The 115,343-nt window shown below is 68.6% G+C and carries 99 protein-coding genes and 6 pseudogenes (1 of these 105 running past the window's edge); 37 read left to right on the forward strand and 68 right to left on the reverse strand.

From position 1 onward, the window contains the following. Both G7043_RS24930 and G7043_RS24935 read right to left on the reverse strand, forming a co-directional pair. The coding region (locus G7043_RS24930) for a redoxin domain-containing protein (RefSeq protein WP_166049444.1) at window positions 1-274 on the reverse strand (274 nt) is incomplete at its 3' end. Window positions 275-309: 35 nt separating this feature from the next. Next, window positions 310-474, reverse strand: coding sequence for a hypothetical protein (locus G7043_RS24935; RefSeq protein WP_166049446.1), 165 nt, complete (start codon window positions 472-474; stop codon window positions 310-312). 135 nt (window positions 475-609) lie between these two features. On the opposite strand from G7043_RS24935, the gene G7043_RS24940 reads away from it, so the two are divergent. Further along, a complete protein-coding gene (locus G7043_RS24940; protein ID WP_166049448.1) occupies window positions 610-1,638 on the forward strand; it encodes a TerC/Alx family metal homeostasis membrane protein in 1,029 nt (342 codons plus the stop codon). 69 nt (window positions 1,639-1,707) lie between these two features. Continuing rightward, the gene (locus G7043_RS24945; protein WP_166049450.1) at window positions 1,708-2,601 is read left to right on the forward strand and encodes a universal stress protein; all 894 of its coding nucleotides are present in this window, start codon (window positions 1,708-1,710) and stop codon (window positions 2,599-2,601) included. A gap of 14 nt (window positions 2,602-2,615) precedes the next feature. On the opposite strand, the gene G7043_RS24950 is transcribed toward G7043_RS24945, so the two are convergent. The 4 genes from G7043_RS24950 to G7043_RS48510 all read right to left on the reverse strand — a co-directional run bounded on the left by G7043_RS24950 (window position 2,616) and on the right by G7043_RS48510 (window position 5,861). Next, window positions 2,616-3,485 (reverse strand): hypothetical protein, encoded by an 870-nt coding sequence (locus tag G7043_RS24950; protein ID WP_166049452.1) that lies wholly within the window; start codon window positions 3,483-3,485, stop codon window positions 2,616-2,618. A 46-nt stretch (window positions 3,486-3,531) separates the two neighbouring features. Then, entirely contained in the window at window positions 3,532-5,184 is a 1,653-nt protein-coding gene (locus tag G7043_RS24955) for a choice-of-anchor B family protein (RefSeq protein WP_166049454.1), read from the reverse strand. Window positions 5,185-5,415: 231 nt separating this feature from the next. Next, window positions 5,416-5,646 (reverse strand): anti-sigma factor family protein, encoded by a 231-nt coding sequence (locus tag G7043_RS24960; RefSeq protein WP_166049455.1) that lies wholly within the window; start codon window positions 5,644-5,646, stop codon window positions 5,416-5,418. Further along, complete coding sequence (locus G7043_RS48510) at window positions 5,643-5,861, reverse strand: hypothetical protein (RefSeq protein ID WP_242642649.1); 219 nt, start codon at window positions 5,859-5,861, stop codon at window positions 5,643-5,645. The genes G7043_RS24960 and G7043_RS48510 overlap by 4 nt, the downstream gene beginning before the upstream one ends. Before the next feature lie 151 nt (window positions 5,862-6,012). On the opposite strand from G7043_RS48510, the gene G7043_RS24970 reads away from it, so the two are divergent. From G7043_RS24970 to G7043_RS50500, 4 genes and pseudogenes are all read left to right on the forward strand, one after another. Further along, on the forward strand, window positions 6,013-7,560 hold the full coding sequence (locus G7043_RS24970) for a substrate-binding domain-containing protein (protein WP_313888061.1): 1,548 nt from the start codon (window positions 6,013-6,015) through the stop codon (window positions 7,558-7,560). Beyond that, window positions 7,557-9,305, forward strand: a complete 1,749-nt coding sequence (locus G7043_RS24975) for a hypothetical protein (RefSeq protein ID WP_166049458.1) — start codon at window positions 7,557-7,559, stop codon at window positions 9,303-9,305. The genes G7043_RS24970 and G7043_RS24975 overlap by 4 nt, the downstream gene beginning before the upstream one ends. A gap of 20 nt (window positions 9,306-9,325) precedes the next feature. Beyond that, window positions 9,326-10,060 carry a class I SAM-dependent methyltransferase gene (locus tag G7043_RS24980; protein WP_166049460.1) on the forward strand — a complete coding sequence of 245 codons (735 nt, stop codon included), beginning with the start codon at window positions 9,326-9,328 and terminating at the stop codon, window positions 10,058-10,060. 50 nt (window positions 10,061-10,110) lie between these two features. Beyond that, window positions 10,111-13,185 (forward strand): annotated as a pseudogene (locus G7043_RS50500) (alpha-(1->3)-arabinofuranosyltransferase); the annotation flags it as partial. A 900-nt stretch (window positions 13,186-14,085) separates the two neighbouring features. Here G7043_RS50500 and G7043_RS50440 read toward each other — a convergent pair. Continuing rightward, window positions 14,086-15,291 carry a lipopolysaccharide biosynthesis protein gene (locus G7043_RS50440; RefSeq protein ID WP_390827943.1) on the reverse strand — a complete coding sequence of 402 codons (1,206 nt, stop codon included), beginning with the start codon at window positions 15,289-15,291 and terminating at the stop codon, window positions 14,086-14,088. A gap of 93 nt (window positions 15,292-15,384) precedes the next feature. Between G7043_RS50440 and G7043_RS24995 the strand changes: the two genes are divergently transcribed. From G7043_RS24995 to G7043_RS25005, 3 genes are read left to right on the forward strand one after another with little or no spacing between them, the layout of a single operon-like run. Beyond that, on the forward strand, window positions 15,385-17,073 hold the full coding sequence (locus G7043_RS24995; protein ID WP_242642651.1) for a hypothetical protein: 1,689 nt from the start codon (window positions 15,385-15,387) through the stop codon (window positions 17,071-17,073). Beyond that, complete coding sequence (locus G7043_RS25000) at window positions 17,061-17,231, forward strand: DUF2613 domain-containing protein (protein ID WP_166049464.1); 171 nt, start codon at window positions 17,061-17,063, stop codon at window positions 17,229-17,231. The genes G7043_RS24995 and G7043_RS25000 overlap by 13 nt, the downstream gene beginning before the upstream one ends. A 31-nt stretch (window positions 17,232-17,262) precedes the next feature. After that, window positions 17,263-17,961, forward strand: a complete 699-nt coding sequence (locus tag G7043_RS25005; RefSeq protein ID WP_166050179.1) for a class I SAM-dependent methyltransferase — start codon at window positions 17,263-17,265, stop codon at window positions 17,959-17,961. Here the strand turns inward: G7043_RS25005 and G7043_RS25010 are convergent. From G7043_RS25010 to G7043_RS25020, 3 genes are read right to left on the reverse strand one after another with little or no spacing between them, the layout of a single operon-like run. After that, a complete protein-coding gene (locus G7043_RS25010) occupies window positions 17,958-18,959 on the reverse strand; it encodes a DUF3068 domain-containing protein (RefSeq protein ID WP_166049466.1) in 1,002 nt (333 codons plus the stop codon). The two genes, G7043_RS25005 and G7043_RS25010, sit on opposite strands and share 4 nt — an antisense overlap. Continuing rightward, window positions 18,944-20,110, reverse strand: coding sequence for a glycosyltransferase family 4 protein (locus G7043_RS49970; RefSeq protein WP_166049467.1), 1,167 nt, complete (start codon window positions 20,108-20,110; stop codon window positions 18,944-18,946). Before G7043_RS49970 ends, G7043_RS25010 begins: the two co-directional genes overlap by 16 nt. After that, entirely contained in the window at window positions 20,111-20,866 is a 756-nt protein-coding gene (locus tag G7043_RS25020) for a glycosyltransferase (RefSeq protein WP_242642652.1), read from the reverse strand. It lies immediately after the preceding gene. Between the two features lie 569 nt (window positions 20,867-21,435). On the opposite strand from G7043_RS25020, the pseudogene G7043_RS25025 reads away from it, so the two are divergent. Next, window positions 21,436-21,916, forward strand: a pseudogene (locus G7043_RS25025) (IS3 family transposase); the annotation flags it as partial. Window positions 21,917-21,948: 32 nt separating this feature from the next. On the opposite strand, the pseudogene G7043_RS25030 reads toward G7043_RS25025, so the two are convergent. After that, window positions 21,949-22,200, reverse strand: a pseudogene (locus tag G7043_RS25030) (integrase core domain-containing protein); the annotation flags it as partial. A gap of 35 nt (window positions 22,201-22,235) precedes the next feature. Between G7043_RS25030 and G7043_RS25035 the strand changes: the two are divergent. Then, entirely contained in the window at window positions 22,236-22,595 is a 360-nt protein-coding gene (locus G7043_RS25035; RefSeq protein WP_166049470.1) for a glycoside hydrolase family 15 protein, read from the forward strand. Window positions 22,596-22,655: 60 nt separating this feature from the next. Here the strand turns inward: G7043_RS25035 and G7043_RS25040 are convergent, their stop codons facing one another. From G7043_RS25040 to G7043_RS25070, 7 genes and pseudogenes are all read right to left on the reverse strand, one after another. Further along, the gene (locus tag G7043_RS25040; protein ID WP_166049471.1) at window positions 22,656-22,808 is read right to left on the reverse strand and encodes a hypothetical protein; all 153 of its coding nucleotides are present in this window, start codon (window positions 22,806-22,808) and stop codon (window positions 22,656-22,658) included. 46 nt (window positions 22,809-22,854) lie between these two features. Continuing rightward, window positions 22,855-23,550, reverse strand: coding sequence for a DUF4389 domain-containing protein (locus G7043_RS25045; protein ID WP_166049472.1), 696 nt, complete (start codon window positions 23,548-23,550; stop codon window positions 22,855-22,857). A gap of 169 nt (window positions 23,551-23,719) precedes the next feature. Then, complete coding sequence (locus G7043_RS25050) at window positions 23,720-24,781, reverse strand: fatty acid desaturase family protein (protein ID WP_166049473.1); 1,062 nt, start codon at window positions 24,779-24,781, stop codon at window positions 23,720-23,722. Window positions 24,782-24,857: 76 nt separating this feature from the next. Then, window positions 24,858-25,241, reverse strand: a complete 384-nt coding sequence (locus G7043_RS25055; RefSeq protein WP_166049474.1) for an HPF/RaiA family ribosome-associated protein — start codon at window positions 25,239-25,241, stop codon at window positions 24,858-24,860. 29 nt (window positions 25,242-25,270) lie between these two features. Continuing rightward, window positions 25,271-25,411 (reverse strand): annotated as a pseudogene (locus G7043_RS25060) (acyl-CoA desaturase); the annotation flags it as partial. 29 nt (window positions 25,412-25,440) lie between these two features. Then, complete coding sequence (locus tag G7043_RS25065) at window positions 25,441-25,707, reverse strand: hypothetical protein (RefSeq protein WP_207311710.1); 267 nt, start codon at window positions 25,705-25,707, stop codon at window positions 25,441-25,443. 86 nt (window positions 25,708-25,793) lie between these two features. Then, on the reverse strand, window positions 25,794-26,933 hold the full coding sequence (locus G7043_RS25070) for an AI-2E family transporter (RefSeq protein WP_207311711.1): 1,140 nt from the start codon (window positions 26,931-26,933) through the stop codon (window positions 25,794-25,796). Window positions 26,934-27,673: 740 nt separating this feature from the next. Between G7043_RS25070 and G7043_RS25075 the strand changes: the two genes are divergently transcribed. Further along, window positions 27,674-28,546 (forward strand): calcium-binding protein, encoded by an 873-nt coding sequence (locus G7043_RS25075; protein WP_166049476.1) that lies wholly within the window; start codon window positions 27,674-27,676, stop codon window positions 28,544-28,546. A gap of 231 nt (window positions 28,547-28,777) precedes the next feature. Further along, window positions 28,778-29,410 (forward strand): hypothetical protein, encoded by a 633-nt coding sequence (locus G7043_RS25080; protein ID WP_166049478.1) that lies wholly within the window; start codon window positions 28,778-28,780, stop codon window positions 29,408-29,410. A gap of 18 nt (window positions 29,411-29,428) precedes the next feature. On the opposite strand, the gene G7043_RS49470 is transcribed toward G7043_RS25080, so the two are convergent. Next, window positions 29,429-30,745: a hypothetical protein gene (locus G7043_RS49470; protein WP_166049480.1), complete on the reverse strand. Its 1,317-nt coding sequence runs from the start codon at window positions 30,743-30,745 to the stop codon at window positions 29,429-29,431. A 1,084-nt stretch (window positions 30,746-31,829) separates the two neighbouring features. On the opposite strand from G7043_RS49470, the gene G7043_RS25090 reads away from it, so the two are divergent. Beyond that, entirely contained in the window at window positions 31,830-32,618 is a 789-nt protein-coding gene (locus G7043_RS25090; RefSeq protein WP_166049482.1) for a hypothetical protein, read from the forward strand. Between the two features lie 265 nt (window positions 32,619-32,883). Here the strand turns inward: G7043_RS25090 and G7043_RS49475 are convergent, their stop codons facing one another. From G7043_RS49475 to G7043_RS25100, 3 genes are all read right to left on the reverse strand, one after another. Continuing rightward, window positions 32,884-33,006 (reverse strand): hypothetical protein, encoded by a 123-nt coding sequence (locus G7043_RS49475; RefSeq protein WP_278185849.1) that lies wholly within the window; start codon window positions 33,004-33,006, stop codon window positions 32,884-32,886. A gap of 172 nt (window positions 33,007-33,178) precedes the next feature. After that, the gene (locus G7043_RS25095; RefSeq protein ID WP_166049484.1) at window positions 33,179-33,916 is read right to left on the reverse strand and encodes a GAF and ANTAR domain-containing protein; all 738 of its coding nucleotides are present in this window, start codon (window positions 33,914-33,916) and stop codon (window positions 33,179-33,181) included. A 5-nt stretch (window positions 33,917-33,921) separates the two neighbouring features. Beyond that, a complete protein-coding gene (locus tag G7043_RS25100) occupies window positions 33,922-34,650 on the reverse strand; it encodes a GAF and ANTAR domain-containing protein (RefSeq protein WP_166049486.1) in 729 nt (242 codons plus the stop codon). Between the two features lie 589 nt (window positions 34,651-35,239). On the opposite strand from G7043_RS25100, the gene G7043_RS25105 reads away from it, so the two are divergent. The 5 genes from G7043_RS25105 to G7043_RS25125 all read left to right on the forward strand — a co-directional run bounded on the left by G7043_RS25105 (window position 35,240) and on the right by G7043_RS25125 (window position 38,858). After that, window positions 35,240-35,449, forward strand: coding sequence for a hypothetical protein (locus G7043_RS25105; RefSeq protein ID WP_166049488.1), 210 nt, complete (start codon window positions 35,240-35,242; stop codon window positions 35,447-35,449). 5 nt (window positions 35,450-35,454) lie between these two features. Continuing rightward, window positions 35,455-36,525, forward strand: coding sequence for a magnesium and cobalt transport protein CorA (locus G7043_RS25110; protein WP_166049490.1), 1,071 nt, complete (start codon window positions 35,455-35,457; stop codon window positions 36,523-36,525). Window positions 36,526-36,613: 88 nt separating this feature from the next. Further along, the gene (locus tag G7043_RS49480) at window positions 36,614-36,979 is read left to right on the forward strand and encodes a substrate-binding domain-containing protein (protein ID WP_166049492.1); all 366 of its coding nucleotides are present in this window, start codon (window positions 36,614-36,616) and stop codon (window positions 36,977-36,979) included. Next, window positions 36,967-37,515, forward strand: coding sequence for a Kae1-like domain-containing protein (locus tag G7043_RS25120; protein ID WP_166049494.1), 549 nt, complete (start codon window positions 36,967-36,969; stop codon window positions 37,513-37,515). The genes G7043_RS49480 and G7043_RS25120 overlap by 13 nt, the downstream gene beginning before the upstream one ends. Window positions 37,516-37,622: 107 nt before the next feature. Beyond that, complete coding sequence (locus tag G7043_RS25125; RefSeq protein ID WP_166049496.1) at window positions 37,623-38,858, forward strand: glycosyltransferase; 1,236 nt, start codon at window positions 37,623-37,625, stop codon at window positions 38,856-38,858. Here G7043_RS25125 and G7043_RS25130 read toward each other — a convergent pair. The 4 genes from G7043_RS25130 to G7043_RS25145 all read right to left on the reverse strand — a co-directional run bounded on the left by G7043_RS25130 (window position 38,824) and on the right by G7043_RS25145 (window position 41,135). Beyond that, on the reverse strand, window positions 38,824-39,120 hold the full coding sequence (locus G7043_RS25130) for a hypothetical protein (protein ID WP_166049498.1): 297 nt from the start codon (window positions 39,118-39,120) through the stop codon (window positions 38,824-38,826). The genes G7043_RS25125 and G7043_RS25130 overlap by 35 nt on opposite strands. Window positions 39,121-39,149: 29 nt before the next feature. Beyond that, on the reverse strand, window positions 39,150-40,292 hold the full coding sequence (gene tal, locus G7043_RS25135; RefSeq protein WP_166049500.1) for a transaldolase: 1,143 nt from the start codon (window positions 40,290-40,292) through the stop codon (window positions 39,150-39,152). A gap of 34 nt (window positions 40,293-40,326) precedes the next feature. Next, on the reverse strand, window positions 40,327-40,749 hold the full coding sequence (locus tag G7043_RS25140) for a transketolase-like TK C-terminal-containing protein (RefSeq protein WP_166050182.1): 423 nt from the start codon (window positions 40,747-40,749) through the stop codon (window positions 40,327-40,329). A 233-nt stretch (window positions 40,750-40,982) separates the two neighbouring features. Further along, window positions 40,983-41,135, reverse strand: coding sequence for an RGCVC family protein (locus G7043_RS25145; RefSeq protein WP_166049502.1), 153 nt, complete (start codon window positions 41,133-41,135; stop codon window positions 40,983-40,985). Window positions 41,136-41,463: 328 nt separating this feature from the next. Between G7043_RS25145 and G7043_RS25150 the strand changes: the two genes are divergently transcribed. After that, window positions 41,464-41,796: a hypothetical protein gene (locus tag G7043_RS25150; RefSeq protein WP_166049504.1), complete on the forward strand. Its 333-nt coding sequence runs from the start codon at window positions 41,464-41,466 to the stop codon at window positions 41,794-41,796. Between the two features lie 406 nt (window positions 41,797-42,202). Continuing rightward, window positions 42,203-43,444 (forward strand): glycosyltransferase, encoded by a 1,242-nt coding sequence (locus G7043_RS25155; RefSeq protein WP_166049506.1) that lies wholly within the window; start codon window positions 42,203-42,205, stop codon window positions 43,442-43,444. A 425-nt stretch (window positions 43,445-43,869) separates the two neighbouring features. Here G7043_RS25155 and G7043_RS48520 read toward each other — a convergent pair whose 3' ends face one another. Then, window positions 43,870-44,178: a hypothetical protein gene (locus tag G7043_RS48520; protein WP_242642654.1), complete on the reverse strand. Its 309-nt coding sequence runs from the start codon at window positions 44,176-44,178 to the stop codon at window positions 43,870-43,872. A gap of 302 nt (window positions 44,179-44,480) precedes the next feature. Here G7043_RS48520 and G7043_RS25165 point away from each other — a divergent pair, with 302 nt between their 5' ends. After that, window positions 44,481-44,795 carry a DUF6069 family protein gene (locus G7043_RS25165; protein ID WP_166049509.1) on the forward strand — a complete coding sequence of 105 codons (315 nt, stop codon included), beginning with the start codon at window positions 44,481-44,483 and terminating at the stop codon, window positions 44,793-44,795. Here G7043_RS25165 and G7043_RS25170 read toward each other — a convergent pair. The 3 genes from G7043_RS25170 to G7043_RS25180 form a co-directional block, all read right to left on the reverse strand. After that, entirely contained in the window at window positions 44,771-44,914 is a 144-nt protein-coding gene (locus G7043_RS25170) for a hypothetical protein (protein ID WP_166049511.1), read from the reverse strand. The genes G7043_RS25165 and G7043_RS25170 overlap by 25 nt on opposite strands. Window positions 44,915-44,916: 2 nt before the next feature. Continuing rightward, the gene (locus tag G7043_RS25175; protein ID WP_166049513.1) at window positions 44,917-45,519 is read right to left on the reverse strand and encodes a hypothetical protein; all 603 of its coding nucleotides are present in this window, start codon (window positions 45,517-45,519) and stop codon (window positions 44,917-44,919) included. Window positions 45,520-45,786: 267 nt separating this feature from the next. Continuing rightward, entirely contained in the window at window positions 45,787-46,089 is a 303-nt protein-coding gene (locus tag G7043_RS25180) for a hypothetical protein (protein ID WP_166049441.1), read from the reverse strand. Here G7043_RS25180 and G7043_RS25185 point away from each other — a divergent pair. Next, window positions 46,088-48,577 (forward strand): ATP-binding protein, encoded by a 2,490-nt coding sequence (locus G7043_RS25185; RefSeq protein WP_166049515.1) that lies wholly within the window; start codon window positions 46,088-46,090, stop codon window positions 48,575-48,577. The genes G7043_RS25180 and G7043_RS25185 overlap by 2 nt on opposite strands. A 54-nt stretch (window positions 48,578-48,631) precedes the next feature. On the opposite strand, the gene G7043_RS25190 is transcribed toward G7043_RS25185, so the two are convergent. From G7043_RS25190 to G7043_RS25210, 5 genes are all read right to left on the reverse strand, one after another. After that, a complete protein-coding gene (locus G7043_RS25190) occupies window positions 48,632-49,258 on the reverse strand; it encodes an RICIN domain-containing protein (RefSeq protein ID WP_166049517.1) in 627 nt (208 codons plus the stop codon). Window positions 49,259-49,293: 35 nt separating this feature from the next. Next, the gene (locus G7043_RS25195; protein WP_166049519.1) at window positions 49,294-53,187 is read right to left on the reverse strand and encodes an SGNH/GDSL hydrolase family protein; all 3,894 of its coding nucleotides are present in this window, start codon (window positions 53,185-53,187) and stop codon (window positions 49,294-49,296) included. Window positions 53,188-53,466: 279 nt separating this feature from the next. After that, complete coding sequence (locus G7043_RS25200) at window positions 53,467-57,057, reverse strand: S8 family peptidase (RefSeq protein WP_166049520.1); 3,591 nt, start codon at window positions 57,055-57,057, stop codon at window positions 53,467-53,469. A 140-nt stretch (window positions 57,058-57,197) separates the two neighbouring features. Then, on the reverse strand, window positions 57,198-57,479 hold the full coding sequence (locus G7043_RS25205; RefSeq protein ID WP_166049522.1) for a hypothetical protein: 282 nt from the start codon (window positions 57,477-57,479) through the stop codon (window positions 57,198-57,200). Window positions 57,480-57,919: 440 nt separating this feature from the next. Next, a complete protein-coding gene (locus G7043_RS25210) occupies window positions 57,920-58,735 on the reverse strand; it encodes an SDR family NAD(P)-dependent oxidoreductase (protein WP_166049524.1) in 816 nt (271 codons plus the stop codon). Between the two features lie 82 nt (window positions 58,736-58,817). On the opposite strand from G7043_RS25210, the gene G7043_RS25215 reads away from it, so the two are divergent. After that, complete coding sequence (locus G7043_RS25215) at window positions 58,818-59,768, forward strand: LysR family transcriptional regulator (RefSeq protein WP_166049526.1); 951 nt, start codon at window positions 58,818-58,820, stop codon at window positions 59,766-59,768. Between the two features lie 64 nt (window positions 59,769-59,832). On the opposite strand, the gene G7043_RS25220 is transcribed toward G7043_RS25215, so the two are convergent. The 3 genes from G7043_RS25220 to G7043_RS25230 are packed head-to-tail and all read right to left on the reverse strand — an operon-like array spanning window position 59,833 to window position 63,610. Further along, the gene (locus tag G7043_RS25220) at window positions 59,833-62,007 is read right to left on the reverse strand and encodes a xanthine dehydrogenase family protein molybdopterin-binding subunit (RefSeq protein WP_166049528.1); all 2,175 of its coding nucleotides are present in this window, start codon (window positions 62,005-62,007) and stop codon (window positions 59,833-59,835) included. Continuing rightward, complete coding sequence (locus tag G7043_RS25225; protein WP_166049530.1) at window positions 62,004-62,987, reverse strand: FAD binding domain-containing protein; 984 nt, start codon at window positions 62,985-62,987, stop codon at window positions 62,004-62,006. The genes G7043_RS25220 and G7043_RS25225 overlap by 4 nt, the downstream gene beginning before the upstream one ends. Continuing rightward, window positions 62,984-63,610, reverse strand: a complete 627-nt coding sequence (locus G7043_RS25230; RefSeq protein WP_166049532.1) for a (2Fe-2S)-binding protein — start codon at window positions 63,608-63,610, stop codon at window positions 62,984-62,986. The genes G7043_RS25225 and G7043_RS25230 overlap by 4 nt, the downstream gene beginning before the upstream one ends. Window positions 63,611-63,718: 108 nt before the next feature. On the opposite strand from G7043_RS25230, the gene G7043_RS25235 reads away from it, so the two are divergent. Next, window positions 63,719-64,408, forward strand: coding sequence for a TetR/AcrR family transcriptional regulator (locus G7043_RS25235; protein WP_166049534.1), 690 nt, complete (start codon window positions 63,719-63,721; stop codon window positions 64,406-64,408). A 248-nt stretch (window positions 64,409-64,656) separates the two neighbouring features. Further along, the gene (locus G7043_RS25240; protein WP_207311712.1) at window positions 64,657-65,088 is read left to right on the forward strand and encodes a hypothetical protein; all 432 of its coding nucleotides are present in this window, start codon (window positions 64,657-64,659) and stop codon (window positions 65,086-65,088) included. An 89-nt stretch (window positions 65,089-65,177) separates the two neighbouring features. On the opposite strand, the gene G7043_RS25245 is transcribed toward G7043_RS25240, so the two are convergent. From G7043_RS25245 to G7043_RS25275, 6 genes are all read right to left on the reverse strand, one after another. Beyond that, complete coding sequence (locus G7043_RS25245; protein WP_207311713.1) at window positions 65,178-66,551, reverse strand: alpha/beta hydrolase family protein; 1,374 nt, start codon at window positions 66,549-66,551, stop codon at window positions 65,178-65,180. 139 nt (window positions 66,552-66,690) lie between these two features. Then, complete coding sequence (locus tag G7043_RS25250; RefSeq protein WP_166049538.1) at window positions 66,691-67,500, reverse strand: alpha/beta hydrolase; 810 nt, start codon at window positions 67,498-67,500, stop codon at window positions 66,691-66,693. Further along, complete coding sequence (locus tag G7043_RS48525; RefSeq protein WP_166049540.1) at window positions 67,497-68,900, reverse strand: MmgE/PrpD family protein; 1,404 nt, start codon at window positions 68,898-68,900, stop codon at window positions 67,497-67,499. Before G7043_RS48525 ends, G7043_RS25250 begins: the two co-directional genes overlap by 4 nt. Continuing rightward, a complete protein-coding gene (locus G7043_RS25260) occupies window positions 68,890-69,225 on the reverse strand; it encodes a DUF4387 domain-containing protein (RefSeq protein WP_166049541.1) in 336 nt (111 codons plus the stop codon). The genes G7043_RS48525 and G7043_RS25260 overlap by 11 nt, the downstream gene beginning before the upstream one ends. Next, entirely contained in the window at window positions 69,218-71,575 is a 2,358-nt protein-coding gene (locus tag G7043_RS48530; protein WP_313888062.1) for an NAD(P)-dependent oxidoreductase, read from the reverse strand. Before G7043_RS48530 ends, G7043_RS25260 begins: the two co-directional genes overlap by 8 nt. A 26-nt stretch (window positions 71,576-71,601) precedes the next feature. Next, window positions 71,602-72,876 (reverse strand): MFS transporter, encoded by a 1,275-nt coding sequence (locus G7043_RS25275; protein WP_166049543.1) that lies wholly within the window; start codon window positions 72,874-72,876, stop codon window positions 71,602-71,604. A gap of 115 nt (window positions 72,877-72,991) precedes the next feature. On the opposite strand from G7043_RS25275, the gene G7043_RS25280 reads away from it, so the two are divergent. Continuing rightward, a complete protein-coding gene (locus G7043_RS25280) occupies window positions 72,992-73,741 on the forward strand; it encodes a GntR family transcriptional regulator (RefSeq protein WP_166049545.1) in 750 nt (249 codons plus the stop codon). Between the two features lie 62 nt (window positions 73,742-73,803). Here the strand turns inward: G7043_RS25280 and G7043_RS47700 are convergent, their stop codons facing one another. The 3 genes from G7043_RS47700 to G7043_RS25295 form a co-directional block, all read right to left on the reverse strand. Beyond that, window positions 73,804-73,971, reverse strand: a complete 168-nt coding sequence (locus G7043_RS47700; protein WP_207311715.1) for a hypothetical protein — start codon at window positions 73,969-73,971, stop codon at window positions 73,804-73,806. After that, the gene (locus tag G7043_RS47705; protein ID WP_313888088.1) at window positions 73,956-74,276 is read right to left on the reverse strand and encodes a hydantoinase B/oxoprolinase family protein; all 321 of its coding nucleotides are present in this window, start codon (window positions 74,274-74,276) and stop codon (window positions 73,956-73,958) included. Before G7043_RS47705 ends, G7043_RS47700 begins: the two co-directional genes overlap by 16 nt. A 231-nt stretch (window positions 74,277-74,507) precedes the next feature. Then, window positions 74,508-75,632 (reverse strand): tartrate dehydrogenase, encoded by a 1,125-nt coding sequence (locus G7043_RS25295; protein WP_166049549.1) that lies wholly within the window; start codon window positions 75,630-75,632, stop codon window positions 74,508-74,510. 103 nt (window positions 75,633-75,735) lie between these two features. Here G7043_RS25295 and G7043_RS25300 point away from each other — a divergent pair, with 103 nt between their 5' ends. Together G7043_RS25300 and G7043_RS25305 are read left to right on the forward strand one after the other, a co-directional pair. Then, window positions 75,736-76,641 (forward strand): LysR family transcriptional regulator, encoded by a 906-nt coding sequence (locus G7043_RS25300; protein ID WP_166049551.1) that lies wholly within the window; start codon window positions 75,736-75,738, stop codon window positions 76,639-76,641. Window positions 76,642-76,749: 108 nt separating this feature from the next. After that, window positions 76,750-77,715 carry an alpha/beta hydrolase gene (locus G7043_RS25305; protein ID WP_207311716.1) on the forward strand — a complete coding sequence of 322 codons (966 nt, stop codon included), beginning with the start codon at window positions 76,750-76,752 and terminating at the stop codon, window positions 77,713-77,715. An 85-nt stretch (window positions 77,716-77,800) separates the two neighbouring features. Here the strand turns inward: G7043_RS25305 and G7043_RS48535 are convergent, their stop codons facing one another. Together G7043_RS48535 and G7043_RS25315 are read right to left on the reverse strand one after the other, a co-directional pair. Continuing rightward, window positions 77,801-78,172, reverse strand: a complete 372-nt coding sequence (locus G7043_RS48535) for a transposase (RefSeq protein ID WP_242642657.1) — start codon at window positions 78,170-78,172, stop codon at window positions 77,801-77,803. Window positions 78,173-78,228: 56 nt separating this feature from the next. Beyond that, on the reverse strand, window positions 78,229-78,432 hold the full coding sequence (locus G7043_RS25315) for a hypothetical protein (protein WP_166049552.1): 204 nt from the start codon (window positions 78,430-78,432) through the stop codon (window positions 78,229-78,231). Between the two features lie 206 nt (window positions 78,433-78,638). Here G7043_RS25315 and G7043_RS25320 point away from each other — a divergent pair, with 206 nt between their 5' ends. After that, window positions 78,639-79,103 carry a hypothetical protein gene (locus G7043_RS25320; protein ID WP_166049554.1) on the forward strand — a complete coding sequence of 155 codons (465 nt, stop codon included), beginning with the start codon at window positions 78,639-78,641 and terminating at the stop codon, window positions 79,101-79,103. A gap of 170 nt (window positions 79,104-79,273) precedes the next feature. Here the strand turns inward: G7043_RS25320 and G7043_RS25325 are convergent, their stop codons facing one another. Both G7043_RS25325 and G7043_RS25330 read right to left on the reverse strand, forming a co-directional pair. After that, a complete protein-coding gene (locus tag G7043_RS25325) occupies window positions 79,274-79,960 on the reverse strand; it encodes an IS3 family transposase (protein ID WP_313888063.1) in 687 nt (228 codons plus the stop codon). A gap of 103 nt (window positions 79,961-80,063) precedes the next feature. Then, window positions 80,064-80,807 (reverse strand): hypothetical protein, encoded by a 744-nt coding sequence (locus G7043_RS25330; protein WP_166049559.1) that lies wholly within the window; start codon window positions 80,805-80,807, stop codon window positions 80,064-80,066. 697 nt (window positions 80,808-81,504) lie between these two features. Between G7043_RS25330 and G7043_RS25335 the strand changes: the two genes are divergently transcribed. Both G7043_RS25335 and G7043_RS25340 read left to right on the forward strand, forming a co-directional pair. Continuing rightward, a complete protein-coding gene (locus G7043_RS25335; protein WP_166049561.1) occupies window positions 81,505-82,881 on the forward strand; it encodes a S1 family peptidase in 1,377 nt (458 codons plus the stop codon). A 478-nt stretch (window positions 82,882-83,359) separates the two neighbouring features. Continuing rightward, complete coding sequence (locus tag G7043_RS25340) at window positions 83,360-84,046, forward strand: hypothetical protein (protein ID WP_207311717.1); 687 nt, start codon at window positions 83,360-83,362, stop codon at window positions 84,044-84,046. Window positions 84,047-84,156: 110 nt separating this feature from the next. Here the strand turns inward: G7043_RS25340 and G7043_RS25345 are convergent, their stop codons facing one another. After that, the gene (locus G7043_RS25345) at window positions 84,157-84,456 is read right to left on the reverse strand and encodes a hypothetical protein (protein ID WP_166049565.1); all 300 of its coding nucleotides are present in this window, start codon (window positions 84,454-84,456) and stop codon (window positions 84,157-84,159) included. Window positions 84,457-84,480: 24 nt separating this feature from the next. Next, on the reverse strand, window positions 84,481-94,170 hold the full coding sequence (locus G7043_RS25350) for an RHS repeat-associated core domain-containing protein (RefSeq protein WP_166049567.1): 9,690 nt from the start codon (window positions 94,168-94,170) through the stop codon (window positions 84,481-84,483). A gap of 261 nt (window positions 94,171-94,431) precedes the next feature. On the opposite strand from G7043_RS25350, the gene G7043_RS25355 reads away from it, so the two are divergent. After that, a complete protein-coding gene (locus G7043_RS25355; RefSeq protein ID WP_166049568.1) occupies window positions 94,432-96,285 on the forward strand; it encodes a tachylectin-related carbohydrate-binding protein in 1,854 nt (617 codons plus the stop codon). On the opposite strand, the gene G7043_RS25360 is transcribed toward G7043_RS25355, so the two are convergent. Both G7043_RS25360 and G7043_RS25365 read right to left on the reverse strand, forming a co-directional pair. After that, complete coding sequence (locus G7043_RS25360) at window positions 96,286-97,173, reverse strand: ParB N-terminal domain-containing protein (RefSeq protein WP_166049570.1); 888 nt, start codon at window positions 97,171-97,173, stop codon at window positions 96,286-96,288. 87 nt (window positions 97,174-97,260) lie between these two features. Beyond that, on the reverse strand, window positions 97,261-99,534 hold the full coding sequence (locus tag G7043_RS25365) for an ATP-binding protein (protein ID WP_166049572.1): 2,274 nt from the start codon (window positions 99,532-99,534) through the stop codon (window positions 97,261-97,263). Window positions 99,535-99,844: 310 nt separating this feature from the next. On the opposite strand from G7043_RS25365, the pseudogene G7043_RS25370 reads away from it, so the two are divergent. After that, window positions 99,845-100,178 (forward strand): annotated as a pseudogene (locus G7043_RS25370) (DUF2637 domain-containing protein); the annotation flags it as partial. A 211-nt stretch (window positions 100,179-100,389) separates the two neighbouring features. Here G7043_RS25370 and G7043_RS49975 read toward each other — a convergent pair. The 9 genes and pseudogenes from G7043_RS49975 to G7043_RS25415 all read right to left on the reverse strand — a co-directional run bounded on the left by G7043_RS49975 (window position 100,390) and on the right by G7043_RS25415 (window position 108,329). Continuing rightward, a complete protein-coding gene (locus tag G7043_RS49975) occupies window positions 100,390-101,094 on the reverse strand; it encodes a cold shock domain-containing protein (protein ID WP_390828119.1) in 705 nt (234 codons plus the stop codon). Between the two features lie 30 nt (window positions 101,095-101,124). After that, window positions 101,125-101,328, reverse strand: a pseudogene (locus G7043_RS48560) (cold-shock protein); the annotation flags it as partial. A gap of 224 nt (window positions 101,329-101,552) precedes the next feature. Beyond that, complete coding sequence (locus tag G7043_RS25385; protein ID WP_166049575.1) at window positions 101,553-101,951, reverse strand: hypothetical protein; 399 nt, start codon at window positions 101,949-101,951, stop codon at window positions 101,553-101,555. A 38-nt stretch (window positions 101,952-101,989) separates the two neighbouring features. Continuing rightward, window positions 101,990-103,543: a glycoside hydrolase family 43 protein gene (locus G7043_RS25390; protein ID WP_166049577.1), complete on the reverse strand. Its 1,554-nt coding sequence runs from the start codon at window positions 103,541-103,543 to the stop codon at window positions 101,990-101,992. A gap of 23 nt (window positions 103,544-103,566) precedes the next feature. After that, window positions 103,567-104,418, reverse strand: a complete 852-nt coding sequence (locus tag G7043_RS25395; RefSeq protein ID WP_166049579.1) for a carbohydrate ABC transporter permease — start codon at window positions 104,416-104,418, stop codon at window positions 103,567-103,569. Continuing rightward, window positions 104,415-105,374 (reverse strand): carbohydrate ABC transporter permease, encoded by a 960-nt coding sequence (locus G7043_RS25400; protein ID WP_166049581.1) that lies wholly within the window; start codon window positions 105,372-105,374, stop codon window positions 104,415-104,417. Before G7043_RS25400 ends, G7043_RS25395 begins: the two co-directional genes overlap by 4 nt. Then, window positions 105,371-106,636, reverse strand: coding sequence for an ABC transporter substrate-binding protein (locus G7043_RS25405; RefSeq protein ID WP_166049583.1), 1,266 nt, complete (start codon window positions 106,634-106,636; stop codon window positions 105,371-105,373). Before G7043_RS25405 ends, G7043_RS25400 begins: the two co-directional genes overlap by 4 nt. A gap of 635 nt (window positions 106,637-107,271) precedes the next feature. Next, entirely contained in the window at window positions 107,272-107,412 is a 141-nt protein-coding gene (locus tag G7043_RS25410; protein ID WP_166049585.1) for a hypothetical protein, read from the reverse strand. 38 nt (window positions 107,413-107,450) lie between these two features. Further along, the gene (locus G7043_RS25415) at window positions 107,451-108,329 is read right to left on the reverse strand and encodes a LysR family transcriptional regulator (RefSeq protein WP_166049587.1); all 879 of its coding nucleotides are present in this window, start codon (window positions 108,327-108,329) and stop codon (window positions 107,451-107,453) included. Window positions 108,330-108,550: 221 nt separating this feature from the next. Between G7043_RS25415 and G7043_RS25420 the strand changes: the two genes are divergently transcribed. The 3 genes from G7043_RS25420 to G7043_RS25430 all read left to right on the forward strand — a co-directional run bounded on the left by G7043_RS25420 (window position 108,551) and on the right by G7043_RS25430 (window position 111,165). After that, the gene (locus G7043_RS25420; protein ID WP_166049589.1) at window positions 108,551-108,961 is read left to right on the forward strand and encodes a hypothetical protein; all 411 of its coding nucleotides are present in this window, start codon (window positions 108,551-108,553) and stop codon (window positions 108,959-108,961) included. Further along, window positions 108,958-110,517 (forward strand): multicopper oxidase family protein, encoded by a 1,560-nt coding sequence (locus G7043_RS25425; RefSeq protein WP_166049591.1) that lies wholly within the window; start codon window positions 108,958-108,960, stop codon window positions 110,515-110,517. Before G7043_RS25420 ends, G7043_RS25425 begins: the two co-directional genes overlap by 4 nt. Before the next feature lie 150 nt (window positions 110,518-110,667). Further along, window positions 110,668-111,165 (forward strand): dirigent protein, encoded by a 498-nt coding sequence (locus G7043_RS25430; RefSeq protein ID WP_242642661.1) that lies wholly within the window; start codon window positions 110,668-110,670, stop codon window positions 111,163-111,165. Here the strand turns inward: G7043_RS25430 and G7043_RS25435 are convergent. The 4 genes from G7043_RS25435 to G7043_RS25450 form a co-directional block, all read right to left on the reverse strand. Further along, window positions 111,155-111,466, reverse strand: a complete 312-nt coding sequence (locus tag G7043_RS25435) for a hypothetical protein (protein WP_166049593.1) — start codon at window positions 111,464-111,466, stop codon at window positions 111,155-111,157. The genes G7043_RS25430 and G7043_RS25435 overlap by 11 nt on opposite strands. A gap of 38 nt (window positions 111,467-111,504) precedes the next feature. Next, window positions 111,505-112,596, reverse strand: coding sequence for an RICIN domain-containing protein (locus G7043_RS25440; RefSeq protein WP_166049595.1), 1,092 nt, complete (start codon window positions 112,594-112,596; stop codon window positions 111,505-111,507). Window positions 112,597-112,800: 204 nt separating this feature from the next. Further along, window positions 112,801-112,995, reverse strand: a complete 195-nt coding sequence (locus G7043_RS49980) for an IS3 family transposase (RefSeq protein ID WP_166049596.1) — start codon at window positions 112,993-112,995, stop codon at window positions 112,801-112,803. 275 nt (window positions 112,996-113,270) lie between these two features. Next, window positions 113,271-115,343, reverse strand: the final stretch of a protein-coding gene (locus G7043_RS25450) for a type I polyketide synthase (RefSeq protein WP_242642663.1). 5,307 nt of this gene lie beyond the right edge of the window; only the last 2,073 of its 7,380 coding nucleotides appear in the window; its start codon lies beyond the right edge, outside the window — the gene reads right to left on this strand; its stop codon occupies window positions 113,271-113,273.

Consider the following 115,343-nt stretch of genomic DNA (forward strand, 5'->3'; position numbering starts at 1 on the left):
GACACTTGGGACACCACGGCGCCCAGAACCACAGCACGACCGGTTTTCCGGCCAGGTCAGCGCCGTTGAGGTCCTTGCCGTCGACGGTCTTGGCGGTGAACTTCAGCTGGTCCGGCACCTCGGGAGCGCCACTTGTCGGTGCGGCGGCGCTTGTCTGGGACGTGGCCGGCGGCGGTGTGGGAGCCGGTTGCGGCGCACCCGCCGGATCGCCACCACACGCCGCCAGCGAGGCGAGTAGAACCAGTGACCCGGCCATGACTCGGATTCCGAACATGGGCCGATCCTGCCGCACGACCGGCGCGCAAGTTGTTACGAACCGCTGACGGCCCGGCGCAGCCGCTCAGACGTCGCTCGTGAATCTCCCGCGGTGGGCTGCTCGCCCTCGGCGTCGCTATTGTCGCCGAAGATCCGCACGGCCAGGTTGGTCGACGCGCTGAGCGCCCACACCGCAGGCCGCGAGATCTCGGACAGCACGTCCAGTGGCCGGTCCGGCAGGCCACAGGTCCAGTTCGCCAGGCATCTCCGATGGAGTTGGCCGAGAAGGCGACCACCGCCGCGTTACTGGGTACCCGTGATGCGCCGGGCGAGGGGTTCGGCGCTGGAGGTGACATGAGTGCTCAGCTCGACATCAGCTTCCTGACCTGGGCGCTGACCGTCGGTTTCGTCGTGGTCCTGCTCGCCGTGGACCTCGTGGTCGCGGCCAAACGACCTCATCACGTCGGGTTCGGCGAGGCCACCGCGTGGTCGGTGTTCTACGTCGCGGTCGCCGTCGGGTTCGGTGTCTGGTTCACGCTGCACTACGGCAGCGGGCCGGGCACGGAGTACTTCGTTGGCTACTTGGTCGAGAAGAGCCTCTCGGTCGACAACCTCTTCGTGTTCGTGATCATCATGTCGACCTTCGCAGTGCCGGACGAGCACCAGCACAAAGTGCTCACGTTCGGCATCCTGCTGGCGTTGATCATGCGCGCTTTGTTCATCGCACTCGGTGCGACACTGCTGTCCCTGTTCTCCTTCGTGTTCCTGCTGTTCGGGCTGTTGCTGATCTACACGGCCGTGCAGCTGTACCGGCACCGCGACGAAGACCCGGACATCGAGGACAACGTCGTGGTCAAGACGTCACGCCGAGTGCTGCCGGTGACCGACGACTACGTGGAAGGCGATCTGTTCACACGGGACAGTGGCAAGCGCGTGGTCACGCCGCTGTTCCTGGTGCTGGTGGCGATCGGGACCATCGACCTGCTGTTCGCGCTCGACTCGATCCCCGCCGTCTTCGGCATCACCGCACAGCCCTACGTCGTCTTCGCCGCCAACGCCTTCGCCCTGCTCGGCCTGCGCGCCTTGTTCTTCCTCGTGCAGGGCCTGCTGGACCGGTTGGTGTACCTGTCCACCGGGCTTGCGCTGATCCTCGCCTTCATCGGGGTCAAGCTGATCCTGCAGTGGGCGCACGAGGACATCGACAAGCGCGTCCCCGAGATCCCCACGCTGCTCAGCCTCGCCGTGATCGCCGTGGTGCTCGCGGTCGTCACGGTGGCCAGCCTGGTCAAGACCAGGCGCGATCCCTCCGCCAAGGCCCACCCCGGCTCACTGCGCGCACGGCGTGCCCGCGATCGACATCGCACCGCAGACCGCGAACGCTGACCCACAACCGCACGTTTCCCGGCCGCGTGATCCGGGTAACCGTCGTGGCACGGTGGAGGTGAACTAGAGATGACCCGAACCGGAAAGCACTCGATCGTGGTGGGCTTCGACGGTTCGCCGCCAGCACGCTCAGCCGCGCTCTGGGCCGCCGAGGAAGCGGCAAGCCGTGACTGTGGGCTGCTGCTCGTACACGTGGTCCGGGGACCGCTCCCGGAACTGGTGTTCACCCCGATGTCCACGCCGTTGCCCGATGCGGTGAGTGAACAATCGGTGCGTTCCCGCGCCGAGAACGATCTGGCCGACCTCACCGCCGAGTGCAACCGGCTGTCCCCTGGCCTCAACATCACCACGCGTGTCGAGTACGGCCATCCCACCGACGTGCTGGGTGAAATCGGCCGCGACGCGGAGCTGCTGGTCGTCGGCTCGTCCGGCCGTTCCGGCCTGACACGGGCGCTGCTCGGCTCCACCGCCGCCGACCTCGCCGTCCACCACGAACTTCCGGTTGTGGTTGTGCGAGACGCAAAAGCGGCCGACGGTCGCGTCGTGGTGGGCGTCGACGGATCCGAGACCAGCGCGACGGCCATCGGCTTCGCCTTCGAGTTCGCCAGTCGCCGCGGCCGCGATCTGCTCGCCGTCCACGCGTGGTCCGACATGCCGATCGAAGCACTCGCGCCGGTACAGAACTGGGATTACAACTGGAACCAGGTGCACGCGGAATCCGAAGCGGTGATCGCCCGCTGCCTGGCAGGCCACCAGGAAAGCCACCCGGACGTCCGCGTGGAGCGGCACGTCTCGTTCCACGGCCCCGCGCAGGCGTTGCTCGACGCCGCCGACGACGCAGGACTACTCGTCGTGGGCAGCCACGGCCGCGGCGCTCTACGGAGGGCAGTGCTCGGTTCAGTCAGCCACGCCGTGCTCTACCAAGCCCAGTGCCCGGTTGCCGTCGTACACCGACACAACTGACCCCACGGGCCGCCTCATTGAACTGCAACGGTGACTGCCGCTGTGTGCAACCGTCCGCCGTGGGAGAACTCGAGGAAGAGCCGGTACTCACCGCGTTCGGCGAACGCTGACCGGAAGGTCAGCTCGCCGTTGATCAGCGGTGCGCCGAGCGGCTCGACGGGGTGCAGGTGCGTTGCGGAGAGCAGCATTGTGTGAAAGCCGGTCATGTGGCCGTTGGCACCGAGATGCGGTTCAAGTGACTCGACCGGTGCGCCGTCCGGGGTGCGGATGGCGAATCGCAGCTTGCGTTCGTTCAGCAGCGGGAGTGCGGCCGGCTCGTCCACCCGTGTCACCGAGTACCCCGTTGCGGTTCGGGCGTTCGCGTCCGGTGCGGGGACGGGAACCAGCGAGGTGTCACCGGCGAGGCTGAACGGGACGCCCAGCACCACTGGATGCCGCGGATCCTTGGTGTCCATTGGGATGAACTCGGCGAACATCCGGTAGGCACCACCGTCGGGCAGGTCGGCGGTGATGTGCCAGGTGTCGCCGTTGAGCGTCGGGTGGAGGTGCCGGAACACGTGCATGTCGTCGCGGACGACGAAGAAGTGCATCTGCTTGGTCTGGTTGTCCAGGAACCGGGTCACGGGTTTGCCGTCGGCGCCGAGGATGCGGAACGCCACCGGGACCGCGGTTCCGCGGCTCTCGGGCATGACGACGCGCTCGAAGCGGTAGCCACCCTCCACTTCGGACAGTCCATCGCTGTGGCTCGCTGGAGCGACTGCGGCTTGCTGGTGCAGTGAGTGCGCCGGGCCGGAGGACGGGCGGACCAACGCGATCGCACCTCCGACCACGATCGCGACAGCCACCAGTGCGAACACCCAGTCGACGAAACCCAGCTTGCGCATGATCCACCCCACCGGGGTGCCCCGGCCGAAGCCGGGGCACCTCACCTCAGAACTGCAGGCTCCAGGCGTCGAGGTGACCGACGTCGGAACGAGCGACGTCCTGCACCTTCAGCTGCCACGTGCCCACGGCGTCCTCGGCGGAGGCGTTCACGTCGTAGGTCGCGATCACGTTGTCGCCGCTGTCGTTGCTCGAACCCTTGAGCCGGTAGGCCGTGCCGTCCGGGGCCACCAGGTCGATCACCAGGTCACCGCGGTACGGGTGCTTGATGTCCACGTTCACCTTGAGCGTCGCGGGGGCCTTGCCGCTGAGCCCGGACACCGAAACCGAGGACGTCACCGCCGCGCCCGCGTCCGGAATGGACACGTCGGTGGTGTTCTCGAACTTCCCTCCCGGAGGTGGTGGTTCCACAGCTCCCAGGTTTGGTTTGACGACGACCAGGCCCTGCTCGATGCCGTTGACCAGGACGATGCCGCTGGCGAAGTACGGGTAGTTGCTCCACGCCCCGTTGAACTTGGCCTCGTTCGCCGCCGGGTAGATGTCGAAGAACCCGGCTTCGGTCAGCTGTGCGGAGGCGACGCCGCTGACGTCCAGGATGCGCAGTCCGGCCTGGTAGTTGGCCTGGTAGGAGTACTTGCCCTTGATGTACTGGTTGTGGTCGATGGCCGACGCGGGCGAGTTGTAGGTGCCGGTGTGCACCGGGTTGGCCAGCGACGCCAGGTCCCAGATGTAGGTCTTCGTGCGCTTGTCGGTGCCGCGCGACTCGTCGAGCTCGTCGTCGAGCAGGAAGTAGCGCTGGTCCTCGGTGAGCCAGCCCTGGTGCGAGTACTGCGCACCCGAGTAGCCCTTGCGCGAGATCTGCACCGGGTTGGCCTTGTCGGTCACGTCGACGATCGTCAGCGTGTCCTCGTTGGAGTTGAAGCAGATCTCCTTGCCGCGGTAAGCCGCGTCCGGACCGCGGTAGATCACGCACTGGTTGTCGTGCGTGTACCCGTCCTGCGACACGCAGCCCGCGTTCTTCGGCGACTTCGGCGTGCGGATGTCGACCATGTGAGGACCGCCGCGGCACGTGTTGGAGCCGATCGCGTACGCGTAGCCGGTTTCCTCGTTGATCGCGATGTTGTGCGCCGGGCCGAACTCCTTGTACACGGTGTCCGCCGTGAGCGTCTGCGGCGTGGTGATCGTCCGCAGGCGGGTGAGGTCGAAGACCTGCATGCCGTGGCCGCTGATGAAGTCGGCGACGATGAACGCGTGGTCCTTGTAGACCTTCATGTCACGCCACGTGCTGCTGCCACCGTTGGACGGCAGGTTGCCCAGGTAACGCGGTGCGGTCGGAGTGCTCACGTCGACGAACGCCGTGCCGTTGGTGCGGCCGACGATCGCGTACTCCTTGCCGGAGGACGGGTCGGTCCAGCCCCAGATGTCGTTGCCGTTGCCGCCGCCCATCTGGTTCAGCGGCAGGACGCTGAGCAGGTCGACGTTCTTGCAGGGGTAGATGTCGGCCTTGCCGTCGACGCACGGCACACCGGCCGCGGTATTCGTCACGGCATGCCGCTCGGCGGGCTGGTAGTCGGCCATGAACGCCTTGGCCGCCGCCTGTCCTTCGGGAGTGTCGGGGTCGTGCGCGGACGCGCCCGACATCGTGAGGGCGACCGCCGATGCGGTGAGCACGGCGAGCACCCCCAAACGCAGGGGTTTCATGAAGTTGGGCTCCTCACGGAAATCCCGGCCGCCGAGGCGGACGGGTGCAGGGTTTCCGATCTTCCACCGAAGGTAAGAGGAGCGAACGGCTCCTGTGAACCGTCGTTAGTCTGGACTCAGCGTTCCAGACGGTTTCGCAGCCGGACCAGGTCGGCTGTGATGCTCCGGCGCATCGGCCAGCTCGTAGCTCGGGGCGGACGTCGACGGACATCTCACCTCCTGGGTCACACTTCACGGACGACGCCACGTCCGGAACGCGTCCAGCAGCCGTTCACGTGTCTCGTCCGGCAGCGACTCCGGGGGTAGCTCACCGAGTTCGGCAATGGTCGCACGGAACTGGTCGAGATACCGCTCGCACCCAGGGCACTCGGCGAGATGTGCGACGAACGCGTGTTCGGCCGCCTCGTCCAGCGTCCCCTCCAGGAACGCTGTCACGAGTTCGACGAACTCCTCGCACGTCATGCCGTTTCTCCCGCCGTCGCGAAGTACGTCTCCAGGTGCGCCCGGACCGTCGCACGGCCGCGGTGTAGCAGCACCCGTTGGTTCGCCGGCGAGATCTCCAGCATCGTGCACACCTCGTCCGACGTGCGGCCGTCTACGGTGGCCGCATGAGCGATCTGCTCGTCGCCGCCCGAGCGGGTGACCACGCCGCGTTCAGCGCGCTGGTGACGCCACATCTCCCCTGCTGCAGTCCGACGCCGAGTTCTCCTTCCGTCAGCTCAAAGACCGTCGCATGCTCACCGAAACCACCCCCGACCAAGACCGACTCGCTGCCGTCTTCGGGCTAGGCTGGCCCGACCAGTCAGCGGCGACGAGGGGTTGGGGCCTGTGGCTCGGCGTTCGGACTCACCGGTGGTGATCCTGAGCATCCTGCTCGTTCTTTCACTCGCCGGGTGGTTCGGCTTCGACTACCTGCACGAACGGCTCTCCTCTTCGAGCTGTGACACGGTCGCCACGCTCAGCGTCGTGGCCGCGCCGAGCATCGCCTCGGCCGTGGCCCGCGTGTCGGAACAGGACGGTGCCGCGTGCTACCGAGTCGAGGTGATAGCGCGGGATTCCGCTGAGGCCGTCGAGTCCCTCGCACAGGCCAAACCGGATGTGTGGATCCCGGAGTCGTCCCAGTGGCTGCTGCGCGCCCAGCGGCGGGGTGCGTGGGACATCCCCGTCACGGGCCCGTCGATCGCGTCCTCGCCCATCGTGCTGGGGCTGACCGAGACCGCCGCGCGGCAGTTCGGCTGGCCAGAGCGAACGCCCACCTGGGCCCAGGTGTTCAGCGGCGAGACGGCGATCGGACTCGTCGACCCGGCCGTCGACCCGGCCGGCCTGTCGGCGTTGATCGCCACAGGTGAGCTGAGCGGATCCGCTCCGGACCCGGCCGGTTCCTATGCCCTGACGCTGCGCAAGCTCACCAAGCACGCCGTCCAGAAGCCCGCCGAGCTGTTCGATCCCGCCCGGCCACTGGACGGCGTGGTGACACCGGAGTCGGACTTGGGAAAACACGGTCTGGTCGGGGTGTACGCCGATCCCGCCGTGCCTTCGCTGGACTACCCGTACGTCGTCCTGCCCGGTCCCGATCAGGGCAAACGTGATGTGGCGCAACAGTTCCTGAGCCGCTTGCTCGACCAGACCTCCGCCGGGCAGTTCGCCGAGGCGGGCCTTCGCGGGCCCGACGGGCGGGCGCTCGGGGATTCGAGCGCCGCGGTGGTCCGGCCGGTCGCCCCTCCCGCCGACCCCGACCAGCTGCTCAACCAGTGGGCGGCGGTCAACCGCAGCGCCCGGATGCAGGTGCTGCTGGACGTGTCCGGGTCGATGGCCCAGGTCGTCCCCGAGACCGCCACCGACCGGATGACGCTCACCATCAAGGCCGCCGAGTTGGGCATCAGGCTGTTCAAACCGACCACGAAGATCGGCCTGTGGCGGTTCTCCACGAACCTCGACGGCGACAAGGACTACAAGGAACTCCTGCCGGTGCGGCCGGTGGGTGAGCTCCTGGCCGACGGCTCGCTGGACGAACTCCGCAAGGTCAAGGCGATCCGCAACGGCGCCACCGGCCTGTACGACTCGGTGCTGGCCGCCTACACCTCGGCCCGGCAGAACTGGGAGCCGGGCCGGATCAACCTGGTGGTGGTGCTCACCGACGGCAAGAACGAGGACCCCCAAGGGATCACCCAGGAACAGCTGCTCGCCCAACTGGCCGAGTTGCAGGACCCGAAACGGCCACTGCAGATCATCGGCATCGGCATCGGGCCGGACATCGACCCGGTCGAGCTGCGGGCGATCTCGCGGGCGACCGGCGGCGACGCCTACACCACCGAGGACCCGACCAAGATCGTCGACGTTTTCTACGCAGCGATGGGCAGGTTGCTGGAGAAGTGACCACCACCACCACCACCACCACCGAACCGCGGCAGGTCGTCCTGGCCTGGCCCCGGCCCATTACCCTGGCCGCGGTCGCGATCGGCGTCATCCCGTTCGCGATCCACGCCTGGATGGCGTTCAACGGCTACTTCGGGCACGACGACTTCGTGATCCTGCACCGGGCGGCGGCCCACGGGCCGTTCGACCTCGACTACCTCTTCCAGGACTACAGCGGCCACCTGGCGCCCGGCATGTTCCTGCTGGCGTGGTTCATCACGGCGGTCGCGCCGCTGAGCCACGTGTTCGCCGTGATCCCCCTGCTCATGATGCTCGCGGTGGCGTCCGTGCTGTTCTGGCGGGTGCTGACGCGGTGCTTCGGGTCGCGCTGGACACTGCTGTTGCCGTTCGCGGTGTACGCGTTCTCCCCCCTGATCCTGTACCCCACGCTGTGGTGGGCCTACGGCGTGCAGCTCTTCCCGTTGCTGCTGACCATGTTCGGCGCGATCAACGCGCACCTGACCTACCTGCGCACTCGCGCCGCGAAGCAGGTCGTCATCACCCTGCTGTGGACCGTCGCCGGTCTGGCCTTCTACGAGAAGGCGGCGTTGTTCATCGCCGTGCTGTTCGGGATCACGGTGCTGCTGGGCGAAAAGGCGCCCTGGCGGGTGTGGCTGGCGCACGGCGCCGTCGTCGCCGGGTTCGCCGTCCTGTTCGTCGCCCTGACCACCAGCCGAGTCAAGAACGACCTGCCGTCCGCGGACTTCATCGCGGAGTTCGTCGGCAACGCGGTGCTGAACACCTTCCTGCCGGGCTTGTTCGGCGGCCCGTGGACCGGTCCCGCACCCGGTGCGACCATCTCGACGTCGCCGCTGTGGCTGCGCCTGGCCGTGGCCGCGGTGGCCGTGCTGGTGCTCGTCGGCGCTCTGCTCAAGGCACCCCGACGTGCGGGGGCCGCGTGGCTGATGCTCGCCGGGTACCTCGCGGTCGACCTGCTTCTGGTGATCGTGACCCGGCTGCCCGAGATCGGACCGCTGATCGGCAACGACCCCCGCTACATCGCCGACGCGGTCCCGATCGCCGCGCTCTGCGCGACGTTCGCGTACCTCCGCCCCGGTGAGCACTCCGGCGGGCTGAGGAGGCCGGTCGTGCTCGGCCTGGTGACGCTGCTCGGGATCAGCGCCACGTTCAGCTTCCTGTGGCTCGCACCCGGTCTGCGGTTCGCCAAGTCGGAGCAGTACGTCAGCACCGCGCGAGCCGCGCTGGCGGCGAACCCGTCGATCGCGCTCTACGACACGAGCGTCCCGGACGCGATCATGTCGGTGTGGCTCATCGAGGACGGCAAGGCGTCCAGGGTGATCGGCCTGCTCCCGCAGCGGCCGAAGTTCGACCAGCCCGCGGAGGAGATGTTCCTGCTGGACGACAACGGATCGCCGCAAAAGATCACCGGCGTCAAGGATCCGATCGTCGGCAGGAAAGGTCCGGTGGCCGACTGCGGCTACCCGGTCGGCGGCCAGGTCGTGACGATTCCGCTGAGCAGCCGGGTGGAGGGCCGTCGGCTGCTGCGGATGGAGTACTACACCTCCAGCGCGGGCCCGGTGCGGCTCGCGCTGGGAACAGTCGCCCAGGAGGTGAACTTCGCCGAGGGCCTGCACGTGCTGTACGTGGTCGTGAACGGCGGCTCCGACCGGCTGGAGGTCAACCGCGGCACCGCTGTGGACCCGATGTGCGTGGTGGACGTCCGGATCGGTTCCCCTGCGACGTGACCGGACCTACACTCCGGCGAATGACCTTCGACCAGGTGCGCCGCGACTGGACCCGGCTCGGCGAAGCGGATCCGCTGTGGGCGGTACACGTGGCGCCGGACAAGCGCGGCGGCCGGTGGGAGGTCGACCAGTTCCTCGAGCTGGGGCGCCAGGACGTGGCGGTCGCCCGTGAGTGGCTCGCCCGGCTCGGCCTGCCGGTGACCTGGCGGCGGGTGCTGGACTTCGGGTGCGGGGCCGGGCGGCTGTCGCAGGCGCTGGCCGAGCACGCCGACGAGGTCGTCGGCGTGGACGTCTCGCCGCCGATGCTCTCCACCGCCGAGAACCTGGACCGCAGCGGCGGGAAGTGCCGGTTCGTCCACAACGACACGCCGGATCTGCACCGGTTCCCCGACGGAGATTTCGACCTGGTCTACACCGAACTGGTGTTGCAGCACCTGCCGCGCACGGCGATCGAGGGCTACCTGGCGGAGTTCATGCGCGTGCTGCGTCCCGGTGGCGTGGCGGTGTTGCAGTGCACGACGAGTCCGTTGTGGACGTTCAGGGGCGTGCTCTGGCGGTTCGCGCCCTACCGCCTGGTGGCCTGGGGACAGCGCGTCGTGCTGCGCTACCCGGCGCCGATGCGGATGACCGCGCTGGCGCCGGACCGGCTCCGCGCCGTGGTGGCCGAGCACGGCGGTGAGGTGGTGGACAGCGTGTCCGAGGACATCCCGGTCAGCCACTGGCGGTCCACGAGATACGTCGTCCGCAAGAGGTGACGCGCGTCAGGATGGCCGTGGGCTTGCACCGCAACCCCACGGCATGGGTCATGCTGGGTCTCACGCTGCTGTCGTTCCTGCAACGCCCCGGCCGCACGACCTTCGACACCAAGCTCGACCTCGTGGTCGACCCGCTGGCGTTCCTCGGCCGCGCGTTGCACCTGTGGAACCCCGCGGCCAGCGGTGGCGAACTGCAGAACCAGGCGTACGGCTACCTGTTCCCGATGGGGCCGTACTTCGCGGTGTGCCACGTGCTCGGGCTGCCGCCGTGGATCTCCCAACGCCTGTGGTGCGCCCTGCTGCTGTGCGGCGCGTTCGGCGGTGTCCTCGCGGTCGCGCGGGCGTTGCGGATCGGCACCGCCCCGGCGCAGTACCTGGGGGCCGTCGCGTACGCGCTGGCGCCGCGGATGCTCACCGAGATCGGCCCGCTGTCGGCGGAGATGGTCGCCGCCGTGATGCTGCCGTGGATCCTGCTGCCCTTGATCAAGGCCGACCGGATCTCCTCGCCACGACGGGCGGCCGGCTTGTCCGGGCTGGCGACCCTCGGCGTCGGCGGGATGAACGGCGCGCTGGTGCTCACGGTCCTGCTGCTGCCCGGTCTGTGGCTGCTGACCCGGCAGTGGACCGCGCGGCACGTCCGGCTCGTGCTCTGGTGGTTCGCGTCCGTGGTGGCGGCCGTGCTGTGGTGGTTGCTGCCGCTGATGCTGCTCGGCGAGTACAGCCTGCCGTTCGTCGACTACGTCGAGTCGGCCGCCAACACCACGGCGCCGACGTCGCTGTTCCAGGTCCTGCGCGGCACCAACCAGTGGGTGGCCTACGTCGTGCAGGGCAGCCCGTGGTGGCCCTCCGGTTTCATGCTGGTCGACCACCCGGTCCTGATGCTGGCCACCGGGCTCCTCGCCGCGGCCGGCCTCGCCGGGCTGGTCCGCCGCGGACTGCCGGAGCGGCTCTTCCTGACGATCGGCGTCATCGCGGGCGTCGCCGTGATGACCATCGGCTACGTCGGGGCACTTGACAGTCCGCTGTCCCACACCGTTCGCGCCCTGCTGGACGGTCCGCTGGCCCCCCTGCGCAACGTGCACAAGTTCGAGCCCGGCCTGCGGCTGCCGTTGATGCTCGCGTTCATGCACGCGGTGTCACGCGTCCGAATCCCGGCCGCCGCGACCACCGCGGTCGCGGGCAAGGTCCGGCTCGCCGTCGGCGTCCTGCTGGTGGCCGTGATGGCCACGCCCGCGTGGACGCTCACGTTGCGGCCGGGGCCGGGGTGGCAGGAGATCCCGGACTACTGGCGTTCCGCGATGACGTGGCTGGCCGACAACGACCCGGACGCCCGCACCCTCCTGCTGCCCGGCACCGGGTTCGGCGAGTACACCTGGGGCAAGACGGTCGACGAGCCCGCCCAGGCGCTGGCCCGGTCACCCTGGGCGCTGCGCAGCCAGATCCCGCTCGGCTCGGAGGGCAACACCCGGCTGATGGACGCGGTCGAGGACGCGCTCGCCGACGGGCGCGGCGCACCAGGACTGGCCGACTTCCTCGCTCGGTCCGGGCACAGGTTCCTGTTGGTGCGCAACGACATCGACCGGGTCGCCACCGGTGCGCCACCGGTCACGATGATGCGGGACGCGCTGGCCCGCTCCGCCGGGATCGAACGCGTGACGACGTTCGGCCCGGTGGTCAAGCCGGGTGACCAGCCGGTCGTCAACTCGATCGACCTCGACGCCGCGCCCGCACCCGCGTTGGAGATCTACGAGGTGAAGCGGTCGGTGCCGCGCGCGGTCGCGGTGAACGCCGAGGACGTCGCGACGGTGAGCGGCGGGCCGGAGTCCCTGTTGCCGCTGCTCGACTCGGGGGTGCTGCGGGGAGATCGTCCTGCCGTGCTGGCCGGTGACGGCGGCGCGCCCGAGAGCCGGGACTGGCTCGTCACGGACGGGCTGCGCCATCGGGAGCGCAACGTCGGGCGGGTGCGCGACAACCTGAGCCAGACGCTCGCTGCCGACGAGCGGCCGAGGCTGGACCGACCGGTGTCCGACATCCTGCCGTTCCCCGGTCCGGAGCACCTGACGGTCGCGGCCTACCGCGGGATCCGCGGCGTCACCGCGTCGAGTTCGGCCGGGTTCGCGGACTCCGTCCGCGCCTCCGACCCGTCGTCCATGCCATTCGCCGCGATCGACGGAGATCCGTACAGCGCCTGGCAGTCCTCCACCCTCGCCGGACCGGCCGGGCAGTGGCTCGAAGTCGGCCTGGACACACCGCGGGTCGTCGACCAGGTGGCGCTGCGGATGGTCGACGACATCCGGGTCGGCTGGCCGGTCACCCGGATCAGGATCACCACCGACTCGGGTTTCCGCGACCACGAGGTCGCCAGGGGCACCGCGGAGCAGGTGTTCGCGGTGTCGCCTGGGCTCACGAGCAGGGTCCGGATCACCGTGCTGTCGGTCGCGGCGCAGTTGACCAGCGGCTCCGTCGGCATCGCCGAACTGTCGGTGCCCGGAGTGACCGCCCAACGGGCGTTGCGGGTGCCCACCGACGTCCTGCCCGGCCCCGAACAGCGGACGACGTTCGCCTTCAGCCGCGGCCCTCAGCCGCGCTACTCCTGCACCGGCACCGACGGCGACCAGCGGTGCGACGTGGGACTGGCCAGGAGCGGCGAGGAACCTGACGGGGTCCACCGGCTCTTCCGCACCCGCGACGACGCCAACTACCGTCTCGAAGGGACGGTCCTGCCCACCGTCGGCGGCACCCTCCCTGTCACCGCACCGGGGTTGACCGTCTCCAGCACGACCCAGTTGGCCGGTGACCCGGCCGCCGCGCCTCTGGCCGCGGTCGACGTGAACCCCACCACGACGTGGATCGCCGACTACACCGACGAGGAACCCACGCTGCGCCTGGCCTGGCCCACCGCCCGCGACGTGACCGGCTTGCGGCTGACCACGTCGGCGCTGTCCGGCGCGTCCCGCCCGACCGAGGTGCAGATCACCACCCCGGAGCTGAGCCGGACCGTGCCGGTGTTCTCCGACGGCTCGGTCGACTTCGTCGCGACCACCGACCGGCTGGACATCACGATCAAGAAGAGCGAAGGGGTTCCCGACCGCGTGCCGGGACCGGTGGGCATCAGCGACGTCGAGATCGTCGGTGCGCCCGATCTGGTGCGGCCGATCCCGCTGGACACCCCGTTCACCGTGCCGTGCGGCTCCGGCCCGGCCGTCACCATCGACGGAACCGCCTACGCCACCACGGTTTCCGGCACGCTGCGGGACGTGTTCCAGCACCGTCCGCTACCGCTGGGCACCTGTCGGGACCTGGTCGAAGGCGTCGACCTCGGAGGTCGGGAGCACGAGGTGAGCACAGCTCGATCGGCCTCCTTCGTGGTGCAGGACCTCACCCTGCGGCCCAGCACCGCGGCCGCCACCGAGCCGCCGCCGGGTCACCGCGCGATCGACTTCGAGCAGTGGGGTGTCGCACACCGTGAACTGCGGGTGGCCGCCGGGCAGGCCGCGGTCCTCAGCATCCCGGAGAACGCCAACGACGGCTGGGTGGCCAAGGTGGACGGCGAGCCGCTCGCCCGCACCAGGATCGACGGGTGGCAGCAGGCCTGGGTGCTGCCGGCCGGTGGCGTGACGACCGTGGTGCTGGACTTCGAGCCCGACACCACCTACCGGCAACGGCTTCTGGTCGGCGCCGTCGCCGCGACGCTCCTGCTGTTGGTCACGCTTTTACCGGTGCGCAGACGGGTCCGGATCACCACGTCCCCCGCGGGCAAGCGGTGGGTGCCGGCGGTGCTGGTGGTGCTGCTCGCGGCCGTCGGCGGGATCCTGCCGGTCGTCCTGCTGATCGCGAGCCTGCTCGTCCGTGCCGTGGCCCAGCGGTTCACCGTGCGGTTCAACGTCACGGCCTTGATCGTCGTCGCCGGGATGGCGACCGCCACCGGGATCGCGGTCGTCGGACGCCTGCAAGGACACGGGCAGGACTGGGCGTACGGAACCGCCACGCAGGCCGCCGTCCTCGTCGCCCTGGCCGCGGCGGTGTCACCGTGCCTCGACTGGTTCGACACGGGACCGGAACTCGATCAGGGCTCCGAAGCAGGCGAGCAGGGCGGTGGCGGTGACGGCCCCGGCGACGACCTGGGTCGGCGAACCGTGCCACCAGCCGAGAACGAGCACGACCTCGAACCCGACCGCCAGCCAGGTCAGTGACGTGGACCGGCGGTCGGCGCCCGCGATCCTGGAGTACAACAGGATCTGCACGAGCGACAGCAGCGATCCGACCAGGGCGAACAGCCACACCGGAAGGCTGCTCGCCGCGTAGGCAGAACCGCCGACGAGCGACACCACCGTGCGGCCGAACACCGCGCAACCCAGTACCACCACCGCGTCCACGGCGGCGCAGACGCCCAGTGCGATCGGCACGATCCGGCGGCGGGCCTTCTCGTCGGCCAGCTTGGGCAGGACGACGACGGCGATCGCGTACGGCAGCCAGTACGCGATCTTGGTGATCACCGAGCCCACCGCGTACTCCCCCGCCTCACGGGCGGGAAGGCTGTGCCGGGCCAGCACCAGGTCCAGGTTCACCAGCAGCACCAGCGCCAGCAACGCCTGCGCGGTGTGCAGCACGTCGCGCACGTGCCCCGCGGTGCGGGGGCCCGGCACCGGTCTGCCGCAGATCAGCCAGCCCACGAAAGCGACGACGACCGACCCCGCAACCGTCCCGGCGAACGCCCCGGCGGGCGTGCGGAACACGAACAGGCCGAGCAGCGTGCCGCCGACCCGCCCGACCCCCTCGGTCGCGATCAGGTGGGCCATCGACCGGAACCGCTGCGTGCCCTGCAGGACTCCGTAGCACAGGCCGACGAGCGTGATCGGCGCGAGCGAGCAGGCGAGCAGCAGCACCGCCCACGGCCCCGGCAGGTGCAGCAACGCCATCAGCACGGGCGAGACGGCCAGCGCGGTGACCAGGACGGTGGCACTGGTCATCAGACCGAGCGTCACCAGCGGCCCGCGATCCTGTTCGGGCGCCCGCGCCACCCGCAGGGCGATCACGGTCTGCAAGCCCATCGCCGGCACCGCACCGATCGCCAGGAGCGCCAGCAGCGAGCCCATTTCCCCGAAGACCGGCGGCGCGAGCAGCCGCGCGGCGATCACCGTGAGCAGGTAGCTGGCGACATTGCTGCCGCCGAAGGCCACCGCGACCGCGATCGCGTCGACGCGGGTCCTGGCCCCAAGTGTGTCCGTCACTGGCTTCGTCCCCAAAGTTACCGAGGGGTAATGGTCGGGGAACTATAGTCCCGCAGTCCAGGTTCCGGGCTGCCGACGAGAAGAGTGGGTGCGATGCGGCTGGTTCTGCCCGCGGTGTCCGCCGTGCTCGCCCTGCTCGTGCTCACCCCGTTGCTCGGCCGCGGCTTCGTCCTGAACTACGACATGGTGTTCGCGCCGGACCAGTCGCTCCTGCCCGACAGCCTCGGCCTCGGCTCGGCGCTGCCCAGGTCGGTCCCGGCGGACGCGGTGATGTCGTTCGCGACCGCCCTGCTGCCGGGCGACGTCGTGCAGAAGATCGTGCTCCTGGCGGCCTTGTTCGCCGGTCCGCTCGGCGCGGGCAGGCTCGTGCCCACGAACTCGGTGGCGATCCGGGTCGTCGCCGCGGTCTGGTACGGGTGGAGCGCGTACGTGGCCGAGCGACTTTTCATGGGCCATTGGCCGTACGTGGTCACGTACGCCTGCCTGCCGTGGATCGCGGCGGCCGGGCTCGCGGTCCGCCGAGGGGAACCCAAAGCGCTCCCGAAGCTGATCCTGGCCTGCGCTCCCGCGGTCCTCACGCCGTCCGGTGGAATCATCGCCGCGGTGCTCGCGGTCGTGTGCTCGGGCCGCCGCAAACTCGCGGTCACCGTGCCGGTCACGGTCCTGCTGAACATGCCGTGGCTGCTGCCTTCCGTGCTGCACCCCGGCGGTTCACTGTCCAGTCCGGTCGGTGTCGGGGCGTTCGCCGCCAGGGCCGAGAACTGGGGTTCTCCGGTCACCAGCGTGCTCGGCCTCGGTGGGATCTGGAACGCCGAGGTCGTGCCGGGCAGCCGGGGGATGCCACTGCTGCCGGTGATCACCCTGCTGTCGGTCGCCGTAGCCCTGGTGGGGCTGCGTTCGCTCGCGCCGCGATGGGGCCTGGCGCCCGCGCGTTCGTTCGTCGTCCTCGGCGCGATCGGCGTCGCGATCGCGGTGTTCGGCACGCTGCCGGGCGGTGGTGACGTGCTGGCGTGGGCGGTTTCCCACGTGCCCGGCGCGGGTCTGCTGCGGGACTCGCAGAAGTGGGCCGCGTGGTGGGCGCTCCCGCTCTCACTCGGGTTCGCCCTCGGTGTGGAGGCGGCGGGGAAGTACCTGACCAACAGGACCGCGCTCGTGGCGCTGGCGGCGCTGCTCCCGCTGATCACGATGCCCGACTTCGCCTGGGCGGGGTTGGGGCGCCTGGAGGTGGTGGACTACCCGGCCGACTGGAGTGCCGTGCGCACCGTGCTGGCGGCGGACGACGGAGCGGGCGACGTGCTGGCCCTGCCGATGTCCGCGTTCCGGCGGTTCTCCTGGAACGGCGACCGGACGCAACTCGATCCGGCGCCCCGGTTCCTGCCGAGGACCGTCGTCATCGACGACGTCGTGTACGTCGGTGGCAGACCGGTGTCCGGGGAAGACGTCAGGGTCGCGACGATTCGCCGGGCGATGGCCCGGAACGACGATCTCGGCGCGTTCGGGATCGGCTGGGTGCTGGTGGAGCACGGGACCCCCGGCTCGGTCGATCCCGGCGTGCTCAGGGGTCTGCGGGAGGTGTGGTCCGGGCCGTGGCTGACCCTCTACCGGGTGCCGGGGGTGATCGCGCCGCCACCGGCCGGAGCGCCGCGATTGCCTGTTGTCGCAGGAGATCTCGGCGCACTGACGGTTGTCGCGTTCAGCCTATTGTGGCTGCTATTACCAGCCGGTAGATTCAGGCGATCCAGTCACTCGCGGACAGTCGAGGAGCAAGCGTGCGCACATTGATCGGTGCCGTCATCGCGGTCGTCGCCGGGCTCGCGTTCGCCGGTGGCGGAACGTACATCCTGGTCAACTCTCTCACGCCGAACGAGACCGTCCAGCTCAAGAATGCCCCGGCGCCCAACAACTCCAACCCCGACACCGTCAACTACGGCACGCCGTAAGGTGCCGAGCCAGGCGACGCTGGACCGGTCGATCCGCCTGTTCAAGGCGTTCCGCAACGAGCAGACCGACCGGGACACCTTCTACCGGTTGCTGGCCGAGGACTCCGCACGGCAGGTCGCCGAGTTCACCTCCCTCGCCGGCCGGAGTCTTCTCGACGTCGGTGGCGGCCCCGGGTACTTCGCCGACGCGTTCCGCGCGGCCGGCGCCTACTACGTCGGCCTGGATCCCGATGTCGGCGAACTGTCGGCCCGCGGCGAGTACACCGAAGGAATGATTCGGGCCAGTGGCACGCGATTGCCCATCCGAACGGCCTCAGTGGACATCTGCTATTCGTCGAACGTGCTGGAGCACGTGGACGAGCCGCGCACGATGCTCGACGAGATGGTGCGCGTGACGAAGCCCGGCGGGACGGTGTTCCTGTCGTTCACGCCGTGGTACTCCCCCTGGGGCGGCCACGAAACCTCGCCGTGGCACTTCATCGGCGGCCACTACGCCCGCCGCCGCTTCCGGGACAACCACGGCCAGGAGCCCAAGAACCGTTACGGGGAAAGCCTTTTCGCGGTGTCCGTCGGCTCGGCGCTGCGCTGGGCACGGAACCACCCGGAAGCCGACCTGGAACGCGCACTTCCCAGGTATCACCCGTGGTGGGCGACCTGGGTCGTGCGGGTTCCGGTGCTTCGCGAGGTCGTGTCCTGGAACCTCGTGCTGGTCCTGCGGAAAAAACCTTAGGCGGTACGGCGGCGGCCGGCGAGCAGCAGGACGATGCCGGCGGCCAGCAGGACGCCACCCACGATCCACAGGATCACCGGAAGGCCAGTGAGCAGCCACAGCTTGGACTTGTTGTCCCCGGCCACCCGCACGTTGGCTTCGACCGTCTTCTTGTTGAGCTCCAACGTTCCGTCGAACACCGCGGTGCCCTGACCCGAGTTCTGGTCCGAGGTGCGCAACTCCTGCTTCACCGACTGACGCACCTTGATGAGCGCGCCGGTGTCCGGCTCGACCCACAGCGTCTTTTCCGCCTGGTAGTACAACCTGACCGAGACGGTCGGTTCGGGCTTGCCGACCAGCGAGCCGGGCACGTCCCGGCCGTCGACGTCGGTGGGCGGCACGGACTGCTTGAACCGGTACACCGACAGGCCCTGCAGTTCCTCCTCACCGTCGAACTTGGCGTCCACCGGCTTGCCCACCCCGCTGTCGTACCAGGGGTAGGTCCGCTTCTCGGTTTGGAAGGGGAACTTGAAGTTCAGTCCGGGGAACTGAACCTGGCCGCGCGCGCCACGGATCTTCGTGTCCTTGCCGTTCTCCGACTTTTCCTTCTGGAGGTACTGCGTGGTGCAGGGCGCGACGGCCTCCGCGGTGAACCGGTCCAGGCACAGCTCACGCACGCTCGCGCTGAGCGTCCGCTCGTCCTTGTCCTCCGTGATGCGGTTGGTCTCGACCCACGTGGTCACGCCGTTGTCGGCCTGGACCTCGGGCGCCCGCAGGTCACCGGAGACGGTCGTGATCGACGTCAGGCTGAGGTCGCGGCGGATCTCCGGCAGGGCCTGGCCTCCGTCCTTCTCCACGTAGACGAGTGCGGTGATGCCGCTGCCCTGGGCCACCGCGGTCGTCTTGGGGTCGTGCGGGATCTGGGCGAGGGCCGGATAGGCGTAGAACCGCAGCAACAGCCCGGTCGCGATCCCGAACACGCCGAGTCCGAGCAGGACGAAGGTCACACCGCGTCGCAAAGGTCCTCCTCAGGAGATGGGCCGTCGACGCGGCCCGTGGTTGAACTGTCGAGCAGGGTGGACACCATGGCGACGAACATCCGTCCGCTGGTGGCCCAGTCGAAACCGGCGGCCCAGGCCCGGCACGCGTCGGCCATGGCCGTGGCGTCGTCGGGGCGGGCCAGCAGCGTGAGGGCGTCGTGGATCGCGCCGCCGACGTCCTCGCCGTCCCGCACCAGCCAGCCGGTCTCCTTGTGCCGCACGGAGTCGCGCAACCCGTCGACCTCGCGGCAGACGGTCGGGACGCCGTGCGCGGCCGCCTCGATCACGGCCAGTCCCCAGCCTTCGCCGTCCGACAAGGTGACGTTGAGCCAGGATTCCCGCAGCAGAGCGCTTTTCGTCGAGTCGTCGACGAAACCGTGCACCACGACGGAATCCGCGAACGGTGCCGCGGCCTTGCGCACCGCGGCTTCGTCCGGTCCACGGCCGATCACGTGCAGGCGCAGACCGGGCCAGTGGCCGCGCAGCGTGCCGACGATCTCGATCAGCCGGTCGACCCGCTTGTGCGTGACGAGCCTGCCCAGGCACACCAGCGAGGGGTGCGAGGAACGTGTGCCGTCCGCGGACGGCGGGTGGTCCGTGCCGTTGGGCACCACGAAGATCCGGCCACGCCAGGCGAGGCGCTCGCGCATCGCGCGCACGGTGGACCGCGACACGGCGACCGTCACCGCGTGGCGGTAGACCCTGCGCGCGGCAGGACCTTCGAGCCAGCGGCCGATCCGGGCCAGCCACGGCGGGAAGTGCACGGCGAACTGGGCGTCGTGCACGTGGTGCACCACCAGCACGACCTTCGTCCACCTGGCGACCACCAGGGGGCTGAAGAAGGGGATCCCGTTCTGGCAGTCGATCACCAGGTCGATGCGGCTTCGGTTGCGCAGCAGCCACAACAGCGCCCAGAAGTACACCGTCCACCGGCCGCCGCGACGCACGGTCGACTCGTCGCCGCCGCTCTGCCCCTCCCCCTTGGCCGTGAGGAAGGTGACCTGCGCCCCGGCGGCGGTCATCGCGTCCGCCATGCGGGCGGCGTATTCCTCGGCGCCACCGGCGTGCGGATGCCCGCGGTCGCGCCAGTTCACCACTACCACCCGCGCACCGTTGAGCGGTGGTCGCACTCAGGCCACCTCCGCCACGGATGTCATGACCGGGGCGACGGCGGGCGTCTTCTCCGCGCCGAGGATCGCCCGGATCCTGGCGAGCGCGGCGAAACTGCGGTAGCCGTCCCGCATCGGGCGGAACGTGGACCCCGGCACGTCCCTCCAGCTCACCGGCAGTTCGACGATCATCGCGCCGATCCGTTGCGCCCTGGCGAGCAGTTCGACGTCGAACGCCCACCCCGGTGTGCGCAGCGGCCGGAAGATCGCGTCGGCGGTGTGCCGGTCGAAGAACTTGTAGCCGCACTGGGTGTCGCCGACGCCAGGCACGATCGTGTTGGCCGCGCGCCGAAAGGCCCACGCGCCTGCCCGCCGGACCTGGTTGTGCCTCGCACGCACGATCGAGTTCGGGTGCGCCCGCGATCCGACGACCACGTTCACGCCGGTGCTCAGGAACCTGAGCGTCGGCGCCAGCGCTGCCATGTCGGTCGCCAGATCGGCATCGCAGAAGCCGACGTAGTGGCTGTCGGTCCGCAGCACTCCGGTCCGCACCGCTGCGCCCTTCCCCGGCTGGGCACAGCGGATCAGCCGCACCGGGATCGATCCGGACCGGTGCTCGCGGGCGACCTCGCCGCTGCGGTCGGTGCTGGTGTTGTCGACCACGACGATCTCGCACGGCTCACGGATGGCCGCGAGCGCCACCGTGAGCGCGGACAACGTGGCCGACAGCCGTGACTCCTCATTGCGCACAGGCACGACAATGGAAAGCAGTGTCATGTCTTCGCCGTTGTTCCGGGCGCACAGAACCCAGCATGGTGTCGCAAGAGTCCTCCCATGACGTGACGCAGGTCTCAGGACGGCGAAAGTTACCCAACGGTAGTTCCCTGGAAATAGAAGGGAAGTGTGATATGTGTCACATACCCTGCCGGAGTGACAGACACCTTCGAACTTTGTACCGTTCAGCGCCAAAAATTGAGCTGGACGGGCTAATCAGATGAGCGATGACCGGATGGGCTTCCCTCGCCGAACAAAGATCCCGCGAAGAACCGCCACGTGCCAGGCGGGAGCATCGTCGATAGACGAAGAACGCAGGTCAAGTCATCTGAATGGATCTACCGACATGTCGAAGTAGCAGGTCAGGCGATCCTGGTACCACAAGTCCACGCACTTGACGTCGCCATCCCAGGCGTCAGTTGCGTATCGGTTCAAACAAGGTCTCGACCACAAACACGAAGAAGACAGCCGCCCGATTTAAATAGTTAATGGATACAGTCAGTTCCGTAATAAAAGCAAGGAATTCGGCCACCTCACGATCAACGTGTCCATTCACGGGTGAGCACCCGGCCCGTGACCAGGAGCTGACCGGGAAGATCAAGCGAGTACACAAGGACAACTACGACGTCTACGGGGCGCGCAAGGTGTGGAGGCAACTGAACCGGGAGGGCGTCGACGTGGTCCGATGCACCGTCGAGCGGCTCATACGCGAGAGCGGGCTGCGTCAACGAGCTGCGGGTCGCGGACATCACCTACGTGCGCACCGCCGCCGGCTGGGTCTACACGGATCTGGCGCTCGACGCGCTGCAGATGGCGATCTGGTGCCGCCTGAGAACCGGCGCCGACCTGGCCGGGCTGGTGCACCACAGCGACCGCGGAGTGCAGTACCGGGCGGTGCGCTACACCCAGCGCCTCGCCGAGGCCGACGCAGTCGCATCCGTTGGCAGCAAAGGAGATTTCTACGACAACGCCATGGCCGAGGCGTTCAACTCGTTGTACAAGGCCGAACTCGTCCGCAACCGCGGGCCATGGCGAGGCATCGACGACCTCGAGGGGTCTGCTGCACGAGTAGGTGACAGTGGTAGTCACGCAGCCTGACTGACTGGCGTGGCCATGATTACCTCGTACTCGATCGGGGTCAACCTGCCGAGAGCAGCCTGGCGCCTGCGACGGTGGTAGGAGCGCTCGATCCAGGTCACGATCGCGATCCGCAGTTCCTCGCGAGTGGTCCAGGTACGCCGGTCAAGAACATTGTTCTGCAGCAACGCGAAGAAGCTTTCCATGGCAGCGTTGTCGCCCGCGGCGCCGACCCGGCCCATCGACCCGGTCAGCCCGTACGAGCCAGCGCGCGGACTTCACCTACGGCCGGGTGATGAGCTGGATCGCATTCGACCGGGCGATCCGCATCGCCAAGAGCGAGGGCAAACCCACGCCACTGCAACGCTGGCGCTCGCAACGCGACCGCATCTACGGCCAGGTGTGGGAGCAGGGTTGGGATCACCGCACTGGAGCGTTCGTGCAGCGGTACGACTCGCAGGTCCTCGACGCGTCGCTGATGCGAATGGCACAGGTGGGGTTCCTGGCGCCGCGAGACCTGGTGTGGCTCGACGCTCTCGGCGCGATGGAGTCGCTGGTCAACGCAGGCTGGTGCGGCGCTACGACACCGAGGCGGCACCCGACGGACTGCGCGGCTCCGAGGGCTCGTTCTCGTTGTGCACCTTCAACTACGTGACCGCGCTGACGTTGTCCTGGCAGGCCCGCAAGGCACGGCTGGTGTTCGGAAGATGCTGACCTACGGCAACCACGTCGGACTGCACGCCGAGGAGATCGCGGTGACCGGCGAACAGCTGGGCAACTCCCGCAGGCGTTCACCCACCTCGCCCTCGTCGACGCCGCGGTCACCCTGGACGAACAACTCACTCGCGACGGGTCTCGGGGAAGTCATGTCTGAACGCTGACCACAACCGACCAGCTCTGGTGGCGAGATCGAGTCACGCCGGGTCGGGCGCGATCGTCGCCGCGGCAGGCTCGTCGCCGCCGGTGTCCAGGCGGAACGGTGGATAGGTGTCGGTCATCAGCCCTGCGTAGGCGGCGACCCGCAGCGCCCACCGGTCCATGCCCAGCAGGAAGTCGAACAGTCCCTGCGGGTAGCGGCCGGTGAACAGCAGTGCGACCCCCGCGAACAGCGCGATCAGGCTGATCAGGCCGCCGCCGGAGTTGTACACGCGCTGGCCCGCCTCGTACGCGGCGTAGCTGGTGCCGCCGAGGAAGACGCCCACGATCACGTAGTGCGGAACCGCGAGCAGCCACCAATTGACCAGCACCAGTCCGCGGGAGAGGTGTTCGGGGTAGGCGACGTCCAGCGTTGCCGGGTAGCCGGGGTCGGCACCCAGGCTGAACGGCGGGTACCTGTCGGTGGCCAGTGCTCCGTAGGTGTAGTAGGCGACGCGCCACGTCCAGCGCAGCACTCCGACGTTGAAGTCGAACAGGCCGCGTGGATAGCGTCCGGTGAACAGGATGGAGAAGAAGGCCACCACGCTCACGGCGAAGAACGCGAGCCACAGGAAGGCGAGCACCACGTAGTGCGGGATCGCCAGGAACCACTTCACCAGCCACAGCCAGCGGCTGAGTCCGGGGTCCAGCGTCGCGTGCACGCGCAACGGATAGGCCGCTGTTGCCGTCGTCATCTCGTCCTCCTGGAGGATCGGTACGCCTTCGGGTGATCTCACTCGGCGCAACAGTCCTTTTAGGACAAGAAGAAGCCCCGGCGTCACCACCGTCACACCGGGGTCCAGGGCTCTTGGTCATGACACTACGCCGGTGCGCGAGGAAAAGCGCCACCTCGTTCTGAAACGTTCAACTCCGGCCGGGGAGAGCGAGCCTCAGCACGCGCTTCCACACGCTGATGGTCTGCTGCAGCAACGGCCCGGTGTTGTAGGGCAGGCCGAAGCGTTCACAGAGTGCGCGGACTTTCGGGGCGATCTCCGCGTACCGGTTGCTCGGCAGGTCCGGGAACAGGTGGTGCTCGATCTGGTGGCTGAGGTTGCCGGTCATGATGTGGAACAGCGTGCCGCCTTCGATGTTCGCCGAACCCGAGAGCTGGCGCAGGTACCACTCGCCGCGGGTTTCGCCGTCCAACTGGTCCTCGGTGAAAACCACTGTGCCGTCGGGGAAGTGGCCGCAGAAGATGATCGTGTGCGTCCAGGCGTTGCGGATCACGTTCGCGGTCAGGTTCGCGAGCAAGGTCGGCAGGAACGACGGGCCTGACAGCAGCGGGAACGCGACGTAGTCCTTGACCACCTGACGACCGGCCTTGCCGAGGACACCGCGCAGCTGGGTCAGCGCCTCACGCCAGCTCTTCTCGCCGCGCCACACACGTTCGAGCTCCACGTCGTAGATCGTGATGCCCCACTCGAAGAACATCGCGAGTGCCAGGTTGTAGAACGGCTGCGCCAGGTAGACGGGATGCCACGGCTGCTCCGGGTGGATGCGCAGCGCGCTGTAGCCGATGTCGCGATCCTTGCCGAGCACGTTGGTGTAGGTGTGGTGCACGAAGTTGTGCGAGTGCTTCCACGCCTCTGCCGGAGTGGCGAAGTCCCATTCCCAGGTGGCGGAGTGGATCTTGGGGTCGCACATCCAGTCCCACTGACCGTGCAGGACGTTGTGGCCGATCTCCATGTTCTCGAGGATTTTGGCGGTGGCCAGCGCCGTGGTGCCCGCGAGCCAGGCGGGCGGCAGGATCGAGACCAGCAACAGCGCCCGGCCGCCTGCCTCCAGGCTTCGCTGGACTGCGATCACCTGCCGGATGTACCGCGCGTCGCTTTCACCGCGGGCGGCTATCACCTCGTCGCGGATCTGGTCCAGCTCACGCCCCAACTCGTCGACGTCGCACTCGGTCAGCTGTTCGGTCGTCGTCATCCCGTGTCCCTCCAGGTAGCCCCCTTCCGCCACCCCAACCTACGCCTACGTAACCGTAGGTGCCGGTCGCGTCGGCCTATTCGTGCTCGGGCAATCGGGGCACCAGCCTCAGCGTGCGGTTCTCGCGCGGGTCAGGGCGCGACCTGGCGACGTCGAGCTGCCGAATCAGCTCGTCGCCGACCTCGCCCAGTGCTGTGGACAGGTCGCGCTCCGACGACGTGGCGATCAGGTGCAGGCGAGGGCGACAACTGATCCAGCATTCCAAGGTGACTCGCTGCCCGGTGCCCTGACGGTCCCTCAGGCTGATTTCGAGGTCGACCTCGTTGTTGCTGAACAGTCGAAGCTGCGGACCGAGCGCGGCCAGACTTTTGGACACCCAGCCGCGCTCGGTTTCGAGGAAACCGGAGGAGAGGTGCAGGCGATCGGCGATGGCTGACGAGTCTGCGGAAGTTTCGGGCATTCGGTTCCAGTCCTCTGTGAAGTGTCGCGTCAGGAGGTGATGGTCTTGAGGTTGCGGGCCAGCCGTTCCGGCTGCGGCCACCGCACGTCCGTGGCCCAGCCGAGCTTCTCGAAGAGCCAGATCAGCCTTGCGGAGACGTCGATCCGGCCGCGACGGACGCCGTGGTGTGCTGGTGCCAAGACCGCTGTGTGTTCGCAGCTCAGGCGCGGGCATGCGGGTACTCCGACGACCGGTGGTGAAGCGAGAGGATGTCGAGGTTCACGATGGTTCCCTCACGGATCTCGATGGCGTGCCGGATGATCTCGCTGGTGTCCCAGTCGCCGGTGAGCACCGAACGCAGGTGCGGGAGCAGTGCTTCCCTGATCTCCCAGGTCGCGGAGTTCCACAGGTAGGACGGGCCGTGGTCCTGCCGTGGCCGCGCGCCGGCTGGGAGGAACCGCAGTCGCTCGGCCGCTCGCCGTCGCACGGTAGACGAGTTCTCATCCACGCCGCCCGTAACGCGAGCACGTCGACACTACCTGTGACGGCGGCCGTCGCGCCGATGCCACCCTGTCACGAGCGTGGTTCCTCGTCGGGCGCCAGCAAGCGTCCACTGTGGATTGCCGTTGGCGAAGTGGTTGCCCTGGCCGCGTTTCCTTGGATCTCGGCGTCCATGACCGCGGTTGGCACCGCATCCGGCTGTCCACTGCGGTGGTGCCAGATGTCGCGCAGGATGACTTGGATGACGCCGGCGACCGGGATGGCGAGCAGTGCGCCGAGTATTCCGGCGAGTTCGGTCGCCAGCAGCAATGCGACGAGCACGGTCAAGGGGTTGAGCTTGACCGTCCTGGAGAAGATCACCGGTTGCAGCAGGTGGTTCTCCAGCTGCTGGTAGACGATGAAGAAGATGACCACGGTGATGGCCGCGGGCAGCGAGTGGATGAGTGCGGCGACCCCGGCGACCACCGCGCCGAGGGTGGCGCCGATCAGGGGTATCAGGTCGGCGATCGCAACGAACACCGCGATCAGTTCGGCGAACGGTACTCCGAAGATCTTGAGCACGATGTAGGTGAGCACGCCGCAGATCGCGCTGATGAGCAGGTTGCCCGAGATGTAGCCGGTGACGGTCTTCGTGCAGTCGCCGCCCACGCGGCGGATGCGCTCCGCCCGCCGCGGCGGGAACAGCGCGAGCGTCCCCTCGATGACCTTGGGGCCTTGCAGCACCGCGAGGTAGGCGATCACGAAGATGGAGATGGTCGCGACGATGCCGGTAACCGCACTGCGAAACAGGCCCAGCGCCGGGGTCCCTAGACCGGTGGCGAACTCCCGGATGCGTTCCTCGTTGGCACGGGCGAACTCCAGCGCGTTCGTGCGCTCCAGCAGAACACCGACCGGTCCTCTGCCGGCACGTGCGTCTGCGATCATGTCCGGCGACGCCGCCGCCAATCGTGTGCCCTGCTCGGCCAACGGCACCGCGAACAGCGTGAGAATGCCGCCGAACGCCAGCACGACCACGAGGAACACGATGAGCGTCGCCAGCGAGCGGCGGCACCACCTCACATGGCTCTGCAGCCAGTTCACCGCCGGATAGAGCGCGACGGTGAAGACGACCGCGATGAGCATCCACACCAGAACTCGCTGGACGTGCATGACGAACACCACGGCCACGACCGTGGCCAGGGTCAGCCCGATGGTCGCGAGGATGGTTCGCACAGGAACCTGGTAAGCGCGCCGGCTTGGCACAGTGCCATCACTCCCGTTCCGGTCTTCCGGCGACCGTTGTCGGGCAACACCGAGGACAGCGCCAGTCCGGCTTCCGACGCGCGAAGTGCTCTCGGCACCATCGAACGTACGCCGGCGGACCGTGCGCCGCTTTTACGGTCCGCGAGTCCGGCTGTCCCTCATCAGGCGGTCGTCGGCTCAGCCGTGACAATGCCGGTGAGCGCGTTCGTCGACGGTACTCATCAGATCGTGCCTCCACCGGCCGCCGCGGCGGCGATCGAGATGCGGAACAAGTCAGTGGCCGGCGAGAGCGAGCGTTCCTGCGCGCCGGAGTGGAAACGCAAGTACTCCGCTCGCCTGCCGAGTGGGCGGATGCGGTCACGGACGCGCCGAGCACAATTGTTGAAACTGCCAGGAAGAATTGACGGCGAGACGAACATCGAGAACGGACACTACTGATCAACCGCTCCCGCCCGGCGATCTTCCTTGATCACCAGCAAAGCCCGTGAGGCAGGCGAATTCCAGGCCGCGAAGAAACATGCACTTCACATCGCCCTGAACAGCCGTTTTGATGCGGTCACGACAATTATGCGCCATACGGGGCCATTTGGGGGACTGCGGTATCGGCCACGGCGAACGAAGGAGTAGATTGCGTGTCGTTACCCCGGACCTCGGTGACGTGACCTGCTCCACGACGAACGTGGACACAGATCATGAGCCGAGGTTTTTGCGTGCACAAGTCGCCGCACAGCCCGTTTTTACAGGGTTACCCGTGCGTCGCCCAGACAATTCTTTTCCCGCTGGCACGTCCGTGCCGCGCGGCTATGACCAATCGCATTTCGGGAAATGAAAACATGAGGATCCTACACAGTCAGATCCGCCGGGCAATCGTCGCCACACTGGCCGGAGTCCTTGCGGTCCCGGCCTTGTGGGCAGTCGCCCCGCTGACCGCCCACGCCGCCGTCAACTGCGTCGTGAGCCCCGGCGTGACCCAGACCGACACGGTCGTGACCGGAAGTCCCGGCAACGACACGATCGACTGCGGCGGCACGAACCCCGCCAAGACGATCAACGGCAACGGTGGCAACGACACAATTACCGGCTCGGACTTCGACGACACGATCAACGGCGGCGACGGCAACGACACCCTCACGGGCGGCACCGGCGCCGACACCCTCACCGGCGGCCTGGGCATCGACACGATCTCCGGCAGTGCCGGCAACGACACCCTCATCGGCGCTTCCAACGACGGCAGCCAGGACAGTCTCGACGGTGGCCTCGGCATCGACACCTGCCAGGGACCCGCGCCGGACCCCGACATCCACGCCAGCTGCGAGAACACGAGCACCCCGCCGGCATCGGGCCCAGGTTCGGGCACGGCAAACGCAACCGAGCTGTGCATCGCAACCGGCGGCACGCTTTCCCTCACCGTCAACCCGGTGGGATACGTCTGCGTGTTCAACCCCCTCAGTCCAGCCAACCGCCGAGTCCAGGAGGCCCGCGGCATCTGCACCGGAGCCGGGGGAACGTTCGTGAACCTGCTCCCGCTGAGCTACGCCTGTCTCCTACCGACAACGCCACAAGCCATCCGCCGCACGAGCTGATCCAGTCGCTCGTCACGCAAACGTCCGCCGGGTAATACGGCCGCATGTAGGTCAGGTCGAGTTTCCTCGGCCTTGCAAGAAGGGTGCTCGTCCGAACCCCCGTACGCCCTGAGACGTACGGGGGTTCCTTCATGATCGAAATCGCCCAGAACGACGTCAGCCGAGCGGACCATGCACAGCAACAGGAAAGGCAAGCAACTGCTACTTGTCCACACCGCCGTAGCCTCCGTAGTGGCCGTCAGCGCCTTCGCGTTCATCCAGCAGAACGCCGCGAACGGCGCGGTCGGCTCGCCCGAGTCCGTCGCCCACGCCACGGTTCCCGGAACACAGATCGGCGTTCTACCGCCCGGCGAAACAGCGTACGTCACCCTCTGGTTGACGAACCCGCACGCCAACGTGAAAGCCGAACTACAGCCCATCTCCGCCGGTGACGTCGTCATCGACACCGTCGCGAACCCCTCCGACAAGGCCTACTGCCATGGCCAGGTCGAACTGTCCACCGTCGGCGCGGACCCCCATCTGCCCACCCTCGCGAAGCAGGAAACCAACCACCCGCACAAAATGATCGACGCCGTGAAACTCAAGGCCGAAACCGACTTCCGCTGCCAGGGCATGACCTACCACACCATGTGGTTCGTCCACCTCAAGGCCGTCCACCAGATGCACGAGCGGCGGAGCCGTGCCACAGCGCGACGGTCGACCCGTAGTCAGCACAACGAACTCGATGGTTCCACCACCGCATCGACAGCCGCGGCCGTGATGGGCGACCGGATCGGGACCTTCTGGACGCCTGAGCGCTCTCGGTGTCCACGAAAGGCGGCGGCACATCACCGGTGTTGCCAGCGATGTGCCGCCGCCGGTTGACACGGCTGCTCCTGCTGGTCAGCAGGTGCAGATGCCGCCGTTGTTGATTCCGGCGACGCCGTTGCCGCCTGCGAGGCCGCTGGCGCCGGATGAGGTGGTGATGGTGTCCAGTCCGTCGTTGATGGTTCCGGAGTTCCCGAGACCGCCGGCACCCGCGGCACCACCGAGGCCGCCCGGACCGCCGGGGCCGCTGCAACCGGTGCCGCCGTTACCTCCGCCGGCGCCGTTGCCGCCCTTGCCGCCGGTCGCGGTAATGGTGTCGACGCCGGTTCCTCCGGTGAGGGTGCCGGAGTTCCCGATCCCACCGGCACCGCCGGCACCACCAACGCCACCGGCGCCGCCGGGCTGGACAGCCGCCGAGCCGTTGCCGCCCTTGCCACCGACGCCACCGTTACCGCCGAGCCCTCCGTTGGCCTTGAGCGTGTCGGCACCGGCACCACCGCTGATGGTTCCGGAGTTCCCGATCCCACCGGCACCGCCGGCACCGCCGACGCCCCCGGCGCCGCCGCCGTGACCGCAGCCACCGACGCCACCAGCCGCACCGGTACCACCGGCACCGCCGTTGGCGGTCACGTCGTCCAGACCGGGATCGGCGAGAGCGCCGGTGAAGATGCCGGAGTTTCCGACGCCACCGGCCGCACCGGCGCCACCGATACCCCCGGCACCCGCGCCACCGGCGACGAGGGCGCTGTTGCCACCGGAGCCACCAAGACCGCCGTTGCCGCCCCTGCCCGCGGTGAGGGTGACGATGTCGTTGCCGGCGCCACCGGTGATGTTCCCGGCGTTGCCGACGCCACCGATTCCGCCGTTACCACCGGCGCCACCCGCGCCGGTGGCGAATCCGAGCCCGCCCTGGCCGCCGTTGCCACCGTTACCGCCGGCCCCACCGATAACGATGATGCTGTCTGTGCCCGCACCGCCGTCGATGACTCCGGAGGTGCCCACGCCGTTGCCGCCGACGTTTCCGACACCGCCGTTACCGCCGGCGTTGCCCGCCGGGGTGCCCATAGTGCCGTTGGCTCCCGCGGGGCCGTTGGTACCCGCGGTACCGGCGACACCGGTGACCCTGATCGTGTCGTTACCGGCGAGTCCGTTCACGGTGCCGTCCACGGCACCACCGGTGATCGTGATGATGTTGTTCCCGCTGGTGCCGTTCAGGATCTGACCGGCGGGGATCCCCGCGGTGCAGGTGAAGTTGGCGCCGCTTTGGGTACATCCCGGCGGCAGCGCCCACGCCTGCGCGGGAACCAGGAGAACAAACCCCGCCGCCGTGCCCAAGCCGATCAGGGCCCGGCCGGCCCGGCCTGCCGTACTGATGCGTGCTGTCGATCTCATGATCAACCTTCCACCCGTGAAGGCGTCCGGGACTGCTGCCACGGACCTGCGAGGTGGCGTGATGACCGGGGTCTGGAGTCACTGCCCGGTACCGCATAAATAACAGCACTGGATCAACCAACACCCTCGACATGGCCAACCCTTCGCGCCTTCAACAGAGCTGGCAATGCAAACCATGACACGCCACCCGCACGTGATACGAGATTCCCGCCGATGCCAGCAGAACAAGGTCGACCGTAACCGACTGTCATGTCCCACTACGGCGTAACCACTCACATGCCAAATACATGAACATTCAAATTCAACAGGCAAGGCCCACATCGGCGAACATCAAGAACAGCCGCAGTTGATCTGCCATGAGCTTCCGGCGATCTAGGTGCAATATCATCATTGCCACACAAAAGAGGATGACGTCGAAACCTTCATGTCACGAGAACCTGACAACCAACACGGCGCGCGAAATTCGGCCCGGCCTCCACGATCGGACGTTCCGCGGCACCAGGCGGGTCCGTTCGACCAAACCAGGCCCACAGTGGAGCCAGCATCGAACGGTGCCGATCATCTGAGCTGGTCACGGCGTTGATTCGACCCAGGACCCGGCGGTGCACGCACTGATCGAAGATGCACCGAGGGAGGGCGGACAACGAAGCGAACGCAACCAGGCAAAGGGGATGCTGGTGCAGCCAATATCGCACCACGGCCTTTGGCATGGCACTGGCGAGCTTCGCCGCGCACAGATCACCCAGGCACCAAGGCCTCAGCACGGACACTTTCCGCGTCGATCGTCGCCAATCCTGGTCGATGACAGATCCTCACGTTGACACCCACATGACTTCGAATCATGCACGTAGGCTTCTTAAACATGGATTCCCATCTCGCGAAAATGGGCCATTCGGGGCGTCAAGCATGCATTCCTGCCCACATGGGAGTAGGATACGTGGTGTTGCTCAGGACCTCGGTGGCGCAGATGGATGCGACCCGAGGTTCTTTTTGTGCACGATTATGTTTCAGGACAGAAGGCGTCATGAATAAATTCCACCCAGCCATTCGCGCAACGCTCGGCGCCACCGTGGTGGTGGGGGCCATGGCCGTCGTCGCTCCCGCGGCGCAGGCCGGCACCATCCCCGTGGCGTGCAGCGAGAGCGCTCTCGTCGCGGCGGTGGACCTGGCCAATTCCACTCCGGCCGCGGACACCCTCGTCCTGGCGGGCGGCTGCACCTACGGCCTCACCGCTCCCCACGGCGGGCTGACCACCGGACTACCGGTCATCACCACTCAGATGGAACTGCTCGGCCCGGCGACCATCACTCGCACGTCGCTGCTGCTGTTCCGCATCTTCGAGGTCAGCGCCACCGGTAACCTCACCCTCAGCACCTCGGTCGCGGTCACCAACGGCAGCGTCGTCGGTGACGGTGGAGGCATTCTCAACCGCGGCGCGGTAACCCTGACCAGCAGCAGCCTGAGCGGCAACCTGGCCACCCTCAACGGCGGCGGCTTGGCCAACGCCGACACCCCCAACGGCACCGCGCCCGCCGCCACGTTCACCAGGAGCCCGGTGACCGACAACATCGCGCTGCTGGACGGTGGCGGAATCTACAACGGCGAGCGCGGCACGCTGACCACCACCGGTGTCAGTGGCGGCCCGATGCTCGTCGGCCGCAACACCGGATCACGCGGAGGAGGCATCGCCGCGGTCGGCTCCACCGCGACCGTGATGACCCAGACCGCCGTGACGACCAACGTCGCGTTGCTGACCGCGGGCGGCGTCTACCGCCAGGGCGGCACCATGACCAACAACAACTCACCGATCAGCGCGAACCTGACGAACAACTGCCTCGGCAGCGTACCGGCGGTCCCCAGCTGCACCGGATAACCACATCCAGAACGATGCTGTGGGCCTCCCCGAAACGGGAAGGCCCACAGCGTCGCGTAGGCGCTGCCTGCAAGGAGCTGGCGAGACAGCTGCCGTGCCGGCGATGAGCGATCCGTGGCCGAGTCCGGTGGGCGTCGCGAAGATCGATGTCGCGGTCGCCGCACATGAGCTGCACCAGCACCTAGAACAGGGCGGGATCTCTTGTGGTCGTGATGGCCTCGCCCACCGCAGCGGCAGTGGTTGGGTTGACGGCGACGCCGACCAGTCAGCCGTCCTCGCGCGTCACGGCCAGGGACCGGTGCGACGGCGCCTGCCGCCACAGCGAACACTCGGCGATCGGCAGGCCGGTGGCATCGGCAAAACCTGGCTGGCACTCGCGTCGGCGCACGTCCGCACAGGAATCTGTAGGCGCGCTGGCTCGGCATCATGCCGACCAGTCCGGTCCCGGTCGTGCGGATGACCGTTCTCGGGAATATCCGAGGATGGTGCCGGTCCGGCTTGCGGCGCGTGAGGTGCTCTCGGCGCTGTCGAACTTTCGCCGGTGGGCTGTGCGCCGCCTTTTAGCGGCGTCGGGTCCTGCTGTTCCTTAGCAGTTCGGTGATCTCCGGTGATCGCGATGCGACCTGCCGTGCGACGTCGGACAGCAGCTGATTGCTGTTGCGGGCGTGGGTGCGCATCAGGGAGAACGCGTCCGCGACATCGATCTGGAGGCGCTCGGCCAGGATTCCTTTCGCCTGCTCGATGGCGATGCGGCTGTTGAGCGCGTTCTGCAGCTGTTCGGTGACCATCTCGCTGTGCCGCAGCGCCCGGACCTGCAAGATGCTGATCGTCGCGACATTGGCGAAGGACTGGGCCAGCTCGACCGCGTCCTCCGGAATGGCGCCGGGCGCGGTTCGGAACAGGTTCAGCGCGCCGACGATCTGCTCGCGCAGTCGCATCGGCACCGCGTGGACGGCGGAGAACCCCTGTTCGCGTGCCGCGACGGTGAACCGGGGCCAGCGCTGCGGCTCCTGGCCCAGGTCGGCGCACGCCACGGGCTGCCCGGTGTGGAAGCAGTCCAGGCAGGGGCCCTCCTCGTCCTGCAGCTGGAACAGCTCCAGCATCCGGGCCTGTTCCGTGGACGCGGCCACCAGGTTCAGCGCACCTCGCTGATCAGCCAGCAGGATCCCGACCGCGTCCACCTCCAGCAACTCGACGCAGCGTTCGGTCAGGGTGTGCAGGAAGTCGATGGCATCGAACCGCAACACGAGCGTGTCCGCCAGCTCGACGAAGGTCTGAGCGATCCGCCGGTCCAACACGTGACTCACCTCTGTTTCTCATGGTTGGTGTCCGGGGTGAATCTCAGTCTGCGCGCGACCACCTCGACCGCCACCTCCGACAGACGCAGGCCGGTGACGTACGCGTGCGCCCGCAACCTCACGAACGCCTCACCGAGATCGCTGTCCAGCTGCACCGACACCATGCCGGTGGCCTGATGCACCACACCCCAGCGGCGCTCCGGCTCGCTACCCCACAGATCACCGCCGTCCAGCCCCACCGGCACCGCGGACCGGCCCAGCAACAGCGCCGTCGCCGTGTCCGCGAACAGCAGCGCATCCGCGAGCTCCTCCGCCGACAGCGGGCCGTCGACGTCCCGGCAGATCTCCAACGCGCCCAGCGCGATCGCGCCCAGCGTCAAAGGGATTACGAACACCGCCGCCACCCCCGCCGCGACCGCGGCCGGCGCGAACACCGGCCAGCGCCGCGCGCTCCACCCGTTCGCCAGATCGGACACGAACACCGGCTGGTTCTGCCGCAGAGCCTCCGGCACAGGCCCCTCACCCACCGTTGCCCCGAGCTCGGCGATCTCGTCACCGGCAGCTCCGGTGACCTCGAGCGGTTGCGCGGTACCGGCCAGATAGACCGCGACGCCGACCGCGTTCAGACCCGTCCGGCAGGCAAGGCAGACATGGCGGACACCGACGGGCTCCTGGTCCGCTCGCGCGAACTCGTTGATCACCGCGAGTATGTCGAGATGCCGATTCGTGCCCACGCTGGTCACTCCTCGCCATTGTGTTCCAGGAAGAACCTTAGCCCTTCACACCCACCCGCACGTCGTCGCGGTTGTCGGGCCGCACGGACCGACGCGGAGGTGAGGCTGGTCGAGCACGGGAGCTCCGACGGAAACTGGTCAGTGCCGCAGGGGCGGCGGGCCGGCGTATTCGGAGACGCGTGCGGCGAGTTCCTGTGCGCCGGCGTGGGAGGGGGTGGCCACAGCGTCACCCCTGACAGTGAGACTGGAGAAGTGGTCACCGCCGGGGTCCGGGCGGTCACACCCCCAAGGCCCAACGGTTCACAGGCCACCGAACCGGCGAGGGGACTGCACATTCGTCGACATGAACCGACTGCTGCCGAACATAGCCGAGCTCTTCCACCGCACACTGCCACCGAGCGGGGCGGCATGTGAACGGGTTGAACGGGCCTGGTGGCCGGATCCGCGTACCAGGACGGTGTGCCGCCCCAGGCGGTCTCATCCGCAAGCGCGATGAGTGAGCGCCGGGAATTCGTCCTGACATGCGAGTACTGTTCGCGGAAAGTGCCCAGGACCCCGGCATGACGGCATCCGACCAAGGGGCACTCCCATGGCGCATCTCGATCAGCTTCCCGCCATCACGACGGTCGCGGGGATCGCGGAACCTCACCAGAGCACGGTCGCGTCCATCCAGCGCGCCGCCCGGCTGGGCCTGTTCAGCGCGGCCGAAGCAGAACTGATGATCAACCGGATCCGCGCGCTCGCGACCATGGACACTGCGGAAGTCCTCACGGTCAGTCCCAACAGGACAGATACGTGACTTCCATGGCCGCACGCGAGACACCGTGCGCCATGCCCGGCATGACCTCGCGGGCCGGCAGCATCGTCAACAACGTCGTCTACCTGGACGGGCGGCATTCCGCCTCCCCTGCCACTCTGGCCGAGACCTTCCAGCTGCTCGAGGGGCAGCCCGGCAGCATGGCCTGGATCGGCCTCTACCGGCCAGCGGAAGGACAGCTGATGGACGCGGCCGGCCAGCTCGGGCTGCACGAACTGGCGGTGGAGGACGCCATCACAGCCCACCAGCGCCCGAAACTGGAACGCTACGACGACACGCTGTTCGTGGTACTGCGCTCGGCTGACTACCGCGATGACACCGAACGGGTCGAGTTCGGTGAGCTGCACCTGTTCGTGGGTCCCAGTTTCGTGCTGACCGTGCGGCACGGCGACACACCGGACCTGGCCGGCGTGCGGCGCCGGCTGGAGAACCAGCCCCACCTGCTGCGGCTGGGCCCCGAGGCGGTGCTGTACGCCGTGCTCGACGCGGTGGTCGACGGTTACACACCCGTCGTGGCCGGACTGCGCAACGACATCGAAGAGATCGAGACCGAGGTGTTCAGCCGCGACCCGAACGCCTCCCGGCGAATCTACGAGCTGTCCCGTGAGGTGATGGAGTTCCAACGCGCGACCCACCCGCTGCTCACGATCCTCGACAGCCTCTCGTCCGGTTTCGCCAAGTACGGCATCGACGAGGAACTGCGACGCCATCTGCGCGACGTGGCCGACCACGCCACCGTCGTGGTCGAGCAGGCCGACAGCTTCCGCGGCATGCTGGCCGCCATCCTCTCGGTCAACACCACCCTGGTCACCCAGGCGCAGAACGAGGAGATGCGTCGTCTGGCCGAGGCCAGCAACGCGCAGAACGAGCAGATCAAGAGGATTTCCTCGTGGGCGGCGATCCTGTTCGCTCCCACGCTGATCGGCACGATCTACGGGATGAACTTCCGCCACATGCCCGAGCTGAACTGGCTGTGGGGATACCCGTTCGCGCTGCTGCTCATGGCGCTGGTCTGCGCCGGCCTCTACCTGGTCTTCAGGCGCCGCGGCTGGCTTTGAGCAGGTAACTGCCCCCACCCGCGACATCTGAGCTGCGAGAGCCCGCTTGGCCGTATCGCTTCCGAGGTGTTCGGCGTAGGTTCGCGGTGTGGCCGGGAAGTCTCCCGGCTTCACCGGGTGTTGTCTCGTTGGCCCGGACCCGCTGTGTGCACGACACGCTCGCCGACGAACTCGACGTCGGTCACGCCTGCCACGGCACGCGCAGGACGCCGGTCGGGCGGTCGCGATGGCGACAGAGGTCTGTGCGCGGATGCCGCAGGCGATCATCGCCGTGGGCGACTTCTACGCCGAGGCGGTGATCGTGGGCGTGCGGAGGCTGGGGCTGCGGATGCCCGACGATGTGGCGGTGATCGGCTTCGACGATCTGCCGAACACCGCGCACTTCGCGCTGGGGCTGGACAACGTCGACCCGACCGCGGACGGGCGGACGGTGGTGCGGTCGTGCGGTCGGTGAACCTGGGTTCCGCTCCCCCGCCGCTGACGACGGTGCGCATGCCGTTCGCGGACCTCGGTTCGAAGGCGGTGGAGCTGCTGCTTGCGAGGCTGCGCGGCGATCAGGTACCGGACTCCGTCACGTTGTCGCCTGAGCTCGTGGTCCGGCCGTGGTCCACCGTTCGTGCGAGTGTCGTGGCCTGCTGCGCGCGGCTGCGGGAGAACACCGGGCTGAACGCGGTGGCGCTGTTCGGTGGGGTGTTCCAGAACGCGCTCATGCTGCTGAGGGTCTCGGACGGTCTGCACCGCAACGGGTTCCGCGTGCTGACTCGCCGCCAGACCCGCCAACGACGGCGGCGTCAGCCTCGGCCAAGCCGCCGTCGCCGCCTGCCTCACAGCAGCGGCCCCGGAGTGAGCGGAGGACGCGCTTGCTCGGCGTGCTCTTCCCGTGTCGGCTGGGGCTCCTTCACCACCACGACCTGGCGCTGGGCCACGACTCGCCTCGTGGGTGAACGATCACGCGGCGCTGTCGTTTTCCGGTTGAGTCCGGCGCTGTAGTCTGATCCCGCTGGCAGATTCAGCGACCGCCCGGACCTGCGGTCTCGTCACCTCGTCGTGAGGAGAACACCGTGGGCGGCAGTCCCCAGCGAGCCACGTTCACGCGGATGAGGATCGCGCTGGTGTCCGAGCACGCCAGTCCGCTCGCCGCACCCGGCGCGTTCGACGCCGGCAGCCAGAACGTCCACGTGGCAGGGCTCGCGTCCGCGTTGTCCGCTCTGGGCCACCAGGTCGTCGTCTACACGAGGCGCGATCATCCCCACGTACCGCAACGTGTGCACGCCGTTGGCGGCTACGACGTGGTGCACGTGCCGGCGGGTCCTGCCGTGAGGCTGGACGAGGAGGAGATCCTCGCGCACACCGGGGATTTCGTCGGATTCCTCAAACTCGCCTGGAAAGCGCGCCGTCCGGACGTCGTGCACGCCTACGGCTGGCTGTCCGGCATCGCGGCGGTGCTGAGCGCCCAGGCGAGCCAGGTGCCGGTGGTGCAGACGTATCACGCGGTGCGGACGGTGCCCGCGCAGGACCAGCGCGCGACCAACCCGGCTTTGACCAAACGCCTGGCCGTGGAGCGGCTCGTCGGTCACGAGGTGGCCCGTATCGTCGCGACCTGTTCGGCGGAGGCCGGCGCCGTGCTCGGGATGGGGATGGACAGGTCGAAGCTCGTCGTGGTGCCACGCGGCGTCGATCTCGACCTGTTCGCGCCGGGACCTGCACCCCTCAACCGGAATCGCCCGCGCAGAATCGTTTCGGTCGGCAGACTCCTGCCGCACAAGGGTTTCGAGAACACCATCCGCGCTCTGTCCACAGTGGATGGGGCGGAACTGGTGATCGCCGGTGGCGGCGCACAGGGTGATCTCCAGGGTGATCCCGAGACGAAGCGCCTGCGCGCGCTGGCCCGTGCGCTCGGCGTCGAGGAACGCGTCGTGTTCGCGGGTCACGTGCCGCACGCCGAGCTGCCCGCGCTGCTGCGGTCCGCGGACCTCGTGGTGTGCACCCCGCGACACCAGTCGTCCGGCGGCGTAGCGCTGGAAGCGATGGCCTGTGGCACACCGGTTCTCGCGACCGCGGTCGGCGGTCTCGTCGACGCCGTCGTGGACGGGCTGACCGGAGTGCTGGTTCCGCAGGGAAAACCGGGCGCGATCGCCAAGGCGTTGCGCGCGCTCCTCGCCAACGACACGCACCGGAAACTGCTCAGCGACGCCGGGCGCGACCGGGCACTCGCGCGGTACTCGTGGCACCGTGTCGCCACCGACCTGGTGCGCAACTACGCCGCGGCAGGGTCCCGCGCTCCGGATCGGCCGCCGGTCACGCCCGCGCGAACGGGTTCGACGCCTCGATGAACTTCCCGACCACGACTCTGGCGAAAGCCGAGCTGATCGTGCCCGCCCCGAGGCCGGTCTCGACGAGGTCGTCGAACGCACGCTGATGGTCGCGCGCCGCGGTCGTGGCCAGGTCGACGAGCTGCGGAGTGCTCGTGAGCCGGGCCAACGCGTCCGTCTGCCGCAGGTGCCTGCCGAGCTCATGGCGCGACGATCGCCGGTAGCTGACAGCGGAGTTCGTGGTCATGGCGGCTTTCCCGGTGAGGCATCCGGGCAACACCACGACTTCGACCTTCTCGTTTCCCCGCCAGGTCAGCGCTGTGATGACCTGTGCTCGGCCAGGCCGCGGCCGAGCTGGCCGCGCACGGTGCCGGCGAGCTCGTCCCAGCTGGCGGCGAACTTCTGAACTCCCTGGCGTTCCAGCTCATCGGTGACCTCGCGGTAGTCGATGCCGAGCTCGGCGATCTCGCCGAGCACGTCCTGGGCTGGGCCGTAGATCTCCTCCAGCACGAGAGCGGGGACAGTGCCGTGGTCGGCGAAGGCCTCCAGCGTGGCGCCCGGCATCGTGTTGACCGTGCCGGGGATGGCCAGTCCGGACACGTACATCGTGTCCGGGTAGTCGGGGTTCTTCACCCCGGTCGAAGCCCACAGAGGTCGCTGCGGGCGCGCGCCCGCGGCGGCCAGGCGACGCCAGCGCGGGGACGCCAGGCTTTCCGCGTGGATCTCGTGGGCCAGGCGGGCGTTGGCGATCCCGGCCTTGCCCTTGGCGGCGATCGCACGGCCGGTACCGATGGTGTCGAGACGCGCGTCGATCGCGCTGTCCACTCTGGATACGAAGAACGACGCCACCGAGTGGATGGCGGACACGTCGTATTCGTTGAACGCAGCCGTTTCCAGACCGGTGTGGTAGGCGTCGATCACGTCGCGGTAGCGCTCGAGGGAGAAGATCAGGGTGACGTTGACGCTGATGCCCTCGGCGATGACTGCGGTGATGGCACCGAGGCCGTCCGCGGTGGCCGGGATCTTGACGAGCAGGTTCGGCTCGCCCACCGCCGCCCACAGCTCACGGGCGCGGGCGATGGTCGCCTCCGCGTCGTGGGCGAGACCGGGGTCGACCTCGAGCGACACCCGGCCGTCGACGCCGTCCGTGCGGTCGTACAGGGGACGCAGGACTCGGCAGGCGGCCCGCACGTCGTCGGTGGTGATGGCGAAGACGGTGTCCTCGACGCTCGTGCCGGTCGCGGCGAGCTCTCTGAGCTGCGGCGTGTAGCGCTCACCACGCTCCAGCGCCGAGGCGAAGATCGTCGGGTTGGTCGTGATGCCGACGACGCCGCGGTCCGCGACCAGTGCCTCCAGCCTGCCGCCGGCGAGAAGCTCGCGGGACAGGTCGTCGAGCCAGATCGAGACTCCAGTAGCGGTGAGGGCGTCGAGCGGGTGGTCGTGGCCGATGAGCATGTTGTCTGTCTCCAAGGTCGGGAACTGGTGCGGGTCAGGCGGGACGGTCGCCGGTGCCGCCGGTGGTGGGCGCGGAGGTCTGCCGCGCGCCTCCGGGACGGACCATGGTGACCGCGTCACGCAGGCAGTCGTGCGCCGCCGCGGCGACCGCGGTGGCGGTGATGCCGAACTCGTCGAAAGGGCGCCAGTGGTGAGTGGAAGCGCCGACGTGCTTGAGCGACACGATCCGGCCGCCGTCGCCGACGACGTCACGCCAGCCCTGGCCGACCGCGTCCTCGACGCTCACCCGTGCCCGCACGCCGGGCTGGAGCACTTCGTCCTGATAGGACAGATCCTGCACGGCGAACCGCTCCCGGCAGGGCATCGAGACCACACGAGCGGTGATGCCGTCGTCGGCGAGCAACTTCCGGGCGCCCAGGGCGAACTGGACCTCGGAGCCGGTCGCGACCAGCAGCAGAAGCGCGTTTCTGGTGGCTGATCAACGAGGGTCCGGGCGGCCGCTGATGCTCCCCAACGCGGGTAGCCGGAATGCGGTCGCCCAAACGTGCTCAGCCACGCGGGCGTGCTGCTGCGGCGGGGCCGAGAGGCTGCGGGACGAACCTGATCAGTGTTGGTCGGGCGGCCGCCGCGTCGTCGACCTGCCACGGCGTAGGGTCAGCCGCTCGGTGGTCAGCACGGCCGTGGTCGCGATCATGAGCAGATGCAGCCGCGAGGCAGTGCGGAAACCGTGGTGGCGGTGCAGTAGCGCACACCGAGCGCGTCGTGCTCGGCCCACGGGTGAGGGCACACGTTGCAGACGCTGGTGGTGTCGACGCAGTCGTCGAGATCAATGGTCAGTGGCATTGAGGGAAGCACGAGGGTCCCCGCCTCCAGCCGATATGGCCGGGCTTCGTGGTACGCCCAAGGCGGCACCAGCTTGACCGCTGCTGCGCGAAATGCCCTCGGTAGTCCCCATCTTACCCGACTCTGGCCTCTCCGGCGCCGTCAACGGCTCGTTTGCTGACGGCGTCACCGGGTACCTGGTGCCTTTCAGACTCGATCGGAAGGTGCACAGTGGATCCGAGCCCCCTGCTGTACGCGGGCGCGGGACTCGCGACGCTGGCCGCGCCGATGCTGCCGCGGCTGCTCGACCGAGCGCCGATCTCCATGCCAATGCTCTTCCTCGGCGCGGGTGCCCTCACCTTCGCGGTCGTCGAGCCGCTGCGGCCTGATCCGGGCACTCGCCGACGACGTCGACCTCCGCACCAGCGACACCGGTACGACGATCCGGTTCCACTTCGCCACCTCGCAGGCCGGCGCACCACCGGTCGCGCCGGTCACGCCGTCGGAGCTGATCGACCTGACGTCGGAGGAGTCGACGGACGGCACCCAGGTGCTCCGCGTCACCGGCGACCTCGACACCTGCGCCGCGAACGAGCTGCGGGCACCGTTGCTGGCGCACATCGACCGGCAGGGTGACCGGCGCCCCGTCGCGACCTCGACCTCACTGCTCTGGGCTACCTGACCGCTCTGGGCTACCTCAGCAGCTCCGGCATCGCGCTGCTCCTCGAAGCCGCCTACCTCGCCCAGCGCACCGGGCGCGCGTTCGGCGTCACGAGCCTGAGCGGCAGCGCGCCGGACCGGATCCTGACGCTCTCGGGTCTCGGTGACGCCCTCGCGGTGTGCAGAACGTCAAGCTGACGGGCTGTTGTCTCCGCCACCGACACCAATCATCCTTTGTGGATAGTCGGGTCACACCCGCGAGGGCTTGGCCGAACCCCCGCGTATCCACACCGCGGCCTTCGGAAACGTTTCGCCGGGCCGGGAAGATCTCGCACCGGGGCCCGGCAGCCGGTAGCCTCGGTGCGCTGGCTGAATCAGCAACCGCCCGGACCCGCGGTCTCGTCACCTTTCAGTGAGGAGATCCACCGATGGGCAGGATCGCACTGGTGTCCGAGCACGCCAGTCCACTGACAGCGCCCGGTCAGGACCACGCGGGAAGCCAGAGCCTCTACGTCGCGGACCTCTCGGCCGCGTTGAGCGGCATCGGTCACGAGGTGGTCGTCTACACCCGGCGCGACGATCCGCGCACGCCCGCCAGGACACGCGTCCGTGCCGGTTACGAGGTGGTGCACGTTCCTTCCGGGCCAGCCAGGAGGATCACGGGTGACGAGGCGACCGCCCATGCCGGGGACTTCGCGAGATTCCTCAGCACCGACTGGAACACGAACCGACCGGACGTCGTGCACGCACAAGGCTGGCTGTCCGGCATCACGGCGGTGCTGGGAGCCCGGCACAGCCAGGTGCCCGTGGTGCAGACATTCCACACGCTGGGCGCCGACCTCCAGCGCCACCAGGACGAGAACGACTCTCTCGCGATGAAACGCCTGGCCGTCGAACGACTTCTCGGCCAGGAGGTCGCCCGCATCGTCGCCACGTGCTCGGGCGAGGCCGAGGACGTGCTCAAGATGGGGATCAGCCGGGCGAAACTGTCCGTCATTCCCCACGGCGTTGACTTGAACCTGTTCACACCGCAAGGTGTGGTCGCCAAACGCAACGGTGTGCGTCGCATCGTGTCGGTCGGACGTCTGCTGCCACACCAGGGATTCGACGACCTGATCCGCGCCCTGACCTCTCTGGAGGACGCCGAGCTGGTGATCGTCGGCGGTGGATCCGTGAACGGACGGCTGCGCGGTGACACGGAGGCGAGGCGGCTGCGTGCGCTCGCCCGCGTACGCGGTGTCGCACACCGAGTCACGCTGGCCGGGCATCTGCGCCACCACGAGCTGCCCGCACTGCTGCGATCGGCGGACGTCGTGGCGTGCACGCCGTGGTACGAATCGTTCGGCGTCGCGGCGCTCGAAGCGATGGCGTGCGGAGTTCCGGTGGTGGCGACCTCCGTCGGCGGTTTCGTCGACACCGTGGTGAACGGGCAGACCGGGATCCAGGTACCGCCGAGGAATCCGGGCGCGATCGCGAAGGCGTTGCGAACGCTTCTCCCGAACGACACCCGCCGGGAGCTGCTCGGCGCCGCTGGACACGACCGGATGCACGCGCGGTATTCGTGGCATCGCATCGTCTCCGAACTGATGCAGGTCTACACCGCCGCGCGCCGCTCGTCGTCCACCGGATCCCAAACAGTCCCTTTGCGACAGTCGCATGTGGACCTCTAGGCGGTGCCGCGGCGTTCTGCTTGCCGCGCCGGTCGATCCCCGTTCGATGCGTGCAGGGTTGGGCTCGTCGAGTTCTTCTCGCACGTGGGCGGTCAGGCCCATGTCGTCCTCGGTCACGCACTGACGCCGCTTCTGATGCCGACAGAACTCACCTCGCCCGCAGGCCCTTCTCGCCTGCCGGACCATTCGAAAGGCCCCGCCTCATGGTTCGCACCTACGGCTTCATGAGCACGTATCCACCCACCCAGTGTGGGCTCGCCATGTTCACCTCCGCCCTCCGTCATCATCTGACCGCCGCCACCCCTGGTAGCGAGGGCCGCGTCGTCCGCGTACTCGCGGAGGCCGAGCGCGGACCTGTGGGTGGCAAAACATGGTTCAACGGACCTGACCTGCGGATCAAGCTGCTGCAGGTTCGTACTCGTTGATCAAGCCGCCAAGCACTCGCCGTCGCACGCCGGCATGCTCCCCGCTTGAGCGCGCAGGAACCGCCGCCACGACGTGTCGGAGCCTCGAGTCGGCGAAGGCGGAATCCGAAGCCGCTTGAGCACACGGCGAACAGTCGACGCGGTCGTCCGGTGGCCGAGCTTGAGCAACTCACCTTGAAGACGGCGGTAACCCCAGCCCGTGTTCTCCCGCGCCATCCGCTCGATCAACGCCACCACGGCCTCATCAACCCGTGGCCGACCACTCCGGTTCGGGTAGGTCCACTTCTTCGCGACCAAGCGCCGTGCCACCGCAACACCGTGCCGGGAGACACCAACCGGTGCTGTCGCAGCCACGCCGGCAACCGCCGCACCAACACGGCCAGCACCGCCCGATCAGCCCAATCCAACCGAGGACGGCGCAGACCTCGACGCAACACCGCGACCTCATGCCGCAACACCAACAACTCGACGTCCTTGGCCGCCGAGGACCGGCCGAGCAGGACCAGCCGGCCACCCAGCCGGAAGGACGAGGTACAGCAGTCGCAGCGCCACGCCCACGATCATGCTGACCAAAGGACAACAGTGCCCGACCACCGCAGCTCAACGCGGGTGTGCAGAGTTCTGGCACCCCACAGGTCTACGTGTTCCTCACCGCGGTCGGCGTGATCGTGGTCGCCGTGGCGTGGGCCCTGATCCGCAGCAAGGCCGCCCGGCCGAACGCGTTGCTGCGCAAGCTGGTGCCTATCGTCGTCGCCGTGTCGCTGCTGCCCGACCTGCTGCTGTTCGGCATCCCCGGCGCGAGCCCGGTCGACGTGGTTGCCCTCATGTTGATGCACGTCGTGGTGGCCGCGGTCGCAGTGCCGACCTTCCGCACGGTGCTGCCGTTGCCCCCGGCCAAGAATCAGGACACCACCGCCCGCGTCTGATCACCGACTCGTCTCCGCGGCGCCGCCTCAGCGGCCAGCGCGCCGAACCGGGTCGACAACAGCCCGATCGCTTGGATCAGCTGGATGTCGTCCGCCGCCCAATCCGTGGCCAGCAGCATGGTCAGTGTGAGAACGGCTCGATGCAGGAGTTCTCACCGGTGTGGCCGTCGACGAACAGGCGCAGGCTGCCTGGCGTGAGGTCACCGAGCACGCAGGTGGGACCGATCTCGAAGACGAAGAAGACCCCCGGTGCGGGTTCAGGCATGCCCACCGGCGTGCGGACGTACCGCACGGTAGCGCCGGCGAAACCCTGGTCCGCCAATGCCTTTCGCGTCGGGTCCAGGGCGAAGTCGCCGGCGCCGCACAGTGCCGCCAGCGGTTGCTTGATCTTCTCCGCGGCGGTTGCGCCGGCCTGACGGGCCTCCGGTGACAGACCCTTGCGGACCTTCCAGCGGTTGTTCTCCGCGTTGTGCGGCGCGACGTCCGGGGTGTGGCCGCTGGCCGGTGCTGCGGAGGGAGGTGTGGTCGCAGGTTCGGGAAGGTTCACCTGGACAGCGCACGGCCCGTTCGGCGGCACGTGCGTCGGCGGGACCGGCTCGCTCGTTGGCGGCACGGTGACGGTCATGACGTCAGCACCGCCGTCCGACCCCGCGGTGTTCTGCCGGGCAGCGCAGCCCGAGGAGAACAGGAGCGCGACGAGAACGGTGACGACGCCAGCACGCATGGTCCGACCCTGGCACAAGTTCCGCCGTTCAGCGGACCAGTTGCGGAAATTCGGTCTGCCCGGGGTGATCTGGTGTCCTGCGCCGGAAGTCATACGACCAAGTCGGACACGCACTCCAAACCGTCCCACCGGCGCCCACCCTTCCAGCCGCCGTCGCCGGTGGAGTGAGTGGCGGTTCGGGCCTACCTGCACTTCGCCGAACCCGCCCTGTTCTCATCGGCGACTGCCTACGAGAACCTGCGCCAGGTAGCGCATCACGTGGGCGGATCAGCCTTGTGAGAGCTGCAGGACTCCGCGAACCCGCGTACTTCCGTCCCACTTGAACAGGATCGGCTCGCGGTCGACGAGCACCTGAATGGTGCGCACGTTGCGGGCGAAGCAGTCGGCCTTGCGGTAGGCGGCGGTGAGTCGGTGCCGCAGGATCACCGCATGGTGTCGTGTGCCGGAGAAGTGCTTGTGCGCCAACCACTCCTTCAGCTCTGGGTCGAAATGGTCTTCCGCATCGGCGAAGGCCCGCTTTGTGGGAGCATTTGACGGTTCACGCAAGATGCGTGCGGGGGGACTGGTCATGTCGTCAGGAGCCGGGGGGCCGACGCTGGGAACCCTGCTGCGCGGGTGGCGCGAACGGGCGTTGTTGACCCAGGAGCAGTTGGCCGACAAGGCCGGGCTCAACGTCCGCACCGTCCGCCGCCTGGAGAAGGGGGAGCTGTTCAGGCCTCGCAGCGCGTCGGTGCGGTCCCTGGCGGAGGCACTCGGTCTGGACACAGCGGAACTCGCGACGCTGACCGGTGCCGTCTCCGGGACACCGGAGAGTCGCCGCCACCCGGCCGATCCCCTGCCGCGGCAGTTGCCTGCCCCCGTCACGGCGTTCGTCGGCCGGACGCGGGAACTGGCTCTCCTGACCGAAACCGTTCCCGCCGACACGGTGGTGATCACGGCCATCGACGGCATGGCCGGGGTCGGCAAGACGGCGCTGGCCCTGCGCGCCGCGCACCAGCTGTCCGATCGCTATCCCGATGGCGAGTTGTTCGCGGACCTGCACGGGCACACGCGGACCATGGCCCCGGTGGAGCCCGCTGACCTCCTGGCTCGCCTGGTGGGCGCGCTGGGCGTCGAAAGCGAGTCGATACCCCAGCACGTCGACGACCGAGCGGCGCTGTACCGCAGTCTGCTGGCGGACCGCCGGATGCTGATCGTGCTGGACAACGCCGCCGACGAGGCGCAGGTGCTGCCCCTGCTGCCCGGCGCGGGCGGGTCCAGGGTGCTGATCACGAGCCGGCGACGGCTCGTCGGCTTGGGCAGCGCGACCACGGTGTCGGTGGACGTCCTGCCGTTGCCGGACGCGATCGCGCTGTTCACCGCGGCTGCCGGCTACGAGCGGGTCGCAGGGGCGCCGCGGGAGGCACTGGTCGATCTCGTCCGGTGCTGCGGCGTTCTCCCGCTGGCGCTCCGCCTTGCCGCCGCCAGGCTGAAAGCCCACCCGTCCTGGACGGTGGAGCACCTGCTGCAGCGGCTGGAAGCGGGGCACCGCAGGCTGACCGAGTTGCGCGGCGGGCAGCACAGCGTGCCCGCCGCGCTCGACCTGTCCTACCGGGATCTGACCACCCAGGACCGGCACGCGTACCGCTTGCTCGGCCTGCACGTCGGTGTGCACCTCACGCCGGAGGCAGCCGCGGCGATGCTGGCCACCGAGGTCGCGCCCGCGTCGGCCCTGCTCGAACGGCTGCTGGAGGTGCACCTGCTGGAAGAGCAGGTGCCCGGCCGGTACACGTTCCACGATCTGATCCGCGCCCACGCCGCCGCGGCGGCCGACGAGGAGGAGCCCGAGGTCGAGCGGCGCGCCGCTCTCACCCGACTGCTGGACCGCTACGGCCAGACCGCTTCCGCGGTGATGGACCGCCTCTACCCCTACGAAGCCGACATGCGACCTCGTCTGGACGGAGAGCGAACTGAGGCGCCCGCGGACGCCGCCGCCTGGCTGGAGGCGGAACTGCCCAACCTGCTGCCACTGACCCGGTTCGCCGCCGAGCACGGTTTCGCCGCGCACGCCCGGCACCTGGCGGGCACGCTGCACCGGTGGCTGCGCACGCGTGGCCGCTACTCCGAGGCCACGAGCCTGCACGAGCGGGTGTTGGCGGCCGCCCGCGCCGCCGGCGACCGCGTGGGCGAGGTGGACGCCCTCATCGGCCTCAGTGAGATCGATGCCCTGGACGGCCACCACGAAGCCGCCGCCGACAAGGCCGGGCGTTCTCTGGACATCGCTCGCGTCATCGAACACCGGCTGGGCGAGCTGCGGGCCCTGGTCAGTCTCGGTTTCATCTACCTGGAGCAGGCGAAGCTCCTGCCGGCGGCCGATCACTACCGGCAGGCGCTGGACACCGCGAGAGTCATGGGCCACCGGACCGGCGAGCTGGATGCCTTGATCGGCACCGGCCACGTCGAACGAGCGCTGGGGCGATACGAGCAGGCGATCGACCACCTGGCGGAGGCTCTGGACATCGCGCGCTCGACCGGCCACCACACCAGCGAGTCCCGAGCGCTGATCGGTCTCGGCTACGTCCACCTCAAGCGGGACGAACTGGTCCAGGCCTCCGAGCGATTCACACGGGCACTGGAACTGGCCCGTGACGCGGGTTACCGCGTGGGCGAGCTCAGCAGCCTCGCTGCCCTCGGCGACCTGCACCGTCTGCGGGAACGACACGACGAGGCGCGCGAATGCTTCCAGGACATCGCCGACCTCTCGCGTCGCATCGGCAACCGCAACTGGGAGTTCGAAGCCGTCCACGCCCTGGGCCGGCTGCACCACGACGTCGGCCGGCATCGCGACGCGCTCGAGCACCACGACCGAGCGCTGGTCCTCGCCGCCGACCTCAGGCAACCAGGAGACCAGGCCAGAGCCCACGACGGCCTCGCCCACGCCCACACCGCCCTCGCCTCGCACGAGCGGGCTCGCCACCACTGGAGCCTGGCCCTGGACATCCTCACCTCCCTCGGCATCGACGAGACAGACGAACGAGGAGTCGACGTCAGGACCATCCGCGCCCACCTGAGCCGGTGACCCGTGGTGTCGTGCGGGGGGTGTGGCCGGGCGGATGAGGCCCGGCCACAGCCGTCAGACCGCGTACTTGTACCAAACCTGGTGGCTCTGCCCGTGGCACGGCCAGAGCACGATTCTGGCGAAGTTGTCAGGGCTGCCGCCCTGGATCTCCATGCACTCGCCGTTGAGGTCGCTGGCGATCTGGTGCAGGTTCTCGGACTTCGTGTAGAACACCTGGTTCGGCAGCGTGGTGCAGCGGACCTGCTTGATCGGGATGTTCCTGCCGTCGGCGTGCAGGCACAACTGGCTGTGGGCGTTGCCCAGCAAGCGGAAGTAGATGAACCCGTCGCCCTCGGTCTTCCACTCCCACCACATCTGCGACACCCCGCCCGCGACGCAGTTGTACTGCACCGCGGGCGCCAGTGAGGCTGTTGAAGCGCCCTCGATGTCGAGGCACTTGCCCGCCCGCGCGTTCCGGAACGTGTAGGGGCCGAGCCAGGTGCCCCGCAGCTGCACGCCACCCACCACGGGGGCGGGCGGGGGTGTCAGGTCCGCGCGGTCGACCTGGACCCGGTCGAGCGCCGCCGCGGTGTCCGGTGCCGCGCGCCCGGCCGCAGCCGAGGCCGGGTGCCACAACCCGCTCGCGAGGGCGAGCACCGCAGCGGCCACCACACCGGCGGTCTGTCGCAATGGTGTTCTCATTCCGCACTCCTTCTTCAGGGTGGAACTCCGAGCGTTCACGAGCCGTAGCGGATCTCGTCGAGTCCCCGGCGCAGGACGCGGGCGTAGGCCGCGGTGCCCGACGGGTCGGGGTGGAACGACTCGCGGCTCAGGCACGGGCTGTTGCCGGTGCCGATGATTTCGGGCAGGCACAGGGCACTGGCCTTGTCGTTGGAGTGGAAGTCGCCTTCCCCGTACGGGCCGATCCTCGTGCCGTGGATCCACGCCGGGCTGTCGCACGCGGCGTGGCCGGCGAACTCGGGAATGGCGTCGGCGAAGTGCACCGGGATTCCCGTGGACCGCAGCGTTTCCGCGGCCTCACGTTGCCTGGTCGCCATGTGCTGGGCCAGTTGTCCGAGCATCCATCTCTCGTTTTCGTTGAACGTGTAGGCGCCAAGACACGCCTGCTCCGTGCTGATGATCTTCGGGTAGCCCAGCAGGACGATGTCGGCGTTCGGCGCTCGTTCGTGGATGGTCTCCAGCAGCGCCAGGACGTTCCACTTGATGCTGTCGATCTTCTGGATCTGCCGGTCGCCCCAACCTCCCAGGAGGGTGCAGTCGACCATCGGGGTGGCGCAGTCGGTCAGCGCCGCCGGGAACGCCGCGAAGTCGTTGCCACCTATGGTGAGCGTGACCAGCGTGGTGTTCCCGTCGAGCACGCCGCTGTCGACCTGCGCGACCTCGTGGAACTGCCCCTCGCCCTCGTCGTAGTCCTGGGGCCGGTCCCAGGAGTCGGGCCTGCTGCCCTCGTCGACGTTCCTCGTCCGCGCGCCGGAACAGGCCACGAAGCCCAGTTCGTGGTTCTCGTCGAACCGGTCGACCAGTGCGCCGACGCTCGCGGTGTCGCCGGGGAGCACCACCTTGCGCACGTAGGCGTCCTGGCTGCGGCGGCACGCGTTCCACATGGGAGTGCCGTGGTTGGCGTCGGACTGCGGGAAGTAGGTGGACGCGCCCTCCCCCGAGCTGTAGGAGTCGCCGAGCGCGGCCACGAAGTGCTTGGGCTTGGCCTGGAGCGTTTGGATGGCCACGGCGTCCCACGCCACGCGCACCGTGGAGTTGCCGTCATCGGTGATGTTGCTCAGCCGGATGACGGGTGAGCCGTGGAACTCGTAAACGCCGAGGGACACCCAGCCGTTGCGCTGGATCTCCTGAGGGAGGAAACGCACCCTGTCGAAGGTGCCGTTGCCGTCGAGGTCGAGCTCGTAGCGCGCCTGCTGCGTGCGCGCACCGACCACCGGCAGGTGGACGAGCACCCGGCCCCACGCGCCGGGCGACCGGTTGAACGTCCAGATGCCGTTGGCGCGGCGGACGACGTCCCGGTGGGTGTTGCTCATCCAGAACTGCCCGCCGAACCCGGTGCCGATCTGGTGGATGTCCACCTTGGCCGGGTAGTCGCCCGCGATGTCGGCGATCGGGAAGTCGAACCGGAACGATCCGGCGTTGGTGAATTCCTTGGCGCAGCCGGGCCTGATGGACGGGACCGACGTGGGCTGGTCGTCGATGAGCATCGTGTTCGGCGGCAGCCCGGTCAGCACGCAGTTGGGCGGGTGGCTCGTGCCGTCCTCCTGGTAGGCGTAGCCCTCGTCGAAGCGCAGCAGCTCACGACCGCAGGTTTTCTGGCAGTCGTCCTTCCACGTGTTCGACTGGTGGTACCAGCACTTGAGGTCGTACTTGCCGTTGGCGTTGCGGTGCTTGCACGGCCCGGCGGGTTCGCCGATGACGTCCGGGGCGTCCGGCACGACGAGCGCGTTCGGGTCGCACTGGTTGGACTGGTCGCAGAACTGCCAGGGCGCGGGGCGGACGTTGTAGCGGTCGTTGTCGGTGAGCCACCACGCCGCCCGGTAGCCGTGCACCATCACGCCGGGGCTTTCCGGTATCTCGATGGGGTGGCCTGCCCAGCCCATCACCTTCTCCGGGTAGGGCCACTTCTGCGGCTCTGCGGCGTCGGCGTAGGAGGTCTCGAGGAACGAGTCGCGGTCGGCGGGGTACCTCGGGTTGACCGGGTTGTTGAGCCAGCCGACACCCCAAGCACCGTCGTTCTGCCCCGCGCTGGACTGGGGGTAGAAGCCTGAGTTGTAGGCCCAGACGGCGAAGAACCAGTTCTCGATCCGGTCGTGGGAGCCGTTGTTGAGGACCAGTCCGGCCCGGCGCGTCTGGTTCCACTTGTCCTGCACCATCCGCACGCCGCGGGCCACGTTGGCGGCGAAGTCCAGCGCGATCGCGCGTTGCTGGTTCTCCGGCAGCGCGGTCTCCCCCGGCTTCTCCTTGCCCGCGAGCCGCATGCCGTCGGTGATCTGCATGACCCCGTACCCGCAGTCGGCCTTGCCCCAGCGGATCGTCCAGTCATCGCCCGGATCGTTGTTGTAGTAGTCGATGCCGAAGTAGTTGCCGATCAAGGGGTTCGCCGTCATGCCGGGGAGCGCGAACCTGGCGGCCTGCCACATGTTCGACTCCTGGGCGGCGATCCCGAGCATCACCTGGGCGGGCACGGCACCGCCGCCGTCCAGCGCTGTCGGCGGGAACAGTCCCTGCGGGGTGTACGACGGCATGCCGAGGCCCTTCCAGTTCGCCTCGCGCCGCACGGTGAGCTTGCCGCGCACGGCCTGGTCCACCGCCCACTCGACCTGACGGGGTTTGGGTTGCATGACCTGGTTGCGCGGGTCGTTGCGCGGAACGGAGCAGGTGCGCTCGGTGCCGTCGGACGGGTTGTGCGGATCGGCGGCGGCAGCGGCCTTCGGCAGTGCGGGGCTCGGTCCCGCACCACCGCCCGCCCCGGCGGTGGGCGTGACGGACAGGGTCAACGCCTTGCCGGTGACCAAGGACCTGGCGCTGATGTCGACCCGCGCCGTCGCCGTCGGATCGACCGCGGTGCGTGTGCTCAGCGCCGAGATGACCGCCAGTTCACCGCTGGAGGAGATGGTGGCCGTGTCGGGGACGTCAGTGAGCGCCACGGCGGCCGTGGCGGGCCGCGTGCTCGACTTCCGGTCGCCGGTCACGTGGACCTGGCCGCCCCGTGACGACCTCACGCTCAACCCCGTGGTCGGGCCCGTCGCGAGCGTGGTGGCCTCTCCCCTGCCCCGCTCGGTGAGCAGGACCCGCCGCACCGCCGATGTCGTGTCGTCTTCACGCTGCGCGAAGACGACACCGCCGTCGGCGTCCGCGGCGAGCCGGTAGGGCACGCCCTTCGCCGGCGCGACAACGGTGCGAGTGCCGTCGGGGCGAACCCGGACCACCGCGCCGGAGTCGGCCGCCACGATGCCGGTCGCCGTGGGCACCGGCGAGGTCAGCTGCCCCGGCACGTCTATCGGCTTGCCCGTGCTCCCGTCGACGGCATTCACCTCGATCAGACGTGTGAGCCCCAGGTCCTCGGTGCCCTCCTGGGTGAGCACGGCGGACTCGGTGGGCCCGCAACCGGGGTTGAAGTAGCTCAGGCTGGTCTGGACGGCCAGCTTGCGCACCGGCGAGCCTCCGGTGAGGTCGACGACCGCGGTGAACGCCCCGCGCTGGGCGAGATCCGGCCGGTTGGTGAAGGTGCGCGGCGCATACGCCACGACGGCCCGGTTACCGGACGAGGTCACGCAGAGGGTGCCGATCCACGCGTCGGCGTCGAACCCCGGCTCCGACAGCGAGGCCACAGTCCGCCACCGGTACCCGTCGCGGGCCTCGGCGACCAGCACGTGGAAGCCGGTGCTGTCGCCCGCGGTGATCACTGCCCGGTCCGCGGACTTCTCCCAGCCCGCGCCCAGCACCGCGGCGCGTTCGGCGGGGCGAACGCTGTCGGGCGAAGCACTTCTCGCGGCCGGGGCCGTGGAGTCCTCCGGTGCGGGTGCTGCCCGCGCGGTCACGGCGACCGCGGAGGACAACAGGACGGAAAGAGCGCACAGCAGGGCTGGGGTTCTTCGAGCGCGCACGACCACTCCTTGAGCCTTGAGGTGCCCGACGGGGAATCCCGACGGGCAGCCGTCAGGGCCGGACGTGACCAACGACGGCTGAACCGGCGAGATCACGCCGAGGAGCCGCGTTCCCCCTGCGACGACTCCGATCGCCACCGGGAAGCGAGCGATCACCTGTTCCCGTGCAGCACTTGCATTCTGGGGTCGGGACGACACGGACATCGAGGGCGTCACCCGGACATTCACCGGACATCGCTCGTGGCCCGGACGCGCCGGGCCACGAGCGATTCGGACGCATCAGCTGACCGCGTAGGCCCTGGTGATCGTCTCCGTCACCGAGTTGCCCAGGACGTCGGTGGCCGTCGCGCGCAACGACGCGAAGCCCGCCGGTCCCGCGGGAATCTCCAGCTTCCCGCCGGCGACCTTGACACTGCGCCACGTGGCGCCGTAGTCGTAGGACACCTCCACGCCGATCGACCGCACACGCGCGGCCCGTGCACCGGGCTGATGCGCGACGGACACCGTGCCACTCACCGCACCGTGCGCGGTGTTGCGATCGTCGAGGTTCAGCGCGTACCTGATGTCGAGCAACGGCAACGCCGTCCGCTCATCGGTGCCGGACCGCGAGTGGAACCTCCACTCCGAGCGCACCGCGGGAGACAGTGCCGGGTCGAGGTTTCCGGACGGCCGCACGGCCTGGGCGGTGAGGGTGAACCACCCCGGCCCGGAAGGCACCTCGAACGTTCCGAGCGCGGGCCGGTCACCGCGGGCGATCTCCTTGCCGTCCCGTGACAACACGGTCGTCCCGGTGTGCAACGGGGTGAAGAAGCTGGCCGTGGCGGGATCGCTGTCGGAGAACATCGGGATCGTCAGACTGATCCGGTCGCGTGAGCGGTACGCCCACGGCAGCGGTTTGCCGTCCTGCCGCGAGATCGGCGGCGTGGTCAGCTCCGGCCCGAACGGCGCGGCGAAGACGCGGGAGGTCCGCTTCTCCCCCGCCTCGAGCTGCACAGGCAACGTGATCTCCGCGTGCAACTGGTCCTCGTTGTCCAGATATCCGCCGGTGTCGGCCAGCTGCACCCCGACGCCGGGCGTGACGTGGTCCGTGCGGCGCTGCGGCCACTTCGACTCCACCTCCGCCCCTGCACGCATCAGCCCGAGACCCCATGACGCGACACCGAATCGGTACGTCCCCGGCGGCATGGTGTCGATCAGCCTGCGTTCGATCCGGCCGAGGCCCGCCCTGGCGAACGTGAAGTCGTACCCGCCGGGCAGACCACCCTTGACCTCCCGCCCGAGGAAGTACGACACCGGGCTGTTCGCCCGCACGGACAACGTGGCCTGCACGGTCCGTTGCGCCATCAGGTCCTGCACGCGGCGCAGATCCGCCGCGTTGTAGACGAGGCCGGTCGGCAACTCGGGTTCGGCGTCCGGGTCCGAGTCAACGGTGGGCATGAAGAAGGAGAGCACCGCACGCGCGCCCTTCTGCTTCAGCAGCTTCACCCCGTCCATCAGCTGCTCACCCGGCGGGTACACCGGGTCGTCCCAGCTCTTCGGTGTGATCACCGCGATCGCGCCGGAAACGTCACCGGCGGCCTCGATCGACGCCCGGTCCGCCTCACCGACGCCGACCAGCCGGCCGGTGTGCGTGCCCGTGAAGTCGTTGGTCCACGGGAAGTACGTGTCCCCCAACTCGAAGCCTCCGGCCCCGTTCACCGTCGCCAGCGCCCACGGGTGGTTCCAGTAGCTGAGGCTCGTCACCGTCAGGCCGCGCATCTGAGGGCCGGCGACGCTGTACAGCCGCGCGCCTTCCCTGGGCACACCACCGCGCAGAATGCCCGCGAACTCCATCGGCCCGGACTCGTCGGGGTCGGACATGAGTCCGATCCCGCCACCCGGCTGCGGCCGCGCGTCCGGGTCGTCCAGGCGGACCGTGATCGGCTTTCCCGCTGCGGTGTTCGCGTCGACGTCGGTGTCCTTGGAGATCTCCACCCGCTGGGCGAACATCGTGTCGTTGCCGGCCGTGTCCACGATGAGCCCGAACACCCGGTACGGGCCGTTCGCCACGGTGAGGGTCACCGAGTCGGTGGAGGTGGAGGTGAAGTCCGCGTACGCCTGGCCGGTGCGTTCGTTCTGCGCGATGACCAGTGACTGGAACGTCTCGCCGGACCTCGGCGGGACCTTCACGGTCAACGTCCGCCGCTCGCCGTTGAACTGGCCTGTCACCGGAGTGTTCAGCACCACGTCCCCGCCACGCGCCCGCAGCACTCCGGTGACATCGCCCGCCGGTTGCGCGGACGGACGCGCGGTCACGGTGACCGCCGCCGAACCGCCCGCCGGAACGGTCACCGACTTCGCCACCGAAAGGACGTCCTGGCGGTCGACGTCCAGGTCCAGCGCGAGCGTGACCGGAGTGCTCCCGGAGTTGACGTAGGTGATCTTGCGGGTCGACTCGGCCGTACCCCACACCGCACCGAACCCGGCCACGCCCTCGGCCCGCACCTGTTGCGCGACACCGCGGGCGATGTCGAGCCTGCCCGCGCCCTGGGCCAGCGTGGAGATGCCCGGCAGGCGCCGGGACGACCCGATCAGGACGCTCTTGATCTGCTCGCCGGTCCAGTCGGGGTGTTGCTGCGCGAGGATCGCGGCGGCACCGGCGACGTGCGGGGACGCCATCGACGTGCCGGAGATCCGCGCATACCTGTCGCCCATGGCGTACTCGGGGAACGTCCCGGCCGCCCGCGCGGCGACGATGTCCGTGCCCGGCCCGGCGATCTCCGGCTTCAGCCCGAAGTCACCCCGCCTCGGTCCCCGGCTGGAGCTGGTGCTCAGCTCGTCCCGCTTGGTCACGTTGGCCACCGTGAGCGCCCGGTCCGCGGCGGCGGGCGAGCTCACGGACTCGCGCGCCCCGTTGTTGCCCGCCGCGACGACGAACAGCGCGCCACTGGACTCGGAGAGCTGGTTCACCGCCTGGGACATCAGATCCGTGCCGTCGGTGACGCTGCCGCCGATGCTCATGTTGACCACGTCGGCGCCCTGTTCGACGGCCCACCGCATGCCGTTGAGGATCCAGTCCTCCCGGCCGCCGTCCTGGCCGAGCACCTTGCCGACCAGCAGCCGTGCGCCGGGTGCGACGCCCTGGTAGCGCCCCTGCGACGCCGCGCCGCTGCCCGCGATCGTGCTCGCCACGTGGGTGCCGTGCCCGTCCGTGTCCTGCACGCCCTCGCCGGTGAAGTCGGCCGACGAGTCCACAACGGACTTCAGGTCCGGGTGTTCCCGGTCGTACCCGCTGTCCAGCACGGCGACCTTCACCCCGTCGCCGCGAAATCCTGCCTGCCACGCCTTCGGTGCGCCGATCTGCTTCACACTCTCGTCGAGAGCGGGCCGAACGCGGCCGTTGAGCCAGATCTTCTCCTGAGCAGCCGCGACACTGGCCGAGCCGCGCTCACGCCACCGTTGCGCCGCCTCGGTCTTCGGGGTGTAGACCGCCGTGACGCCCGTGCTCAGGGCGCGCGCGGCGGAGCTGGTCACGATCGTCGGCACCGTGGGCTCGTGCCGGTCGTCGTAACCCTGCTGGACGAGCCCTGTCACGTCGAACAACCGCCGGTCCAGCTTGTCCGCCTCGAGGTCCGCGACGGCGTCCTCGGGCACCACGTGGTCGTGGCCGTCGAGCCGGTAGCGCCAGGCGCGCAGTCGCTCCCGGCCTTTCGCCATCCGCACGGACGCGACCCGGTCGCCCTCGACGACCACCTGGTCGCCCGTGATCAGCGTGACGACTCCGGGCGTGGCCGCGGCTTGCGGCACACCCGCGCTCGCCGTCGCAGACGTCGCGACCACGACGGAGAGCAGGAGCACGGCCACCAACGCCGCGCTTCGTTTTCTGTACATGCGCATCCTTCGAGCGGGGAACTGCCGAGTCCCCGAACGTAGGGTGCTCGCTGCGCCGTGTCTGCGATCTTCATGACCTCTTCACAACCGGGATTCTCGCCGCTCACAACGAAAATGAACCAAAGCCCCGAACCGTGCTGTCAGCGGTCGAGCAGTTCCAGGAACCGCTCGAGCAACATGTCCCGGTACTCCTCCTGCGTCCATCCGCAGTCCCGCACCAGCAACGTGTAGGCGCTGTCCTGCGCGGTGACCCAGCGCAGATCGACGGTGCGGTCGACGTCGTCGGGAAGCCGGCAGAACCCCCACTCCACCAACCGGTGGATCAGGCGGCGTCCCTCCTCCCGCATGTCCTCGATCCTCTTGCGGTAGGCCGGCGCGAGCACCGGGTCGGTGTTCGCGCCTTCCACGAAGGCCGACCACATGCCGGCACTGCGCCCGTTGGCGTCCGTCAGCGTCGCGGCGACGAGCGCGAGCGCGTCTCGGAGCGTTCTCCCGCGCCATCCGCTCGATCAACGCCACGACGGTGTCATCAACCCGCGGGCGCCCAGTCCGGTTCGGGTAGGTCCACTTCTTCGCGACCAAACGCCGATGCCAACTCAACACGGTCCCGGAGACACCAGCCGGTGATCCCGCAACCAGACAGGCAGTCGCCGTACCAACGCGGCCAGCACCGCACGATCGGCCCAATCCAACCGAGGACGACGATGACCTCGACGCAACACCGAGACCTCGTGCCGCAACACCGACAACTCCACGTCCTTGGCCACCGAAGACCGGCCGAGCAGAACCCCACTTTGCCTAACCGGTTCTCTCGACCATGACGCCGACCGGGAGTCCATTTCGGTGATCCCGAGTACTCGAGTCATTCGCCCGGTGTGCCGAACGCCGCGAGCGAAACAGGTTGCCAGTCGCGCCAGGTCTGCAGTCGTTCCTGGTACAGCTCTTCGATCTTGGGGAAGAGGCGCCCCAGGAGGAGCCGGCGCGGCGGGTGCTCCGCATCGACGAGGGCGAGGATGGCCGGTTTTGTGGCGGTGGCCTCGCCGATCTCGAACACCACAGCGTTCTCGATGCGAGCCTGTGCGTAGTCCGGCAATTCGGCGCTGTAGCGTGATCCGCGGTCAAGCCAATCGGTCGCGTAGGGGCCAGGTTCGACGCAGGTGACATGGATTCCGAAGCCTTCGACCTCCTGCCACAGCGACTCGGAGAGGCCTTCGAGCGCCCACTTGGAAGCGTGGTAGGCACCGATGCCGGGGTAGGAGCGGAGGCCGCCCTCGCTGGTCACCTGGAGCAGATGTCCGCTGCTCTGGCGCCGCAGGACGGGCAGGACCGCCTGGGTGACCCAGACCGCGCCGAAGAAGTTGGTCTCCATCTGCTGACGCAGTTCACGTTCCGAGACTTCCTCGACCATGCCGAAGTGACCGTAGCCGGCGTTGTTGACGACGACGTCGATGCGTCCGAAGCGCTCGACCGCACTGTCGACCGCGGCGAAAGCACCCTCGCGGTCGGTGACATCGAGTTCCAGCGTCAACACGGACCCGGAGAAGCGTTCCTCGAGGTCCTTGAGCGCCTCGAGGTTGCGGGCGGTGGCGACCACGCGGTCACCACGCTCCAGGGCAGCCTCCGCCCAGAGGCGACCGAAGCCGGTCGACGTGCCGGTGACAAACCAAACTTTGCTCATGAACCGAGTCTGACCCCGGCATCGACATGCCACCAGAGAAAGTCGATCAATGCAGATATTCCAGGCTGGCATACTGGAGGACGTGCTCCTCGACGTTCATCCCCAACTGCTGCGGGCACTGCGGGCGGTGTTCGAGACCGGATCGCTCACCGCGGCCTCGGAACGCCTGGGGTTCACGCAGTCGGCGTTGTCCAAGCAGATCGCCGCGCTCGAGGCGGCCGCCGGCACCCGGCTGTTCGACCGGGGCCCCCGCGGTGTCGCGCCGACCGCGGCGGGCGCTCGGCTGGCCAGGCGGGCGGCGGCGATTCTGGACCAGTACGAAGTCGCGCAGCGCGAACTCGAAGACCTACCGGTGCCGCTCGGTGGCCGGATCGCACTCGGCGGCTTCCCGACCACGGCCCTGCGGCTGGTGCCCCGCACGATCGCCAGGGTCCGCACCGACCACCCGTCGATCGAGATCGAGTTCCTGGAGTCGTCGACGCCGGTGCAGATCCGGAGATTGCGGGCCGGCCGCCTGGATCTCGCGATCCTGGCATCCGGGGAGGACCTGCCAGGGTGGGACCTCACCGGCATCGAGGTCGACCCGCTGCCCTCCGGCACGCTCATGCTCGCGGTAGGTCGTCGGCACCGGCTGGCCGGTGTGCGGCGAGTACCGGTCACCGAGCTTGCGCAAGAGGAGTGGATCGTCGGCAGAGGAGCACGCGGGGAACCGCAGTTCGGCGCCTGGCCGACGGTGTCGGAGCCCCGTGTGGTGGCTGAGCTCGGTGATTGGTCCGCGCGGTTCGGGTTCGTCGCCGCCGGGCTCGGGATCACGACGATCCCGCGCCTTGCCGCCACCACCTTGCCGGACGGAATCGTCTGCGTCGAGGTCGACGACCCGGGCTGGGCAGGCCGCTCGATGGGGCTCGCGTGGATCGGAAGCCTCACCGGTCCGGCCGCCGCCGTCCGTGCGACGCTGATCGAGGAAGCACGCCTGATCGCCGAGGGCCGGTCGGGAGCGTCCGGGCGTTCGCATCGCGATTCCGCACGCTGAGCCGGCGTCCGGTTCCGGCGTGATCAACCGGTGGCGGCGAGCGCCGACGACCTGCGCCACTGCCCTACAGCAGCTTGTCCTGCGTGATGGGCAGGTCTCGGACGCGCCGGCCGGTGGCGTGGTAGATCGCGTTGCCGATCGCGGCGGGTACGCCCGTGATCGGTGTCTCGCCGAAGCCACGTGCGCCCAACGCGGTGCTGCCGGGATCGGGTTCGTCGACGAACAGCGCCTCCAGTGCGGGAGGCGCGTCCGCGCACACCGGCACCAGGTAGGTCGACAGGTTGGGGTTGACCACCCTGCCGGTGTTCCGGTCGTAGACGGTGTGCTCCATCAACGCGTGGCCGATTCCCCACGTGACGCCGCCGATCACCTGCCCGCGCGCGGTGCGGCGGTTCATCACCCTGCCGATGTCGTGGGCTGTGACCACCCGTGTCACCCGCACCGAACCCAGTCGCGCGTGGACACGGACTTCCGCGAACACGACGCCGTAGGAGAGTCCGGGAAGGTTCGGCACGCTGCCCGTCGCCTCGACCGGTTTACCGGACCTGCTCACCACGGCGCGGTAGCTGTCCCGGCGCTCGTGGTTCCTGGTGTGGATCAGGTGACCGTGCCTGGTTTCCACTTCGTCGGACGGGACGCCGAACAGCGGGGACCGGTCGTCGGCCACAGCGAGTCTCACCACCGCGTCCCGTGCGGCTCTGGCCGCTCGGTCCACCGAGCCGCAGACGCTGGCGATGGTGGCCGACGCTGCCGACACACCGGCGACAGGCAGGGCTGTGTCGCCGATGTGCGCCTGGACAGCGTCGAGCGGAACGCCCATCGCGTCGGCGACGATCTGGCTGACGATCGTGTACGTGCCGGTGCCGATGTCCTGGGTGGCCACGCGGAGCACGGCTTTGCCGTCGAGACCGACTGTGACTGAGGCAGTGGACGGCATGGCGGCGAAGGTGTGCATCTCTGTGGCCATCCCCCACCCGACGTACTCGTCGCCGTCCTTCGTCGCGCCCGGCCTGCGTTTGCGCTGCGACCAGCCGAACGCCCGGGAGGCCAGGTCGTAGCACTGGAGCAGGTGCTTGCTGCCGAACCGCTGGCCGGTCTCCTGGTTGAACTCGGTGTGGTTGCGCCTGCGCAGTTCCAGCGGGTCCATGTCCAGTGCCCAGCTGAGTTCGTCGAGGGCGGTTTCCAGTCCGAAGTGGGCGGTCGTCTCCGGCGAACGCATGTAGCTGGACGTGGCGACGTCGAGCCGCACGCCCTCCTGCCTGATGTGCAGGTTCGGGCAGTCGTAGAGAAAACGGGCCGACTCGCAGGTGTTGAAGATCGACTCGTCGGTGTTGCTCAACTGAGCGGTTGTCGTGGTGAGGAGGGCGGTCAGCTTCCCCGCGCGGGTGGCGCCGAGCCGGATGTGCTGACGGAACTCCGATCGATGACCAGCCATCGTGTACATCTGGGCGCGGCTGAGGACCAGCCGGACCGGGCGGCGCAGAATCCGCGCCGCCGCGGCGTTGATGATGGTGTGTGACCAGACCGGCCCCTTCGCACCGAAACCGCCGCCCAGATACGGTGCCACCACCCTGACGTTCTCGGTCTGCAGCGCGAAGACGGCGGCGATCACCCCCTTGGTGAGGTTCACCCCTTGCGCCGTCTCGTGCAGCGTCAACCGGTCGCCGTCCCACTGCGCCGTCGTGGCGTGCGGCTCGATCGGGTTGTGATGCCGGGTGGCACTCGAACAGCGCGCTTCCACACAGATCTCCGCCTGCGCCCAAGCCGCTGCGGCGTCACCGCGCTGGAACTCGTTGCGCCGGTCGCGAAACGGTGGCGGCAGGTACGGTGACTCAGCCGCATCGTCGATCACCGCTCGCGGCCGCTCGGCGCGGTAGCGGACGGCCACCAGGGTGGCGGCCCCGTGCGCCTGTTCGACCGTGTGCGCGACCACGATCGCCACGGGCTGACCGGCGTGATGAATCACCGTGTCCTGCATCGGGATGAACCCCTTGAGGTAGGGGAACGGCGGCACGGTCAGCCGCGGCATGTCGCGATGGGTCAGCACGGCGACCACGCCCGGATGAGCCAGCGCGGCCGACGTGTCGATGTCCGTCACCTCGCCCTTCGTCACCTCGCTCGTCACCAGGAACCCGTGCAGGGCACCGGGAACCGGGTTGTCCGCCGGATACCGGGCGGCACCGGTCACCTTGGCCCGGCCGTCGACCCGCGCGACCGGACGTCCCACCAGACTCGTCATCGCAGACCTCCCAGATCGAGCACCAGCTCGACCAGCGCACGTTGCACCAGCTCGACCTTGAACGCGTTGTCCTGTCTCGGCACAGCCGCACGCACGAGCACGCGGCCCGCCTGTTCGACCCTCTGCACCGTCAGGTTCTTCCCCCGCAGTTCCGCTTCCGCCTCGGCGGAACGCCAGGGTTTGGTCGCGATCCCGCCGAACGCCAGCCTGATGTCGCGCACGAAGTGCCCGCGCAGGTGCAGCGCGGCCGCGACCGAGACCACGGCGAACTCGAACGTGGCGCGGTCGCGCACCTTGAGGTACCGCGACCTCGACGCGGCCGGGTACCGAGGCACCTCGACGGCGGTGATGAGCTCCGCGGGCCGCAGGGATGTTTCGATCTGCGGCGTGTCGCCGGGAAGGCGGTAGAACTCACCGACCGGAATCCGGCGCGCGCCGGCTGGTCCGAGCACGTGGACCGTCGCGTCGAGCGCCGTCAGAGCCACCGCGAGATCCGACGGGTGAGTCGCGATGCAACTATCGCTGGTGCCCAGCACGGCATGCCCTCGGTTCCAGCCCTGCAGGGCGGGGCATCCGCTGCCGGGGACGCGCTTGTTGCAGGCCGACCCGGTGTCGCGGAAGTAGCCGCATCTCGTGCGCTGCAAGAGGTTTCCCCCGATCGTGGCCATGTTGCGCACTTGCGGCGACGCGGATGCCAGCAGTGCCTCCGCGAGCACGGGGAAGCGAGCGCGCACCGCGTGGTGTTCGGCCACCTGTCGCATCCTGGCAAGCCCGCCGATGTGCAGGCCGCTCGCGGATTCGGTGACGCGCGACAGGTCGAGCTTGTTGACGTCGATCAGATGCGGGTGGTGCTGCACTCCGTCTTTCATAAGGTTCAGCAGATCGGTGCCACCCGCGATGAACGCCGCACCCGGCGTCCGGCCGGCCATGCGAGCAGCGTCGGCGGAGTCTCGTGCGGAGGCGTAGCTGAAGGACCTCATCCGCGCCCCTCCCGTGCCGCGTCGGCCACCGCCGCGACGATGTTCTGGTAGCAGGCGCAACGGCAGATGTTGCCGCTCATCCACTGCCGGATCTCTTCCTCCGACCCGGTGTGGCCTTCCCGGATGCAGGCGACCGCGGACATGATCTGTCCAGGCGTGCAACCACCGCACTGGAACGCGTCGCGACGGATGAACGCCTCTTGCACGGGGTGAAGGCGGTCGCCGTCAGCGAGTCCCTCGACAGTCGTGATGGCGCTGCCTTCACGCATCACCGCCAGCGTCAGACACGACTTGATGCGCTCGCCGTCAACAAGAACAGTGCACGCGCCACACTCCCCGCGATCGCAACCCTTCTTCGTGCCGGTCAGCGCCAGACGCTCACGGAGCGCGTCCAGCAGCGTGACCCTCGGCTCGACCGTGAGGGCGTGCTTGTGCCCGTTGACCGACAGCGTGATCTCCACGGCCTCCGATGCGTCCCCGGCCGTCGTGGGCGCGGCTGCAGAGACGGACGAGGCCGCGGACACGGGGTTAGGCACGAGGGTGGCACCGGCAGCCGCCGCAGCCGTGGACTTCAACACGGTCCGGCGCGTGGGGCTCGTCGCGGGGTGAGGTGACTTGCGCACCGCTCCTCCTCAGCTGGATGAATGTAGCAGCGGTATAAGAAATTGGGTAACAGCGCTAGCGTAGCCCGTCGCCCTAACGCCGACAAGCCCGTGATGTAACATCGCTATATGGCGAGTTCGACTCGGGAGCAGATCCTCGAGGTGACGACAGCGCTGCTGAGCGACGTCGGCGCTGCAGCAGTGTCGGTTCGCGACGTGTGCCAGGCCGCCGGCGTCACGGCACCCACGCTGTACCACCACTTCGGAGACAAGCAGGGCTTGCTGGAAGCGGTTGCCGCACAAGGCTTCGAGCGCTACCTCGCCACCAAGCAGACCCACGGGCCGTCGGCCGATCCGGTGTCCGACCTGCGGGCGGGATGGGATCGGCACGTCGAGTTCGGCGTGACGCACCCGGCGTTCTACCAGCTCATGTACGGCCCCACCGGCAGGCGCAGCCATGCTGCGGAGCAGCAGGGACTGCAGATCCTGCACGCCATGCTGGTTCGCCTCGCGGAGCAGGGCCGCCTGTCCATGACACCCGACGAAGCGGTTCCGGTCATTCACGCCGCGTGCGTGGGAACGACGTTGACGATGCTGTCCAACCCCGACAACCCCGCACACCGAGGACTGTCGGAACGAGTCCGTGACGCCATCTTCGCCGCGGTCATCACGCACCCGTCCTCTGACGAGGACCCGGCCACGAACCTGTCAACGCAGGCAAGCACTTTGCTCGCGACGCTGGCCGGTCAGCGCGATCTCGCCCTGTCACCGGGTGAGCGACTTCTCCTGACGGAGTTGCTGTCTCGCTGGACGGCCTGAGTGCCCCAGGCAGAGGTGGGGTGCGCGGTGGTGCCGAGGGTGCGTACACGCCCACCGGTGTGACGAATGGCGGCGGGAATGTACTGACGCTGACCGGTCAGCGTGACCGTGTGGGGTGCCAAAACGTGGTCCAATGGGTCTGACCTGCGCATCAAGCTGCCGCAGGTTCGTGCGCGTTGATCAAGCCGCCGAGAACTCGCCGACAACGTACGGACCTACAGCGCGCGTGACGAGGGTCCGACCAAGCCGTGCGCGCCGTGGTGCACCTGGACCTCGTGCCCCGGCTGACGACCAGCCAGCTGATCGAGGCGGTCGAGTCCGGTCTCCTCACGCCGGCCGACCTCGACCTCGCGGTGAGCACGGTCCTGCGGACGAAGTTCGAACTGGGGCTGTTCGAACGGCCCTACGTCGACCTGGACGCGGTACCGGACACCCTCGACTCGGAGGACACCCGCGCCCTCGCCCGCAGGATCGCCGAACAGTCGATCGTCCTGCTCCGCAACGAGCCGGTCGACGGCGCTCCCCTCCTGCCGCTCGACCCGGACATCGCGACGATCGCGGTCATCGACCCGAACGCCGACCGTCCATTTCGGACTTTCAGACTGGCGTACGGACATGGCACGGCGAGTTGTACGAGCGCTCTCACGCCTGCCTCATCGAGCCGCGATCATGCCGGATGACCGGTACCACGCGATGCCTACTGACCTGCACTGACGTACTTCTCGGCACGCACAGCGCCAGCCGCCGCCAGTGGTGTCGCTGTGCGTGCTCAGGGAGCGATCCCCACACCTTCGATCCGGCTCCAGACACGCTCTTGTTCGGCGGTCATCGCCGGCCAGCGCAGGCCGCCGGGCCGTGGCCGCATCTTTGTGCCGTACGGCGCGGGACGGAACTCCGGGTCGTAGAAGCACCCGCTGCCGTAGGCGCTGTCGAACGTGTCGCAGGAACGCGCGATCGACCGCGGAGTGGGCTTCTGGCCTGTACGCACCCACTTGTCGAGCGCGGAGATGGAGTTGGCGTACTCCGAGTTGCTCAGTTCACTGTGCTCGGACTCCTTCGTGAACGTCTGGACGAGATGCCTGTCCTGGCCGGCGCTCTGGAGCGTGGCGCGGTAGGCCGCCTCGTGTTCCACGAAGACCTGCGGGTCGTCGATCGCGTGCAGAGTGAGGACCGGGAGGGATACCTGACCGGTGAGGTCGCTGTCGTAGGAGAGGTCACGGTGCGCGGTGGGGTCAGCGGAGAATCGGGCCACACCTGCGTTGAGTGCCCTGTCGTCGTGTGAACCGTCGTACGACACACCTACGTTGCTGAACGGGTTACGGCCGTCGAGCCGCTTGAACACAATGTCCTGGAACAGGAAGGTCGCATAGAGCAGACTCGTTTCCAGCGAGCGCTCCGGAATGCGGGTGACGGCGAGGATGTCGTCGAGGTTGCGCTGCTGCAGCGCTGTCCGCTCGGCGGCGTCGATGCCCGTGCACTCCTGCAAGCGATCATGGACGTCGGCGGGTGTCATGGTCGAGTCGGCGGGAAGCCCCTGCCACAGCAGGTACTGCGGTTCCGTCGGACGAGGCAGGTTGCGGCAGTAGTACTGGTAGACCACTCGCAGGTCCACGCGGTGGTCGTAGCCGCGCGAGCCGCCGCCCATGAAACCGTTGGTCAGCAGCACTCCGTCGTAGGCGCCGCGCTGCCCGCCGTAGGTCTCAGCGACCCTGGCTGCGACATTGCCACCCCAGGACTGGCCGTGGAGATAGGTACGGCCGGGTCGGCCGAAACGGTCGACGAAAAGGCGGCGTACGGCTTCTGTGTCGGCGGCGGCCATCCTGACCCCATAGCCGCCGCGCCGGTACGACGAGCCGACCCAGGCGTATCCCTCGTCGACCATCACCGTCCAGCGCGCCAGGTCCTCGGTGGTGCTGGACGGGTCGTAGGAGAAGTCGGGCCCGCCGTGGGCATGCACAACAAGGGAGCCGTTCCAACGCTTCGGGACGGCCATCGTGTAGTAGGCGCCGTTGGTGTCCTGGCCGGTGTAACACCTGGCCTTGCCTGCCAGGCTGGACGGGCAGGCGGCAGCCGTGGGCTGCGCGCTACGGGCATTCGTGGCGAGCGGGTTGCCGAGCGTTCCCAGGAGCGCGGCGGCGAGCACTGCTGTTACTACTGCCAGTCGCCGACGAGCTGAAAGTCGCCAGGAGCCATGCGGGGGCACAACAGGTGTGGTCAAAGGAACTTGCTCCCTCAGGTTTTTGGTGTGGCAGTGGCAGATTCCGGAAGGTGACGGCCGCGGGTCAGGCGTCGGCCAGCAAGCCGGCGAAGAAGTCGACGATCGGCGGCTGCGTTCCCGCGGCACTGTGGCCCACGCCGGGGACCTCGACCTTCAGGGTCACGGTTCCGTGCCCTGTCAGGCTTTCGGCCAGGCGGTCGAGCTGCTCCGGCCGGCTGCGGCCTGGGTAGCCCGTGGCGGCCAGGTCAGCCCGCCCGTCGTCCTCGCTGCCGATGACGAGTAGCACCGGCACACGGGCGACCGCCTCAGGCTCCACCGTGATTCCGAACCGCTGCTGGCTGTCGCCGGTGCCTTCCGGCCAGGTGAGCGAGTTGTCGAGGAGAGTCACGCAGCCCGGTGCGCTGACCGCGACGGCGGCGAGCCGGTCCGGGTGCAGGTAGAGGAATCGATGGGCGAACTGGCCGCCACCGGAGTGCCCGCACAGCATCACCTTGTCGACCTGGGCGTTCCACCGGACCCGGACCTGCTCCAGGATTTCGAGCAGCACGAGGTCGAACCGGATGCCATGGGCGTCGATGGCCTTGTAGTTGTGCACGTCGTCCGGATCGTCGATGCCGGCCGGGAAGAGTGGTGTCACGACGATGAGGTTGTGGCGTTCAGCAAAGGGAATGAGCCCCTCGCGCAGCGCTCCCACGTTGCGCCCAGTGCCGTGCACGCCCACCACTACTGACATTTCGGTCTCCGGGGCCCGGCCCCTGGGGACGTAGACGCAGTAACTGCAGCGCGGCTCGGTCGGTGCGACGAAGAAGGGTGTGCGGCCGGTCAGCAGCCGACGGCCTGGGTGCGCATCCGGCAGGTCCGCGACACGGATCACGAGGTCTCCCTTGAAGGTCGGTCCAGTATCGGGTGATCGTCGACAACGACCAGGGCGCCGGTGAGGGCGGTGACGGTTGGGGCGCGGTCGATGTTCCAGATCTCGTCGAGCATCCGGCCGCATCGCTCCGCTGACGTCAGCGGAGCCACCAGGGCGGTGAACTTCTCTTCGAACTGCTCGTCGGTCATCGGCGTCTCGTGCCCACCGGGCGCGTCGAGGACCTCGCGGACGAGTTCGTCGCCGGAGGTGAGACGGATGGTGACCCGGTTGGGGATACGAGCCGGCAGCATCGCCGTGAGGACGGGGGCCTCGCGAACTTCTACGCGTGCCATCAATGCCGCGACCGCGGGGTCGGCGAGCGCGTCCGGATCGTATGAGGACACCGTCAGCTCCCCGTCGACGAGCACGCGGGCCACTGTGTACGGAAGGCTGCGGTCGGCGGTCTCGCGAGTGGTGGGGCGCCATTTCTCCTGGTCCTTGCCCAGGATCGTCCAGCCGATGTGCGTGGTGTCCACGACGATCCGGTCTATCTCGTGGAGGTCGGGGATCTGCTCGCGCAAGGCGAGCGTCGCCCACACCGCTGTCTGCATCTCACCGTTGGTCGGCAGCAGCTTGGTGAGCGTCCGGGACACGGCGTAAGCGCTGCTGGAGGCCCGTGGGAACATGAGCGGCTCCAGCACGAACGAGCCACTCACCTGCCGCATGAACCCCATCTCGCCCTCGAAGATCGGCGCGGGTCCGGTGAACCCTTCACGAGCCAGCCACGCCGCGAACACGCCGTTGCGGGCGGCGTTCGGCGCGGAGGAACCCTTCCACGACGTCAGCTCCCCGGCCCGGACCTGACGCATCGCGATGTGCCCGTTCAGTGCGATGTTCACCGCCTGGGTGAGCTGCCCGGCGTCGAGTCCCATGAGCTTGCCCGCGGCGAGGGTGGCGGACACGAGCACGTAGTTCACGTGGTCCCATCCGCGGCGGTAGAGGTTTGCGGCGTCCTGCAGCTGGACCTGGACCTCGTAGCCGAGCGCGACGGCGGTGACCAGGTCACGGCCGGAGCGCCCTTCGGCCTCGGCGACCGCCAGGCACGCCGGGATGTTGTCACTGGGGTGCCCCGGCTCCAGGCCGATGTAGCCGTCGTTGAAGTCCAGGTACCGCACCATGGTCCCGTTGACGAACGCGGCGACGTCCGCGGTGGTGCGGTCACTCGTGCCCAGCACTGTGGACGGTCCCAGGGGAAGGGCACGGGCGAGACGTCGTGCCGCCTGGCTCGGCTCGGCGTGGAACGCACCGAGCCCGCAGCCGAGGGTGTCGACGAGACGTTGGCGGACCGTGTGGACCGCGTGCTCACTGAGATCGTCGAAACACAGTGCGGCCGCCCAGGACCCCAGGTCGTCAGCGATCATGATCGGCCGGCTGCCGGACCGGCATCCGCGCGAGCGGGACGTGGTGCTGGCCGGCGTGCATGTCGCGGTCGCGCAGTGATCCCTGGCTGACCGGGCGCGGGAAGGAGATCTTGACGACGTTGAGCGACGGGATGCGGAAGATCTGGATCGTGCCTTCCTCGACCCGGTAGAGCTCCGCGATCACGCGTTCGTTCAGGAAGGACTCGTCCGCGGCGATCCGGTAGCCGTCGGCGTCGCGCAGGAACAGCTCCATGGTGACCCAGAACGGGCCGGCGTTCTTGGACCGGACCTCGTGGGCGAGGTCGGCCAGGGTGGTCTCAGGCATCGGACTTCTCCCCGATCTGCATCCGGAACAGGCTCATCGGGCTGTCGCAGTCGACGACGTGGTTCAGCACGAACTCGTACGCCGCGCCGCGCTCGACCTCAGCCGGCGAGGACGCGAACGCGAAGCTCGGCAGGTAGTCCATCCCCGGCGTCGGCAGGTGCAGCATCAGCGGGTTGGCGACCTTGGCGACCGCCGTGGCCGTCGCCTGGTCGGGCGCGTTGACGAGCAGCATCACGCCCACCTCGCGCGGCGGCCCGCTCTCCGGCTCGAGGTCGCCCAGCACCGCGTTGTGACCGTAGAGGCGCAGGTCGAAGGCGTACTCGTCGTCCGCCAGGCCCAGCGTGTGGCGCACCCGCTGGCTGATCATCGCGCGCATCAGGTCCGCCCAGGCGTCGATGTCGCCGAGGACGAGCGGGTCGCGGATCGCCGAGAACGACATGGTCTCGTAGCCGGTGATCCGGGTGCCCTCCAGCTTGATCGTGTACTGGTCGGCGACGTGGAAATTCGACCCCTCGACCCGGACGATCCGGTCGTCGACCGCGATGTACCGCGCGTCACGGACGTCGAGGACGCCGTCGGGCTCCCGCATCTCGAACGGGTTCACGGTCTCGTAGAGCATGTGGGCGGCCACCAGGATCGGCGTGCACGCCGCCGCGGGGTCGAGCGGCTCGATGGTGAAGCCGCCCGCGTCGATGGTGGCGAGGACACCGCCCGCACGCGGGTTGCTGGTGCACTGGCCGCCGCACTCGACGATCTTGGCGGCGTGCCACGTGGGCCCGGCCGGCATCCCCTTCATGAGCGGATAGGCGGCTGCCAGCGCCGTGTCGGTGGCACGGCCGGCGAGCACGAGCTGGGCGCCCGCGCGGAGCGCCGCGACGATCGGCTCGTGCCCCATCACGCCGACGATGTGGGTGCAGCTTTCGAGCGTCTCGGCCCGCAGCGGTCCCAGGGGTGGCAGCGGGTGCACCCGGCCCGCGTCGAGGTGTTCCTTCAGGCCCGACGCGTCCTGCTCGCTGTAGATCTTCGCGACCTTCAGGTCCAGGCCTTCCGACGCCATCACCTCGGCAGCGATCCCGGCGACCCAGTCGACACCGCTGTCGGTCCCGCTCGTGCCGCAGGAGCCCACGATCACGGGGATGCCCGCGCCGGCGGCGGCCGTCAGCAGGCTGCGCAGGTCACGAGCCACCGCTTTGGCCGTCGTCTTGGGGGTTGCCGACCCGAGGTAGTAGGGACCGGAGTCGGTGGACCCGCCGTCGATGCTGATCACGTCCGCACCCAGTGCGATGCCGCGTTCGATCGTCGCATGGTCCCAGCCGGCGCCGAGCATGCCGCTCGGTGACAGGACCCGGACGGACTTCACCGGTTCGTTGTCCATGTTGCCCTTTGTCTCCTGATGATCGTGGGAGTTCACGACGAACCGGGCCCGGCCGGCGAGGGCCGCCACCAGTTCCTCGGCTCCTCGGCGGCCCGCGGCGGCGCGTGCCTCGGCGGTCTGTCCGGCCAGGTGGGAGTAGACGACGATGCCGTCCACGCCGCGCAGCGGGCTGCCGGGCGGAAGCGGCTCCTCACTCGCGACGTCGAGCGCGGCACCCGCGATTTCTCCCGCCCGCACGGCCGCGGCGAGAGCTTCCTCGTCGACGATGGCTCCTCTGGCGGTGTTGACCAGCAGCGCGGTCGGCTTCATCTGTTTGAACGCCGATTCGCCCAGCAGGCCGCGGGTCCGTTCGGTGAGCGACGTGTGCACCGAGACGTAGTCGGCGGTGGCCAGCAGTTCGGGCAGGTCCACGAACCGGACCGCGGGGTCGCTCCGGAGCGGCGTTGGCACGTTGGTGGTGCAGACGACCGTCATGCCGAAGGCACGGGCCAGCGGCACCACCGCCCGCGCCGAAGCCCCGTAACCGATGAGGCCGAGGATCGATCCCCGCAGTTCGTGTCCGTCCTCGCGCGGCCAGTCCCCGCGCGCCACACCCTCAGCAGACTGCATCAGACGACGGGCTCCCGCGAGCAACAGACCGATCGTGTACTCGGCTACCGCGTTGGCGTTGACGCCAGGCAGGTTGCTCACGCTGATCCCCAGCCGCGCCGCGGCGGCGACGTCGATCGAGTCGTAGCCCACGCCGGTCCGCACGACGACCCGCAGCCGGGGTGCCCTGGCGAGGACGTCGGCGGTCAGGGCTTCGTGGCCCACCAACGCGGCGTCGATCCCGGCGAGCGCCGCCACGAGCTGTTCGGGATCGCGCCGGCCGGTCATGGGCAGGTGCACGGTTTCCAGCCCGGAGCGTCTCAGGTACTGGTCGACCTCGTCGCCGGGGCGGAGGTAGTCCGTGGTGATCAGCACGCGGCGAGTCACGTGTTCCTCTCTCAAATAGGGAGTCGTCACAGCGCGCGGCTGACGGAGGACCGGCGCTGCAACGCACTGACGCGGGCGACCGCCAGCACGGCGAGGAGCGCGACGATCGCCACGTCGAGCAGCATCAGCGGCCAGCCGGTCAGGTCGACCATGCCGCCGACCAGCGCCGGCCCGAGGAAACCGCCGCTCGCCCACCCGACGGTGTAGAGGCCGGTGTAGGTCCCGACCACGCGGTCGGACGGGGCGAGGTTCCACAGCACGACAACTGCGTTGACCAGGAACGAGGACGCGCCGGCGGCCGCCAGGCACAGGGCGATGACGGTGCCGGTGGCCGTCTGCACCGCGGTGCCGAAGACCATGGCGGCCGCGAACACCGCCATCCCGGCCATCATCACCCGCAGGCGGCCGAAGCGTTCGGCGAGCATCGCCACCGGATAAGCGGCCACGATGAAGGCCACCCCGCTGGGAAGAGTCAGCCCGCCCGCGTCACCGCGCGACATGTGCAACGCCTCCATGCCGTACGGCGTGACGAGCGAACGCGAAGCGGCCCACGCACCCCCGAAGAGCACGATCGACAAGATGAGCACCAGCCTGCTGTGGTTCGGGTCCCGCACGATGTCGAGCACGATGCTCCGCACGCGGACCTTGGATGCCTCCTCACCGTCCCGCTCGCGATCCTCCGCCAGTGCCGCCTGGTAGGCCGGAGACCGGCTGTCCCGCACCTTCGCGCCCAGCAGGGACACGGAGGCCACCATCAGGACCGCGGGAATCGCGAACGACAGCTTCGGATGGTCGTCGACCAGGAAGATGCTGATCAAGGCAGCGACGATCACCGTGAGACTCGCGGCGATCTTGACCGCCGCGTTGGCCCGGCTCCGCCGCTCGGGTCCGATGAAGTCCGGGAGCAGGGCTTCGGCGATCGGCTTGAACGAGTTCGCCACCAGCGCGTAACTGAACATCACCAGGATCAGCAGGAGCAGTGAGGCCGCGGTGTGCGGGATGGCGACGAACAACAGTGCCGCCAGCGGCATCCCCACGACGAGATAGGGGACGCGCCTGCCCCACGACGTACGGGTGTTGTCCGACCGGTTGCCCATCCACGGCTGGACGAAGATGCCGAGCAGGTTGTCCATGCCCATGAGCAGGCCGACGAGCGCGGCACTGCCGATGTGCTCGCGAAGCAGCGGTGGAACCTGTGAATCGTAGAGGTTCCACGTGGACTCCTGCGCGAAAACCGCCAGGGCCACGAAGAACGTGATCCGCCCCGTTCGTGGGCGCTGTATGGGCAGCGTCGCCGCCATGGGGCACCTCATTCTCTTCACCACCCGCGTTGGCGGCAGCGGTCACACTACTTTTGCTATAGCAAGATGGTCAATAGTGTCATAGGGGCCTTGCCATGGCAGATAGACTGACCGCATGGCGGGGGACAACCTGACAGGACTGACGACCGACACACTGGCCGACCGCGCATACCGCGCCCTCCGCGCCGCGATCACGACCGGCGAACTGCGCCCAGGGCAGAAAGTCACCGAACGCGGGCTCGCCGAGCGGTTGTCGGTCAGCCCGACGCCGGTGCGCGAGGCCATCCGGCGGCTCGAGCAGGACGGCCTGCTAGAACGGACCGGACCGCGGTCGGTCCAGGTGACGACGGTCGGGGACGTCGCGATACAGGACCTCGCCGAGGTCGAAGTGGCCCTGCGCGGGATGGTGGCCCGCTTCGCCGCACGGCACGCGACCCCAGCGCAACTGGACCATCTCGACGCCATCCTCGACGAGGCCGACGACCTGCTCATCCTCATCCAGCAACGGCACAAGGCCGGGCAGGAGATAGCGAGACACCTGGGCCGGCTGCTCGACGCCATGCAGCGCTTCAACGCCGTCGTCGAGTCCTGCGCCGGCAATCCCGTGCTCGTGCGCCTGCTCGACCAGACGCGGGTGTTCTCGTGGCCGGAGCGGCGGTCCCGGCTCATCGAACGGATCAGCGAGGACGACCGGTTCGGCCTCGATCGCTACGCGAGCCACCGGGCGCTCGTCCGGGCGCTGCGGGTGGGTGACTCGGCGACGGCCGAGGCGCTCGTGATCGAGGACGCCCGCGGCGGACTCGGGGATCTGCTCGCCGGTTCCGCGCCGTCGGCGGCGGCCTCGGCTCCCGTAGCCGGGTCCTGACCGCGGTCACCGCTCGACGTCGACGACGAGCGTCAGATCGGAGCCCGCGGTGATGTGCGTGGCTATCTCGTCGTAGACGGCGGCGACGCGGCCCCATCGACGTCGACGAGGGCCGACGGCAGGCTGTGCGCCTGGTCGACCGTGGGCGGGGCGACGAGGAACCCGTAGGCGGACATGACGCCCGCGCACATCGGGACGATCATCCGGGCGATCTTCAGCTGCTTCGCCAAGCCGTACGCGTGCACAGGGCCGGTCCTGTCGAGGCCCAGCGGCTCGGCCACATCCCACAGTCCATTGCCTTGTAGTCCGGCCCGTCGTGGTCGTCGAGAAACTCCTGTGCACGCCGCCGGCACACCGCGTGTGCGTTGGCCTGCACCTCCAGGTCACTCCACAACTGCTCGGCGAGGCGGACGTTGGCCAGCAGGAGGTCCATGACCCTTCGCGCGACCCGCCCGGCCCCGGTACAGCCGGAGGTGCGGATCAGGATGCCCTCGGAGATCAGGTCCGTGGCGCCCATCGACGGCGTCCCGCCGATGTCCGGGGAATGCGCCGCGGTTCCGGCGAAGCCGACAAGCGCCCCGGCGGAAGATCGGCGTGATCATGGCGATGTCGGGCAGGTGCCCCGTCGCGATCCACGGGGTCGTTGGTGATGACGCAGTCGCCGTCGAGAACGCCGTGCGCGGCACCGTCGACGCGGCCTCGTCGGTCGCGGCGGTGAGCCGATCCCACCGGACCTCCAGGCCGATCGGATCGGAGACTCGCGGGGTCATGACGCGGTGGACGCTTCCGCGTGCGTGCCGCGCTGCCGGGACTCCCCGGCAGTGATCTCGGCGGCGATCGCCGCGCCCAGGCCCTCGGTCGTCCCGGAACCGCCGAGGTCGGGAGTGAGCACTTCCGGCCGCTCGTCGAGCACGGTCTCGATCGCGGCCACGACCTGCGCCGCGGCGGCCAGTTCACCGAGGTGGCCGAGCATCATGGCGCCACTCCAGATTTGCCCGACCGGGTTGGCGATCCCGCGTCCGGCGATGTCCGGGGCCGAGCCGTGGACCGGTTCGAACAGGCTCGGCCAGGTGCGGTCCGGGTTGATGTTGGCGCTCGGGGCGATCCCGATGGTGCCGGCGCACGCCGGTCCGAGGTCGGAGAGGATGTCGCCGAAGAGGTTGCTGGCGACCACGACGTCGTACTGCTGGGGCCGCAGGACGAACTTGGCCGTGAGGATGTCGATGTGGTCCTTGTCCGCGGTCACGTCCGGGTACCGCTGCGCCATCGCGGTCGCGCGCTCGTCCCAGTACGGCATCGTTATGGAGATGCCGTTGCTCTTGGTCGCCCACGTCAGGTGCTTGCGCGGGCGGGCGGCGGCGAGGTCGAACGCGTAGCGCAGCACCCGGTCCACTCCGATCCGGGTCATCACGGTCTCCTGCACCACCGTTTCACGGTCGGTGCCCTCGAAGATCCGGCCGCCGATGCTCGAGTACTCCCCCTCGGTGTTCTCGCGGACGACGAGGAAGTCGATGTCGCCCGGCTGCCGGTCGCGCAGCGGGCTGCGCACGCCACGCAGCAGCCGGACCGGCCGCAGGTTGACGTACTGGTCGAAGCCGCGGCGGAACTGCAGGAGGCTGCCCCACAGCGACACGTGGTCGGGCACCACCTCCGGCCACCCGACCGCGCCGAAGAAGATCGCGTCGTAGCCGCCGAGCACCTCCCGCCAGTCCGGCGGCAGCATCTCGCCGTGCCGCAGCCAGTAGTCTGCGCAGGCGAAGTCGAACTCGGCGATCTCGAACTCGAACCCATGGGCCTGGGCGGCAGCCGCCAGGCACCGCACCCCCTCCGGGACGACCTCACGGCCGATGCCGTCGCCCGGGATGACCGCTATGCGATAACGATGGGACACGAACGTTCCTCCTCGCGCCCGGTCCGGTCGGCGGGCACGTCTTCACCTTCGTCGGCGGGGAACGCGACAACAAGAACGTCCGCGGCAACCTATCCTTTCGCTCATGGAAAGACAGGGCTCCATCGACGACCTCCACTTCTTCCAGGTGGTCGCCGCCAGCGAGACGCTCACGGCGGCCGCCCGCGAGCTGGACTGCTCCCTGCCGGTGGTCAGCAAACGCCTCAGCGCCCTGGAACGCCGGCTCGACGTACGCCTGGTGCACCGCGGTACGCGCCGGCTCGTGCTGACCTCCGAGGGGGAGGTCTACGCCGCGCGCCTGGAGACGATCCTCGACCAGGTCCGCGAGCTCGAGGACCTGGTCACCCATCACTCCGGCGACCTGCGGGGCTCCGTCGTGGTCCAGGCGACCCCCGGCCTCGGACGCGCCCACGTGGCGCCGCTGCTCGGCGAGTTCACCGCCCTGCATCCCCGGCTGAGCATCCAACTCCGCACGTCGGCTCTCCCGCTGCGCCCGCACCGGCGTGAGTTCGACATGGCCGTCCACGTCGGAGCACCACCGGACTCCTCACTGCGAATGCGCCGACTGGCCCGTAACCGCCGGGTGCCCTGCGCGGCACCGTCCTATCTGGAACAAAAGGGAGCGCCGCAACGCGTCGAGGACCTGGCCGGCCACGACTGCATCGTGCTCCGCGAAAACGAGGGAGACTTCGCCCTGTGGCACTTCGGCGACGCCAGCAACCCGCGTCAGGTACGCGTGCGCGGCCGTCTGTCGAGCAATGACGGGGACATCGTCACCGACTGGGCACTGCAGGGACATGGGGTGATCATGCGGTCGGAATGGCAGATCCGGTCTCATCTCAAGAGCGGCGCACTGGTGCGCGTACTACCCGACATACCGACCCCACCCGCCGACATCTACGCGCTCCTGTCCGACGACGTTCACGTGCCTCGGCGGATCAGCAACCTGGTCGAGCATCTCGCCGCACGGCTGACAGAACGGATCGGCTAGCACGTCCTTTCGTTTCCCGAAAGGTCCCCTTTCTGCCATTGTCCGGTAGCTATCTCTGTCCCTAGGTTGCGTGACGACAACCCGGCACTGGCGAGTGAGGCACGGATCGTGGACATCAGCGAGCGCATCGACGTCGAGGTACGTGCGCGCCTCGATCAGTTCCGGCAACTGGTTGGCCCCAAGGGCCTGAGCGGTATCAAGGACATTCCTGAGCGACGCCGGAGGCAGGCCGAGCTGGCCGGACCGGTCGCTCCGGAAGACGTTGAGGTGCATGACTTCCCGGTTCCTCACGGCAAGCCGGTGCGCGTGCATGTGTACCGGCCTCGCGCGAGCACCCGGTCCGCGCCCTGCATCTACTACATCCACGGTGGCGGCATGGTGACAGGCAGCGCCACCGGCGATCACCGGAAGACCCTCAGGCTCGCGCAGGCGACATGCTGCGTGGTCGCCTCGGTCGAGTACCGGCTCGCACCCGAAAACCCTTACCCAGCAGCGTTGGACGACTGCTACGCGGGATTGACAGGGATCACCGGCAGGCACCGGGAACTCGGGATCGATTCCGACCGGACAGGTCTGTACGGCACCAGTGCGGGCGGTGGCCTGGCCGCGGCAGTGGCACTGCTGTCGCGCGACCGCGGCGGACCAGCCATCGCCTACCAGATGCTGGTCTCCCCAATGCTCGACGACCAGTCCTCAAGCCCGTCAGCCGTCACCAACACCGGCTTCGGCGCCTGGAGCCGCGAAGCGAACATTCAATCCTGGCAAGCACTCCTCGGCCAGGACTTCGGAACCGACCGAGTCTCACCGTACGCCGCACCGGCACGCGCAACCGACCTCACTGGACTGCCGCCGACCTACATCGACGTCGGCGACCTGGACTTGTTCCGTGACGAGGCAGTCGATTTCGCCCGCCGGCTGTCCTGGGCTGGCGTTCCCGTTGAGTTGCACGTATATCCGGGAGGCATCCACGGTGGTGAGAATCTCGCGCCCGAAGCCGAGCTGAACCGCCGAATCCGCGGATACCGGCACGACGCCCTCCACCGAGCGCTCCGCCCCGAAACCCCGGCTGACTGAGATCAACCTGCCCTGTCGGGCGGAGCTGTGCGTGCCGAAAACCGCATCCGTGCAGGTTAAGCGGCATGGTGATACTCGTGATGACTCAGCCGAGACGATCCTGTCGATCTACGGTGAGGCTTCGATCTGGCCGGGTTTGAAGGGCGGCGCAAGGTCCGCGCGGTGCTGCGGCGGCGAGTGATCGGTGGGTTCGGTGCTCGTTGTAGTGCCGCTCGTACTCGCGCAGCGCATGCCGTAGGTGGGCCTGATTCCAGATCAGCGTGCGGTCCAGCAGTTCGGCGCGAAGTGCCTTGACCCAGCGCTCCATGATGGAATTCATCCGGACACCGGTTAGCACCGTCACAATCCCCACGGAACCGAGGACGTCGTCGATCAACGCGGAATACTTGGCGTCTCGATCACGGATGAGGAACCTGATCCGCGCGACGTATCCGGTGTCCTCGAGGTCCTTGAGCAAGTTGCGGATGGCCTGGGTGATCCCGGCATGGGTGGGGTGCGCGGTGAACGGCCGCCTCAGCTCCGCGGAACTCCGCGGTTCCTGCGGTAGGCGGAGAAGAGCGCGACACCGCTGGCGATGGCGACCACCCCGAACGCGGCGCTGATGAAGAGGCTCAGGCCGAACGCCTGAGCGGTGACGTTGGCGACGAGACTGCCGACCAGGATCACCGCGAGCAGGGCCCGGTTGCGGGTGGGCGAGGAGTTCAGTTCCTTGTTCATACCAAGGAAGTTAGTTGCGTTCGCCGGTCCCGCCGATACCCCAGGCTTCCCTGTCTCAGGTAGAGCAGGCTGCACCTCGGTCTCGCGAGCCAGCTGATTGTTTTTGATCAGCACTGAAGCAATAGTGATGTTGACAACCAAGCCGTGAAGATCCGGTTCGTGATTGCCGCCCGGCGAACGGCCTGACGGCCTTACTGTGCTGAGGCATGAGAATGGTGCCGTTGCAGTGGGCCTCACTCGTGGTGATCTTCCTCGATGCCGTCGTCATCGCGTTCGGGTTCGTGACCGGCAGTGCGTTGCTGCCGCGGTCGGCGAACCTCGTGCTGGTGGTGATCTCCATGGCGCTCATGGTGGCGACGCTGGTGTTCGCAAGAGGCACGTTCAACTTCGAGAACCCGACACTGACGGCGTGGGCGGTCGCAGTGGCGGTGATCGCGTTCTTCGGCGGGGTTTTCCTCTTCGCGTACCCGCTGCTGACTGACGCCAACACGGGCAGTTTCGAGCAGGAGAACGGGAAGTACCAGGAGTCGAAGGACGGTGTTGTCGTCCGTGAGCTCACCGAGGAGCAGTACGACGCGGGGTTGGCCGCGAACCAGCGCCAGTCGGCCGGCCTCGCTCTCGCCTTCGCTGGAGGCGTGCTCGCCTACGCCGGGATCCGCTACCGCAAATGATTAACGCGGCGATCGCAGGATGGTGCAGGACACCGGCGATGCGCACGGCGACGTCGACGCCGTCAGGTGCGGTGACGATCGGGCCGTGCACGCTGCGCCGTTCCAGCACGGTGACAGACTTCGCGCCGGCGTGAGGTTCACCCCGAACGGTGGACAGGGGCGTAAGAAGTTCAGGCAGCTGCTCGGAGTGACTTCTCATAGTCGCTGGGACTGCGCATCCCGAGCTTGGAGTGCCGCCGCGTACCGTTGTAGCAACGGATCCACTTGTCAACTGCGGCAACGAGTTCTGTCTTCGTGGCGTAGACGTGCCGGTAGTAGTGCTCATGTTTGAACGTCGACCAGAACGACTCCGCGGGGCTGTTGTCCCAGCAGATCCCGGTGGCGCCCATCGACCGGCGCAGCCCGTGCCGGAAACACGCCTGTGCGGTCAGATTCGCCGTGTACTCGCCGCCGCGGTCGGAATGCAGGACCGCGCCACGACAGTCGCCGCCGCGGACGGCCACCGCGGCCTCGATGGCGGTGGTGACCATCTCGGCACTGATGTGGTCGGCGAGGCTGTAGCCGAGCACCCTGCGGGAGTGTCCGTCCCGGATCGCGCACAGGAACATCTCACCCTCACCACAGGACAGGTACGTGATGTCGGTGAACCACACCGCATCCGGGCGGCCTTGGTCGAACTCGCGCTCGACGAGATCCGGCGGGAACGACGCCGCCGGGTCGGCGATCGTCGTTCTCACCTTGAACCTGCGGGGGTTGATGCCCTCGATCCCGATGCCGGCCATGACCTTGGCGACGGTCTTGGCGCTGACCACTTCACCCTGATCGCGTCGGTGTCCACTGTCTGGGGTGAACCTCACTCGGCATCACCCGGTGACAGCTCTGCATCTGCGTGAACCACGAGTCCGCATTGGTGCGACGTGCGCCAGGCTTGCTTCCCGGCGGTCTCGCCGGAGAAAGGATCTACTGCGCAGCGGTGGGTTTGTTGGTCCCGGTGAGTTGGCGGCGGAGCGCCTGCCAAGGGCGGGTGTCCGACAGAGGACGTCGGAGGTGCGCGGTGATCGTGATGGGGACGCCGTCCACGCGCCCGGTCACCTCGGCCGAGTTGTAGGCGACGGCATACATGCTTCTGGGGTCGTAGCGGATCTGGGTTCCCAGGAAGTCGGCCCATTGGATGAGCCCGGCCCGTGCCTGCCTGCGACGCTTGAGGGTGTGGATCTCCGGGGTGAGTTGCGGCTCGTGGTTCTCGGGGCGGAGCCGCCAGCTGAGGGGTGGCAGGTCTGCCGACAGCAGGCTGATCATCACGGTCAGCGCTTGGAGCTGGGCGGTGACGTCGGGATCTGACGATCGGGCCTGAGACTTCGGCACATTCGTCTTCTTGGCGGTGCCTTCACTCGCCGAGCCGCGACATGACAGCTGCACGCCGTGGTAGACCCCTTTGATGAGGTAGTCCTCGTGGTACGGCTTGACGAGGATTGCAGGTGCCGAGTGTTCTTCGTCAGAGCCTTGACTCTGCCAGTACGGGCGTGAGGGCTCGACTGTCAGCTGCATCCCCAAGCGTTCAGCGCACTGCACCATCACGATGTAGGTCTCGTGGTCGCTGAGGCCGGGGAGCGGAGAACCCATCACGCAGCCGGGCACGTCGGTGACGTACCACACCATTGCGGGAAGCCCGGTCTCGAAGAGCTCGATCAGCACCTCGGCCACATGCGACTGCTCGTCCAGGATCGCCGCTCTGCCCATGATTGAGGAGTGTCACCGAAGCTGCCCCGCAGAACAAGGCGGCTCTGGCAGGAAGTCCGCGACTGGGATCGCATTTCGATCGCCATGGTGGTCTTGCCGAACCCGCCCATCACGTGGATTGCCAGCACCATCGCCAGCCCGTCTGCGGCCAACGCCGACCCCAACTCTGACCATCAGAGGCGTCAGGGACGTCACCAGGGTGCTGCTGAGGTCGAGCACCGTTGGCGGCCTCGAGCGTCTCGCCGTAGAGCTGCGCGACCCCGGTCACGACGGGGTCGCGCAGCGACAGCAAACCGGTGAACCCGGACGTGTCCCCAACCCTTGACGATCGCGTGCTCCCGGATCGCCAGGAAGTGTTCGGCCTGACGTTCGAGGAGCCCGCTGTAGCCGTGCAGCTCATCCGGCACGACGTGGAACATCTCTCCCACGGCGGCCATGACGTCTGCCCCCGACGCGCGGTTCCATCACATTCGGCCCAATGGGCAACCGAATCACGGCCGGACCGGCTGTGATCATCAGCACAACGTCTGGGTGGCCAGACGTGACAACCCGGTCTCGGCCCGTCCGCGTTTCCTCCCCCGTAGGCCACGGCCGTCCGCCGTGGTCGTTCGTTGCATGGGGGTTTTCTTTGAACAGACACAAGCGTCGAATCCTGACCCGCGTGATCGCCGTCAGTTCCCTTGCGGCGGCGGTGCTCACCGCCGGGCAGTCGGCTGTGGCGAGCACCGACGTGACCGGCGACCGGCCGGCCACCGCCACGGCGGTCGAGGTGTTCACCGCGGCGCCCGCGCTGCCGGACCAGCTCGCCGACGACGTGGCGCAGGCCCTGGAGGCGGCGGAGGCGCGTGCCGAGGCGGACCCGGCGGACCTCGCGCCTCCTTACGTCGACCGGGCCACCGGCCGGATCGTCGCGGGCGTGCGCACCGGCGCCGACTCGACGAAGACCGCCTACGCGGCAGGCAGCATCGGCGTCGATCCGTCCACTGCGGACAACGGGAACGACGACGCGAACCAGGACGGCCTCGAGACCGGCAAGACCGAGGAACCGGCGTCCGAGACCGCGGCGGCCGAGCCGGAGGCCGCGCAGGCCGTCGTCATCCCGAAGATCTTCTACCCGAGCACGCCGACGGCCAAGCACAGCCTGGCCGACCTCGACGCCGTGAAGGACGCGGTGCTGGAGTCCGACGTGCCCGGTGTGCAGAACCTGTACGCCGCGTCCGTGGACGCCGAGCGCAACCGCGTGGTGGTGCGTGCCTCGGCGCTCACCGAGGAGACCCGCACGGCGCTGGCGAGCAAGTACGGCGCCGACAAGGTCGCGGTGCACCTCGCTCCGAACACCTTCGTGCAGAAGCAGGTCAGCCGGGACAACGACGCCAACCCGTTCTTCGGCGGTTCCACCACCAACACCAACGCGGGCACCTGCACGGTCGGGTTCTCCTGGACGCACGAGGGCGAGAGCTACTTCCTCACCGCTGGGCACTGCACGAGTGCCAACAGCGACGTGCGGATGCCGCGCTACGGCACGCAGAAGGTCGGCAAGGTCGTCAAGGACAACTGGAACAACACCACCGGCTCGACCAAGATGAGCGGTGTGTCGTACTACAGCGGTGACCTCGCGCTGGTGAAGATGAACGGCAGCTGGAAGACCGCGGGCAAGATGTACGTCGGCGGGCCGGACTCGAGCTCCTACCGGAAGGTCAAGGGAGTCGCCAGCAGGGCGCCGAAGAAGGGCGACAAGTACTGCACGGGCGGCACCACCAAGGGCGAGTTGTGCGGCTGGAAGGTCTGGGACGCCAAGACCAACATCCGGTACGTCGACGGCGAGATGGCGCGCAACGTGACCCTGGGCAAGAAGGGCGGCACCTGCACCGCGCGTGGCGACTCCGGCGGCCCGACCTACACGGTCAGCGGCGGGAAGATCGTCGCGAAGGGCATCCTCAGCGCCGGCGGCAACTTCAACGATGGTGACTGCATGGATGTGTTCACCGACATCCGGTTGGCTGAGAAGGCGATGCCCGGCATCGTGAAGAAGGGCTGACGAGTCCTGTTCTCGGGGTGGCCGGGTGCACTGCGTGCCCGGCCTGTCGGGTGCCGGAACTCTGCACTGGGACGCTGAGCTGCGGCGTTCCTGCACCCTGGGCGGCTTGCCGCGGAACGCTTCGTACCACTTGGCCTCGGACTCCAGGCCGGCCGCTCGCCAATGCTGTGCGGCGCGGGCGAACTCGCCCTGCCTGATGTAGCAGTCGGCCGGCATCCGGTTGATCTTCTTCTTCTTGTCGCCGGCGCAAGGTCGACAGCCTTGCCGAGGTACTTCTCCGCGTCGGCGAACCTGTTGCTCAGCAGCCCTACATACCCGCGGTGTCGCCACCACGTATCCGAATTTCGATATGCGGCGACAACCGAACGCGGGTGTGCGGATGCGATTGCGCCGCTACGATGTCAGGTAGGCCTTGTTCAAGCCTCACTCGGGGGAGCACATGGTTTTCACACGTCGAAACCTTCTCACCGCAGGAGCCGTGACAATCGGCTCATCGATTCTGACATCGACTCCAGCAACAGCCGCCGACGGCGACTACGGCTCCGGCGTTCTCGGCCCGTGGGAGAACTCGTCGAAAGCGATCTCCACCCTCACTCAGATCCGGCCGGTCCTCGACACCGACGGCCTGTTCATGTTCGGCGACAGCATCTCGGTCCAGGACGGCTATTCCCTGGCTCTGCTGCTGAGAGACAGGACCGGCGACCAGATCGCAGTGCACAACTGGTCGGGCCGACCCACCAAACCGGCCGTCGACGCCCTCGCACAATGGGCAGACGCCTACGGCCTCCCGGGCAGAATCCTCATGGCGACCGGCTCGAACGACATCTTCAACCCACCCGTGTTCGCCGCGCAGATCGACCGCACCATGAGCATCGCCGGCCCGAACCGCACGGTGTTCTGGGTGAACGTCCAGGTGGCGAGGACCCGGGAGACCGCAGCCGTGCAGCTGGCCGACCAGCGCAACAGCGCGTGGATCAACCTGCAGCTGGCTGACGCTCAGCGCCGGCATCCGCGGTTGCGGATCGTGCGGTGGGCGGAGTTCTTGGCTGCCTATCCGTGGCGGCTGGGGGCTGAGGCGTACCTGCGGGATGGCGTGCACACCACTGTGCCGTTGGGGCAGAACGCTCGGAACGAACTCATCGTCCGGGCCATCGAAAGCGCCTAGGGCACCCAGCACCTACACCACGATGCACCTACACCACGATCAGCGCGCCCGTCCCGCATCTGCCGGGACGGGCCTTTCAGGTTTCGCAACGGTCAACGATCCACCGCAAATCAGCTGATCAGCTTGTCCGCTACCTGATGACTCCACGAAACGGGATCCGGATTCGTCAGACGGTCCAACTTCCACCTGCTCCTCACGACCTCGGAGAAATTCTCGGGAAGCTCCAGCTGTGTGGCGACTATCTCTTGCCATGAGCCGTCTGTCCCGTAGACCGAGCCGAGCTTGGGTGCGAGGCGTTCCAGCACTCCCTCAGCGTCGGCATCCAGTGCGCCGATTATCCACATGATGTAGCTGTCCACGATCTTGAGGAAAGGCCGTCCATCGTAGCGTCCCGGCACGTCATCATTCACGGACACATCGTACCCGCCAATCATCTACCGGCCTCGGGAATGAATTTTGGGGTTGCCCCACTCGGCGAATCCGCCACGTGCGCCCTTGTCCGGGTGCAGGATCCTCCACCACCGCGAGCCTGGTGTGTGCTGTTCTTTGGGAACAAGCCGCATAACACCCTTGCGGCCCTGGGCAGTTGACGAGGAAGCGTGTTCCCACACCCACCCCTTCGGGTTCTTGCGCCCTCCGGTGCGGGCCACCCGGTCGGTGACACCTGAGCTCTGCCCCTCCATGAACTCGGCGAATTCCGGGTCAGCGAGCGCATCGGCCAAGGCGGCGTTGGCGCGGTTGAAGTGGACCGATCTGCTGTTCACCCAATCGTCCTTGGCAAGCTCGACCTCGAAGGCGACGGTGTAGAACCGCGGCTGGCACGTACCGCCGAAAGGTTCAGCATCGTCGTTGTGGGTGAGGACTGCCGCCTGACCCGCCAGCACGAAGTACGTGTGCAGGCCGTCCACCGTGAGGTTGTGCACCCGCTGCCTGGCGGTGCGCTGCTCAACCGCCGTGACCTGTACATAGGTCCCAGCAGCAGTCCGGAGCAGATGACCAGGCCGCAGATCCTCGGCCTCGCGCCACTCCCCGAGGCTCGCAACCCAGAACGGATGCCCGTCGGTAGCGGTGAGATCACTGTCGCCGCGACCATCCCTGTCCGTGTCCACGGAAACCTCGACCAACTGCTTCACGCCGGAACCGACGATGGTCGCGGTAACAGCACGAGCTTCAGTGCGCCCCGTGGTCGGGTCCGTGGCGAGCACCTTCTCGCCCCGCTTCACCGACGCGATCGGTTTGCTGGTGCCGTCAGCCATCCGGACCTGAGTTTCGGGTGTGAAACTGTTGCTGTCGCGAGGGCACGAACCCCCGGCCTTGGCGCGACCTCGGATGCCCGCGGAAGCCGCTGCGGAGTTGCCGCGCAGCGCCGACGCGACCGCGAGGGTGTCCCCGAGCCCGGGAACGTGAGAGTTGGCGTAGTCGGTCACCGCCTGCTCGGCCACCGCCTGCACCACCGTCGTGCCCGGCTTGATGATCGTCGCGCGCACTGCGGCCCAGACCTTGCTGCCGTCCTGCACGTTCTCGACGACGTCGCCCACCTTGCTGGCGGGCAGGCTGGCCGAGGAGGAGATCACGTCCTTCGCCGCCACCTTGGCCTTGAGGATGGCCTTCTCGACGGGCAGCGGGTTGTGCTTTGCGGCGTAGGCGATGGCTGCCTTGGCCTTGTTGGTGATCGCCAGCATCTTGGCTCGGCGGGCCGCTGCCGCGCGGGCTGCTGCGGCGGCTCGCTCGGCGGCTTGCTTGGCCGCGATCTCGGCCGCGGAAGGACCCCAGGACCAGTCGCCGCGACCCGAGTCTCCTCGACGGCTCCAGGATCCGCCGTCGCCGCGACGGCCCCGTGAAGCTCCATCATCGCCGTACTTCCGGCCGCCAGAGCCGTTGCGGTAGCGGCGGTGCGAGCCTCCGTCGTCGCTGTGCCGTCCGGCGCGGGACGAAACTTTGCCGCCGGTTCGGCCCTTGCGGCCCGCGGAGATCGCGCTGTCGCCGTGCTTGCGCAATGCCTTGACGCCCTTGTAGGCGAGCTTGCCCGCCTTGAACACCTTGCCGACCGGGACGACGTTCGACAGCACCCAGAGGCCGTTGACCAGCGATGGGTTCTTGATGAAGTTCTTCACGTCGTTGTAGCCGGAGACCTCCTTGGCCACGGAGCCGACGACGGAACCGATCTTCTTCCAGTCGGGCCAGTGGCCGTCCGGGTCGATCATGTCCAGCGGACGGCCGGCGCCGTAGGTGTAGCGGTTGAACAGCACGGAGGAACCCGAAGCCGCGGACACCGTGTCGCGGGAGGTGAAGGCACCGGTCGAGGGCTGGTACCAGCGGGCACCCATGTTGACCTGGCCGGTGTCCGGGTCGGTCCAGTCGCCCTGGAAACCGACCTGGCGCTTGGTGCCGGCGGCCACCTTGCCGAACGGGTCGAACGTCGTCGAGTCCGCCAGTCCCGTGCCGCTCGGGTTCATGCTGCCGACCACGTCGCCGTGGGCGTCCGACACGGTCAGGCGCTTGTCGGTGCCCGCAGCGATCGACAGCAGGCCGCCGGCGGCGTCGCGGCCGTAGGTCGACGTGCCGTCCGTGACCGGGTCGATGTCGGCGCCCGCGTAGGAGAACGTCGCCGAGCCGCGGCTGACCAGGCGGTCGGAGCCGTCGTAGGCGTAGGTGGTCGGGCCCGCCTGGATCAGCCTGTCGAAGGAGTCGAAGGAGAACTTCTCCTCCAGGCCGGAGGACGTCCGCGAGGCGAGCGCCCCGCCGGGTGTGTGCTCGTAGGTGTAGTCGCCGTCGGCGAGCAGCCGGTTCCGCTCGTCGTACGAAGCGGTCTTCGTGCCGTTGCGGATGCGGTTTCCCGAGGCGTCCCAACCGTATTCTGTCGTGGTTCCGCCGACAGACCACGACGTCAAACGGTTGGCGTGGTCGTAGGTGTAGGTGTTGTCGCCGGTGCCCGTGGTCTTCCGGATCAGCTGGTCGTTGTCGTCATAGGCGTAGGCGATCGACGAAATCGTTGCGCCCGCCTGGGAAACGACGTCCGACCTCTCCCGGCCGAGCGCGTCGTAGTCGTAGGTTCGCGTTCGCGTGGTGCCGTAGCGCAGCGAGGAGACCTGGCTCGCCGCGTTGTAGTCGTACGCGATCCCGACACCGGTCAAGCCGTCGACGGCGGTGCTCAGGCGTCCCATCGAGTAGGTGAACGTCGACGTGCCCGACGCGTCAGTACGGCTGGTGAGGCGGCCGTCCGAGTCGTAGGCGTACGACGAGTTGCCGGACAGCCCGCCAGCGGACAGCAGGGCACCGCGATCGTTGTACTCGTACGCGTTGCGGCCACGGGGTGCGCCAATCTCGAGAACCCGGCCGAGTTCGTCGTACCCCAGCGTCCGTTCGACTCCTGGTGCGGTCTCCTTGGTCATCCGGTCGAGCAGGTCGAACTGCCGCGTGCGCACGACCCCGCCCGGCGCGGTGAGCTGCACCGGGTTTCCAGCGACGTCGAAAGCCGCGGTCCACGTGCGGTCGGCAGCGGCGGAATGTGCGGTGGTCGCGGGCTCGATCACCGATTCGGGCAGGGACCAGGCGTTGTACGTGGTGTGGAAGGAGTTGCCGCGCCCGTCGGTGTAGCGAGTGCGGTTGCCCTTCGCGTCGTAGCCGTAGGACGTGGTGATCGACTCCGTGGCCGAGACCGGTTCGGTTTGGGTGGTCAGGCGGTTGAGGGCGTCGTACTGGTAGCGGACGGTCCGGTTCAGCGGGTCGGTCGCGGTGAGCACGTTGCCCGCGGCGTCGTAGGTGTATCCGGTGCGGCGCAGGATGTTGTTCTGCCCGTCGAGGTCGAACGCACCGGTGGCCCGGCCGGCCGCGTCGAAGCGCACGAAGTCGGTGCGGCCCAGCGGATCCCGCTGCCACACCGCCCTGCCGAGTCCGTCGTGACCGAGCTGCGTGACCGCGTTGCTCGGATCGGTCACGGAGGTCCGCTGGGACAGGGCGTCGTAGCCGAACTTCTGCACCTCACCAGAAGGTGACGTGGTCTTGATCAGGTCGCCGCCGTCGGTGTACTCGAACGACGTGGTGTGGGCAGCCGCAGTCGGCTTGCGTTCCACGACCGTGGCGGTCGCGACGCGGCCGAGCGCGTCGTAGGTCATCTCGCGCCGGGCGCCGGTCGGGTCGGTGACCGAGAGCGGTTCGTCGTTGTGGGTGTAGGTGTAGCTCCAGCTGCCACCCACCTGGGTTCCGTTGTCCGCCTTGGGGTCCTGCCGCTGGACGAGCCGGCCCATCTGGTCGTACCGCAACCTCGCGACCGCGCCGCGGGGGTTCGTCACCTCGACGGCGTTGCCGACGGCGTCGTACTTGGTCGAGACGACGCCCTTGATCGGAGCAGTCGCGCCGGGTGGCAGGTAGTCCGGCGTTTCGACGCGGACCGGACGGCTGACCTTGTCGTACGCGACGCGGCTGACGTGGCCGTTCTCGTCCTTGTTCGCGACCGCGTCACCGAAGGTGTTGTAACCGGTCAAAGCCTGTGGACGCGTTGTCGCCGGCGTGCCACCGCTTTCCGTCTGCACCGCGGGAAGCGTGACGGCGACCTGCCGTTCGGCCTCGTCGTAGCGGTACTCGGTGGTGAACGCGGCCGGGTCGGCGCCGGGGGCGTTGCCGCGCGGGTCGGTCTCGGCGACGAGCAGACCGCGCTTGTCGTAGCGGCGGGTCGTGGTCAGCGGAGCCGTGCCGAACTGGATCTTCTCGCTGATCTCGTTGCTGGCGTTGTCGTACACGTAGTCGACCACGGAACCCGCGGTGGTCTGCATCCCCGGCGTGTTGGACCCGTTGCCGGACTGGGCGATCTGGGTGACGTTGCCGTTCTCGTCGTAGCGGTACGCCGTGCGCCGCGCCAACCCGTTCGGGTCGGCCAGGATCTCGGACGTCCGGCCGGCGGCGTCGACGGTGAACTGCGTGACCGTGCCGTTGGGACCGATCTGCCGGACGAGGTTTCCGGCGCCGTCGTAGGAGTTCTGCTCGAGTGTCACCCGGCGCGGAGCCGCACCGGGAACCGGGATCTCCGCCTGGACCCGGAAGACCAGGCCGTTGGGCGTGTACTCGTAGAGCGTCTTGCGCCCCATCGCGTCGACCTGCCGGACCAGCCTGCCGCCGAGGTCGTACGTGTTGGCCTCGACCACGAGCAGGCTGCCGGGATCGGCTGGGCCGGCACCGCCTTCACCGCCGGTGACCGCTTTGCCGTGCCAGCCGCGGATCCGGACCTCGGCGACCCGGTTGCGCGCGGTGTAGGCGTACTCGGTGCGCGTGCCGACCGCGTCGACTTCCCAGGTGCGGTTGCCGAAGACGTCGTATCCGTAGGTCGTCTTCGCGCCCTCGGCGTTCGTGACCGAGTTCTCCCTGCCCCACTCGTCGTGGGTGTACGCGGTGGTGCGTGTCCCGTCACTACCTGTGGTGTCGCTGACCTCGACCTTTTCCGGCTGCCCGTCGATGTTGTACGTCGTGCGGGTGACCGGGGTGTGCTTGGTGCCGGTCACCGCGTTGGTGAGCGGTGGTTCCGCGATCTCGACGATCCGGTTGAGCTCGTCGTGGACGAACTTCGTCTCCAGGCCCTGCGGGTGGGCGTCGGAGAACTCGACCTCGGCGACCTGCCTGCCCAGCAGGTCGTAGCGGTACTTCGTGACCACGCCCTCGGCCTCGGCGGCGGTACGCCCCGGTTCGGTGATGGAAGCGAGGTCGCCGTTGCCGAAGTACCGGTACGTCGTCTGCGCTCCACGCGCGTCCTTCGTCCACTTCAGCAATCCGGCGGGCTCGTTGCCACCGCCTTCCGCGGCGGTGCTGCCGTCGGTGTAGCCGTGCGTGACGGACGCGCCGCCCGGCATCGTCTCCTTCACCAGCTCGCCGCGCGCGTTGTACTCGGAGGTGGTCAGGTAGCGGTTGTCCGCGGGTCCGGACGAGCGCCCGTCGCGTGCGGTGAGCTGCTTGTCGATCCGCGGGTCGGTGTCGTTGACCTTGCCCGGATCCGGCTTGTGGTAGGTGAAGTGCTCGGTGTCGCAGACCGCGGGATCGCGGCAGGTCTTGCGGGACAGGACGTTGCCGCGCTCGTCGTTGCGCAGTTCGACGCGATGGCCGTTCTCGTCGACGATCGTCTGCTGGAAGCCGGAGGCGTCGTAGTCGTAGGTCCGCACGCCGAGTCCCTGGACCGGTGCGCCCTGCCAGTCCGGGTCGTTCGCTCCGCTGCCGCCGCAGTAGTTCGGCACACCGTCTGGATCCGTCGCAGGTTGCGAGGTGCACGGCGGCGCCGACGACGGCGGGGTGGGCACGATCTCCGGGTCCGGCCGGTCCTCCAGCCGGACGCCGGTGCCCAGCGGCGCGACGAACCGGATGACCCGGCCGCGCATTCCGTCGTAGTCGTAGAACCGCGAACGGTCACCGGGATCGGTCACCTCGATGGTGCGCACCAGGTTGCGCACCGTGCGGCCGGCCGCGTCCTTCTTCTCCGTGCCGCTCACGTGCGGCACGCTCAGCTTCCAGAGCCCGCCGTTGTCATCGGTGTACTCGCGGACGCGGTCGTTGACCGTGTCGTACATCAGCTTGGCCGCCGTCCGTCCACTCGGGACGGTGATCTTCGTGAGCTGGTCGGCGGCCGCTTTCGCCTTGAAGTGCGCACGTGCGGCTTCGTCCCCGAGCGGATGCTGGTAGATCGCGACCTCGTCGATGTCGCCGGCGAAGTGCTTCGTGCGCGCACCCGGCCACCACCCCGCCGGTTCCCACGCCGCCGGGCCGACTGCGTGCGCCGCCCCGATCTGACCGGAGTTGAACGCGCTGTTGTTGATCTCACCTTCGGTCGTGCCGACCTTGGCACCGTCCAGGTAAAGCGTTTGCACCGCAAGGGAACCGGACAACACGACGTGGTGCCACCGGCCGTCGTTCACCTTCCCCGGCGTGGTGATCGGCGCGACCCGGCCGTGCCAGAACTGGCCGCGCAGCTTGCCGTCCCGGTCGACGTACAGCGCGGGCACCGCACCGGTCTGGGCACGGTCGTACGGCGAGGTCTGGAAGCCCAGCAGCGGGCCACCGGACGTGGTCCTGAACCACAGTTCGACCGCGAGATCGCGGCTCTTCTTGATGGTGCCCTCCGGCAGCGTCACGTACGAGTTGCTGCCGTTGAACGTGGCCGCGGTGTCCGGGCTGCCCTCCAGCGGACCCGCCGTGCCGAGGGCGACGTCGCGATGCGTGCCCCAGTCCTTGGCCAGGTTCGTCTCGACCTGGCTGACCGCGCTCGGTGATCCGGCGGGCTCGCCGAGGCGCCAGTACGAGTCGGGGACGGAGTCGAGCACGGCCGTCCGGTAGTGCGAACCGGCCTCGTACTCGTACCTCGTGCAACCGTTCTTCGGATCGCAGACGGACGTGAGGCGGTGGCCCGCGTAGGCGTAGGTCCACTTGATCGGCGTGCCACCCACGACCGGTGCGTCGGTGCGAACCTCGGTGACGTGGTCGCCTGTCCAGGTGAAGTGCAACGCCCGGTTGGCACTGGTCCGGCTGATCGCGCGCTTGATCCGGCTGTTCTCGCCGTAGTCGAGCTCCAGCAGCCGGCCCGCGTTGTCCGCGATGGTGATCAGCCTGCCGTCGAACTCCCGGAACGTGTAGACGGTGTTGGTCTTGTCCACCAGCACGTAGTTGCGCGCCGGTGTGCTCGTGTCCTGGTAGAAGGTGGCGGCACGACCCGGCGGCGGCTCGAAGGTGCCGTTCGCGTTGCGGCCGAACCTGACCTGCTGGCCGTCCGGGTAGGTGACGAGCATGTTGCCCGACCCGTTCTGGTCCGGCACCACCCGCATGTCGTAGCGCGTCGACCAGCCGGACCCGAACAGCGTGTCCGTGCGGGGATCGAGGCTGTTGTAGGTCCGCGCGAGGGTCAGCTCAGGACCGGTGACGCCGACCGAGGCATCGACCGCGCCGGTGACGTAGTTGCCGGTCTGCGGGTCGAAGTCCAGGTCGCCGGCGCTGGACGGGGCACCGCCCAGGTGGGACGTGATGTCCGGCTGCGGCACGGCGGTGAGCAGCGCGCTCAGCGGGATCGCCTCGCTGCGGGTGTTGCTCGCGTCGATGGCCCACGCCCGCCAGTGGTAGGTGTCGCTCCACCGCAACCGGTCCTTGGGCACGGTGTAGGTCTTGCTCGCCACTCTGGGTTCGAGCCTGCAGGTGGCCATGTCGGGCGTGCCCTCGATGGTGCTGTTGCAGATCTCGAACTCGTAGCGGACACCGGTCCCGCTCGGCGCGTCGACGTCGACCGCGTCGGCCCACAGCTGCGGGGTCAGGGTGGGCGAGGTGTGCCCGGACGGCGGGTACTGCGCCTTGACCACCGGTGGCAGCTCGAACATCGTGATCGTGATGCGCGCCGGTTTGATCTGCAGGTCGGTGAAGTAGACGTCCTTGTGCATCATGGAGAAGTCGAGGACGTAGTCGCCGGGGTTCGCGAACCGGAAGACCGTGGCATCGAGGGTGACGGTCTTGCCCGGCAGGACGTCGTGCGGCAGCAGGGCGGAGATGGGAGACGCGACGGCCTTGCCCTGCGTGGTGAACGCGCGATATGCGAGCTTGTAGTCGTTCTTGGTCCAGATCTGGGAACCGCGGTTGGTGACCTCGATGCGGATCTTGCCGTCCTGCTGGCGGTGCACCGGCGGCTCGGGCACACCGCGCACGATCCGGTACGAGGCGTCGTACGGCGAATGCGTGACGAACAGCCGCGGCGGGTTCGCCGTTCCCTTGCCCGCGAACATCTTGCGGCCGGTGACCGCCTTCACCGCCACCCCGTGGTTGGCCGCACCACGCGCCCAGCCCTGGACGAGGTTCCGGCCCGCCTCACCGAGATCGACCGAGTCGGCGGCGAGCGGGCACGCCGACTGCGACTGTCCTAAAGCGACGTAGCCGTGCGCGAACGACGCCGTCGCGATCGACCCGCCCGTGGCGGCATGGCCGGTCCCGGTCTCGGACCACGCCTCGGTGACCGGGTGCACCGTCACCGCTTCTGGGCGGCAGGACGGGGCGCCGTAGCTCGTCAGGTACAGCTGCGAGTTGAAAACCCGGTGGTTCGTCAGCAACTTGGTGTCGAACTTCAGGTACATCACGTTGCCGTCGCCGATCGGCAGCTCCGGGCCGCTGTTCCGGGTGCCGCCCGAGGTGGCCATCGCCTCGTTCGCGACGAGCGTCAGCACCGACGGGTCGACCTGCACCGGGTAGACCCGAGCCGGGTCGCGCAGCCACGCCGAATCGGCCGACACCCGCAGGGCCTGCCCGCCGTCGTGGCTGATCAGTTCGTACCGCACCCCGTTCGACACGGCGGGAACCGCGGCGCTGTCGGTCAGGTAGCCGGCAGGGATCTGCGCACGCTCGCGGCCCGAGGTGTCGGTGAGCACCACTCGGCCGTCGACGAGCCGAGCACTGAGTCCGTCGAGGCGCAGGGGAAACACCCAGCTGTGCGCGGTATCGCGGTGCGCGAGAACGAGGTTCTCCTTGACACCGCCGGGGAGCACGTCGATCCGCAGATCGGTCCCCGCGGTCACCCCCGGATAGGTGATCGCGCTGCCGCCGACCTGCGCGGCCGACGCCGAGGCGCTCGCCATCCCGTACGACAGCTCGGCGCCGTCCGACCATCTCATGTGGACGAACGGAGCGGTGGAAGACCTCGGCCCGAACCGGATCCCGATCTCGTCGGCGGTGTTGCGCCAGCCGTCGCCGTCCTTGGTCAACGTGGTGTCGATCGGCTGCCAGGACCCGTCCGGCGCCCGGAAGTTCATCGGCCCCTGGCTGAACTCGGTCGTCCGCGTGCCGTCGGCGTTGGTGAACGTGCGCGTGTCCGCGCTGCGCCGCCTGACGTCCTCCTTGCTGCTCGCGGGATCGAACCCGCGGAAGGCGGACGGCGGCTCGGACTCCGTGACCGGGTTGGCCGGCACCTTCGCCTCGGCGAACGCCGGTTGTGGATGCTTCGCCGACTCCGCGAGCGGCATCGCCCGGTTCGCGTTCTCCGCGGCGATCTCACCGGCCTGCCCCTCGGCGCTGCCCCAGACCTGGTCCGGAGTCCGCGGCGCCTCGGCCGGCCCCGGCCACGACCCACTTGCCGTGACGAGCCCCAGCACGAGCGAGATGACCGTGGCGAGCGCGATCACGACACGAGCTCGCCTTGAGCGCGAAGGCGCAGGAATCATTGTCCGTCTCCCCCAACAAGGACAACAGCGGTGACCGGAAACCGCGAATTCCGGAGCACCGTTCCACGGCGAATTGGTGTTCGGCAACGGCCGCGACGAACATCTGGTGACGCTTCATCGGCACGTCTAGCCTCGTCTGCGGTCTGCAGCATTTGGACGAGGGGGAATTCCATGCGGATGCGTGGCACTGTTCTGGCCACATCCAGAATCTTTTTCACGGCGGTGATCGCCGCCTCCGCGGTCTCGGTCGCTCCCGCCGCGGCGGCACCGGTGTTCACCTGCAACTCCGCCGTCAACGTGTTCAGCGTCCGCCCCGACGGCGGCCTGTACGCCTACCCGCACGAGGCGCCCGAGACCGGGAAGGTCGAATGGGGGCCGGTCAAGCACATCGGCAGTGGCTGGGACGACGCGCGCACCCTCGCCGCGCCCAATGGCGTGTTCTACCGAATGCACCCGACGGGCAACCTCTACCGGTACCGGTGGAACGGCACCGGGTGGGACACCTGGAACGGCCGTCAATTCCGGGACGTCGGCGGCGGCTGGGCGCGGTACACCCAGGCGGAATACCGCAACGAGGTCACCGTCGACGAGAAGGGCAGGCTCTACCAGATCGACGCGGAAGGCCGGTTGCGCGTTTTCACGTGGTCCGGCAACGACGCCACGGGCAACTTCCTGCCCGGTGGCAAGACGCTCGACGCGGGGTGGAGCCAGTACAACCTCATCGTGGCGGCCGGCGACGGTGTGCTGTTCGCCCGCAAGACCAACGGCGATCTGCACCGCTTCCGCTGGGACGAGGCCTCCGACCGGTTCACCCAGTACGGGTTGAAGGTCGGCACCGAATGGGACGTCTTCACCCGCGTCTTCTCGGCGGGCGGAGACGTCCTCTACGGCACGCGCACCAATGGCCACCTGGACTGGTACCGGTACCACGAGCACACCAACGCCTGGGCGGCTCCCGTCCACATCGGCAACGGCTGGGAGGACGAGATCGACGTGGTCGCCGATCCCAACGGGTGCCGCATCACCGGCTTCCCCCGCCCGACAAGGCCAGTTGTGCCGCAACGAACCGACGCGCCGAACACCGCCGTGCAGGGAACCGACGGCCTGGTCACGTTCTTCTACGTCAACTCCGCAAGCGGGCTGACCGCGGCCAAGCAGCGCAACCCAGGTGACTACGAGGTCCTCGAGTACCAGGTCATCGCGGACCACCACAGCTTCACCGGGCAGCCGGGAGCGGGTGTCCGTGCTGACGGCCGGCTCGACGTCCTCGCCAACAGCCACGCCGACGCCGACTACCGCGGCAGGCTGCAGCCGACCGCGAACGGCCCGTGGGGCTCGATCTCCGCCATCACCGTCCACAAAGGATGGATGGTCAGCGACCCGGTGGTCGTCGCTGAGCCCAGCAAGGCACTCGCGATGTTCGCCGTCGACGCGAACGGCGCTCTGTGGCACCGTTCCCAGGCCACGCCGGCCACCAGCGACTACACCGCCTGGCGGCCGATCTCCGGGAACGTGGGGCTGTCACCGGACTTCACCGTCGTCCGCAACGGGACCGCCTTCGACGTCGTCGCGCGGGCGACCGACGGTTCGGTCAAGACCGCCACCTTCTCGTCCGGCTCGCTCAGCGCGTGGCGGACGGTCGGGTCCGGCACCACCGAGCGGCCCGCCGCGGTCGCGCACGTGAACGGTGACCTCCAGGTCTTCGTCAGGACCACCAGCGGCGCGATCGCCACCCAGCGCGAGTCGAACAACGCGTTCTCCCAGGTGTGGGAACCGATCGGGAGCCTGACCGCCGTCGGCTCGCCCGCGGCGGTGCTGCGCACGTCCGGCCTGATCGACTTGGCCGCCCGCGGCACGGACAACCTGGTCCACCAGACCAGTCAGGTCGCGCCCGCAGGCGGTTTCGCCGAGTGGCGGGTGCGGTACGCCGTCGAGGCGACCACCTCACCGACGTCGCTCCTGCTCGCCAACGGGAGCCCGATCTTCACCTGGCGCGCTCCCGACGGCTCGATCCAGACCGTCTTCGACCCGAACGGCGGCGTCACCGGTCAGACCGCGCGTCAGCAGACCGGATGATCATCCTGGCGTGTTCGGCTGGGGAAGGTACCCAGCCGAACACGCCAGCCGGGTGGCGAACTCGTCCCACGCGGCCGCGAAGTCCCTGGCCAGGTCGGCAACTGCCAGCGAGCAATGTGCCGGAACGACCTCGCCCAGCCTCCTCCACTCGTCCTCGGTCGGCGGGTGCGCTCCGATGAGCCGGAGAAGCGCGCGCCCGGTGTCCGTGTAGCGCAGCGCCGGGTCGCTCGACAGCATCCGCAGCACCGTTGTGGCATCTGGGTTTCCGGGGTTCTCAGGCCGTACCTGCTCGCACCTCGCAGGCAGTTCCTGCCCGGCCTGGGTCACCCGCCGGCGAATGCTGTGCGCGGTGCTGACCGCGACCCCCGCGGCCTTGGCGACCTGACGCAGAGGCATTTCCGGGTTCCGCCTGATGATCTCCGCCGCGACCGCGCTGCCGGTGCGCTCGAGGTGCGGGACACCACCGTCCGGCTGTTCCCGGCGGATCTTCCCCACGGTCTTGTGCGACAACCCCGTGACCGAGGCGATCGTCCGGTCCGACCAGCGCGGGTGCGACCGCACGATCCGCGCGGCCGCGGCCTTGCGGTCGGGCAACGACAGCGGCAGTCCGTGCGCGGAGTTCGCCCGCACCGCTTCGACGAACACGTCGTCCGCCGGGCAGTCGAGGAAGCTCGCGGCGATCCGGACAGCACCGCGAAGCCGCGCCGCGCGCAGCCGGTGCCTGCCGTCGACCACCTGCATCATGGCCCGGTGCACGACGATCGGCGGCAGCGGCTCCTCGGTCTTGGCCAGGCGCCGGACGTGCTCGTCGTCCAGCCCCTCCAACCGAGGGGACTCACCGTCCGAGAGATCGTCGATCAGGACGTGTTCGCTGGATCTGCCGCTCACCTCACCCATCGCGCGGTCACCGGCCCCCCGGTTCGAGACACCTCGCCACTATGGCGGTGACGGGTCCGACCAGTCCAGCGACAACCTCTACATTTCGCCTACACGATTCGTACGTCCGGTCCTGCGCAGCAGCTCCGCGATCCTGTTCTCCCTGACCGGGTCGCCGTAGCCGCGCATCAGCGTGCGGGCACGGGTCAGCGCCTGAGCCGCCTCATCGGTGTGGCCGGCGGCCAGGCAGGCCTCACCCAGCTCCACCAGCGTGTTCGCCTCACTCGGTGCATCCGCGATCCGGCGCCACTGCTCGACGCTGCGTCGCAAACACGCGATCGCCTCCGGGAAGCACCCGTTCGCAAGATGCGCCATGCCCAGCACGACGAGCGCGTAACCCAGGCCGTGGGCGTCGTCCAACGGCTCCAGAACGGCGATGGCCTCGGCCAGGTAGCGGTGCTGGGTGTCGCGGTCACCAGCCTGTCCGTACAACTCGGCCAGGTTGACCAGCGTTAGGCCGTGCGCCTGACTCCGGCCGCCCGCAGCCAGGTGCAGCACGAGGCCGCGCTCGCCGAACGCAATGGCGTCCTCGACGGCGCCGCAGACGCGGAACACGTAACACGCGTTGTTCAACGCCCTGGCGGTGAAGCCGTCATCGCCGTGCTCCTCGAACCGCGCGACGCTGGCGCGAGCGTGCTGCTGTGCGGCGCGGAAGTCGCCGTCGCCGCGCTGGGCCAGTTCGGCCTCCGCGACGGCGAGATCGATGAGCAGACATGCGTGAACAAGCCCGTCAGCCTGCTCGTGCAGCACCGCCTGGCACACCTCGCGCAGATCCCGCCACAGCCCTCGGGTGCGGTAGAACTCGAACATCCCCAACGCGAGGCCCGCGATCAGCGCCCGGTCCACCTCGGGGTCCGCCGCCGCCTGGACCACCGCCGCGACCACGTGGGCACGTTCGCGCTCCAACCACCCGAACGCCCCACCGGCGTCCGCGAACTCCGGTGCGGCGCCGGTGCGAGGCATCTGCGCCAGCCGTGGCGAGGCGGGACTGGCCAGGGCGAGCCCGCGCCAGGCGGCAGCGCCGTACAACTCCAGCAGACGGGTCATCGCCTCTGCTCGAGCCGGCGAGCGCGCCAGGCCGGCACCGTACGCCCGCAGCAGGTCGTGGAGCCGGTAACGGCCGGGCGAGGGCGCCTCCAGCAGGCAAGCCCCGGTCAGCCGCTCAAGCAACCGCTCGGTGTCGTCCTCACCGCGGCCCAGCACCCGAGCCGCGACGGTCACCGACAGGTCCGGCAGATCCGGCCACGCCAGCAACGGATACGCGGCGGCAGCGGCCCGGTCGACCGGATCCCGGCTGCCCGCCAACGCGTCGATCGACAGCGCGAAGCAGGCCTGCACACCGGTCTCGTCCTGATCCAGCTCCCGCAGCCGCCGCCCCAGCTCCACCAACCGTTCCGCAAGCCAGGACACCGGCCATCCCGGCCTGGCCGCGAGGCGTGCACCCGCGAGCCGGACCGCGAGCGGCAGCCGGCCGCACCGGCGCACCACGTCCGCCGCCGCCTCCGGCTCACCCTCCACCCGAGCCACACCCGCGGTCACGGCCAACAGCTCGACCGCGTCCCGCTCGGCGAGCACGTCCAGATGTACCTGCCGAGCCTGCCTCACCGCGAGCAGCGCCCGGCGGCTGGTGATGATCGCCGCGCAACCGGCCGTGCCCGGCAGCAAAGGCGTGACCTGGTCGGAACTCGCGGCGTTGTCGAGCACCAGCAACATTCGCCGACCAGCGAGCTCCGTGCGGAACCTCGCCGCGGCCTCGTCAACGGTCCCGGGAACGGCCTGTCCCGCCAACCCGAGCGCACGCAGGAACACGCCGAGCGCCTCCAGCGGCGCCACAGCCGCACGTGCCCCATGCCCCTGCAAGTCCAAGTACAGCTGCCCGTCCGGAAAGTCCGCAGCGAGCACATGACCGACCTGCACCGCCAGCGCCGTCTTCCCCACGCCACCCATGCCGGTGACCGCCACCACCGCCGCCGCACTCGAATCACGCAAGACGCCGGCGACGAGCTCGACGTGCTCCACCCGCCCGGTGAAATGCGTGATGCCGGCAGGCAACTGCCGAGGCGCGCCAGCCCTTTGCCGCCGCGGCCGCCCCTTCCGCGAAGCGGCACGCACAAACGCCTCACGCTCACGCCCGGTCAGCTCAAGCGCACCAGCCAACCGCTCCAACGTGGCGGCCTGCGGATACCGCCGATCACCACGCTCCAACGCACCAACGGCCTGCTCACTGATCCGAGCCTTCTCCGACAACGCCTGCTGCGTGATCCCGAGCCGAAGCCGATGACGCCGCAACAACTCACCGAACGCACTGTCCATTTGCATCACCGCGTCCTGTCAGAGCGCACCGCAGCAGCAACTCCAAAGTGGAACGGATCGAGCGGAGCGATGACCCGGAGCGGGAGTCCGGGGGCGCAGCGCCCCGGCTGGGGTCTGGGGGATCGGCCCTCCAGAAAACACCACGAGCGAGATGTGGTGAGCGGTTTTCCGCGAACACGCCTCACCCGAAGATCGTGCCCCCAGGCGCGTCTCGTACACCATCTACACACTCCCTCACCTGCCGTGAACTGCAGGTTTCCGCCACCGTCCAGGTTCCGCGCGGCCGTCGTCGCGCTGGCGGTGATGCAGGATGAAGACAACCACCCGCGGGGATCGCTCGCTGTGGGTGCAATGCGCCTGCACAGCTCTGGTCGCGCTCGGAGCGGCGTACGCCTCGTATCGGCACGGGCGCGAGTTCCCACTTCGCTACGGCGCGGACGAGACGACTGCCGCGATCTGGCCACTGATCGTAGACGGATTGTTGACCACCGCGACGGTCGAACTGTGGAAGGCAGGACACGGGTTGCGGGCGCTGGAAGGCATGGCTGGCGTTCGTATTCGGCATCGTGCTTTCGCTGTGTGCCAACGTCGCGGCGGCGCCAGAGCTGGGCGTGTTCGCAGTGGCGGTCGCGGCGTGTCCGCCTCGCGGCGGCATCGGCCGACCCTCGTGACAGCGCCGTCCACGTGGAAGAAGTCGCATGCCAGCATGCTCACCGCTTGAGCACGCAGGAACCGCCGCAGGCCGCCGAGGCGGTCGCGTACGTGCGCGCGCGCTACGACCACCGGGCGGTCGAGACGCCGTGGCAGCGCCGCTACGCCGCCTGCTTCGAGGCGTCGTCGGACCGTCCCGGACGGTCAGGCGCGCTCGACGGCATCGGCCTGCGGGCCCCGGTCGCTCTGCCGGATGCGGAAGCGCACCCGCTCGCCGGCCACCAGGGGCTCGCCGGAGACCACCGAGACGTGCACGAAAAGATCGGGCCCACCCGCGTCGGGGGTGATGAAGCCGAAACCGCGGTCCGCGTCGTAACGGGCCACCGAACCGTCGCCGGCGCGGGCTGCGGGCCGGGTAGCCGAACGGGCCTGGCTGGGGGCCGCGGCGGCCTCCACCGGCTCGCCGGTGGCCACGAACCGCACCTCGCGCGCCTGACGACCCTGGTCCACGGTGACCGTGGTGAACGAGACCCGGTCGCCCTCGGCGGGCAGGTATCGCTCGTCGACCAGGGCGCGCTCGTGCAGGAAGACGTCACCCGCCCCGTCGTCGGCGGCCACGAAACCGAACGACTTCTCCTCGTCGAACCACAGCACGGAGCCGTCGGCACCGTCGCCGGGCGCGACCAGAGGGGCCCTGCGGACCCCGGCGTCGAAGCTCAGCGGTACCACGTGCTGGGCCTGCGGCCCCTTCTCCCCCGCGACGACGACGAAGGCCACCCGCTGCCCGGCCGCGAGGACACCCCCGGTGACGATGGCGGAAGAGTGCACGAACACCTCCGCACCCCCGCCGTCCGGCGCGGCGAACCCGTAGCCCTTGGCCGGCTCGTACCAGGAGACGGTGGCGAGCACACCCAGGGCCGCGTCGGGCGCGACGTCCCCGGTGACGGCGACGTGCAGCGCCTGCGGACCGCGGGGTCCCTCACCGGTCTCGAACTCCACCGTCTGGCCCTCGCGCAGCGCCCGCGCCGCGCCCTCGCCCTGCACCTGCGAGACGTGCACGAAGATGTCGTCGCTGCCGTCGTCGGGAGCGAGGAAGCCGAAGCCGCGCTCGAGGTCGTACCAGCGGACGGTTCCCTGCTGCACGGTGCACTCCTGGTCTAGCGGGTGGGTCGAGGGTCCAGTGTCCCAGGCGCCGTATGTACATCCTGATCCGGACGCGCGGCAGCTCCGCCGCGAGTACATCGCCGAAGTCACCGAGTTCGCGCGCCGTCACCGGCCGTTGCCGAGTATGCGGACGTGTGGGGTGCCAAAACTATGCCTGGTGGTCTGACCTGCGCCTCAGGCCGCCGCAGATTCGTACTCGTTGATCAAGCCGCCGAGTACTCGCCGACAATGAACGACGCTACAGCCTGATTCTGTGAGCGGGTCACCGGGCCGTGGTGGAGTGCGCTAAAGCTGAGGGGCACGTTCGTTGCACGGACGTACCTCTCGCACGCACAGGTGCAGGCAGGCGTGCGTTCCATCGAGCACGCCTGCCTGGCGTCGCGGGACACGCTCGCCATGGTCGCTGAGCACAGGTTGGGTGCGACGATCAAGCGAGGACCTTCGATGATGTCGTCGGCCTGCGGTTGGCGCAGGCCGACCGTGATCGGCTGGTCGGAACCGGGCTCGAGGTGCCGATGATCCGGAACGAGGCGGAAACGGTGCCGCCCCGCCCGCAGGAACGTCCTGCGGCCCTGGGTGCACACGACACCGCCGAGGATCATCGTCAACAGCGTGAGGAACGTCTGCCACCAGTCCGTCGTCAGGAGCGACCAGGTGCGTCGAGCGGGCCGTGGTCGAACCAGTCGAACCACGCGGTGCCCTCGGTGACGTACATGCCGATCACCCGGCCGGTGAAGCCGGTGGCGACCTCCGTGGACAGGTACCTGCCGTCGAGCTCGGCCAGCGGCTCGGGGTCCGGGCCGACGTGGAAGGCGACGAAGTCGGGTGCGGCGACGTGCAGGCCCGACAGCCTCTCCTTCCCCACCGACCACTTCCGGGCGGACCTGGTGGTGATCACGAGGACCACCGGGCCCGCCGGCACGGTGCGGGTGGCCACGACCTGGCGCAGGGGTCCGATGCGGGCGATCACGCTCGCCTGTCCGTCGGCCACCTCCAGGTCGTAGTGGTGGCCCTCGTCCAGGCGCACCGACAGGCCGGCGCGACCGGCGCCGTGGTCCAGCAGCACCGCGGTCCGGCTCTCGGGGTGCTGCTGGCGGCGGCCGACGAAGGTGCAGCCCGGTTGGTCCAGCGTGCCGCCGGTGGCGTGCAGGGCGAGCCACCCCTGCCGCTCGGTCAGCGACCACGAGCCGTTCGGGCGCGACCGCAGCGAGATCAGCCGGGGCTCCAGCTCCGGCGCGTCGAAGTCGTCGCGCTGCGGTGCCGGCTCCTGCGGTCGCAGGGCGCCCGGCGCCCGCTCCCGCAGGTTGACGGGTCCGACGCGCGGCCAGCCGTCCTCCCACTGGACGGGGGTGAGGAACGTTTCCCGGCCCAGGACGTGGAACTTGGGGCTGTACCCGGCCGGGCGGGTGGCCAGCAGAACCATCCACGACTCGCCGTCCGGCGTGGTGACCAGGTCGGCGTGGCCGGTGCTCTGAACCGGGTGGTCGGTGCTGCGGTGCGACAGGATCGGGTTGGTGGGCGCCGACTCCCACGGACCGCGCGGCGAACGGGCGCGCGCCATGGCCACGGTGTGGCCGCGTTCGGTGCCGCCCTCGGCGATCAGCAGGTACCACCACTCGCCGACGCGGTACAGGTGGGGCGCCTCCGGCCACTGCAACCCGGTGCCGGCCCAGGCGGGGAACGGGTCCTCCAGCACCTTCCCGCTCTCGGGGTCGATGCGGGCGATCTGCACGCCGGAGAAGTCGGGGCCGTGAGCCCCGGCGAAGGCGCACCAGCAGTTGCCGTCGTCGTCCCAGGCCAGGTCGGGATCGATGCCGGGCAGGCTCAGCCACACCGGGTCCGACCAGGGGCCTTCGGGCCGTTCGGCGGTGACGACGAAGTTGCCGCCCTGCGAGACGTTCGTGGTGATCATCCAGAATCGGCCGCCGTGATGCCGGATCGTGGGGGCGTAAATGCCGTCGGACGCCATCGCGTCGGCCGGCAACGGCAACTGTGCCGGACGGTCGAGGACGTTGCCGATCTGCCGCCAGTGCACCAGGTCGCGGCTGTGGAAGATCGGTACGCCTGGGAAGTACTCGAAGCTGGAGCACACCAGGTAGTAGTCCTCGCCGACCCGGCACACGCTGGGGTCGGGGTGGAACCCGGGGATCACGGGATTGTCGTAGAACGATGCGTCGGAGTTCGGTGAGTTCATGGTTTTCCTTGTGTGCGAGGGCTTCAGCCCTTGAAGGCGCCTTCGAGGATTCCGGCTACCATGCGTCGGCCGACCAGGACGAACAGCACGACCAGCGGGATGGTGGCCAGGAACGAGCCGGACATGGCCAGACCGAGGTCGACGTCGTAGCTGTTCTGCAGCGCCTTGATGGCGATCTGGGCGGTGTAGCGCTCGGGTGACTTGAGCACGATGAACGGCCACAGGAAGTCGTTCCACGCCGTGACGAACCCGAACAGGCCCAGGACGAACGCGGCCGGCCGCACGATCGGGAACGCGATGCGCCAGAACACCTGCCCGGTGCTCGCGCCGTCGATGCGGGCCGCCTGCATCAGCTCGTCGCTGATGGTGGCCGAGATGTGCTGGCGCATCCAGAAGATGCCGAACGCGCTCGCCAGGCCGGGCACGACGAGCGCCTGCAGCGTGTCGACCCAGCCCAGCTCGGACATGATCAGGTACTGCGGGATGACCGAGAGCTGCGTCGGCACGGTCATCGTCAGCACCACCACCAGGAACAGCGCGTTGCGGCCGGGGAAGCGCAGCTTCGCGAACGCGAAACCGGCCAGCGCGCACAGCACCGCCTGGCCGATCCCGATCGAGGTGGCCACGACCAGGCTGTTGAGCAGCGACTGCACGAACGGCACCGTGTCCATGACCAGGCCCGCGAGGTGGAGGAAGTTGCCTCCGGGCACGACCTCCGGCGGCATCCGCGTCGCGGTCGCGGTGTCCGACGTGGCCACGATGAACATCCAGTACAGCGGGAACAGGCACACGACGGTGGCGACGCCCAGCAGCAGGTAGGTCCACCAGCGGACCCGGTCGAGGCGCCGGCGGCGCGGCGCGGTGGTGGTCGTCATCGGTCCGCCTTGATCCGGGTGGACAGCAGGTAGTTGAGCGCGGCGATCACCACGACCATGACGAACAGCGCGACGCCGACCGCCGAGCCGTAGCCGAACTCGAACTGCCCGAAGCCCTGCTCGTAGAGGAACAGCGTCAGCGTCTGGCACTGCCGCACCGCCCCGCACGTGAGTGGCGCGCCCGTGGCGATCAGCAGCGGTTCGGTGAAGATCTGCAGGCCGCCGATGGTGGAGGTGACCACGGTGAAGATGATCACCGGGCGCAGCGCGGGCACGGTGATGTGGCGGAAGCGCTGCCACGGTCCCGCGCCGTCGATGGCCGCCGCCTCGAACACCGAGCGGGGCACCGATTGGAGCGAGGCCAGGTAGAGCAGCGTGGTGTAGCCGAACCACCGCCACATCACCATGGTCGCGATCAGCAGGTGACTGCCCCAAGTGGACTGCACGAAGTCGATCGGCTCCACGCCGACCAGCCCGAGCAGCCAGTTGAACAGGCCGTAGTCGCGGTCGAACAGCTGCACGAACACGATCGCCGTGGCCGCCACCGAGGTGATGTACGGGACCAGCACCGACATCCGGAAGAACAGCGCGAACCGCAGCCGGGCGTGGTTGAGCACGTTCGCCAGCACCAGGGCGAGCAGCAGTTGCGGCACGGTGGAAAGCGCCCAGATGCTCACCGTGTTGCCGGCGGCGTTCCAGAACCGCGGATCGCCGAACATCCGGGTGAAGTTGTCGAACCCGATGAACACCTGGTCGCCGATGGGGTTCCAGTCGAACAGGGCCACGTAGAACGTGAAGGCGAACGGGAACAGCCCGAACACCCCGAAGATCACGAAAAATGGGGCGATGTAGGCGTACGCCGACAGGCGCTCGCCCACACCCGCGATCTTCCTGGTCCTGGGAGGAGGTGGCGCGGCTGTGGAGGCCGGGGAGAGCGTGGCGGTCACGGCGGTCACTCGCCGATGGCGGTCTTGATGTTGCGCAACGCGTCGTCCCACGCCGTGGCCGGGTTGCCGCCGCTCTGCTCGACGTTGGTGATGGCGTTGAGGAATTCCTGGCCGATGACCGCGCTGTCGGGGCCGATGTAGAACGGCTTGAGCCCGAGCAGCGAGTCGGTGTAGATCTTGCCGGTCGGCGCGTCGGAGAAGAACGGGTCCTTCGCGTCGGCGAGCTTGCCGTCCTGGTAGACCAACGGGGTGGAAGGCAGGGCGCCGACCCGGACGAAGTGCTCCAACTGGCCCTGGGGCGACTGCATCTCCTTGATGTACTCCCAGGCCGCCTGCGGGTTCTTCGCGCGCTTGGGGATGGCCAGGTAGCTGCCGCCCCAGTTGCCCGAGCCGCCAGGGATCTTCGCGATGTCCCACTTGCCCTTGGTGTCGGGCGCGGTGCTGCGGATGGTGTTGAGCATCCACGACGGCGCGGACACGGCCGCGTACTGGCCCTGCGCCATGCCCGCGCTCCACGCGCTTTCGAACGAGGACTGCCCGGAGGTGATCCCTGCGGTCGCCGCCTTGATGCCGAGGTCGAACGCGGCCTTCACCTGCGGGTTGGTGCTGTAGACCAGCTTGCGGTCCGCGCTGTGGTACTTCTCCGACACCTGGTTGACCGCCTGGTAGAACACGCTGGTGGCCGCGTTGTCGGTGAACGCCTTGCCAGTGGCCTGCTTGTAGCGCCTGCCCGTCTCGATGAACGCGTCCCACGTCGGCCACAGCGCGCTCACCGCGGCTCGGTCGGTGGGCAGCCCGGCGGCGGCGAACAGGTCGGTCCGGTACGCCACGGCCATCCCGCCCACGTCGGTGGGTACGCCCAGCACCTCGCCGTCCTTGGCGACGCTCTGCCGCCACACCCAGTCCAGGTAGTCGTCCTTGACGTCGTCGGCGCCCAACGTGCGCAAGTCCACGAAGTTCTGCGGCTGCTGCACGAACTGCGGCAGGTTGTCGCCCTGGATGAGCACCAGGTCCGGCACCTTGCCACCGGCCAGCGCCGTGGTCAGCGACTGGGCAGTCTCCGTGGAGGTGCCCACCTCAGTCAGCTTGATCTGGATGTCTGGGCGCTTCGCCTGGTACGCGTCGACGGTCAGCTTCTGGTTGATCGCGGAGAACGACCAGAACTCGAAGGACTTGCCGTCGCCTCCCCCTCCGCCTCCAGTGCCGGGTGTGCAGGCAGTGAGGAGGGCCAGGACCGCAGCGGCGCGGAGCAGGGGTGAGCGGAGTTTCACGACGCTTCTCCAAGGTGTGCGAGAACAAGTGGCACCGTCACCGCGCGGTGGGCCACCGAAAGCGGGCGATCGCGTGAATCGGGTCGAACTCCTGCCCCACCGTGCGGTCGAAACTTTCGTCTCAACTGTGATTGTTAGCGCTCACGACAGTAAGCCGCGCCACAGGGGTCGTCAAGAACCGTTGTGCTACTTGCAATCGCCTAACCGGAAATTGATCCACAGTGGACCTTTACCGCAAACTTTGTGAACGCGAACTAGCTAAAAGTTTCGAAAACCCTTTAGCGGTGACGACCTTGTCGACGTCGGGGCTGGATGACTCCGCCGAGAAGATCATGTCGGTCTGCGGTGAAGCGTTCGATCTGATCGGGTTCGAGAGACTGAGGCCAGCCCGCAGGGGTGCCGCGCCAGCGAGTGGTCGGTGGGTTCGGTGCTCGTCGTAGTGCCGCTCGTACTCACGCGGCGCGTGCTGTAGACGGACCTGATTCCAGATCAGCGCGCGGTTCAACAGTTCGCCGCGAAGGTTCGAGCTGTCCAATAGCGCATGAACACACCAACTGCGCAAGCTTGCTACATGGGGGCTCAAGTCTCGAACATTCTCTTACCCCACGGGATTTAACAGAATCCCGTGGAGTAATTCACGTTTCAGCCTCTTTCAGATCACCGCTCCAATCGAAGGCGAGCGCCGACTGAACTGGACGACGAGCAGTTTCCACAGTTTTCAGTGTTAGTGGTGCGGGTCGAATTTCAAGACGCTGCTCGGTGAACTGCTCTCCCACGGCTGGATGGTCGAACCAGTCGCCGACCGAGGTGTTCACTACAGGTGGCGGAAGTAGTGGCTCGCGAAGTCGGTCAACCGCTGCGCCGCGGCGGAGAAGTAGGTGTCCGCGCGCCAGACCAGTGTCAGGACGCGGTGGCAGTCCGGGGCGTCCAGGTGCATCCAGGTTCCGGGGAGATGGGCGCTGACGCTGCGGGAGTACGCGGGCACCAGCCCGACGCCGAGTCCTGCGCTGATCAGGTAGCCGGTGGCGCCGGGTTCGTCGCTCTCGCAGACGTACTCGGGTTGTAGTCCGGCCTCCGCGAACAGCCGGTCAGTCAGCTCGCGTGGCCAGTAGCCGGGGCGGGTGGTGACGAACGGTTCGCCCGCGAGTTCCTCCAGTCGCACGCGTTTCCGCCCGGCGAGCCGATGTCCCTGCGGCACACCGAGCAGCGCCTCCTCACGCAACAGTTCCCTGGTCTGCAGGTCCGGTCCTGACAGTGGCTGGGAGGCGAAGCAGAGGTCGACTTCGCCGGTGCGCAGCTGTTTCGCCATGGTCGTCGCGGACGACTGGTAAAGCCGGATGTCCACGCCAGGATGTTCGGCGCGGAACTCTGTTACCAGCCCGGTGAGGGTGAGGAGGGTTTCCGCGGCAACGGCGATGCTGCCGTGGTCGAGGCCGGCGGCGTCCTCGAGTTCGCGGCGGGCGTCGTCGAGCTCGCGCAGTCCGCGGTCGACGCGGCGAAGAAACCCGGCGCCGAACCGGTTGAGCCGCAATCCGCGCCCCACTCGGTCGAACAGCGGCACGCCGAGGTCGGCCTCCAGCCGGGCAATGGCGCGGCTGAGCGAGGGCTGCGCGACGCGCAGCTCAGCGGCGGCCTGGCTGAGGTGCTCGCGGCGGGCGACCGCCTGGAAGTAGCGGAGTTGCAGCAAATCCATTCATAGCCTCGTAGTCATCAATACATGTTGGTTCTGGTCTTGGACAGCATAGAACGCGTCGGTAACGCTGTGGACGGTTGAAGAACCACGCGGAAAGAGACCATGACACTCATTGAGACCACCAACAGCGAACCACTCCTGTGCCAAGGAGTGTTCGTCCGCATCGCGAGCTTCGCCCACCGGCGGAGATGGCTCGTCCTGACGCTGCCGGAGGTCGAGCTATGACCAACACAGTCGCGGCGCGGGAACCATCGCCGCTGTCACGTGGGCGGACTGTGCTGGGTGTGACGCGCGGGTGCGTCACCCTGCACACCGTCGCCATCTTCGCCCAGCCGGTGTTCGCCGGCCGCTACCTGACCGGCGACTACGACATGCTCGCGGTGCACGGACTCGGTGCCGACCTGATCACCTGTCTCGGGGTGGCACAGATCGTGCTCTCGGTGCTGCTCTGGTGGCGCGGCGGGACGCGCTGGCCGTTCTGGGCGAGTCTGCTGCTGTTCCTCGGCGAGTCCGGGCAGTACTTCGCGGGGCTGTCCGGCGCGCTGGACCTGCACGTTCCGCTGGGTGTCGCGCTGGCCGTGGCCGCCTCGATCACGCTGGTAGCGATCTGCCGGAATGGAGACCGGCGATGAGCGGGCTGTCCCGGCGTCGGTTCCTCGGCCTGGCCGGCGGGGCGGGGGCGCTGGTCACTGCCGGGCTTGCCGGGCCGCGGCTGTTCGGACCTGCCGCGGCCACCGGGGAACTGGTCGTCAGCCGGCTGCCGCTGCCCGCGCCGTTCCAGGTGCCGCTGCCGATCCCGGCGGTGCTGAACCCGGTCGCCCGGAACCCGGACGCCGACCGGTACGAGATCGTCCAGCGGGAAGCCACCATGGAGATCCTTCCTGGAACGCGCACGCCCATCTGGGGCTACCAGGGCACTTTCCCGGGACCGACCATCGAGTCCCGCAGCGGCCGCACAGCAGTTGTCGTACACCGCAACGAGCTTCCCGTGCCGACCGTCGTCCACCTGCACGGCGGCCACACCCCGGCGGACTCCGACGGCTACACCACCGATCTCGTACTGCCCGCCGGCGGCACCCACACGGCGCACGCCGGCATGCACGATCCGGCCGCGAAGGTGACCCAGGTCGAGCGCGAGTACGTGTATCCGTTGCGGCAGAAGGCAGCCACGCTCTGGTACCACGATCATCGGATGGACTTCACCGGGCCGGCCGTCTACCGGGGCCTGGCCGGGTTCCACCTCGTCCGGGACGACGAGGAGGACTCCTTGCCGCTGCCGCGTGGCGAGCGGGAGCTGCCACTGATGATCGCCGACCGTGCGTTCGCCGAGGACGGGTCCATGCGTTATCCGTCCATCGATCCGACGTTGCACACCGTGCACGGTGTCGAGGAGTCCTACGTCGAAGGGGTGCTCGGCGACGTGATCCTGGTGAACGGGGCGCCATGGCCGGTGGCCGAGGTGTCCGCGACCAGGTACCGGCTGCGAGTGCTCAACGCGTCCAACGCACGCCGCTACGACCTCGCGCTCGATCCGCCGCCACCCGGTGGACAGGCCTTCACCCAGATCGGGTCGGACCAGGGTCTGCTTGACGCACCGCGCGTGCACGACCACGTGACAGTCGCCCCGGCCGAACGGTTCGACCTGGTCGTCGACTTCGGCCGCTACCCGATCGGCTCCGAGGTCACCCTGGTCAACCGGCTCGGCGCCGGCGGCACCGCCCACGTGATGCGGTTCCGCGTCACCCGGCGCGCCACCGAGGACAGCCACATCCCCGACCGGCTCGCCGACATCGAGCCGCTCGACCGCACGCAGGCGACCGTGACCAGAGAGTTCTCCTTCCGCGGCGGCCGGATCGGTGACCGGCACGGCTGGACGATCGGCGGGCATCCCTTCTCACCGACCAGGACCGACGTCCGCCCGCGGCTCGGCGACGTGGAGATCTGGCGCTTCGTGGCGGACGTGCACCACCCGATCCACCTGCACCTCGTCCACTTCCGCGTGCTCTCCCGTGGCGACCGCGAACCAGGACCGTACGACGCGGGCCGCAAGGACACCGTCGACCTGCGCCCAGGCGAGGCCGTGGAGGTGATCGCACGGTTCGACGGCTACCGCGGCCGGTACATGTTCCACTGCCACAACCTCGAGCACGAGGACATGGGCATGATGGCCAACTTCGAAGTCTTCTGAGCGACGCCCGCGCCCCCGATCACGGGCGACGGTGGACACGCCCATCACCGAGGTTCCTTCACCGTTCGGCGACCGATCGCATCCGCGACAGCATGTTCACCACGACTTGTGGCCATGGTCCGCCCACCCGGAACTGAAAGCAGGGATCCAATGCACAACACCAACGCGCGCACCAGGGCGCTGGTCATGAAGTTCATTGCCATGTCGCTCATCACCTTCGCCGCCGGCGGTTGCGGCGTAGACCCGGGCGTGACAGAGACCCTCGCAGGTGATCAGGTCGAAGTCCTCGATCTCAAGGTTGAGAACGATCAGTACGCGGCTCTCGACCTCAACCAGGCGGGGGTGAGCGTGGGCGACATGGACGTCTACTCCGGCAACGCGATGAAGGACGGGCGCAAAGTTGGACGCGGCGGCGGCTCGTGCCAAGTCACGCATCTCGATGGCGAAAAAGTCACCATGCAGTGCGTGATCACGATGGAACTCGAGCACGGCTCCGTAACCATGCAGTCCTTCTGGACAAGAGGCGCGAGTCCGCTCGACATGGCCGTCACCGGCGGCACGGGCGTGTACCGCAACGCGCGGGGTACGGTTCGCTTCTGGGACATCGCAACTCCGAACGAACGGGCGCGCGCGGAGATCACCCGTTGATGTGCGGAGTGAATCCCCGGAGAGCCGAACTCCGCGCTGGCTGATCGAGCAGAATCCTCAAACTCCAACCAACGGCACGATCACCTTTGCCTTGCTGCGCAGCAGGACGCTGCTTGTTGAGCAAGCGCGCGGGAACGACGTTGCCGAGTGTGAGCGTGACCAACTCGGCGACGCGGTCTGGTCTTCCGTTACCGCGCACCGCCGCGTGATTCCAGGGCAGCTGGCTGGCCGGAACATGCTCAGGTCCGGAGCGAGCGGCATCGTCGAGTGGGCGTTCTCTCACCCGGATCTGGTCGATCACCGCCTGAACGGATCGGGGCAGGCCTTCACGTCAGCGGGTCAGAACCTCCACTGCTGGTTCGACTGGCCGGAGCACGACCACAGCACCAGCCGGGTGCCGTTGGCGGAACCGTTCGCCGAGGCGTCCAGGCACAGGCCGGACGCCGCGTTGGTGATCGTGCCGTTGGCGTTGAGGTTCCACCGCTGGTTCGCGCCGCCGGTGCAGTCCCAGATCACCACCTTGGTGCCGTTGGTGGTGCCCCAGCCAGAGGCGTCCAGGCACTTCGAGCCGTAGACCACGAACTGCTGGCCGGAGGTGTAGGCCCAGTTCTGGTTGGTTCCGCCGTGACAGTCCCAGAGCTGGGTCTGGGTGCCGTTGGCGGTGGTCGCCCCCGGAACGTCCACGCACCGGTTCGACGGCACGCCGACGATCTGCTTGCCCGCCGCGGGATCGCCGATGCTGCCGGGCACCGAACGCAGTGCGGTGTACCAGGTCGCGGCCATCTTGTCGTAGCCGGTGGCGGTCGGGTGGACTCCGTCGATCAGGTCCGCGGTGGTGAGTGCGGCGTGCATGTCGACCAGGTGCACGCGCTTGCCCGCGTTCTTCTTGCTCTGCACCATTCCGGGGATCGTGGCGTTGAACGCGCGGCCCGCGGCCTCCTGCCCCTCGTTCGCCATGGGGATGATCGTCGCGACGAACACGTCGGCGTTGGGCGAGGTCGAGGTGATGCGGTCGACCAGGGCCGACAGGCGGGCGGGTGCGTTGGCCACGTCGTGGTTCTGCAGCATGTCGTTGGTGCCGATGTGCAGCAGGACGGTGCGTGGATCGGTGTTGCGGAGCCAGGTGACGATGTTCGCGTCGATCTGGTCGATGCGCCAGCCGGGGTGTCCCTCGTGGTCGTGGTCTCCGAGCGACGACGGGCCGTTGAACTGCGAGCCGACCAAGTCCACCCGGTAGTTCCCACCGCCGAACCGCTGCCACAAGCCGATGCGGTAGCCGCCCGGCACCTGCGTCCCCTCGGTGATCGAGTCACCCAGCGGCATGACCCTGGTGCCGCCGTTGGATTCCGCCACCGCCGGAGCGGTGGGCAGCAGCACGGCGGTGAGCACAGCGGCGGCGCAGACGACGAGCCGCCGGAAACTTCCCTGCATCATGATCTCCCGTCCAACACGGCCAGGTTGCGTTAGCGCTAACACTGCGTAACCCAGCGGTGTCGCGTCAAGACTTCACGCCACGTGAGACGACGGGCTCGCAGAGCAGAGGATCTGCGCACTTCCGCCGACACGACAGGAATGGCCACTGGCGGACCCTGGCTGTTAGCGTTCACACCGCTGGTGCGAGGGGTCTGACACGGCTCAGGACTTCTGCGGCGACAGCCAACTCGCGACCCCCACCCGTGACTTGAAACAGAGCTCGCCACCGCGCACGGCCACGGCCGCCTCGACGGCGGTGGTGATGGCGACGGTCTTGGCGCTGGCCACCTCGCCCTGGTCCCGCAGCTCGGCGGTGATCCGCCGTGACCCGTAGGTCCCGCCGGAGTCCTTGCGCACTGGGTGATCTTCACTTCCAGGTCCGCGCGGCGCCGCCGACGTGGCGTCAGGATCGTTGCCGCGCAACGCTTCACGCAGGCGTGGACATCGGCCCCTTGCTGCCCCGCTGGTCCGGCGACAGGCTGCGCCCTCGGGCTCAGAGGGCGTGAGGCTCCCACGGTTTCGAATTCGCTCAGCGTTCGAGACCATCCCGCACTTTCCGGCACGGACCAGAACACTTGGGACGACATCGCGCGACGAGGCGCCGGACGCCCACCCACCCGAGCAGCGTTGACTCAACTCCGAATCCGCCACCTCGACATGGACTGATCGACCCACACCCGGATCGCCTCGGCGGTGGTGCCTGCGTGATCGGTGAGCACCGTGTCGTGGTGACCCGGCACGTCGACCGAGGAATGCGGCAACGGCCAGCGCGGCTTCCAGTCGCGCGCCGGGTCGGCCTCTGCCATCTCCGGTGTCGGGCCACCGCGCACCAGCAAGGTCGGCACCGGAGAGGCCGCGGGCCGCCAGCCGTCGAAGATTCTGCAGTAACCGCCACCCGCGAGCGCCACCAGGTCCGCGGCGGGATCGTCGTAGAGCTCGCTGGGACGACGTGTTTCAGCGGCCACCAACGCGAGAGCGCGGGCGTCGTCACGCCTCGCCACACCGTGGTCGGATTCCAGCAGCACCACACCTGCCGGAGCCCCACCGGTCGCGGCCAGGTGGGCTGCCAGCGCGTGTGCCACCAGGCCACCGGCGCAATGTCCGATGAGGACGGTCGGCCGGTCCTCGGCCACCGCGCGCACCGAGTCCGCCAGGGTGCGGACGAGCGTTTCCACGTTCTCCGGAATGCCTGGGTCGGCGCCGAAACCGGGGTAACCCAACAGGAAGAGATCGTGCTCGCCCTCGAACCGCTTGCTCAGCTGGACCGGTACCGGGTCGCCGACCGCGAGGTAGCTGGGCAGGTAGCACAACACCGGCTCGGCGTCCCCCGCAGCGAGCCGCATCGGGGCGACCACGTGCCGCACGCGCTCATCTGTGGAGAACGACGGTAGCGCGTACGACGCCAGGATCCTCAGACCCATCGCCTTGGCCGGGCCCTGGTCGCGCAGGATCCGGTGGTACAGCGCGGCCGGCCTCAGGTTCGGCGCCGGAGCTGCGGGAGCGGCACCGATCAGCAGGGAGTGGACGTGGGTGGCGAGCCGCGGCAGTGTCGGATGGTCGAACACCGTCGTCGGACTCAGCCGCAGCCCGGTGACGGCTCCGATCCGGTTGCGCAGCTGCAACACCGTCAACGAGTCGAATCCCAGCTCGGCGAAGTCCTTGTCCAGCGGCAGTGAAGCCGAGTCCGGGAAGCCGAGCACCGCGGCGACCTCGGCCCGCAGCAGGTCGGTGAGCACCGCGAGGCGTTCTTCCGCCGGCGCCTCGGCGAGGGTGCGGCTCCAGGTGGCCGGTTCGGCGTCCGCCGCGTCGTGGATCAGGTCACGCAGGATCGCGGGCGCGGGGCCCTGTCGCCGCGCGTCCAGCAGGACGGGCACGAGCACGGGTTCGGCGGTGCGCATGGCCCGGTCGAACGCGGCCATGCCGGCGGCCGCGCTGAGCGGGAGCACACCGTCGTTCTGCCGCGGCGAGCTCATGCCACCATCCGACTCCCACAGGCCCCAGGCCAGCGACCGGGCGGGCAGTCCGTGTGCGGTCCGGTGCCTGGCCAACGCGTCGAGGAAGCTGTTCGCCGCCGCGTAGTTCGACTGTCCCGGCCTGCCCAGTACGCCAGCGGCCGACGAGTAGAGCACGAACGCCGACAGTTCCAGGTCCGCCGTGGCTTCGTGCAGGTGCCAGGCGGCATCCGCCTTCGGGGCGAGCACCTCCGCGAACCGCTTCGAGTCCATGGCGCCCAGCACGCCGTCGTCCAGCACACCCGCGAGGTGGAACACCGCGGTCAACGCCGGGTCGCAGGAGGCGACGAGGTGGTCGACGGCTGCTCGGTCGCTGACGTCGCACGCCACCACGACGACCTCCGCGGCCAGCTCGTCCGCCCAGTCCGGTCGTTCACCGCGGCGGCTCGCCAGCGTCAGGTGCCGCGCCCCGTGTTCGGACACGAGGTGGCGGGCGAGGATCGCGCCCAGCGCACCGGTGCCGCCGGTGATCAGCACCGTGCCGTCGCGGTTCAGCGCGAACGGGTCACCTTCCGGAGCGGGTGCGCGGACCAGCCTCGGGGTGAGAAGCTGCCCGCCGCGGACGGACACCTGTGCCGCGCCCGAGGTGCTGGCCCTGTCCAGTGCGGCGTCCGATGCCGGGTGACCGCACAGGTCGACCAGCACGACACTGCCCGGTTGTTCCTGCTGCGCGCTGCCCACCATCCCCCAGAC

The sequence above is a fragment of the Lentzea alba genome (assembly GCF_011067745.1).
GTDB classification, from domain to species: domain Bacteria; phylum Actinomycetota; class Actinomycetes; order Mycobacteriales; family Pseudonocardiaceae; genus Lentzea; species Lentzea alba.

Coding starts and splice junctions, on each gene's coding strand:
- G7043_RS24940 (WP_166049448.1), top strand. CDS start 610: ATGAGTGCTCAGCTCGACATCAGCTTCCTGACCTGGGCGCTGACCGTC.
- G7043_RS24945 (WP_166049450.1), top strand. CDS start 1,708: ATGACCCGAACCGGAAAGCACTCGATCGTGGTGGGCTTCGACGGTTCG.
- G7043_RS24950 (WP_166049452.1), bottom strand. CDS start 3,485: ATGCGCAAGCTGGGTTTCGTCGACTGGGTGTTCGCACTGGTGGCTGTC.
- G7043_RS24955 (WP_166049454.1), bottom strand. CDS start 5,184: ATGAAACCCCTGCGTTTGGGGGTGCTCGCCGTGCTCACCGCATCGGCG.
- G7043_RS24960 (WP_166049455.1), bottom strand. CDS start 5,646: ATGACGTGCGAGGAGTTCGTCGAACTCGTGACAGCGTTCCTGGAGGGG.
- G7043_RS48510 (WP_242642649.1), bottom strand. CDS start 5,861: ATGTGGCGTCACCAGCGCGCTGAACGCGGCGTGGTCACCCGCTCGGGC.
- G7043_RS24980 (WP_166049460.1), top strand. CDS start 9,326: ATGACCTTCGACCAGGTGCGCCGCGACTGGACCCGGCTCGGCGAAGCG.
- G7043_RS24995 (WP_242642651.1), top strand. CDS start 15,385: ATGCGGCTGGTTCTGCCCGCGGTGTCCGCCGTGCTCGCCCTGCTCGTG.
- G7043_RS25020 (WP_242642652.1), bottom strand. CDS start 20,866: ATGACACTGCTTTCCATTGTCGTGCCTGTGCGCAATGAGGAGTCACGG.
- G7043_RS25035 (WP_166049470.1), top strand. CDS start 22,236: ATGAGCTGGATCGCATTCGACCGGGCGATCCGCATCGCCAAGAGCGAG.
- G7043_RS25040 (WP_166049471.1), bottom strand. CDS start 22,808: ATGACTTCCCCGAGACCCGTCGCGAGTGAGTTGTTCGTCCAGGGTGAC.
- G7043_RS25045 (WP_166049472.1), bottom strand. CDS start 23,550: ATGACGACGGCAACAGCGGCCTATCCGTTGCGCGTGCACGCGACGCTG.
- G7043_RS25050 (WP_166049473.1), bottom strand. CDS start 24,781: ATGACGACGACCGAACAGCTGACCGAGTGCGACGTCGACGAGTTGGGG.
- G7043_RS25055 (WP_166049474.1), bottom strand. CDS start 25,241: ATGCCCGAAACTTCCGCAGACTCGTCAGCCATCGCCGATCGCCTGCAC.
- G7043_RS49470 (WP_166049480.1), bottom strand. CDS start 30,745: ATGAGATCGACAGCACGCATCAGTACGGCAGGCCGGGCCGGCCGGGCC.
- G7043_RS25090 (WP_166049482.1), top strand. CDS start 31,830: ATGGCCGTCGTCGCTCCCGCGGCGCAGGCCGGCACCATCCCCGTGGCG.
- G7043_RS25105 (WP_166049488.1), top strand. CDS start 35,240: ATGGCGCATCTCGATCAGCTTCCCGCCATCACGACGGTCGCGGGGATC.
- G7043_RS25110 (WP_166049490.1), top strand. CDS start 35,455: ATGGCCGCACGCGAGACACCGTGCGCCATGCCCGGCATGACCTCGCGG.
- G7043_RS25125 (WP_166049496.1), top strand. CDS start 37,623: ATGAGGATCGCGCTGGTGTCCGAGCACGCCAGTCCGCTCGCCGCACCC.
- tal (WP_166049500.1), bottom strand. CDS start 40,292: ATGCTCATCGGCCACGACCACCCGCTCGACGCCCTCACCGCTACTGGA.
- G7043_RS25145 (WP_166049502.1), bottom strand. CDS start 41,135: ATGCCACTGACCATTGATCTCGACGACTGCGTCGACACCACCAGCGTC.
- G7043_RS25155 (WP_166049506.1), top strand. CDS start 42,203: ATGGGCAGGATCGCACTGGTGTCCGAGCACGCCAGTCCACTGACAGCG.
- G7043_RS25170 (WP_166049511.1), bottom strand. CDS start 44,914: ATGCTGCTGGCCACGGATTGGGCGGCGGACGACATCCAGCTGATCCAA.
- G7043_RS25175 (WP_166049513.1), bottom strand. CDS start 45,519: ATGCGTGCTGGCGTCGTCACCGTTCTCGTCGCGCTCCTGTTCTCCTCG.
- G7043_RS25185 (WP_166049515.1), top strand. CDS start 46,088: ATGTCGTCAGGAGCCGGGGGGCCGACGCTGGGAACCCTGCTGCGCGGG.
- G7043_RS25180 (WP_166049441.1), bottom strand. CDS start 46,089: ATGACCAGTCCCCCCGCACGCATCTTGCGTGAACCGTCAAATGCTCCC.
- G7043_RS25190 (WP_166049517.1), bottom strand. CDS start 49,258: ATGAGAACACCATTGCGACAGACCGCCGGTGTGGTGGCCGCTGCGGTG.
- G7043_RS25200 (WP_166049520.1), bottom strand. CDS start 57,057: ATGTACAGAAAACGAAGCGCGGCGTTGGTGGCCGTGCTCCTGCTCTCC.
- G7043_RS25205 (WP_166049522.1), bottom strand. CDS start 57,479: ATGTGGTCGGCCTTCGTGGAAGGCGCGAACACCGACCCGGTGCTCGCG.
- G7043_RS25210 (WP_166049524.1), bottom strand. CDS start 58,735: ATGAGCAAAGTTTGGTTTGTCACCGGCACGTCGACCGGCTTCGGTCGC.
- G7043_RS25220 (WP_166049528.1), bottom strand. CDS start 62,007: ATGACGAGTCTGGTGGGACGTCCGGTCGCGCGGGTCGACGGCCGGGCC.
- G7043_RS25225 (WP_166049530.1), bottom strand. CDS start 62,987: ATGAGGTCCTTCAGCTACGCCTCCGCACGAGACTCCGCCGACGCTGCT.
- G7043_RS25235 (WP_166049534.1), top strand. CDS start 63,719: ATGGCGAGTTCGACTCGGGAGCAGATCCTCGAGGTGACGACAGCGCTG.
- G7043_RS48525 (WP_166049540.1), bottom strand. CDS start 68,900: ATGATCGCTGACGACCTGGGGTCCTGGGCGGCCGCACTGTGTTTCGAC.
- G7043_RS25260 (WP_166049541.1), bottom strand. CDS start 69,225: ATGCCTGAGACCACCCTGGCCGACCTCGCCCACGAGGTCCGGTCCAAG.
- G7043_RS25275 (WP_166049543.1), bottom strand. CDS start 72,876: ATGGCGGCGACGCTGCCCATACAGCGCCCACGAACGGGGCGGATCACG.
- G7043_RS25280 (WP_166049545.1), top strand. CDS start 72,992: ATGGCGGGGGACAACCTGACAGGACTGACGACCGACACACTGGCCGAC.
- G7043_RS25300 (WP_166049551.1), top strand. CDS start 75,736: ATGGAAAGACAGGGCTCCATCGACGACCTCCACTTCTTCCAGGTGGTC.
- G7043_RS25315 (WP_166049552.1), bottom strand. CDS start 78,432: ATGAACAAGGAACTGAACTCCTCGCCCACCCGCAACCGGGCCCTGCTC.
- G7043_RS25320 (WP_166049554.1), top strand. CDS start 78,639: ATGAGAATGGTGCCGTTGCAGTGGGCCTCACTCGTGGTGATCTTCCTC.
- G7043_RS25365 (WP_166049572.1), bottom strand. CDS start 99,534: ATGGACAGTGCGTTCGGTGAGTTGTTGCGGCGTCATCGGCTTCGGCTC.
- G7043_RS25385 (WP_166049575.1), bottom strand. CDS start 101,951: ATGATCCTCGGCGGTGTCGTGTGCACCCAGGGCCGCAGGACGTTCCTG.
- G7043_RS25390 (WP_166049577.1), bottom strand. CDS start 103,543: ATGAACTCACCGAACTCCGACGCATCGTTCTACGACAATCCCGTGATC.
- G7043_RS25395 (WP_166049579.1), bottom strand. CDS start 104,418: ATGACGACCACCACCGCGCCGCGCCGCCGGCGCCTCGACCGGGTCCGC.
- G7043_RS25415 (WP_166049587.1), bottom strand. CDS start 108,329: ATGGATTTGCTGCAACTCCGCTACTTCCAGGCGGTCGCCCGCCGCGAG.
- G7043_RS25420 (WP_166049589.1), top strand. CDS start 108,551: ATGACCAACACAGTCGCGGCGCGGGAACCATCGCCGCTGTCACGTGGG.
- G7043_RS25425 (WP_166049591.1), top strand. CDS start 108,958: ATGAGCGGGCTGTCCCGGCGTCGGTTCCTCGGCCTGGCCGGCGGGGCG.
- G7043_RS25430 (WP_242642661.1), top strand. CDS start 110,668: ATGCACAACACCAACGCGCGCACCAGGGCGCTGGTCATGAAGTTCATT.
- G7043_RS25440 (WP_166049595.1), bottom strand. CDS start 112,596: ATGCAGGGAAGTTTCCGGCGGCTCGTCGTCTGCGCCGCCGCTGTGCTC.